This window comes from Candidatus Flexifilum breve (genome assembly GCF_016713355.1).
The window spans coordinates 519,043-634,385 of the sequence record NZ_JADJPI010000035.1 but is presented as its reverse complement, the minus strand read 5'-3'; the positions used below and the strand labels follow the sequence as shown (position 1 = coordinate 634,385).

The window sequence follows — 115,343 nt, the reverse complement described above, 5'->3', positions numbered from 1 at the left end:
ACGCGCGGACGCGGGATGGGAACCCAACTTTGCTCGTGCGCTTTACCGATGAGATGATGAAGCATGGCTTCGGTCACCTCAAACTGGTCGATGACGCCGTCGCGGATGGGGCGCACAATCATGATGTTTTTCGGGTTCTTATTCCACATCTCTTTGGCACGCGCGCCGACTTCGATCGGGCGCTGGGTTTTGCGATCGATGGCGACGAAGGACGGCTCGTTGATCACAATGCCCTTGCCGCGGACACTGACGAGGGTATTGGCGGTTCCTAAATCAATGCCGATGTCGAGAGAGAATAAGCCGAAGAAGTAATCTAACGGACTCAGCACAAAGTTGATCTCCTAGCGGCATAACCAACGCGGCATTATAACATGAGCGTGAGCCATTACAAAGCACGGGTGAAAGATGGACCTTCACACAAGTGTATTCCAGCTTATACAGCGCCATGCGTTAATCCCCTCAGGCTCGAGCGTGGTGGTCGCAGTGTCAGGCGGGTCAGATTCGCTGGTGCTGCTGCACATTCTGCTGGCGCTGCAAGACCGACTTGAGTGCAAGCTGCATGCCGCGACGCTCGATCACGGCTTGCGCGGGCAGGCAGGCGCGGACGATGCCGCCTATGTTGAAGCGGTGTGCGCGGCGTGGGGTGTCCCCTGGACCCGCGAGCACCGCAGCGTGCAGGAAGTAATGCGGGCTGAGCAATGCGGGGTTGAGGAAGCGGCGCGCAGCGTGCGTTATCAATTCCTACAGGATACTGCCGCAGCTGTCGGGGCGGATCGCGTCGCAGTGGGTCACCACGCCGATGATCAGGCCGAGACGATGCTGCTGCACCTGCTGCGCGGGGCGGGCCTGAATGGTTTAGGTGGCATGGAATTGAGCGGTCGGTTGCCCGCGCAAGGGAGAGAACTACCGCTGATTCGTCCCCTGCTGCACGTGACCCGCGCCGAGATCGAAGCGTACTGCCTCGAAAATAATCTTCAGCCGCGCCACGACGCCACGAACGACGACACCGACTACACGCGCAATCGCATCCGCCATGAAGTGCTGCCTGTTCTGCGCACGGTCAACCCTGCAGTCAACCGAGCGCTGATTCGCTTGGGCGAAATCGCGCGACTGGAGGAGGACTTCGTCGATGGTGAGTTCCGGCGGTTGGTCGAGGCGCAGGTGCGCCATGAGGTGAAATATGAGACCACCAGCGACGGGCGGCGCGACCGACTGGAACGCTATCTGCTGTCCAAGGCGCTGTTTCGCGGCCTGCACGAAGCGCTGATGCGGCGCTACATGCTCTGGATCTTATGGAAAGGCGACGCGATTGACCCGACCTACGATCAAGTGACGCGCATGGTCAACTTGGCGCGCTTTGGCGAAGTCGGCGCGCGCCTGCCCATTGACCAGACGCGCCAGCTCCGTATCGACTATGAGGACATTGTCATCGAAGATAATTCAGCGCTGTGGAATCCGCCGCTGCTGCCGAAGCCGGAGATAATTATTCAGAGTCCCGGTAGTATTGATTTATATGAGGATTGGCGTATTCATGCTTTCCTCGTGCTTCCTGAAGTTTACAATGCGCGTCTGGTGATCCGTGAGGGCGCGGATGTTCGTTTACGTGTGCGCCAACCCGGCGACCGCTGGGCACCGCTCGGCCTCGGTGGGCACACGCAAAAGCTCTCCGAATGGCTGATTGACCATAAAGTACCACAGGCCGTGCGGGATCGGCTGCCGCTCCTCACCATCGACGGGGAAATTGCGGCCATTTTACGGGGTCGGCAGTGGCCGATCAGCGAGAATTTTGCCGTCAAACCAGAGAGTTCACGGGTGGTTTACTTCTGGTTAGAACATCTCCGTTAATTTTCAGAAAAAATTGGGTAAGTGATTCACTATTGGAAGTTGCAAAATTGCGACGATCTGGCTATCCTTGAGAAAAGATAAACGTTATGCCCTCACCCTAATTGCTAGGCTGAAAGTCAATGACAGACAACGGATTAGAATCGGCAAGCATTTTGGTCGTCGACGATGAAGCGGCGCTCCGTTATTCAGTGAGCAAGACTCTCCAGCGGGTCGGCTACAGCGTCCGTGAAGCCTCCAATGGTGAGGACGCGCTCGACATCATCCGGGGCGAAATGTTCGACGTGGTGTTGACGGACATTCGCATGCCTCCGGGTCTGGACGGTGTCGAACTGGTGCGGCGCATCAAGGATACTGACCCGGACACAGTGGTCATCCTCATGACGGCCTATCCCAGCCTCAACACGGCGGTCGAAGCACTCCGCTTGGGCGCGCACGACTACCTGATCAAGCCGAGTTCGAGCGTGGATATTCGCGCCAGTGTGCAGCGGGGCATCGAACGCGCGCGCAGCCTCAAGCGCCGCCGCGCCCTGCTGGATCTCATTCGGAGCAATGTGGCGGAACTGAGCCGCGCGGCTGAAGAGACGGTGGTCACTGTGCGCGAAGGCGTCATGGTGGAAGAGCACCAGCTCGTCCCGGATGGCATGGGCGAAATTCCGCTCGGCAGCGTGATGACGCTCGGCCCGCTGACCATCTACCCCGGTCGCTATGAGATTTCCGTCGAAGAGCACCGCATCGACCTTACGCCGACTGAGTTTGATCTGCTGCTGTATCTGGCGGCGCATCGTGGCCGCGTGGTGTCGTGCCATGAACTCGTGCGCGAAGTGCGGGGCTATGCGGTCGATGAGGCCGAAGCCCGCGAAGTGATTCGCCCGCACGTCAGCAACCTGCGGCGTAAGCTGAAGGCGGCGGGTCAGGACGAAGACCTGATCGTCAACGTGCGCGGCATCGGTTACCGGTTGAGTGAACAGGTTGACTAGTTGAAGCAACGCTTCTTCCTTGTAGTTTTCATCATCGTCATCATCTCAGGGGCAACGCAAGCGCAGTTGCCCCTGATTGATCGTATGACCCTCGAACAAAAAGTCGCGCAGATGTTCATGGTCACGCTGCATGGCAGCGTGCTCACCGAGGATGGCGCGGCCTTCTTGGAACGGTATCAGCCGGGGTTGGTCGTGTTGTTCACGTCGAATGCTGGGACGCCCGACGCCGTAACGCGGCTGACCAACAGCTACCAGCAGACTATCACGGGGGCGGGCGGCGTGCCGCTGCTCATCGCCGTCGATCAAGAGGGCGGCGTGGTGACGCGTCTCCCAGATGGCTTCACTATGTTCCCCACGCCCATGCTGATCGGTGCGGCGGGCGCAGAGATGGCCTTTGAGACGGGCTTAGCCGCCGCTGAAGAGCTTGCCGCCGTGGGCATCAACATGAACCTCGCGCCTGTCGCCGATCTCGAAACCAACCCTGACAATCCGATCATCACGCGGCGTTCTTTTGGCAGCGATCCTACGCTCGTGGGCGAGGCCGTATCCGCCTATGTGCAGGGCGCACAGTCGATCAATGTGCTGTCGACGGTTAAGCATTTCCCCGGCCACGGTGACACCAGCGAAGACTCGCATGGGACGCTGCCCGTGCTCAACCTGTCGCGGGAAACGCTGGAAACGCGCGAACTTGTGCCGTTTCAAATGGCAGTTGACGCGGGGGTAGCGGCGGTAATGGTGGCGCACATCGACTTTACGGCGCTGGATGATGTACCAAACCTGCCGGCTTCGCTGTCACCGGACATCATCACCGGGCTGCTGCGCGAGGATATGGGCTTCGACGGCCTGATCATGACCGATGCCATGGACATGAATGCGGTCGATCTGTACTACAACTTCTATGATGCGGTGGTGATGGCGGTCAATGCGGGCGTGGATGTGGTGTCGATGGGGCCGGGCATCGGCCTGCCAATTGCCGAGCAGGCGATTCAGCGTGTGGTAGCGGAAGTGAACGCCGGGAACATTCCCGAAAGCCGCATCGACGAGTCGGTCGAGCGCATTCTGGCGACGAAAGAGCGCTTCAATGTGCTGAACTGGCAGCCCCTCGACCCGGCAACGGTTGATGAACGCATGAACCTCGCCGCGCATGGCGACGTGTTTGATCGGCTGTATCAGGCCGGGGCGACTGTCGCCTATGACCGGAACAACCTTGTGCCGGTGCCCGCCGACAAAAGCGTCGCCGTGATCTTCCTCGCCACGCGCTACCAGATTCAGCAGGAATGCGCGCAGTATCGCAGTGATATTCGCTGGGTGGGTGTGGCCGACAACCCCGATCAAGAGCAGATCGGCTGGGCGGTTGGGGCGGCGGCGCTCTCTGATGTGGTGATCGTGTTTACGCAGGACGCGATCCGCAATTTAGAGCAGCAGGCGCTGGTCAATGCGCTCCCGCCCGAGAAGACGGTTGCCGTTGCCATCTGGTCGCCCTATGACTGGCAAACTTTTCCGCAGGTTTCTGCGTATATGGCGACGTACACACCTGCTCGACCCGCTGTGCCGGCGGCGTGCGCCATTTTGTTCGGCGCGCAGTCCGCGACCGGACGCCTCGCGCTTACGCTGGGGCCGGATCTGCTCGCCGGAAGCCACGACGTACCGTAGCTCACCGAGGGCGGGTGTGCGCGGCGGTCAGACTCGCTCTGACCGCCGCAGTTTAGCCTTGTGTCAACCGACATTTCACGCTACCTTATATCCTCGTACACACACGACGATAGGACGTATCATGGGAACCCTCAACCCCGATCTCTTGTCTAAAGACCTGCATGAGGTCATGAATGACGCTGTCGCGCTCAAAGATCAGTACAAGAAACAGGTGTTACTGCCGGAAGTGATTCTGTTGGCGTTGGTGCGGCGAAAAGAGACGGCGGCGGCGCGCTTGCTCGACACCTTCAAGAGCGGGCGGGGGGCCGACCTTGATAAGCTGGATCGCCAGACGATCACGGCGATTGAGACGCGGCGCGATACCAACGGCGACCTCGACTATGTGGCGAAGGGTAACCGCTCCGTCCCGCTCTCCAAGCAGACGATCATTCTAATTGACGATGCGCTCAGCCTTGCCAATTCGCAGGATCAGATGCGCGTCGACACCGATCATATGCTGGCGGTGATGGCCGAAAGCACCATCAGTACGAGCGGTCTGCTGCGCCAGCACGGCATCACCCCTAAAGCGATCGCCGATGTGCTCTCGGACAGCTCGCAGATCATCCGCACGGATGGCACGACCAAAGACTACGTTGCCGGCGCGAAGAAGGGCGACCTGCGCGCGGTTTACTTCCGCGAGAACCTGCTCCGTGATTTGAATAATATCCTGTCGCAGTCGGTCAACCGCCACGTGATTCTCGTCGGGCCGGATGGCGTGGGCAAGCGAACGCTCGCCTACAGCCTCGCGCTGCTGATGTCGGAAGGCAAGGGCCCCAAGAACCTGCGCAATCTCGTGCAGGTGGATGAAACTGCGCTGCTCGACAGCGACCAGAAGGCCATCCGTGCCGGGCTGAGTCAGGCGGCGGGCGGCATTCTGTTCATCCCGCACATTCACCGCTTCTTCGGGGGGCCGATCAAAGCGGAATTCGCCAAAGCCACGCCCATGATCCAGAAGGCATTTCTCGCCAACGATCCGGTCATCATCGGCACGACCACCGAGCAGGAATTCGCGCAGCGCATCGTCGGCGTGAACGCGGTGACCGAACACACGCAAATTCTGCGCGTGCCGGAGCCGAGCGTCGAAGAGACGATTGAAATGCTCAAGGTGATGAAGCCGCACATCGAAGCGGACTACGATCTGAAAGTTGTGGAAGAGGCGCTGGCCTTAGCCGCGCGTCTCTCCAAACGCTATATGACGGCCAATCCGCAGCCCCGCAGTGCTGAACAACTGCTGCACCGCGCGGCGGCGATGGTCGCCATGAGCCGCAATCAGGTAAGCGGGAAATCGGAAGTGGCTGACGATTCATCGCTTGACGCGGAAGATGTCACGCTGGCGGCCTCGCAGATGACGGGCGTGCCCGTGAGCAAGCTCGGTCAGGATGAACGCGTGCGTTATGCCAGCATGGTCGAACACCTGAAAGAACGTCTGATCGGGCAGGATACGGCGGTGCTGGCCGTCAGCCGTGCGATCAAGACGGCGCGTGTCGGCTTGAAAGACCCCAAACGTCCGATTGGCGCCTTCCTCTTCCTTGGGCCGACGGGCGTCGGCAAGACCGAGTTGGCGCGCGCGTTAGCCGAATTCATGTTCGGCAACGAAGATGCTATGCTGCCGCTCGATATGTCCGAATTCAAAGACGAGAGCAGCCTCAACCGCTTGATCGGTTCGCCGAGCGGTTATGTGGACAGTGAGGCGGGCGGTCAGCTCACCGAACGCGTGCGCCAGCAGCCCTACATCATCGTGCTGTTCGACGAGGTCGAGAAGGCGCACCCGCGCGTGCTGGACATTCTGCTGCAAATGATCGAAGAAGGCCGCCTGACTGATGGGCGCGGCAATCCGACGTGTTTCAGCGAGACGGTGATCATTCTGACCAGCAATCTCGGCGCGGAGTACCTATCGATCCCCGTGGTTGATGAGAACGTTAGCGAACAGGTGATGGAAGAAGTGCGCACGTTCTTCCGCCCGGAATTCCTCAACCGTCTGGACGAGATCATCATGTTCAACGCGCTCTCCGAGGAAGACCTGTACACGATCTTAAAGCTGCTGCTCAAGAAAGAGACGAAACTCGGCGAGGAACGCGGCTTGAAGCTGGAATTCACTGAGGCGGCCATGCGCTGGATGCTCGACCAGAATGACGAGCCGGAATTCGGCGCACGCCCACTGCGGCGCATTATTCGCCGTTCCGTGCGCGAGCCGCTGGCGGACTTCCTGCTCCGCGCCAATCCGCCTGCCGGGACACTGGTGCGCATCGACGCGAACGAGACCGGTCTGCACTTCGCCGCGAACGTAGATGGTCAAGAAATCAAAGTTGCTACCGAATAAGGAGAGACGGCATGGCTCAGGTAATTACCACAGTTTTTCGGAAATATGATATTCGTGGGACGGTCACCGGTGCGAACCCCCAGTTGACGCCGGAACTGGCGCGCTATGTGGGTCGGGCGCTGGGCACCTACCTGCCGCAGCAGTTCCAGACGGAGCGCGTGTACGTCGGGCAGGATAACCGCCTGTCCTCTGAACCGCTGCGCCTCGCCATGATTGAAGGCTTGCTCTCGACGGGCCTCAACGTCACCGACATTGGCCCGGTGCTGACCCCGACCGTGTATTTCGCGTCAGCCAGCCACGGCGACCGCGGCGCGGGCGTTATGATCACGGGCAGCCACCTCTCCACCGACTATAACGGCATCAAGATGGCGTATGGCTCGCTGGCGCTGGCCGATCAGCAGATTCTCGACCTGCTCAAGATCATCCAGACGGATGGTTTTGCGACGGGGCAGGGCGAACTGGTGCGCGATTATGAGATGCTCCACAAGCACATGGAAACCATCAAGGGCAAGGTCAAGATGGCACGCCCGCTCAAGGTCGTACTGGATGCGGGCAATGGTTTGAGCGGTGGCGCGGTGCCGCCGATTCTGCGCGACCTCGGCCTCGACGTGACCTGCTTGTACTGCGAACCGGACGGCACGTACCCGAACCACCTGCCGAACCCGGAAGACCCGGAAATGACCAAAGATCTCGAAGCGAAGGTCATCGAAGTCGGCGCGGATCTCGGCCTGGCGTTCGACGGCGACTCGGATCGCTGCGGGTTCATCGACAATCACGGGCATCATATCGCGGCGGATCGCCTGCTGGCGCTGCTGGCACGTGACCTGTTGAGCCGTCAGCCCGGTGTGCCGATTGTCTTCGACGTGAAGGCGTCGCTGGCGCTGCCCGACGAAATCCGCAAGTACGGCGGCGTCCCGGTGATGTGGAAGACCGGCCACAGCCTGATGAAGCGCAAGATGCGCGAAATCAACTCGCCCTTGGGTGGCGAAGTCAGCGGTCACCTGTTCGTGGGCGAAAATTACTTCGGCTTTGACGATGCGCCGCTGGTCGCGCTGAAGACGCTGGAGATCATCGCGCGGTCGGGCAAGACCATCGGTGAACTGTTTGACGAGATTCCCAAGCTGGTCGCGACGCCGGAAATCATTCTGAGCGCGCCGGATGCGCTCAAGTTTCAGATTATCGAGGAAACGGCCGCCGAACTGGCGAAAGATTTCGAGGTCGTGACGCTGGACGGCGTGCGCGCCATCTTCAGCGAAGGCTGGGGCTTGGTCCGTGCGAGCAACACGCAGCCCGCGATCACGCTGCGCTTTGAAGCCTACACCGCGCCCAAGCTGGTCGAATACATGCTGCGCTTTAAAGACCTGCTGAGCAAGCATCCGGAAGTCGATCTGGGTAAGCTGCAGGATCAGATCAGCGCGTTCAGCAAGTAACCATTTCGCCATTTCATGCACAAAGGACGAGCTCAGCCTCGTCCTTTTTGTCGCTCGTTGAGGAGACAAACTCATGACCGATTTTCATCAGATCTACGCGGCACAGGCGGACGCCTACGAAGCGATGGTCGCCGCCGAAGATTATCAGGGTAACCTATGGAGGGCGCTGGAAAGCGTACGGCCGCTCGGCGGGCTGGATGTGATCGAACTCGGTGCGGGCACGGGGCGTTTGACGCTGTACCTCGCGCCACGCGTGCGCTCGATCAGCGCGTTTGACCAGTCGGCACACATGCTCAGCGTGACCGAAGCCAAACTCCATGCCGCTGGTTTGACGAACGCGCGCACGGGTGTCGCGGATAACGGCGCGCTGCCGGTTCCCTCCGCTTCCGCCGATCTCGCCATTGCGGGGTGGAGTCTGGGGCATTCGTGCGGGTGGTTTCCGGAGACGTGGCGCGAGGTAATCGGTCAGGCGGTCGGGGAAATGCTGCGCGCGCTGCGACCGGACGGCACGGCGATCATCTTCGAGACGCTCGGCACGGGGACAGAGCGCCCCGGCGCGCCGACGCCGGGACTGGAAGCGTACTATCAATTCCTTGAGACGACGTACGGCTTCACGCGCACCGTGATCCCCACAGATTATCAGTTTGCCTCGCCAGAAGACGCCGCCGCCAAGACGCGCTTCTTCTTTGGCGACACGCTGGCGGATCGCCTCATCGCGGAGGGGCGCAGCCTTTTGCCGGAATGGACGGGGATGTGGCACAAGCATCGGTAAAGCATTCTCAGCGTATACTGTTTAGCAACAGGACATCTTTTCTTTAGGAAAAACCCTCATGGCAAATGTTCTTTGCAAAGCCTCTGTTCGCACCGAGTCGGACTTTGCCCGCATCAACGTGCGCAAAGGGTCGGGGACGAATACCGAAATCCTAACCACGCTGGCCGTTGGCACCATGGATTTGACGGTGCGCGATGTGCAGCCCGATCAGCAGCAGAAAGCGGCGCTGTCAGGTAAGGTCTACCAGTGGTTCAACGTGGATTTGCCAGATGGTGGGCGCGGTTGGATTCGCGATGACCTCCTCGATATTGTCGGCGACTGCGGCTCGGTTGGCTATTCGAGCCTGTCCACGCCGACGTGGGCGTTCGGGCTGACGCGTGTCGAAGTGATCGTGCGGCCGCCGGGCGATCCGGAGCGGGTTCGCAAAGCTGCGTTCAATATCACGGCGGGGTTTGAAGGTGGCGGCTACGCGACCTACCAGAACCGCGACGACGGCGTCATCAGCTACGGGCGTTTCCAATTCACATTGGCGTCGGGCAGCCTATTCTCGGTGCTCGATAAGTATTTGCAGAAGGCGACTGGGTCGATTGCCGATCAACTGCGCTCGCAGTACTACGAGCCGATCAAGGCGCGGGACGCGAATCTGCGCAACGACCAGAACCTCAAGAATCTGCTCGTTGCCGCTGCGCCCGACCCCATTATGCAAGAAGCGCAGGACGCCGTCGCGACCGACGTGTACTGGAACGCCGCCATGAATCTGAGCGCCGTGCCGCGCAACATCAACAGCGCCTTGGGGCGCGCACTGCTGTTCGATATGGCGATCAATCACGGGCTGCGCCACGACATGATCGCGCTGGCGGAAGGCGCGCTCTCACTTCCGGTTCGCGGCCGCTTACCCGACCTCGCGACCGAGAAACTGTTGATCGCCAAGCTGGCGGAAGTGCGGCAGGATCGCATGAATAAGCTGGCGGTTAAGCTGAATGCGCCGGGCCTCAAGCAGCGCGGTGATTTCTGGGTAGCGTATGTCGCGACAAACGACTGGGACTTGCTCGGCGACCTGAACGGCAATGTCACGATCAAGCCGGGGCGTACGGTGCAGGTCAAGAACCCGTAGATGGCTTCAAAGCCAAATCAGTAGGGGCGCACGGCCGTGCGCCCCTACGCATTGCGGATATACAGCACCGTCGTCACCCCTAAATCGGTCAGCAGCACCGCGACCGCGCCGCCGACGGCCCCATACGCCGGAATCAGCGCCGCGCTGAGCACGAAGATCGCCACAACGGCGAATGCGTTCACCCCATTGACGAAGTGTTCCCCGCTATGCGCATACCAATAGATGGTACGTGCGCCGCGCAGCGCAAAGAAAAGCAACGACCAACCGAGTACAATCAGGGTGGGGACCGCGGGCTGAAAGCCGCCACCGAAAACCAGCGTCAGTAAGAGCGGCGCGGCGACCGTGAAGCCGATCCCCGCGACCAGCCCGAAGGCGGCTAGTCCGAGCGCCGCGGGGCGAAAGGCGCTCTGCACCGTAGCCGAGCCGATCAGTGGGAACAAAGCGGCGAAGAACGCGTTCGGCAGCAGTTTGGCCGCTTCGATGAAGCGGTTCGCCGCGCTGAAGTAACCGGCTTCGATCACCTGCTGTTCGAGCAGCAAAAAGACCATTCGCACTTGCAGCGCCGCGAAGATTGCCGCCAGCGCGAACGGAAATGCCGCGCGGAGAAGGGTGACTAACCTCACCCCCCAACCCCCTCTTCCAAGGGAGAGGAGGAGACGAGCTTGTTCGGCGAGAGTGAGGCGTTGATATAACCACCATGCTGCGACTAACTGCCCGGCAGAAGTCACGGTGTTCAGGCTGAGCGCGTGCAGGACATTTCCACCGTAAGCGAGTGCGATGGTGGTCAGCACAACTTGCGCTCCGATCATGCCGAGGTTGAGCGCGGGGATCGTCCACAAACGCCCCTGTGCTTTGAACACAGTTGTGAACTGGCTGTAGAACGGCTGAATCACGATCAGCGGCGCGGAGATTTGCAGCGCGGTGATCACCACCGGATCGCGGCTGATGAGCGGCGCTGCCAAGTAAAAGGTGATCAGCACCCCGCCGCCGAGCAGCAGTCGTGCGACGGTGATCGACTCCATGTAGGCGGGGATTTGCGTGGAATCGGCGCTGATTGCCCGCGTCATGAGCGTTGTCAAGCCGAATTCGACCACCAGACTCAGCGGGTAGACCCACGCCAGCGCCACCGCATACACACCTAAGCCTGGGCTGCCGAAGGTGCGGCCAATCAGCGCGGAGAGGACGAACAACAGGAGCGCGCCGCCAAGGTTGCTGCCGAGGAGCGTCAGTGTGTTGGATGGGAGGCGGCTGAGCGTCACTGATGTTTGTATTCGATCCAGTAGTGATCCGCGAAATTAGCGAACAGGGGTGAACGTCCGAACTTTGACTCTAGAGCGAGCAGTTTGGCGAGGAGCTGCGGCCGCTTTTCGATCACCCCATAGGCGTCGCTCGGTGGCAGGAAGAAGCCCAGCGGTTCGACATGGATCCGCGAAAAGTGGGGCGCGAAAGCCTCATCGAGTTGTTGGATTGTCGGATAGTAGATCGGGATTGGTGTGGCCGTGACGGCAGGGCGGAACGCGGCGGTGCCACGCGAACGGCGGAAGGCTGTCTTGAAATCCCCGTGCGCGCTGTGCCAGGCGATCTCCCACAGGCACACGCGGCTCATCACGCCGAAGGCGACGATGCCACCCGGCTTGACGCGGTCTTTCAGCCACTTCGCCAACGGTCGCCACTTGGGGAGCACGTTGATCGCGCCGAAGTTGGAGAACACGCCGTCGTACACGGGCGTGACCGACGGCAATTGGTCAAGGTCAAGCTGACGAGTGGTGACCCGCTGCGTGTGCGCTGTCTTGTGCGCGGCTATCTCCAGCATGGAGGGGCTGGCATCGGTCGCGGTGACATGCATGCCCCGTTCTGCTAGATGCAGCGCATCCTCGCCCGTGCCGCAGCCGAGTTCAAGGATGTTGTCGCAACGCTGAAAATGCCGATCCAAACGGCTATGGACCCGACGGCGCAGATATTGCGCAATCGGGGAGTGGGTGAAATCGTCGTCGTAGGTCGTCGCTAAAGCATCAAAAGTCATCAACAAGCCAAAGCATAGGTGGCGCTACGTTCTCAGTGTAAAGCATAATCCGCTGGCGCTAGCCTGATCTTTCTAGGTCATTTTTCGTGATTTCCATCCCGATACGCCCGAGGCGCGCATTGAGTGCCAGCTTGATCTGTTTGAGCGCGGGCGCACCGTCGACCTTTGCCTTGCTGAGCGCAACCTCACTGACCATCCAGCGCGTCGCATAGCTGTAGAAGCGCCGCGAACGCCGCCCTGCCACCGTGAGATCGCGGTCGCTGCGGTCGTGCCACGGCTTGTGGCTCAGGACGCGGTTCTCGACTTCGGTGTAGTACGGCGTGCCTTTGATGGGGTAGGCGACGGTCGTCAGGAATACGTCCGGGTTCGAGCGTTTCAGGTGATCAACCGTTTCTTCGAGGTCGCGGATCTCTTCGCCTTCATAACCGAGCATGATGAACATACCCGTTTCAATGCCGTAGCGCCGCAGCAGGTGCGTTTTGGCCTGCACATCGGCGACCTGCACTTTGCGCTGCATCAGATCGAGGATGCGCTGCGATCCGCTCTCGGAGCCATTCCACACGCGGAAGCAGCCCATATCCGCGAAGGCTTTGACGACGTCCTCGTTCAGTCGATCCGCCCGCGAGATGCACTCAAACGGGATGCGGACACCGCGTTTCTTCAGCTCCGCGTGATATTCGAAGAACCAGCGGTGGTTGATGGCGAACACATCGTCGGCGTACCAGATCATATCCGGATTGTACTGCTCTTTGATCCACAGCAGTTCGTCGGCGGCGTCGGCGGGGGTGCGGCGGCGGTGCGTGTTGCCGTAGACCGAATGGCTGCACCACGTACAGGTATACGGGCAGCCGCGTGCCTGAATCACCGAAATGGAGCTCCGCCCGTGATGCTCCTTCCACACCCGCATGTACTGCGGGATGTCAATCGCCTCGCGATCGGCCCACGGATGCGCGCTCAGGTCGGCGATCAGCGGGCGCGGCTCGGTCTTGACCGCGCAGCCCTCCGCATCCAGATAGGCAATGCCCTGTATCTGGTGCAAATCCTGTAGCCCGTGTTGAGCAAGGTGCGGGATCAAGGCGGCGAGCGTGAGCTCGCCTTCGCCCACGACGATCACATCGGCGCCGTGATCGAGATACTCCTGGGCATAATACGGCGGCTCCGGCCCACCCAAAACTACCTTCACGCCCTGCGCCTTGCACATGCTGACCATCTTCAGTACGTTGAACTTGGTCATCAAGTTGGTGTAGATGCCGACTAAGGACGGGCGCTCACGGGCAATTAACCCGCTGAAATCTTCGAGGCGGCTGAACGTCGCGTCGAAGACGCCCACAGCATAACCTTGACTCTTGAGGTACGACGAGAGGTGCAGAATACCCAATGGAGGGTAGGGCTTCATCACCTGCTGTTCGTGCGGATCTTCGTGGAGGAAGTAGCCGTGGGTGAGCAGAATATCCATCGGCTAGCCGACTTCAAACCCGGTCGTCTGCTGAATGTAGCGCAAAACGATCTGATAGGCTTCCGGGTCGACCATGCGGGTGATCGTATGTACAGCGTCGTCCGCATGCACTTCGACGAAGGCTTCGTGCGGTGTATCGACATGGCGAAAGCGCGTTGCGTTGTCGATATTGAAAATTTCCACCGTGCTGTCGCTCGGCGTGTACTTGATCCAAGTGCCGCGCATTGTGTTTTTCTCCTATTTGTTCTTGGAAATTAGGGATTCGAACAGGCGCACAATCCACCGCAGTGGATCGAAACCCGTCGGCGGTGGGGGTGGTTCGACTTGGGACTCGGCGCGGATGCGGTCACGCATCTCGCGGATGGTGAGCAGCGGCGTCTCGTCGGAAATCAGGTCGAGCGGCTTATCCAGCCGGGCGCGTGGGGTGACAGCGGGCGGCGGTGGCGCCGCCGGAGCGGCCTTCGGGCGTTCGCCGAGGAACTCCGGGATCGTGTCGTCCCCGGTCGGCGGGCGAATGGCCATCGACGGCGCAATGGCCGGCTCGGGGTCTTCCCACGGAAAGTCGAGTACGGGGCCGCTCTTGTGCCCGGTCGCGCGGCTGCGGTAGGCGGGAAGATCCGTGTTGAAGTAACTGACAACATCCATGTCGATGCCGCGGGCCGCGAATTCGCCGAGCGCGCTCGAATTGGTGCCGAACGCGAACAGCGGCGGCGCGGCATAAGGGTGATAGCTGAGAACGGCGCGCAGCATCATCCAACCGCGCTGCGAGAAGGGCAGGAACAACCGATCCTCGTCAATGCGCCCGAGAAACTCACCGACGAAGTCATCGTTGGGGAGGCGCGGCGCGGCGCTCCCTTGCCAGATGATGACGGGCGACAGGCTGGTCGCCTGACTTTCGAGATCGGGCAGCGTATCCACCACGTTGAGCTGTTCGAGGTCGGCCATGAAGTCGGGCAGTGCGCGCGCGAAGTCGCCGCCCTCACTTTGATGCACGGCGATCCCCTCGATCACGCCGATGGCGCGCCCCGCATGGCGCCGACCGCTGTTGTAATGGCGGACGAGCAGGTAGTACTCGCCGAGGGCGAAACAGTATACGCTCGGAAAGTCGCGTGCCAGCCGGGCGATCTCGTGCACGTAGTTGAAGATATTCCCGATGGTGCTGATGTCTTTATTCGTCAGCGCCGCGGGACGCACAAACGCCGTGAAGTCGCGTTCCTGATTGCGGGTGAACAAAAACTGTTCGTAGCGCATCGGCTTAGACCAGCAGCGGTCGCATCTTCTTGTTGGCGGTTTTCGTCACGGTGCGGATTTTCGGTTCCATCTCTTTGAGCCGCTCCGCCAGTTCCACGCGTTCTTCGTGCAGTTGCTTGATCGTCCGCCCGCGCAAAATGCGCGCCAACACGTTCTTGTCGAGCTTGGAGAGGCGCGTTTCCAGATCGCCCATGTGTTCCTCAAGGATCAGCGCAGTGCGATCCAGTTCATTGCCGATAGAGTAGAGGAACGGATACTGAATGTTTTCGGGTTCCGGCGACCCGGCGAGGTTGAAGCTCGCGAGCTCGTAGCCTTTGCCTTCCGCGGCGAGCGTGGCGTTGCCTTCGCCGACAATCGAGACGGCCAGCATCGCTGATGGGTAGAGCCACGGGCGCAAACCGCTGATCTTCGCGCGTTCTTCGGCGACGAAGTCGTGCACGCCTTGAAAGACCTGCCGGGCGCGAGCGTACAGTTTCTCGAAGTTATTCTCTTTGAATTCATCGGGGAGCGCGTCGGCTTTGGTCAGCACAATCGCCACGGTGATCCCCTCATTGACGCCCATTTCGCCTTCTTGCGCCGGGCGGAATTTGTAGGTGTTGAGCAGATGGAAGATCAGCGGCGCGGAGGTGAGCATGCGGGCTTCGATCAGCGGGCGGGTGGCGATGGTGTAAGCATCCGCCACGATGATGACGGCATTGCTCTCCTGAATGTCGGCGTGGAGCTGCGCTGCCGCATCCGATTCGTCGGTCGGTTGGTTGATCGCGCCGCCCTGATAGTCGACCCACAGGAAGTCGGTGATGAACTGATCCTGAAAGTACAGGCGGAACGTGTCTTCGCGGCGACCCATCGTCGGCGCGGGCCATTCTTTTTCCATAACGAAATCCGCCCACGGCTTCATGTATTTCGTCGTGGTGTTCACATCTTCATCTTCAATGCGAAAGCCGTCGATCCCGTCTACCATGAGATACAGCAGCGCCAGCGTATAACAGGTCTTACCCTGACCCGTGCCCCCAAACAACGTTACCTTCAACGCCATGTGTCGTCCTCGCTTTCAACATTGCCTCTAGTATAGCGTCGCTTCTCTCGCGGTCAATCGACACTCAGTAATTTCTAGTGTAAGGCGACGTTGGACAGGCGGGTCGGCTCGTGGGGGAGCGCCGCCAGTTGATCGAGCTTGCTCACGGCGCGGGGTAGAGTCGCCCAGTGATAGAGCATGCTCGCGGTGCGCCGGAGATGCGCCGGACGCGCCGCCAGCGGCTGACGGACAAGCGTTTGCAGTTCACGCAGGGTTTTACGCGAGCGGTACTCTTTGTGGATGACGGTGTGCAGCTGGCGGTAAAACTCTGTGCGGAACGGGCCGCGGTAGAGCATGGCAAGGTCCTGGCTATCGACCCAGTTCTCGCGTTCGCCCAGTTCATGCTTGACCGTCTCGTAGAACTTCGTCCCCGGCAGCGGGTAGCTGACCGAGATGCCGATGTCGTCCGGCATGAGGTCACGCACCATTTTGAGCGTGAGTTCGATGTCTTCGCGCGTCTCGCCGGGGTAGCCAAACTGCAGGAAGAAAGCGACCTGTACGCCGTGCGCGTGGAGCTGGCGGGTCGCCGCGTAGATTTGCTCGACGGTCGTGCCCTTTTCCATCGCGTCGAGGATCTTCTGCGAGCCGCTCTCCGCGCCGACCCACACGATCTTCGCGCCCGCTCGCGCCAGCGCCGGGATGGTCTGGCCGCGCAGCAGCAAATCGACACGGTTGAGGCTCTTGAACGGGATATGCAGCTGGCGCTGTTCCAGCAAGTCGGCGAACTCCTCGATCCAGCGATCCTGAATGCCCATGATGTCGTCCATGAACCAGATCGAGTCCGGGTTGAAGCGGTCTTTCAGCCACGCCATCTCGTCGACGACGTTCTGCGGGGAGCGCACATTGTAGCGCTGCCCCCAGATCGGCTTGGCGCACCAGTTGCAGTGAAACGGACAGCCGCGCGTCGTGACGAGGTTCATCGAGTAGTAGCCATGCCGTTCCCGCCAGATCGCCGCGTACTTGTCGCGGTCGACGAGATCCCATGCGGGGAAGGGCAGCGAGTCGAGCTTGGCGATGACGGGGCGGGGGAGCGTCCGCGTAATCGACCCATCCGCCGCTTTGAAGGCGATGCCGCGAATCTCCGCTAAGCCTGTTTCCCCCTCTCCACTTGGAGAGGGGGCGGGGGGTGAAGTTGCTGTTCCAGTACCGCAATCACTTCCGGCAGCGCCAAATCGCCTTCGCCGAGCAGCACCACATCCGCGCCGCGCTGAAGATACAGGTCGGCGTGATCGGTTTCGTCCGCGCCGCAGCAGATCACCGCGCAGCCCTGCGCCTTCGCCGCGTCGATCATAGCGAAAGCGGCTTCTCGCATGCGCAGCAGCGACATTTTGCTCAGGTAATTGAAGTTATCTTCGAACAGCACGGCGTACTTTGGGCGGTGCTGGCGCAGCGCTGCGTCCCATTCGGCGGTTGACTCGGCGAGCATGGCGTCGAACAGAGCGACTGCATAGCCCTTGTCACGCATGATGGCGGCGGCGTAGAGCGTGCCGAGCGGCGGGTAGGGCTGCATGGCCGTGTAGAGCTTGGGGTCAAAGCGCAGGTAGTAGGACTGACCGAAGAGAATATCCGTCACAAGCACCTCTCGAACACTGCTGCCGACGTTGTCGGGACACCCGCGGGAGCGTCCACCGATGAATCATCCGTTACCCGCTCTACATTACCACAACGTGCGCCGTCTGCCCTGTGGATTGTCGATCAGTTCCAAGCCCGGCTCTTTGAGCGTACATTTCGCGATCTGCCGGGCAAGCTGGATATTGATCGCTTTGGGCACGCCGTCCAGCTCGGCGCGCACGGTTTCAATGTGAGGAAACTGCGCCATGAGGTCAGGATCGCCGATTTGGGGGACGCCATGCCGAACGATCAGCGCGAGATCGGCGCGTCTGGCATTGACGACCAGCGCTTCAATCTTCGTGAGCTCGTAGTCATGCTTGATGAGGAAGAAATCGGGGGCGTCACCTGCATCCCACCAGATGAATTCACGGCGGAACTTATGGGGACGCAACCCGAGATGTCGCTCAGGTGCATGGTAGACATAGGAGAACGGATTGGGAATAAGGGGATACAGCGTATGAAAGGCGCGCAGTTCGTCCAGCAAGTCACCTTCGGCGGTCAGACGGGAATCGCTGCCGAGCATCGTCAGCGACGTCAAAAATGCCGATGATGGATAGACCGATTGCCCCAGCAGATAGAGATTGGTAGTCGGACAGGTGATTAATTTCGCGCCAGACAGATTGCCGTCATAGCTATCTGCATCCGTAATGCCTACCCCATGGATGAAACGGGTATTTTTGCCGACGCAGCCAAGTTTCTTGAGTCTTCGGTACTCACTAGCCGCCGTCGCATCGGTGCCTTCGGCGAGATGGATAAACCACGGGACGTCCGGCGGTGTCTGCTGGTACGACGAGACGATTTCGGCTTCGGTGCTGAAATGGAGCGAATGCACCCAACCGTAGCGCTTGAGCACGGTCACGGGAAAGTCGCTGCGAAACAGCGGCTTATGCGGCGGGTTGTGGTGGACGACGGTCAGCGCGCCGCAGAGTAGATTCTTCAGCCCGCCGATGAAACAGCGATCTTCGAGCGGGTAGGCGCGCAGCGTTTTGAAGGGTTCCTGATCAAGGCGCTGGCTGACATCTTCCCCCCATTGATGGGCGTTATCATAGCGTTCGCGGAACTTCGTTCGCGGAAAGTGGTTGAGTTCCAGATGGTCATGGGCATTGATCATGCCGGGAAACAAGACGTATCCGCTCAGATCGACTGTGAGTGATTTGCGGTTCGGTTTGTCGAGCAGGACATCGGCGAGGTACAGGTCGCGCGGTTCGGGCTTTGACCCGCCATACACCACGGCATTCTTGAGTGTCAGGGGGTGAACCATAAGCGCTTAGCCTTTAGCGGTTAGCAATTAGCTAAAAAGCTGATTTAGCTAACAGCCGACGGCAAATTGCTAATCGTACTTCGTATTCAGCGTCGGCGCGTACTTGTTGACCGTATCCTCGCCGAGCTTGTTGACCAGCTTTTCGCGTAGCTTGGGGGTTTCTTCCGCCCATTTTGACTGTAAGTCGGCTTTACTGGCGTTCTTGCCCGCGCTGGCGTTGATGCCTTGCATGACCCCCGGCGCGGACGTGATCACGCGCTGCACGTGCGCTTCGCCGCATTCCGGGCAGGCGGGCGCGGGATCGTTGAATCCGTGGCGGGCTTCAAAAGTGTGGCCGTTGGCACAGCGATAATCGTATAAGGGCATCGGACTACTCCTCATCAACAAAAACAATTTAACCACAGAGAACACGGAGAACACAGAGGATTATACGAAATGCTCTGTGCTCTCTGTGGTTCATTCTAGTCGTATACGCGGATTGAGCAGCGCGTAGAGCAGGTCAGCGATGAGGTTGGACACAGCGAAGAAGAAGATCGTCACCATGACGACCGACTGCATCAGCGGAATGTCTTTGCGTTCGACGGCATTCGTCATCAGGCGACCGAGGCCGGGGAAGCTGAACACGTTCTCGATGACGACCAGCCCGCCGATCAACCAGCCGAATGATACAGCGATCACCGTGATCGTCGGCAGCAGCGCGTTGCGCAGCACATGCCGCGTGATGACTTGGCGCTGCGGGACGCCCTTAAGGATTGCCGTGCGCACGTACGGCTTCTTCAACTCGTCGATGATGCCCGCGCGCGTCATGCGGACGACATACGCCATGAGCACGAACGAGGCGGCTAACGCAGGCAGGATCAACTGCCGCAGCCAGTCGCCGAGCGCAGCGTTGTTCGGCACGGATGCGCTGGCGGGCAGCCAGTTGAGGCCGAGCGCGAACACGTTGATCAGGATGAGTCCCGTGACGAATTCCGGCAGGCCGACCACCGACAGTGTGAGGATCGAGATCAGGCTGTCGATCCACGTGTTCTCGAATAAGCCTGCAAGTACGCCGAGCGCGATGGACAGCGGCACGCTGATCACCAGCGCCACCGCCGCCAGGCGCAGCGAGTTGCCGAGCCGTTCCATGACCAATGGGCGAATCGGGGCGCTGCCACCCGTGAACGAGGTGCCCCAATCGCCCGAGACGAAGCCCATCAGCCAGTTAACATACTGCTGCGGCACGGACTCGTTCAAGCCGAGGCGCTCGCGCAAATCTTCGACGGCTTGCGGCGGCGCATCGCGCCCAAGGATCAGACGCGGCACATCGCCGGGCAGGACCTGCGTCAGCGCAAAGATGAACACCGAGGTGAGCAGGAGCGTCACCGCGAGCAGAAGAATTCGCCGGACGAGAAAACGCAGCATTTAGGGTTTCTCCGGGGGGGATTGCTGCAAACGCACGAGTTCGTCGACCGGGATGTGGCAGCGAATCATGTGGCCGTCGCCCGCGTCGCGGTTGGGTGGCGCCTCCGTCTCGCAGATCGCGCCGAGCTTGCGCGGGCAGCGCGTGTGAAAGCGGCAGCCGGTCGGCAGGTCAACTGGGAGATCGCCTTCCAGTCGAATGCGTTTGTCCTGCGCGGTCGGGTCAGGATTGGGAATGGCGGACACGAGCGCTTCGGTGTACGGATGCGACGGCGCGGTATAGACGGTGGCGGGCGGACCTTCTTCGACGACTTCGCCGAGGTACATGACCGCGATCCAGTCGGCGAGATAGCTGACGACGTTGAGATCATGCGAGATGAGGAGGTACGACGCGCCTTGCTGGGCGCGCAAATCCTTGAGCAGATTCAGAATCACTGACTGCACCGACACATCAAGTGATGAGGTTGGCTCATCGGCCAGTACGAGCGCCGGGTGCGTGCTGAAGGCCCGGGCGATGGCGACACGCTGTTTTTCGCCACCACTTAACTCGTTGGCATAGCGGTTCGCATAGTCAGCAGGGAGCCGCACGGCCTGCAGCAGGTCAGCGACCTGCGCTTTGATCGCTGCTTTCGATGGAGATTTATCGCCGAGCCGCTTGATCGTGCGGGCGATCTGCGCGCCGACTGTCTGGTACGGATTCAGCGTGTCGTTCGGGTTCTGGAAAATCATTTGCAGGCTGCGCAGCAGTTCCGGCGTGCGCTGATCGAGCGCGTTGGGCAGCGGCAGATTGAGCAGTTCCATGTGGCCGCGGTCGGCGCTTTCCAGACCGACGATCAGGCGCGCCAGCGTCGTTTTGCCGCTGCCACTTTCGCCGACGAGACCGAGAGTAGAGCGTTCCAGCAGACGCAGCGAGACGTTATCGACGGCACGCACCACTTTGGGCTGACGCATTGTCAGTCGATCCAGCAGCGACGGCGCGCCAAACGTTTTGTGCATGTCGTTTGCCGTCAGCACGTAGGTATCACGTGGTGGCGCGGCGACTGTATCGGCTTTGGGCGCAGTCTCGATCGCGAGTTCGCCGCTCGCGATTTCCCGCCAGCGGTGGCATTTGACCCAGCGCCCGTCGTCAATCTGCTCCAGCGGCGGTTTTTCGGCATGGCACAGCGGCAGGGCGACGGGGCAGCGCGAAGCGAATACACAGCCGCGTGGACGCTCAGCCAGCGAAGGCGCTGTCCCTTCAATTGTCGGGAGGCGGGTCTCTGTACCCTGAGTCAAGCGGGGCAGGCTGGCCAGCAAGCTGATCGTATACGGGTGGATCGGTCGGGTGAAGATCTCTTTGACAGGCGCGGACGCCATGACTTCGCTGCTATACAGCACAGTTACGCGGTCACAGAGCTGCGCCACCAGACCGAGATTATGCGAGACATAGAGCGCCGCGGCCTGATTATCGTGAATCAGGTCGCGGAACAAATCGATGATGACGGCCTGCGTGGTCACATCGAGCGCGGTCGTCGGTTCGTCGAGGACGAGCAGCCGTGGGCGCGTGCTGAGAGCCATCGCAATCGTGATACGCTGCTGCATGCCCCCGCTCAACTGGTGTGGGTAGCGCTTGGCTGTGCCCACCGGATCAGCAATTTTGACACGGCGCAGCATCTCGACGGCGCGGTCGTGCGCGTCTTTGGCAGAAAGTTGTTCATGCAGCCGGAAGACGTCGGCGATCTGATCGCCGACGCGGTGCGACGGGTTGAGCGCCGCCAGCGAGTCCTGCGGCACGAGACTCATCTCGCGTCCCCAGATCGCGCGCATGTCCTTCGGGGCTTTGGCGCGGAGGTCGTTGCCGTCGAAGGTCAGCGTACCCTCGCTGATGCGGGCGTTGGGCGCGAGGTAGCGCATGAGTGCCAGCGCCAGTGTCGATTTGCCGCTGCCGCTCTCCCCGACGAGGCCGTGAATTTCCAGTGGGTTGATCGTCAGCGACACATCGTGCAGCGCGTTCACCCAGCGGTCGTTGAGCTTGTAGTCGAGGTACAGATGTTCAGCCTGAATAATCGGCGTCATCCAAGTTGACCTTCATAGCGGAAAATCCGACGCAAACCGTCGGAGAGCAGGTTCACGCCGATGACGAGCAGCGCAATCGCCCCGGCGGGAAACCACAGCGCCCACGGGGTTTGCGCGAACGAATCCCGCGCTTCGTTGACCATGCGTCCCCAATCCGGCGAGGGCGGCTGCACGCCAAGGCCGAGAAAGCCGAGCGAAGCGGTGAGAAAGATCGCATAGGTGAAGCGCAGCGACGCTTCAACCATGAGCGCGGGCAGTACCCCCGGCAGCAGTTCGCGAAACAGGATGTAAACAGTCGATTCGCCGCGCAGCTTGGCCGCTTCGATGTATCCAGTGGAGCGCAGACTCAGCGTAGCGGCGCGCACGACGCGGGCGACAATCGGTGTGTAGAGGATGACCACGACGATGATGATGCCAACGGCGGATGGGCCAATGGTGCCAAGCATAACCAGCGCGAGAATCAGCGCGGAATCGCCAGCAAACTGTCTAGCGCGCGGGAGATGACATCGTCAAACCAACCGCCGACGTAGCCGAGCGTCAGGCCGATGGCCGCGCCGAAGATCACCGACAGGATGGTCGTCACGGTCGGCAGTACGATGATGTCGCGCGCGCCCCAGAGCACGCGGCTGTACACGTCGCGTCCCAGCCGATCCGTCCCAAATGGGTATTCCGCGGAGGGCGGCAGACGCGCCGCGCCGCGAATGATCGCGTCGTAGCGGTGGGGCGCAATCATCGAGCCGAACAGGGCCAGTGCAATAAACACGAGCACAATCACCACGCCGATCAGGGTCAGGGGGCGGCGGGTCAATTGGCGGATCGCGCTGGAGAAGGCCGCTGGTCGGCGGGCTGGATGGGAGATGTCTGTTGAGGTAATGGTCATAGGCGAAATGTAGGGGCAAGGCATGCCTTGCCCCTACGCTGGGAATGCTTTAGCTGCTCAGGCTGACGGTACGGAAGTCGGTCAGGCCGGGGAAGGGCGCCATCGTCAGGTTCTGGACGCGGGCGCTCGTGCCACCGAACAGCGGCGCGAAGTAAGGGATGATGATCGGGCCGTCTTCGCGGAAAATGGCGCTGATCTGCGCGTAGATTGCGCGGCGGGCGTCGTTATCGGTCGTCTCACGCGCCTGCGCGACCAAGGCTTCGATTTCCGGGTTCACGTAGCGGCTTTCGTTATAGCCCGTCGAAATGCCCGATTCAACATACGCTTCGCTCAGCAGGAGCTGCGGCGAGGGACGCGCGCCCCACCCAGTGATGCCCAACTGCACGTCAAAGTAGTTGTCCGGGTTGCTCGTGTCGTAATAGTAGCCTTCTTCGCGAATCTGGATATCGACGTTGATGCAGCCGGTTTCCGCCCACATCTGCTGGAGCGCAGCGGCGAGGTCAGGATATTCGAAGGCGTTGGGCGCGTAGAGTGTTGCTTCCAGCGGGTTCTGGCCCGCATCAGTCAGGAGCTGACAGACCATTGCCGGGTCATACGGCTGGTTTTCAATCGAACCGTCATAGAAGAACTCGAAGACCGGGGCAATCGGGTCGTTGTTGCCGACCACGCCGCGCCCTTCGAGCAGCAGTTCGTTGAGGAAATCGCGGTCAGTGGCGTACTTGAGCGCCTGCCGGACGCGCACATCCTCGCCGAGCGAACCGGCATCGGTGCGCAGACGGATCACGGGGTGCTGGCTGGTGGCAATCGAGAGCACATTAATGCCTTCGACGCCTTCGAGGCGGCTGATCTGGCCGCTCGGGACTTTGAAGATGAAGTCGAGTTCGCCGCTGAGCAGCGCGTCGACCTGCGCGACCGGATCGTCAATGTAGACGTGTTCCATGCCGCTGAGCGCGGGCGCGCCCTTCCAGTAGTTGGCGTTGGCCGTGAACACAGCGCGCGCGCCGGGGTCAAACTGGGTGAGGATGAATGGGCCGGTGCCGTTGAAGCTGGCATAGGCGGCATCACCTTCGCCGATGGTGTTGGGCGCGGCCTCGCCCGCTTTGACGATCAGCGCCTGCCGCGCGGCCACACCGTACAGGAAATCGGCGTTGACGCTGGTCAGGGTAAACACGACGGTCGCATCATCCGGCGCGGAGACGGTGAAGTCGCTGCCGAGCAGGTTGATCGCCGGGGACGAGACTTCTTTCAGCCGTTCGAAGGTGTAGACAACATCTGCCGAGGTGAACGGCGAACCGTCATGGAAAGTGACGCCCGAGGCGAGGATGAAGGTGTAGGTCAGCCCGTCCTCGCTGATCGTCCACTCGGTCGCGAGGTTCGGGACGATGGTCGAATCCGGTGCGACTTCCACGAGGTAATCATAAATGGCGCGGTTGAGCGCGGTTTCCGGATCATTCGAGTGTAGAGCCGGATCGAGCACGACGGGCGCGTTCATCCCAACGCGCAGAACACCGGCATCCTGGGCGCTGACCGCGACGCCCACGGCGAGCAGCATGGTAAACAGCAAGAACAATACGAGTCGTACAGACTTGTGTACTGCCATTTGCATCTCCTTGTAGGGTGAAGTGTGAGAAGCGGTGCTTAGTCCGCTTACTCTACGTCAGACGCGTGCACATCGAGTAATTTTACCCCTTGCTGCACGGACTGACCGACGCTGAAATACAAACTCGTCACCACGCCCGCGTGGGGCGCTGTGATGCGATGTTCCATCTTCATCGCCTCCATGACGAGCAAAACCTCGCCTTTTCCAACCCGCTGACCTTCGGCCACGTGCACGCGCGTGACCTGACCGGGCATCGGCGCGCGCAGCGTTCCCGACGCTTCTTCAGCCGGGCGACCCTGGGGCAGCGGTGAGACCCAATCCAGACGGAATGTCCCGGCTGAACAGTGCACCCACCAATCGTCCGCATCGCCGCACAGCACGGTGACACGCTGACGGTACCCGTCCACCGCCAGATCGAGTTGGGAATCAGAGAAGTTCCATAATTCTACATGATATGAATCCGCTCCAATGTGAACAGCACATGAATGTGTGCCGCTGTTAGGCGCGAGCTTCACCGTTATTGGCTGGTCATTGTGCTTGAACGTTTGCTGGATGGGGCGGAACGCGTTATTGCGCCAGTACGCCGACGTATCGCCTGTTTTGGCGAGCGCGGCGGCGATCAAAGCGACCGACGGTGGCGGAAGCTCGGGTGCAAGCAGTTCGGGATGCTGATCGATGAATTCGGTGCTGAGGTTTCCGGCGCTGAAGTCGGGGTGCTGGAGGATGCGGCGCAAAAACGAGATATTCGAGCGGATGCCGAAGATTTGCAGTTGTGCCAAAGCGTAATCGAGACGGCGGATCGCATCGTCGCGGTTATCACCGTGAGCAATAAGTTTCGCCAGTGTGGGATCGTAGAAAGTGCCGATGCTATCCCCGGTGCGTACGCCCGAGTCAATGATCGTTTTCGACCATGCCCAGACCCGCTTGCTCTCGACGAGATGCTGGGTGACGGGTTCACGCCAGCGCAACAGCTTGCCGGACACTGGCAGAAAGTCGTTGAACGGGTCTTCGGCGTAGATGCGCGCTTCGACCGCGTGACCGTAGCGATTGATCAGTGGCGGCAGAAACCCACCTTGTGCAACTTCAATCTGGAGGCGCACCAAATCGAGTCCTGTGACCATGTCGGTGACGGGGTGCTCGACCTGCAAGCGGGTGTTCATCTCCATAAAGTAGAAGGCCTTCGCTTCATCGAGGATGAATTCGACCGTGCCTGCGTTCACATAGCCGATCTGTTTCCCGACGGAGACCGCCGCGTCGCACATGCGCTGGCGCAAGTCGTCGTCCAGCGCGGTCGAAGGCGTCTCCTCGATGATCTTCTGGTGGCGGCGCTGAATCGAGCATTCGCGTTCGCCGAGGGCGATCACATTGCCGTGCGTATCCCCGAAGATCTGGATCTCGATGTGGCGGGCACGTTCGATGTACTTCTCTAAGATGAGCGTGGCATCGCCGAAGGCGGCCCGCGCCTCACGCCGCGCAGACGCTAGAGCGTCAGGTAAATCGTCAGCTGAGTTGACGCGGCGCATCCCCTTACCGCCGCCGCCTGCCGCCGCTTTCACCATCAGCGGGTAGCCGATTTCGCCCGCTGCTGCGATCAATGTTTCGTCGGATTGGTCTTCACCGCTGTAGCCGGGAACGAGCGGAATGTTTTTGAGCAGCAGCTTGGCGCGGCGTTTGTCGCCCATCGCTTCGATAGCGGCGGGCGTCGGCCCGATCCAGATCAGCCCGGCGTCGATCACCGCTTGGGCGAAGGCCGCGTTCTCCGACAGGAAGCCGTAGCCGGGATGGATCGCATCCGCGCCCGTGCGCTGCGCCGCCGCGATGATCTTCGCCCCGTTGAGATAGCTCTCCGCCGCCGGACTCGCGCCGATGTGCACCGCTTCGTCCGCCAGTTCAACATGCAGCGCGCGGGCGTCCGCATCGGAGTACACGGCGACGGTGGCGATGCCCATCTCCCGGCACGTCTTGGTGATGCGGCAGGCGATTTCGCCGCGGTTGGCGATCAAGAGCTTACGAATCATCAAGGCTTGACCTTTCAGGGCTGAGTAATGAGTGGTGAGCTAAAGCGAAAATCCCAGACCCATCACTCGTTACTCGTCACTCATTACTGCTCGATGCCCACTGGGGCGGGCGCTTCTGACGAAACGCGCTCATGCCTTCCTGACCTTCTTCACTAGTACGTAGTTGATTGAGCAGGCGGGCGCGGTAGGGCAGTGATTGCTCGTTCGGTTGGTTGATCACGGTGTGGATCAGCGCTTTAGTGGCGACGAGCGCCGCCGGGCTGCACAGCCGCAGTTGGTCGAGGATGGCGTTCACGCACTGGTCGAGGATTTCGCCGGGGCACACCTCGTTGATGATCCCGTACTCGTGCGCGCTCACGCCGTCGAAGCGTACCCCGGTCAGCATGAGCAGGCGCGCGCGGGTCAAGCCGATGCGCTGAATGACGTATGGGGCGATCAGCGATGGGGCGAGGCCGAGGCGGACTTCGGGCAGCGCGAATTCGGCGGTAGTTGAGGCGATGCCGATATCGGCGACGCACGCCAGCCCGAAACCGCCGCCCATCACCGCGCCTTCCAACTTGGCGACAATCACTTTCGGCGACTCGTTGAGCGCCTTGAGCACCGCGTCGAGCCGCCCGACGATTTGATCCTGCTCCGCTTCGCTCAGGTTGGGCGCTTGCAGGTCGGCGATGTCGCCGCCCGCGCAAAAGTCGCCGCCCGCGCCGCTCAGGATGATCGCGCGGATCTCCGGGTTGGCGTTCAGGTCCTGCACCGCATCGAGCAGCTCGCCCATCATGGCGAAGTTCATGCCGTTGCGGCGTTCCGGGCGGTTGAGCGTGAGGAAGGCGAAGGGTGGACGGATGTCGAGCAAGAGTGTTTGATAGGTCATGATTCCCATTCCATGTACAGGAGCGCGCCCGCGAGTGATTTGCCGAGGCTGTCGATGCGCAGCGAGCGCGTGCCGCCGCCATCCAACGCCTCGTACAGGACGAAATTGAGCGCCTCGATATTGTCCAGATCGTAGCGGATCACCGGCCCGCGGACGAGATCGCCGAAGTGCGCTTTGACGCGCTCGGCGGTCAACCTGGCTTTGATCTCGGCGTAGGCTTCCGGCGAGCGCGCGATTATGCTGATGTTGGCGATGTTGCCTTTGTCGCCGGAACGCCCATAAGCTAAGTCATACAGTCGCTTGGTCATAAATACCTCAAAGGCTTAATGCAAAGGCGCAAAGACGGAAAGACGCTAACGGTAAGTGATTGAGATCAAACTTCCTTTGCGGCTTCGCGCCTTGGCGTCTTTGCGTTGAATCTTGCTTTACGTCTCAAAGTATGTGACTTCCGGTTTGGCCGATGCGCGGTCGACCAGCGTCGCCCATAGGCCGACGATCACACGAGGATCCGCGCCGACGGTCGTCCCGCTCACGCTCATCCCGGCGGGACAGCTCAAGGCGTTCGCCATGACGCGCCGTACCGCCGTCTTGAGCGTGTCGGGATCGGCGGCGGTGAAAGTCACGCGCACAATGATCTCCAGCGGATCGGCGGGGAGCGGCGCGAGTGCCCCGAACAGGCTGGTCATCCCCAAATAGTGATACTCCACGCGCTCAATCGGAAGTTCCTTCCACGACTCGGCGATCATCGCCTTGAGTTGATCGACCTTGTGCCACGCTTCCGGGTAGCCGAGCGTGAAGATCAGTTCGCGCATGTACCCTTCAAGTCGGCTCAGGTTCAGTTTGAGCGTGTCCGGTCGCGGTTTGCCCGTCACCCCGGTCACACGTACGCGATCCACCCCATCGGGCGTGAGGCGCAGAGTCGTGAAGTCGGCGATCACGTCGGGCGTGAGGTAGTTGGTCGGGTCGTGAATCTCATAGAGTAACTGTTCCTTGACCGTCTCGACGCTCACACAGCCGGGGCTGTCCGGCACTTTGGTGATGACGAAGCTGCCATCTTCTTCAACGTGGGCGATGGGATAGCCGAGGAAGGGCAGATCAGTGGATCGAGCGTATTGATCACGGCGAGACTGTTGCCACCGACGACTTGCCCGGTGCATTCAAGCAGATGCCCGGCGACAATGCCCGCCGCCAGCCGATTCCAGTCATCCCATGACCAGCCGTAATGCGCGATCAGCGGCGCGAGGTACAGGCATGGATCGGCGACGCGCCCAGTGATGACAATGTCTGCGCCCTGACGCAGCGCCTCGACAAGCGGCTGCGCGCCGAGATAGACGTTGGCCGTCACCCAACTTTGATTCGCCGCGTCGGCGAGGCGTTCGCCCGTGTCGATGTTGGTGAGGTCGCCGAAACTGGCGAGTTTCGCCAGCACATCGTCACCCGTTACCGCGGCGATCTTCAGTCCGCTTAGGCCGAGCTTGGCGGCGCTCTCACGTACCATCTCTGCCGCCGCCAACGGATTCAGCCCGCCGCCGTTGGTGATGAGCGGAATCTTACGGGCGAACGCGTGCGGCAGAATCTGCGCGGCGATGATGCGCAAATCGAAGGTGTAGCCGCGCGCCGGGTTGGCGAGGCGATCCTTCTGCAAGATCGCCATCGTCAGCTCGGAGAGCGCCTCAAAGCACACGACGTCGACGTGCCCGCCCGTGATCATCGGCAGCGCGCGTGTCACATCATCTCCGTAAAATCCCTGAGCAGATCCGATTCGAAAAACCATAAACGACCTTTTGAACCACAGAGAACACAGAGAATTTGATCAATCTCCCTCTGCGTTCTCCGGGGTTGATTATTCTTTTCTGCGCGGTGGGAGCATATCTTCGAGCTTGGCGATGATGCCGAGCATCACTTCATCTGCGCCGCCGCCAATCGAGAGCAGACGCGCGTCGCGGAAGTAGCGGGAAATGGGCGTTTCTTCCATATAGCCCATGCCGCCGTGGAACTGCAAGCAGGTATCGCCGACCTCGCGCGCCAGTCGACCCGCTTTGAGCTTGCACATCGACGCCAGCTTGACGACTTCGAGCGAGGTCTCGTCCTGTGCCATGAGGCTGGCGGTGTAGTAGTTGAGCTGGCGCAGTGCTTCGATTTCGGTCAGCAGTTCGCACAGCTTAAAGTGAATCCACTGGTTGTGAATGAGCGGCATGCCAAAGGCTTGACGTTCCCGCAGGTAGTCGATGGTGCGGCGCAGCGCCCGTTCCATGCCCGCGGTCGCGCTCACCGCGCCGACCAGACGTTCGCGCTGGAACTGTTCCATCTGCATATAGAAGCCCATGCCTTCTACACCGATGCAGTTGGTCTTGGGCACGCGCATGTCCTCAAACGTGAGCACGGCGGTATCGCTGGAATGGTTGCCGAGCTTGTGCAGCTTCTTGCTGACGATGAAACCGGGTGTGTCGGTCGGTACCATGATGAGCGACATGCCCCTGTAGCCCGTGCCCGGCGTCGTGCGGGCGAGCAGGCACACCCAGTCGGCTTGCGTGCCGTTGGTGATGTACATTTTGCTGCCGTTGATGATGTACGCGTCGCCGCCATCGTCCGCGCGCGTGATGATGCCCGCCACATCGGACCCCGCGCCCGGTTCGGTCACGGCGATTGCGCCCACCATGTCGCCTTTGAGCGCGGGCACGAGATAACGCTGCTTGAGTTCAGGGGAACCGTATTTCGCCAGCGCGGGTGTACACATATCCGTGTGCACGCTGATGCCCATCGGAATGCCCGCCGAGTCGCAGCGGCCAAGCTCTTCCATGAGCACGACCGTGAACCAGATGTCGGCGTTGGCGCCGCCGTACTCTTCGGGGTAGCTCAGTCCGAGAAAGCCGAGGTCGCCCATCTTTTTGAGCACTTGGTGCGCGGGAAATCCGCCCGCCGCTTCCCACTCGTCGGCATGCGGGTTCAGTTCGTTCTCGACAAATGCCCGCACGGCTTTGCGGAACATGTGATGTTCTTCGGTGAAGGGCTGGTAAGGATTGATTTGCGTCGGCTGGGATTCAAGCACCATCGCGAACCTCCAAATAAGCTATTTATAGAGTTGGTTGGTGATTTCTCCGCCCGCGTACTGCGCCAAGAGTGCTGTCAGATCGCGGATGGCGGCGGTGACATCCGACTCGGCGTCGGCGTGCTGTCCTTCAATCGTGATGATGACGTCCGTTGTAGCTTCACGAGCGGCGCTCTCGTCGCTTTGACGCCAGCACCAGCGCCGCGCAAAGACGGTGCCGGTATCGTCAGCGAAGATGACTTCACCGGATTCGGGCGCGACGGTTTCGGCTTGTCCTAGATTGGTGAAGCGTTCCGTGCCGTCGGCGAAGCGCACGGTGATTGTGCCGGAGGCGCGAGCGACATCCAGCACGGCGACGGGCAAGCCGTAGCGAATGCTGATCAGGTTGCCCATATCCACCAGCGCGTTGATGCTGGGAATGTCGCCCTGTTTGGTCAGGCGGCGGAGCAGGGCTTCACAGGCGCTGCGCGTCTGCGTGGGGTCGACGCCGAAGCTGCGAAACACGGAGCGCCACGCGGCCAGTGACTTGATTTCGCTGAGTGGTGTATCGCCGATGCGCCCTTTGACCGCCGCTTGTTCGGCCTGATACAGTGCCAACAGATCGGGCGGCGTCGCGCCGTTGCGCAGACCCGACGCGAAGATCACCCCGCCGACCAACTGCGGATAACGGGCGTGGATCTCCGGACTGTAGGCGAAACCGATGCCATGGCTCATCGTGGACGCCGCATTCCGCTTTCGGAGACCAGACCGACGACCACCAGCAGAATCAGCCCGCCGCAGCACACCAGCGCGACCGTCCGCCCGGCTTCCGAGGTGAAGAAGGCGATCAAGCCGCCGATGATCATCACCGCGAGGATGATCCAGAACACGCTCTTTGACGAGCGCGAAGAGCCTTTATATCGATCAACGTAGCGTCCCATGTTTCACATCCTGAAGTTTCCATAGCGCGGCGGGGAATCGTTCACCCAGTCGCGGTTATAACACATCGACAAGCCGACTGAGAGCGCCATGCGGGTCGCGCGGGGATCGATGAGGCCGTCGTCCCACAGCCGCGCAGTCGCATAATAGGGGTCGGATTCTTCCTCAAACTTCTGCCGCGTCAGCGCTTTCATGACTTCAATCGTATCACGATCTGGCTCCTGCCCGCGCTTGCGCGCCGCTTCTTCCTGAATGATGCCGAGCACGCCCGCTGCCTGTTCTGCTCCCATCACGGCGATGCGGCTGGTGGGATACGCGAACAGCAGCCGCGGATCGTAGGCACGCCCGCACATCGCGTAGTTGCCCGCGCCATACGAGCCGCCGATCAGCACGGTGAACTGGGGCACGTTGCTGTTGGCGACCGCGTTGATCATCTTGGAGCCGTGCTTGACGATGCCTTGTTGTTCGGCTTGACTGCCGACCATGAAGCCAGTGATGTTTTGCAGATAAATGAGCGGAATCCGCGCGTGATTGCAGAGTTGAATGAATTGCGCAGCTTTGTTAGCCGACTCGGAGAACAGTACACCGTTGTTGGCGAGGATGCCGACCGCGTAACCGTCAAGGTAGGCGTGACCGCACACCAGCGTTGATCCATAGTCGGGCTTGAACTCCATGAAGCGCGACCCGTCCACCATGCGCGCCAGCACTTCGCGCATGTCGAGCGGTTGGCGGATCGTGTCGCTGGGGATGATGCCGAGCAGTTCGTCCGGGTCATAACACGGCGGTTCCGGCGTCTGTCGATTGGCCGGGGTGAACTTGCGCCAGTTCAGCCGCGCGACGATTTCGCGTCCGAGACGGATGGCATCAGAGTCGTTTTCCGCGATGTAGTCGGCGAGACCGGAGATCTGCGCGTGCATCGCCGCGCCGCCGAGCGTTTCCTCGTCGACGACTTCCCCCGTCGCCATTTTGACGAGCGGCGGCCCGCCGAGGAAAACCAGCGCCTGCTGGCGGACGAGCACGGTGTAGTCGCTCAAGCCGGGGATGTATGCGCCACCCGCGGTGCTGTTGCCGAACACCAGCGCGACCTGCGGGATGCCCTGCGCGCTCATGCGCGCCTGATTGGCAAAGCCGCGCCCACCCATGACGAACAGATCGGCTTGGTGGGGCAGGTTCGCGCCGCCAGATTCCACGAGATAGATGAACGGGAGGCGGTTCTCCTCAGCGATTTGCTGCGCGCGCAGCGACTTCTGCACGGTGATCGGGTAGCTGGTGCCGCCTTTGATGGTCGCCTCATTCGCGCCGATCATACATTCGACGCCGTTCACGATCCCAATGCCGTTGACCGCGCCTGCGCCCGGCGTTTCATCGTTGTACATGCCCCACGCGGCCAGTGGACTCAATTCAAGGAAAGGTGTACCCGGGTCGAGCAGCAGTTCGACGCGCTCGCGGGGGAGGAGTTTGCCCGCTTGCAGGTGTTTCCGGACGGCCCGTTCGCTGCCGCCCGCCCGCACCTGAGCCTGCCGTTCCTCAAGTTGAGCCACTAGAGCGCGGTTATGCGTGTCATTCCGCCGATATTCTTCACTGTTTGTGCTGATCTGTGAATTAAGTACGGAAGTCATTATGCGTTTGCCACAAAAATAGAGAAAAATGTTACGTTTAGGATACTGTCCCCTGCAAAACTCGTCAACTTTAGCTAAGAGGCACATCAAGAAAAGATCAAGATTGCCGCCGATAGAGTCAATATCCCGTATAATCTCCTTCTAGTCTTCTCGATAGCTGAACAGGGAATCAAGTCAATGCAAAGCATACGACGCCTGCTTTTTGGCAAGCCACTGCAAACCGCAGATTTGCCGCATCAGGCGATTAGCAAGCCCGTCGGTCTCGCCGTGTTTGCTTCAGATGCGCTCTCGTCAACCGCTTATGCGACCGAGGAAATCCTTCTCATCCTCGCGCTGGCGACGGGCGGTGGCGCGGCGGCCTGGGTGGCCAGTGGGAATATTCTTGGCATTTCTATCCCGATTGCGATTGCCATCGCGATCTTGCTCACCATTGTGACGATCTCCTACCGCCAGACGATTTTTCGCTTATCCGAATGGCGGCGGCGCGTATATCGTCGCCCGTGATAATCTCGGCGAAACGCCCGCGCAGATCGCCGGTGCGGCGCTCCTCACCGACTATATTCTGACGGTCGCCGTGAGTATCTCCTCCGGTGTCGCGCAGATCACCTCGGCCTTCACCTTCCTGCTGCCTTATCGCGTCGAAATCGCCGTGGTCGTCATTCTGTTCATGATGGTGGTGAATTTGCGCGGGGTGAAGGAGAGCGGGCGCGTGTTTGCCGTCCCGACGTACTTCTTCATCGGCATGATGTTCATAACGATCATCGTCGGCCTGATCAAGGTGGCGACTGGCACCATCGATCAGGTGACTGGCGTTGAAGCCATTCATCACGACGTGGTCGAACCGCTCACGCTGTTTTTGGTGCTGCGCGCGTTCTCCAGTGGTTGCACGGCGCTCACCGGGATTGAAGCCATCTCTAACGGCATTCAGGCCTTCAAGGAGCCGCGGAGCAAGAACGCGGCCATCACCTTTGGTGTGGATGAGCTCGATCCTCATCCTGATGTTCCTCGGCGTGACGTTCATCGCCAATCAGGTGCATGCGGTGCCGAGCGAAGTCGAAACGGTCATCTCGCAGATGGGCCATGCGATCTACGGCGAGAACAGTATCTTCCACCTGCTGCTGCTGGCGGGGACTGCGCTCATCCTGTTGATGGCGGCGAACACCAGCTACGCGGACTTTCCGCGCTTAGCCGCGCTGCAGGCGGGTGATGGCTTTTTGCCCCGTCAGCTGACCTTCCGCGGTGGCCGTCTGGTGTTCTCTTGGGGGATCGTCGCGCTCTCGTTCTTCGCCATCATCCTCGTGATCATCGCCGATGCGCGAACGACGGCGCTGATTCCGTTGTATGCGGTCGGCGTGTTCTTGAGTTTCACGCTGTCGCAAGCGGGTATGGTGATCCACCTGCGCCGCGTCGGCAAACTCAAGCCGGGTGAAGTGGTGCAGGGCCTGGAAGCGCCCATGCACTACGATCCGCGCTGGCGGCTGAAGATGACCATCAGCGCGATTGGTGCGATCTGCACGGGCATCGTCATGTTGGTGTTTGCCATTACCAAGTTCGCAACCGGCGCGTGGTTCGTCGTCATCATCATCCCGACGCTCGTCCTGATCTTCTTCCGCATTCACCGGCACTATAAGGACGTCGCCAAGGCCTTGAGCTGGGAAATCAGCGCGAAACCGGACACGATGAAGCGCAATGTGCAGACCCTCATCCTCGTGGACGATGTGCATGCCGAAACGGTGCGCATGGTCAATGTGGCGAAGGCGCTCAGCGAAGACTGGCACGCGGTCCACATCGGCGTGAAGCCGGAGAAGACGGCGCTCGTGCAAGAGAAGTGGCAGAAGCGCATCGGCGAAGGTCGCCTGCACGTGATTGACTCGCCGTACCGCTTGCTGGCCGAGCCGCTGCGCGAATATATCCTGAGCCTGCAGGCACGCGACCCGGAATGCTATATTCACGTCATCATGGGGCATCTGGTGATGGATACGTACTGGGAACAGGCGCTGCACCAGAACACGGCGGTGATCTTCAACTTAGCGCTGGCCGGTTTGGAGCGGGTGGTGGTCACCACCGTTCCTTATCAAATTCATCATCATACCGATGAAGGGGGCCACGATATGCTGGTCGGGGAAGAGGAAGAGCGCGCGGCCACTTCACGTCCGGCGCAGTAACAGCAGTGAACCAGAGGGGACGACAAGTCCCCTCTTTAATTATCCTCATGGCGCGGCAGGGTCACATAGAAGGTTGATCCTTCGCCGAGAAAGCTTTCCAGCCCGATCTGACCGTGGTGGGCTTCCACCAGTTTCTGCACAATCGTCAGCCCCAACCCTGTTCCCTCGATACTCTCGTTTTCGGGACGCCGCACGCGGTAGAAGCGGTCGAAGATGCGCGCCTGATCTTCCGGGCTGATCCCAACCCCGCTGTCCTTGACTTTGATGCGCACGGCATTTTTGAGCGATTCCGCGGAAATGTGGATTGTGCCTTCCGGCGGCGTGTATTTGATCGCATTGCTGACGAGATTGTTGAAGACCTGAAGCAGGCGATTCGGGTCACCGCTCACATAGGGTAAATCCGGCGCGACATCGACTTCCACGCGCATCGCTTTGGCGTCGGCCAACCGCTTGGTGCCTTCCAGACAGTCGGTGATGAGCGAGGCGATGGGGACAGGTTGCATGTTGATCTCCACACCCGCATCGATCTTGGCGAGATCCAGCAGGTCATCGATCAACTGGCGCATGTTGTGGATCGAGCGTACGATCATGCGCACATAGCCTTCACCGCGCGTGTCCAGCTTCTGACTCATCTGAATGAGATCGAGATAGCCATTCATCACGCTGAGCGGCTGCTTGAGGTCATGTGACACCGTGGCGACGAGGTCGCGCTTCAACTGGTCGGTTTTGCGCAGCGGTGTGATGTCGTTCATCACGATGATCCAGCCGATGTCCGGGCGCGGCGAGAAATCGACATAATACGTATTACCGTTGGGCAGCACGATTTCGACGAGCGCCTTATTCTTCAGGCTGGTGGTTGCGCGGAGCACTTCGACAAAGTCGTGATCATCGACGACTTCGCTCAGGAAGCGACCTTCATAGTCCGGTTCCGGTGACAACCGGAAAGCGGCGATGGCCGCCTGATTGATGAGGATGATCCGCTCATCTTCGCTGACAACAATGACGCCGTCGGCGACTTCGGCGAGAATGTGTGAGAGCTTTTCACGCTCGCGGACGGTCTCGGTGAAGAGGCGGGCGTTATCAATCGCCACGCCGGCGCGTGCCGCCAGCTTCTCGACAAAATTGATATGGCCTTCGGTGAACGCGTTGATCTGGCGGCTTTCAATCGAAATGACCGCGATCACGCGATCTTCGCGGGTGACTGGGACGGACATGTGCGAGCGAATGGAATTCGAAAGTTCGAGATAATCTTTGTCCGTCATCACATCAGGCACGAGCTCTGCGAAGGCCGACAGCGCCACACGATGCGCGATACCGCCCGATGAGACGGAGCGCAGCATTGCCATGTCTTCCGGAGTCGATTCGTAGCCGAGATCCACCACAAACTTGAGCTCATCATCGTTCTGGTTGTACAGCGACAGTGAACCGGCGTTGGCATTGGTATAGCGCATCGCCCAATCGAGCGTCATGTCGAAGACCTGCGGCAGGTCAATCGTATCGCTCAGCTCGCGGTCGATCTGATTGAAGATACTGAGTTCAAACATGCGCGTATCGAGCGACTTGACCGTCTCGCTGTGCTGTCGGGCATTGCGCAGCAAAATGGCGAGGCCGGGGGCGATGGCATTGAGCAGTGCCTGCGTTTCGGCGGGCACGGGCTGGAGCGAACCCGGGTTTTCGAGCAGCAGCACGCCAATGAACTTGGACTCGCTGTGCAAGGGCAAGCCGACGAACGCATCGGTCTTCGCCAGTATAAAGTGCTCTCCGGTGGTCGCCGTGTAAAGATTACCGGCTTTCCACGCTGTTACTGCCGGATACTCGGCATACAGCGAGACGCCTTCGCTGCGGCTCAGCGACAGAATACCTTCTTCTTCGTTGACTAGTAAGACCTCGACGCGTTCACAGTTCGTGAGACCACGCGTCTCCTGAACAATGGCCGCGATCAGTCGGGGTAGGTCGAGAATCGTTCCCAGACGAAGAATGACATCATGCGCGATTCGTAAGAAAGCTTCCTGCGGTGGGGCAACCATATTTAGTCTAGACCCATGTATTCGATTCACAGTGTCATTATAACGCGCTTCTGAATTGTCGATTGTTGTAAAAACGTGTAAGATCGCCCTAGACTTCTGGGAGGGGCGACGATGTTGAAAGGTTTTGGCGCTCGCTTCAAAAAAGCGCGTGCAGATAACAATGAACAGCCTGAGCCAAAGCCGATGGACTTTGGTGAATCGTACCGCATTCGGGGCAAGATGATCGGCGTACTGCTGCGCGATGCGCGGGAGAAGGCTGGCCGAGGTTTGGACGACTGCGCGCGCCTGCTGCGAACCACTCCCGATGTGATCGAAGCGTGGGAATTCGGCGATGCGTCCCCATCCTTACCGCAGTTGGAACTGCTCGCCTACTATCTCGATGTTCCGGTGAGCCACTTCTGGGGCATGGATACCTTGCAGGCGGATGCGGATGAAAAGACCAGCGCGCAGGAAGAATATATCGCGCTGCGCACCCGCATGATCGGCGCGCTGCTGCGCTTGGCGCGTGAAGAACGCGGGATGACGCTGGAACAGATGGCCGACGAGAGCGGCTTGCCCGTGGACCGCATCAACGCCTATGAACTGGGCGAGATGCCGCTGCCCATGCACGAGCTGACCGTGCTCTCGAACTGTGTTCGGAAGAACATCCCCTTCTTTTTGGAAAGTCAAAGTCATTTGGGTGAGTGGTTAGCGCTGCGCGAAGAGTGGCAGCACTTCACCAAGCTCCCTGACGACATTCGCAAGTTCGCCGCGAATCCGATCAACCTTGGGTTCATCGAAATCGCGATCATGTTTAGCACGATGCCTGCCGACAAGCTCCGCAAGGTGGGCGAGAGCGTCCTGAATATTTCGATGTAGAGGATAGAATGAGCAGCGCAAAACAACTTCAAGAACAAGGCGTCAAACTGTTCCAGCAGAAAGAATATGAAGCGGCGCTCAAGCAGTTCCATCAGGCACAGGAAGCCTATACGGCTGAAGGGCAAGCAGATCTTGCCGCTGAAATGGGCGTCAACATTGGTTTAGTGCACCATGCTCTCGGTGCATACCAACCGGCGCTCGATTCGATGCAGGAAAGCCTGCGCATGTTCCAGAATCAGAGTGACGCCAAGCGCGCCGCCATGGTGCTCGGCAATATGGGCAAGGTTTACCGGGTGTTGGGCGATAAGGAACAAGCGTATACCTGCTATCGTCAAGCCGCTGATGTGTTCGAGGAACTCGGCGAGAAGCAGATGTACGCTGACACGCTCATGGCGATGGGCGACCTGCAGGTGCGCGACGGTAAGCTGATGCAGGGCGCGTCCACCTATGAAGTGGGTCTGGAGCAGATTGATAACCTCACCCCGTCACAGCGGGTGCTCAAGGGTTTGATCGGCATTCGCAATCGCCTGACCGGGGGCGGCAGCTCGTAACTCATGCCAGCCTCCCAACGGGGACGAACGCAGACATTGATCCTGCTGTTCGTCCTCATCACCAGTTTGTACATGACCACTTACAGCGCGCACGTCGAAAGCGGCGATGCGCGCCGTCTTTTGGATACGGTCAGCAGTGTCGTCGACTACGGCGACTACCTGCTTGACCTCTCCGCGTGGCAGTTCCCACCCGAAAACTTTGACACGGCGCATCCGCTGCCCCTGCAAAGTGGCAATGTCGAACCGCTGCAGGTGTTGGCGGCGGCCCCCCTGTACGCGCTCGCTAAACTGACCCCGCTCGGGTTGGTGCACACCGTCTATTTGCTCAATGTGATCATCGGCGCGCTGGCCGTGTGCGTGCTCTACAGTTACGCACGGACGCTCGGCTACCGTGAACGCACGTCGATTCTGGCTGCGGTCGTGTTCGCCGCGTGCACCGTGCTGTGGGTCTACAGCAAGACGTTTTTCCGCGAACCGCTCATGCTGCTGCTGCTGCTCACCAGCGCTTACCTCATCGAACGATTGCGCCTCCGCAGCTATCGCTCGCTGCCGCTGGCCGCGGCGCTCTTCCTCGCGCTCATTGGCCTCGTTCTGACCAAAGCCTCGGCGGTGCTCGCGGTGCCCGCACTCCTGATTCTGGCGCTGCCGCCGCTCCACGGTGTGCCCTGGCGGCGGTTGTTGATCGCTGGCGGTGTCATTCTGGCGCTGCTCACGGTGATCTTCACAGCGCTGACGTTGTTCGGAGAAGTCCTCGGCGCGGGCAGTCGCTTCAATCTGCTGCGGATATTGGGCGAAGGGACGCCGCGCTACTTTCTGACCGCCCTGCATACATATCTGGTCAGCCCCGGCGGCAGTGTGTGGGGCACATCGCCCGTCGTGCTGCTCGCGCTGCCGGGAATGATGGTGCTGCTGCGCCGTGGGCAGGTGCGCTACCCCGTGGCAATCAGTGGCCTCCTGCTGAGTTTCGCGCTGGCCTATGCGTGGTTGAACGGCGTGCATTGGTTCGGCGGGCTGTCGTTTCCACCCCGCTTCCTCATTCCAGTGATCCCGTTTCTGCTCATTGGCGCGCTGCCCATTCTCGACCAACTTGCCGAAGGGCGATCTGTGTGGTGGTGGGTCGCCGCGCCGCTCATGCTCTACGGCCTGTGGATTCAGATCACGGGCGCGTCGCTGCGGTTGGATGCTTATGTCGACCTCCTGCCTCCCGAGGCGGATCGGCTGATCGAGTGGGGCGGGGGCCTGAATGTCGTGCAGTATCTGCGCCCGGTCATGATTCCGCAGTTGTGGGGCGTCTATCCGGCGGACATTGCGTGGACGCAGATTGAACGTCCTATCTATGTGGGGCTGTTCGCGCTCATGGTGATCGGGGCGGGCTTCTTTATCTGGCGCCGGAGTCGCGGTTGGCCGGTGCTGCCCGCGGCCTTCGTCGTCGTGCTGGGAGTCGGGTTAGTCGATCTCTATGGCGCAGATGCCCGCTATCGGGCCTTCGATCAATCGCTGGTCGCGGCCTTGCCCCTGTTGGAGACGGAAACTGATCCCGGCGACGTGATCCTTCTGAGCAGCCCGCGCTACGAGACGTTTTTCGCGAATGCCGGGAAATTGTGGAACGCCGGACGGGTGATCAGCTTACCCCTGCAACCCGGCGAGCGTCCCAGCGAGGAGCAGCCCGCGCAGATCGTCGCCGATAACCCCGCCGCGCTGCTGACGAGCCAGACGATTCGCCTGCTGCACAACCTTGCGCTGACGCATGACCGTCTGTGGTTGCTCGAAGATGGCAGTCCGGATATCTGGTGGAGCGCGCGTCCGGTGGAGCGCTTTCTGTCCGCCCACTACTATCCTGTGCAATACTGGCGGCTCGGCGATTTCACGTGGCTGGTCGAATACAGCACGGTGAGCGCGCCCGATCAGTATGCCTATCGTGCTCCTGAAGCTACGACGGATCTGGTGTTTGGTTCGACGCTGCATCTGAGCGGATATGAACTGCCTGCGGGCGACATGTATGCGTCGGGGTCGGTACTGCCAATTTCCCTGTACTGGCAAACCGATGTGCCGATCACAGGTAATTACACGGTCGCCTTCTTCGTCAGAGATGTGAATGGAGCGCCGATTGCGCAGTTGGATCTCGCGCCGGGGGGCGGCTTTAGGCCGACCAGTACGTGGATCCCTGACGCCCCGGTGTGGGATAACCGCGCCGTCGAACTGCCTGCCGATTTGCCCGCAGGCGAGTATCAGTTGTGGGTCAAGGTCTACGAGTTTACCGATGCCGCGCATGACCTGCCGGTAACCAGCGGCGAAGCCCTGGACGGCGTGATCGGCGTTCTACCCGTTCGCATTCAAGTGAGGTGATATGGTAACGCAAGCGCAGGAACGACAGCTTCTGGAAACCGCCAAGGTGATCGCCGTGGTCGGCTATTCGAATGACCCAACCCGCACCAGCTACCAGATTGGGAAGTTTCTCAAGCAGGTGGGCTACACAGTCTACCCGGTCAACCCGAGCGTCAGCGAAATTGATGGCGAGAAGGTCTATGCGACGCTGGCCGATGTGCCCAAACCCATCGATATTGTGAATGTGTTTCGTCGCTCAGAGTATCTCTCGGGGGTAGTGGACGAGGCGATTGCCGTCCAGGCCAAGGCGGTGTGGGCACAGCTTGGTGTCTTCGACAATGACGCTGCCGCCAAAGCCGAAGCCGCGGGTCTCACGATGGTCATGGATACCTGCATCAAGGTCAGCTACAACCAGTTGATGCGTTAGTGTCCACCCGGGGTCAGGACGCAGAAACTCGCGTCCTGACCCTTCTGCTCATTACCGCGTTTGCACCAGGGCGAGCTTCGCTTCGTGCGACATGAACGGATCGCGCAGAATGCTGTCTTTATAGTCCACACTGATCGTGAGGATGTAGAGCGCGAAGATCACTGCGCCGAGGGTGGCGACCACGCGCGCCCGCGGCTGCCACCGCACCGGCAGCCGCGCATAGGCCTCGCTCAACCATACCCCGACCAGCGCGCACAGCGGCGGCAGAAACAGCAGCAGAAAGCGCGGGTCATACGAGACGAACAGCCACCATGCCGCGAAGAACGGCAGCGTCCACATCAGAATCAAAAGGTGTTCGGGGGCGTTCAGCCGCCGCCGGATGACTTCAGCGGCGGACAAGGCCACGCTGATCAGGATGAGCCAGCCCGTCAGCGCAAAGTTCTCGGGCCGGGTGACGAACACCAGCAGACTGTCCAGCGTATGCCGCGCCTGATCCGTCCATGCGGTGTTGGGGATGACGAAGCCCGCGCCGATCTGATTGCGCAGGTACCAACCCCCTGCGACTGCCACACAGGCGATGAGACTCAGCAGGGCATGCCGCCAGCGGATGCGCCGCCGCAGTAAACACCAGCCAAGCCATAGCGTCAGCACTGGTGCGGCGATGAGCAGCCCCGCATTTTTCGTCCATGCCGCCAAGCCGATCAATACTCCACCTAGAATCGCATCCCGAGAGCGCGGTTCGTCCCATAAGCGCAGCGCGAAGATAGCCGCCAGCGTGTAGTAGAAGGCCATCGGCAGGTCGACATAACCGGACGATGCCCACCGCGCAAAGGTCGGCGTTAGTGCGAGGATGATTGCGCCGAGCCACCCGGCGCGCGCACCACCGAGGCGCTGGGCGAGCAGATAAGTCGCGGGCAGGCAGCCGAGCGCGAGCAGGGCGGGCACAAAGCGCGCGAGATAGTCGTTCTCCCAACCCGAAGCAACATACGCGAAGGTGTAGACCAGCGGCAGGTGTGGCGCATAGGTGAGATACAGGCTCTCCGCACCGATCAGCGGGATCAGGCTGCGCAGTGCGTACATCTGCTGTGCCTGCGGCTTGTAAATGCCAAGCGTGTCATCACGGTAGAACGGGAAATAGAGCGCATTGAACAGAACTGCCGTGCAGACGAGGGTCAGCAGGAGGAGTGTGAGCCGCGCCTGTGGCGGTACAGCCAGCGACCATGACTTCGGCTGGCGCAGCCACCAGAGTGTGCCCGGCAGCATGAGTGCGAAATACGGCGCAGCGATGTTCAGGACGCTGAAGGGCAAGCCGATCAACGACTCCCCGAACATCAGCAGTGAGAGAATGCCCGGTGCCAGCCCCAGCGCCAGCAGCAGCTTGAGTAAACGCTCTGGTTCGTCACGTAAAATCCACGTCGCCGTGGGGTATGCGGCTGCAAGCAGCAGCCCGAACAGCAGCCAAGCGCTCAGCGTCTGCATGTTAGCCGAGCTTGACCGCGGTGGGCAGCGGCTGCCCCGTGACTCCGGCGATCAGGTTTTCGGCAGCCATCAGCGCCATTTTGTCGCGCGTTTTGACGGTCGCGCTGCCAATGTGCGGTACGATCAGGCAGTTGGGCAGCGTGAGCAGCGGATCGTCCAGCGGAATCGGTTCGGGTTCGGTGACGTCGAGCGCTGCCGCCGCGATCACGTTGTCGCGCAGGGCTTCATAAAGTGCGTGCGGATCGACGGTGCCTCCGCGCGTCGTGTTGATGAGGATAGCCGTCTGCTTCATCTCCGCCAGCGTCTCACGGTTGATCAGATGGCGCGTGTCCGGCGTCAACGGTGTGTGCAGCGAGACGAAATCGGACTCGTGCAGAAGCGTGGGTAGATCGACTCGGGTTGCGCCGTGGGCACGGGCTTCTTCGTCGGTCAGGTGCCGGCTGTAAGCGAGAATGTTCATGTCGAAGCCGCGCGCGCGTTGGGCAACGGCTTTCCCGATGCGCCCGAGGCCGATGATCCCGAGCGTCGCTCCGTTCAGGTCAGCGCCGAGCAGATGCCGGGGCTGCCACGTCGTCCACTGCCCGCCGCGGATATACTGTACGCCTTCGGACAGCCGTCGGGCCGCGGCCAGCAGCAGCGCAAAGGCGAGATCGGCAGTGGCAGCGGTCAGCACGCCGGGCGTATTGCCCACCGGAATTCCGCGCGCGTGCGCCGCGCGCACGTCGATATTATCGTAGCCCACGGCCATCTGGCTGATCACTTTGAGATTGGCGCCTGCCGCTGCAATCAACCCCTCGTCGATACGCTCGGTCAGCGTGCACAGGACGCCATCGACGCCGCGTACGCGTTCTAGAAGCTGGTCATACGGGGCTGGATCCTCGTGCTCCCATAGATCGAGATCGCAGACCTCACGTACGCGGGCGAGCCCGATTTCGGGAATCTGCCGGGTGACGAAGACTTTGGGTTTCATAGTGACTTCCCTTTCGTAGCGACCGGGAGTGTACCACAGAACGGCACTGGCTTGTTACCGGGTTTAGCGTAGAATCATAGGCCTATTTGATTGGCCTCGGACCTTGCCCTGACTATGAAACTGCGTCTGACGTGGCTCTTTACACTTCCAGTGCTGCTGCTGCTCTTCTTCAATCTGCTGCACCTGACCTCACGGATGTATCTCTACTCCGACGAGTACCTCGTCTATTTCCAGACCCGGTTTGATCTGCAGTCTACGATCTTGTATCAGGCGACCCAGGATGTGCATCCGCCGCTCTGGTTCAGCCTGTTCGATATCTGGCGCAGTCTGGTCGGCGACAGCGAGTTTGCGGGACGCATGTTGTCACTGCTGCTCAGTATGCTGACGCTGGCGCTGACCTACCGTCTCGGTCGCGATTGGTTTGGGCGGGTGAGTGTCGGACTGGCCGCCGCAATCTTCCTTGGCCTCAATTCGTATTTTGCGAATTTCGCATTGGAGATCCGCCCCTATGCCGCGACGATGCTGCTCGCCAGCGTGTCGATGTGGCTGTTCTGGCGCTGGCTGCGCAAGCCAACGTGGCGTGCCGCCAGCGCTTACGGTGTGGGTGTAGCGCTCATGTTTTACGTGCACTATTTTCTGGCCTTTGTGGTCGCCGCGCAGGGCATCTACTTCCTGCTGTTTACCCCCAAGTCGCGGCAGATTTGGAAGCAGTTGGTCGGCGCGGCAGGTGTCGGATTGCTGGTTTGGCTGCCGTGGCTGCCGAGTTTTATCAATCAAGTGCTGCTGCTGCGCTCACTGTCCGCGCAGTCGGGGAATGCTTACGGGAGCGGCTTAGGTACCCCGGCCACGACGCAGGCGACCGATCTTGCGACCATCGAGCGCTTAACTGTGTTGAGCACGAACGGTCAGGTAGTGCTCTATGCGGCGCTGCTTATGCTCGGGATCGTGTATTTGTGGCGGCGGCCAGCGTACCGCCTGACATTATTCTGGGCGTTGGGGACGCCCACCGTGGCTTTAGTCGTCAATCTGGTGGCGGCAGTCTACACCCCCCGTTACGTTGCGTACCTCAGTGTAGGCCTGGCGTTGGCCAGTGGCGCGGCAATCCTCGCGCTGCCGCGCATCCGGCGCATTCCCCTGTCCGGGGCGCTGCTGCTTGGTTGCAGCCTGCTCCTGTTGGCTGCTCAACCTGAGCATATATCGAATAATGTCGCATACCGCGATATTTTTCGGTCAATGAGTATCCGTGACGGCGATGCGGTTTACCTAGATCATGCTGGTGAAGGCGATTTGCCGTTTCTACGCTGGCAAATGGATCAGTATCTCAAGTCCAGCTATACCGTGGTAGCCGATCACAATCTGACCGCTGTGCAGGCCCTGCGCCGCATTTGGTATATCACGGGCGATTGGTTTAACTTGAAGTTGAATCGGCTTTCGCCCAACTAAGCGACCCATCCGGTGCAGCAGGTGCTCGGACAATGTGACCGGACGTGGTGTTACTTAGCGCAGTTGATGGAAGCCCCGCCGCTGAGTGAGCCGATAGCGTTTGGTGAGCAAATGCAGTTCTGGGGCGCGGATCTTGATCGACTGACCGATACCACACTGGACCTGCGTTTGTGGTGGCGCGTCGACCAAACCCCAGATCGCGATTACTCGATTGCCGTGCATTTGCTCAATCCTGCCGGGGAGCTGATTGCGCAAAGCGACGGACCCATTCAACATTACGGCACAGAGATTCTTCAGACTTCGTCACTCCAACCGGGGCGAATCTACATAGATCATAGACAATTGTCGCTGCCTACTGATCGATTGGACGGTGGTTATTCGCTGCGCTTAGTTGTATACCAGTGGTGGGATGGTGTTCGGCTAGCTGTCGACGGCGCAGATAGCTATGTGATTAACACCATTACACTCCAATAGACCGGATTGGTACTAAGTCAGCCGGAACGATCGGCTAACATGGGAACGTGTTACCAGCAGAGGAACGTATGACATCTGAATTTGTCGCGCGTGAGAGCTTTCACACAGACCATTCGAGTCCACTTCGCTTCATCCTGTCCCATATTCGGCGGCATCCGATCTTTGCCGTCACGATGGTGCTCGGAGCGTTTTCAAATGCGGCCTTAGCCGCGGCCATTCCCTACTACATTGGGGTCGGCTTCAATGCCCTGACGGAAGGCCGCGGCCTCGACGCGTTGGGTGCGGCGGCCGTTTCGGTCTTCGTGTCGCAGTTTTTCCGCGCTACGCTGCAGCTCATGCGCAACTTTTCCGCGGAGATTTTCGCGCAGCGCATTGAACGCGATGTACGCGATGAACTGTACGCCAGTCTGCTTGGCAAGAGCATGACCTTCCACGACATGCAGCCTGTCGGGGAGATCATGGCGCGCGTGACCAACGACGTGCGCGAACTCAACCTGATGATGAACCCCGGCATGAATCTGCTGATCGGCTCGGGCTTTTTCGTCATTGCGCCGCTCATCGCCGCGCCGCGCATGCATCCTGACCTAATTCTCGCGCCGCTGCTGTTTCTCATCGCTTACGTAACCTCGCAGGTCTTCTATCTGCGTAGCCTCGCCCCGGTGACGCAGCGCGTGCGCGCCTCGTTCGGCGAAATGAACGCGCGCGTCGCGGAATCGCTGGAAGGGCTGCAGGTTGTCAAGGGGACGGCGCAGGAAGCGCGCGAGGCCGCCGAGTTCGGTGAACTGTCCGATAAGGTACGGACGCATCTGGTAGCGCAGGGCGATATCGAAGCGCGCTACCTGCCCATGCTGCTGCTGGGTCTGGTGATCGCTGTCGGTTTTATGCATTCCGTCAGCCTGTTTCAGCAGGGACTGATTGATATCGGGACGGTGGTCGCCTACAACGGGCAATTGATGCTGTACGGCTTCCCGGTCTTCTCGTCGTTGGGGTCATTCTCGCAGGTGTCGTCGGGCTATGCGAGCGCCAAGCGCATCCTCGACATCATCAACACCGAAACCGAGCTGGATCAGAACACGGCTGGTTATGCAGGTGACAGCAAAGGCGCGATCAAGTTTGAGGGCGTCGACTTCCGTTACCTGACCGACGACAACGAAATTCTGCACGAGATCAGTTTTGAAGTGCAGCCGGGGCAGACGGTCGCCATCGTCGGGCAGACGGGGGCGGGCAAGACGACGCTCACCAAGCTCATCAACCGCACGTACGATGTGAACAAAGGTCGTGTGCTGATCGACGGTGTCGATGTGCGCGATTGGAATATGGCGCGGCTGCGCTCGCAAATTAGTGTGATTGAGCAGGATATCTTCCTGTTTGGGCGCTCGATTGCCGACAACATCCGGTTTGGCAAGCCGGAAGCTACGCTCGAAGAGGTCATTGAAGCGGCGCAGAAAGCGCAGGCGCACGAGTTCATCACCAGTTTCGCCGAAGGCTATAACACGGTTGTGGGGCAGCGCGGGGTGACGCTCTCGGGCGGCCAACGGCAGCGCATCGCGATTGCGCGCGCTTTCGTCACCGACCCGCCGATCCTCATCCTCGACGACAGCACGAGCGCAATTGACAGCGCGACCGAAGACAAAATCCAGAAGGCGATCTGGTCGGCGGCGAAGGGACGCACCACGCTGCTGATCACGCACCGTCTCTCACAAATTCGCTGGGCAGATCATATTGTGGTACTGCGGAAAGGCCGAGTGGTCGCACAAGGAACGCACGATCAACTGCTGGCGAGCTCTGAGGCGTATCGCCGCATTTTCGCCCGGTACGAAGCGCCAGAGCGCGCGCCGCACGGAGGAGACTAACCGATGGGTATTTTTGGCGGCCTACAGGCCGAACAATACGACCGCCAGTATGATGACGGGTATCTGCTGCGGCGCTTAGGCGATTATCTGGCGAAGCACCGCCGCCGTGTGCTCATTATCGCGTCGATGGTCATTCTGTACGCGGTGCTTGGCTCGGTGATTCCGGTCGTAATTTCGGCGGGCGTCGATGCGTTGAGCACGAGCGCGCCGGAATCGACGTTGTGGATCATCATTGGCGCGCTGTTTGCCGTCGGCATCATCGACTACGGCATCTATTGGGTGCGCCGCCGCATGACCGCGCGGGTGGTTGCGGAAGTGGTGAGCGATCTGCGGAAGGCGGCGTTTGCTGCGGCGATTGAGCGCGATCTGTCGTTCTATGACGAGAACAAATCGGGCAAGATCGTCAGTCGTATCACCAGCGACACGCAGGAATTAAACAATGTACTGGTCATCGGCACCGATTTGATCAGTCAGGTGCTCGATTTTTTGCTGCTGTTCGTCGTGCTGCTCACCCGAGAATGGCGTTTGACGCTGATCCTCGCGGGCGCCATGCCCATCGTGTTCGGCCTGACGATTCTGCTGCGCCATTTCGCGCGCATCGTCACCCGGCAGGGCACACGCGCCATGGCCGCGGTCAACGACAACATTCAGGAGAGCGTGAGCGGCATCAGCGTAGCCAAGAACTACCGCCAGGAAGCGGGCATTTACCGCGACTTCACGCGGGTCAACACGCAGTCGTATAACATCAACATCCGGCGCGGTTTCGTGCTGGCGACCGTCTTCCCTACGCTGAACGCTGTCTCTGGCATCATCATCGGCATGCTGTTGTACATCGGCGGGACCTATGTGATTGCCGGGGTGATCGGCGCGGGCGCGTGGTATCTGTTCATCCAAGGCGTAGACCGCTTCTGGTTTCCGGTAATTAACCTGTCCGGCTTCTGGAGCCAACTGCAAGCGGGTCTGAGCGCGGTCGAGCGCATTTTCGCGCTGGTGGATGCCGAAAACACCATCAAGCAGACGGCTGATCGCCCGGCACCCGAGCCCATGCACGGTGAGATCGAATTCAAGGACGTGATCTTCGAGTACAGCAACGGCGAGCGGGTGCTCGATCACTTCAGCCTACACATTCAGCCCGGCGAGAGCATCGCTTTTGTCGGGCATACCGGCGCAGGCAAAAGCACGATTGCCAAGGCTGTCGCGCGCTTCTACGAGTTTCAGGGCGGACAAGTGCTGATCGACGGGCAGGATATTCGCAGCTTCAATTTGCAGTCCTACCGCAGCAAGCTCGGCATTGTGCCGCAGCAGCCCTTCCTGTTCAGCGGCACGATCCGCGAGAACATCCGCTATGCGCGGCCTAGTGCGACGGATGCCGAGATCGAAGAGATCGCGAACAGCGTCGGTCACGGCGAATGGCTGGAAACGTTGCCGGAGGGCCTAGACAGCGATGTGGGCGAACGCGGCGCGCGGTTGAGCATGGGGCAGCGGCAGTTGGTCAGCTTGCTGCGCGTGCTGGTGCAGAAGCCCGCCATCTTCATCCTTGACGAAGCGACGGCCAGCATCGACCCGTTCACCGAAACGCAGATTCAAGAGGCGCTCGACCTCATCCTCAAGCGCTCCACGTCGATTCTGATTGCGCATCGTCTGAGCACGGTGCGCAGTGCCGACCGCATCATTGTGCTCAAGAACGGTGGCATTATCGAGCAGGGCAATCACGAGCAGTTGATGAGGGGACACGGGCATTACGCCGAGCTCTACAACACCTACTTCCGCCATCAATCGCTCGACTATGTGGAAAACGCGCGCAAATACGCCGATACGCAAGAGATGGAACGGGCAGGGTCAGTCTAGATGGCGCACTACGAACTTAAGCCCGAACGGTCGACGCTGCACGGGCATTTCTCACGAGACTTGCCCCCGGCGCTGATGATCGATTCCGGCGATACGGTACAGTTTCAGTGTATTGATTCCGGTTGGCGGCTGGAACCCTTTACCAGTCCGGATATCCGTCCACGCGCCTTTGCCGAACGCCGTGAAGGGGAACTGGACTCCGGTCACGCGCTAACGGGTCCGGTCTACATTCGCGGGGCGAAACCCGGGATGACGCTGGCTGTCCGCGTGAACCGATTGGAGGTCGGAGGTTGGGGGACAACCTTTGCGGGCGGTTGGGACTGCGAGTGGAATCGGCGGTTGAAAGCGACCACGGAAGGCACAGTGCACGTGTGGACGCTGGATCGCGTGGCGCAAACCGCCCGCAATCAGTTTGGACATACGGTGAGCCTCCGTCCGTTTATGGGTGTGTATGGCATGCCGCCCGCTGAACCCGGTGTGCATTCGACGGTGCCACCGCGCCGCACGGGCGGCAACATCGATTGCAAAGAATTGACCGTTGGGAGCACACTTTACCTGCCGATTGAAGTCGAAGGTGGGTTGTTCAGTACGGGCGATGGTCACGCGGTGCAGGGGGACGGCGAAATCTCGGTCACGGCGATTGAATGCCCGGTCGACCGGGTGGATGTCACATTCGATTTGCTGGATGACATGCCGCTGGCAATGCCCGTCGCCCAGACCCCCGTCGGGTGGCTGGCGCTCGGCTTTGACAAAGATCTGGATGAAGCGGCAGCGCTGGCGGTCGAAGGCATGCTCGGCATAATGCAGCGCATTCATGGACTAGCGCGCTATGATGCGCTGGCGCTGGCGAGTCTCGTTGTTGATTTGCGCGTGACTCAGATGGTCAACGAGGTGCGCGGCGTGCATGCGGTGCTGCCGCATGGGGCGATCAAGTAACGCAACACGGGTGAAGCGGTAGAGCTACGCTGACACCGTTGGTGCTGTGGACTTTAAGGGGATGCGCTCGGCATCCCCTTTGTTTTATCGAGACTCGCGCCGCCTATTCCAGCTCGACCGCCAGCGCGACCGCTTCCGCGCCGCCGAGGCACAGCGCCGCCAGCCCGCGTTTGAGGCCGCGGTCCTGCAGCGCGTGGATCAGCGTGATGAGCACGCGCGCGCCGCTCGCACCGAGCGGGTGACCGAGCGCAATCGCGCCGCCGTTCACATTGATCTTCTCCAACGGGAATTCATAGCCATCCCGCTTCAAACCCTTGATGTCGGCCAGCACCTGCGCGGCAAATGCCTCATTGACTTCGACCAGGTCGACATCTTCCGCTGACCAGCCCGCTTTTTGCAGCGCAATCGGAATCGCCTTGACGGGCGCGTAGAAGATCCACGCGGGTTCGACGGCAGCGTGGCCGTAGCCGACGATGCGCGCCACTGGCTGATGCCCGTGCTTTTCGGCATAATCGCGGCTGGCGACAACCAGCGCTGCGGCGCCGTCGTTCATCCCCGGCGCGTTGCCCGCGGTGACCTTGCCATCCTGCTCAAAGGCGGGGGCGAGTTTCGCCAGCACTTCGACGGTCGTATCCGGGCGAATCGATTCGTCGCGGTCGATGACGATGTCGCCTTTCTTATTCTTGATGGTGATCGGCGCGATCTCCGTCTTAAACTTGCCCGCCTCGGTCGCCGCTGCTGCTTTCGCATGGCTGCTGTAGGCCAACTGATCCATCTCGGCGCGGCTGATCTCCAACTGGCGTCCGATGAATTCGGCGGCGTTTCCCATTCCCCAATCGCACAGCGAACACCACAGACCATCGCTTTGCAGCGAGTCGCGCAGGGTGACATGGCCGTATTTCGTGCCCATGCGGTGCGTGTCGTCAAGGAAGGGGGCGCGGCTCATGCTCTCCGTGCCGCCCGCCACATATAGGTCGCCATCTTCCGCGCGGATCATGCTGGAGGCGAGCATGACGGCCTTCAAGCCGCTGCCGCACACCTTGTTGATCGAGACGCCGCCGACGTTTTCCGGCAGGCCCGCACCAATGCTCACCTGCCGAGGCAGCGCCTGCCCGACGCCCGCACTGACCACGTTGCCGAGAATCAACTCGTGAATGTCTTCACTGTTTACGCCGCTGCGTTCGACTGCGGCGCGCACGGCGACTTTGCCGAGTTCGGCGGCGCTCAAGCCGGACAGCCCGCCGAGGAATTTGCCAATGGGGGTACGCGCGCTCCCGAGAATGACTGCGTCCCGACTGCTTTTGCCGTTGTTCATGGTGTCTCTTCTGCTCCGTACAATTCTGTCCAGACCGCCTTGAGTTCGCGGTAAATGTTATCGAGAGTATCCGGGATGACCCGGGTGCTGCTGACCACCGTCATGAAGTTGGAGTCGCCAGCCCAACGCGGCACGATATGGAAGTGGAAGTGTTCGGCGATACCCGCACCCGCGGCTTGCCCGAGGTTCGCGCCCATGTTGAAGGCGGCCGCGCCGTACAACTTGCGCAGCGCGCCGAGGGTTTTGTTGGCGGTGACCATCAGGTCGGTCAGCGCTGTGACCGGCATCGCTTCGGATGAGGCGATGTGCTCGTAGGGAACGACCATCACATGACCATTATTGTAGGGGTAGAGGTTGAGGGTGACGTACACATACTGAGACCGGGCAATGATCTGCGTTTCGCCGTCAGTGTGGGGCAGTTGACAGAAGACGCAGCCCTCCAGCGGCTTTTTCTCACCGCGGATGTACGCCATACGCCACGGGGTATACAAATGATCCATGAAGTCCCTATTTTCCAAATAAGCGTGCCAGATAACTCTTTATAGATGTTATCATGCCACGATCAGGAATGCGTTGGAAGTGATTTTACGAAAAACTACCCGCTTTGGTAGGTATGGTCTGCAAAACGCGGTAGAGTCGGTGGGCAGCGCGGCTCTGGCGAAAGACGATCGCATGGCTCTCCAACCTTTGCTTATTCCCATCCTGTTGTGGGCGGTTCTGCTCTTTGGCGGGTTTGTGTTTGGAAAATTGTGGACGGATCGCACGCGGCGCATGCCGGTGTGGACGCGCATGGCGTCGTCGCTGACACTGGTCGCTGCGGCGTGGTGGATCTACACCCTTGAGAGCACGGCGACGGTCTACACACTGCCCGCCGCGCTTGGAATGACCTTTGGGTTTCTCTGCGATCTATTTATGGCGCGGCTGATCCGCTTCTCGCAGCATGTGTTAGGCGGCATCGGTTCGTTTGGTATCGGGCATATCTTCTACGTGATCGGGTTTCTCGGGACGGCGAACCTGCTCAGGCTGACGCTGTCGCCGATTCCGGTGGTTATCTGGTGGGTGATTGGCGCGGTGGGATGGTGGATCGCCGTGTGGCGGGGCGTGACCGAACGCACTCCGATGCATATGGCGGCGCTGCCGTATGCGCTGCTGCTGTCCAGCACCGCCGGATTCGCGACGAGCATGGCCGTCGCGGACGCGCGCTTCATTCCGCTGGCGGTCGGCGCGGCGCTGTTTCTGCTCAGCGATTTGCTGCTGGCGGCGCGGCTGTTTCGGAATGTGTTCTTTCCGCTGGTCGACGATGTGGTGTGGCTGACCTATGGACCCGCGCAGATGCTGATCGTCTTCTCATCGCTCAGCGTCCTGAGCGCCCTGCAATAGTGGTAAAATTCAGGCAGCGCACGCGAGGTGGAAACGTATGTTGTCGGTTGAGCGGCTGGAACAGACGCTAGAGGCCCGTCCCTTCCAATACTTGGAGACGACGGCGAGTACCAATGATGTCGCCATGCGGTGGCTGCTGGACGGCGCGCCCGTGGGGAGTATCGTCACGGCGAACGAGCAGGTCCAGGGACGCGGTCGGCTAGGCCGTACCTGGTACGCGCCGCCGGGAACCGCGCTCATGCTGTCGTATGTGCTGCGCCCGGCGGTTGATGACCTGCCGTATGTGGGCATGGCGGGCGCGGTCGCCGTGCTGGAGACGATTCAGGCGTTGGGCATGAGCGGCGTTGGCCTCAAATGGCCGAACGATGTGCAGATCGATGGGCGGAAGGTGTGCGGCATCCTGCCGGAAGCCACGTGGCAGGATGGCACGCTGCTCGGCGTCGTGTTGGGGATCGGCATCAACGTGCGCATCGATTTTGCGGGCACGGCGTTTGCACACACGGCGATCAGTCTGGAACAACGCGTGCCCTCGCTGGATCGGGCGGAACTGCTGGCTCAGCTGGCCGAGCGGCTCGATGCGTGGACGGCGCGCTTGTCGGCTGATGAACTATTTGAACGCTGGCGGGCTGGTCTGGTGATGCTTGGACGCCCGGTTTCCATTACCACGGTGACCGGAACGATCACCGGGACGGCTGAAGCTGTTGAGCGCCAAGGGGCGCTCGTGGTGCGCGATGCGCACGGAGTGCTCCAGCGCGTGATTGCGGGCGATATCGCCCTGGGATAGCGAGGACGCATGGGAATCCGGCTGGACTGGGAAATCGAAGCCGAGAATGAACGGGTCGAAAGCGCGGGCGAAGACCCGGAGTCGCTGCGGCGGCGCTGGCGTGCGCGTCTGCGCTTGTTTGGGCTGCTGCTCGTCGTGTTGACCTTCGCCGGCATGGTGATTGGCGGCTTAGTGCTGCGTTTGCGGCAGGTTGATTGGGAGATCGAGCAGGCGCTGCGGGATACGGTCGAAACTGAGGTCGCAACGCTGCGCATTGGCGATCACCGCACGTTTCAGGATATGCAGCGCAGCGCCACCGACGAGTGGTTGGCGCGGCAGGATGAGTTGTTCGGCGAATATCAGACGCTGCTGCTCGAAAAAGGCGAAAACGTGCAGCTCACCGGGCACGTGATCGCCGCCAGCGTGGATGGGCAGCGCGGGCGCGTGCAGGTCGAAGAGATCATCGATGGCGCGCGTTATGTGCGGACGTGGTTTTACTGGCGCTATGAAGATGGCTGGCGACATGTCCCGCCGGATTACACCTTCTGGGGGACACCGCAAACACTCCAGAATGACCGCGTGACGCTCTACTACCGGGAGCTCGACCAGCCCGCCGCGCAATTGGCGTTCGATCAGCTCACGGCGTGGCTGACGACGGGCTGTGAGGCGCTGAGCTGCGCGGCCGTGCCCCATTTGACGGTCGATATCGTGCCAAATCCGCTGGCTCAGGTGCAGTGGGTGGATAACTGGATGCTGCAAATCCCCTCGCCGTATCTGGAACGCGCGCCGGTTGACGCGCCGCTCACCCCGGGGACGCGCTTTCAATTGGCTGTGCTGATGGCGCGGCGCTTAGTGGACGAACAGGTCGCCACCGGATTGACAGGTGAAGCGGCTTTCCTGCGGGATGCGGTGGTGAGTTGGTTGGTAGAGCGATTCGCGCAGGTGCAAATGGAGTCGTATCTCGTGTACAGCCTCGCCGCGCGCTATGACGCTCCCGCGGTGGGCCGCTTGCTCAGCGCGCTCACCCCCGATGCGACTGCGGCCGTGCTCAGTCAGGTAACGGGGATGCCGCTGGAACAGGCAGGGTTGGATTGGCGCGATTATATTGAATGGCGGCTGAGTCAGGAACTGAGCGGGCAGGAACTCGACGTGCTGAGCACGACCGTCGAGTACAGCGCGGACGGCGTTCCGCAGATACGCGCGCAGGTGCAGTCCGGCACGCTGCAAACGGAAATCGTGTACCAGCTCGTCGACGGGCTGTGGCGGCGGACGGCCTAATCATGCTATCATGATGACATCTTGAGGGGAGATGATGCCATGCTTGACGATCTGCGTAAAAGTACTCAATCGAGCGGCGAGAGCGACATCGAAGAGCCGATGATCCGCATGTCCAACGACGACGATGAAGAAGTCGTCGAGAAGCGCTTTCTGGGCATGACGGCCGTCGAGCGCATGTTCATTTCGATCTTCTTTTTCCTCGCGGCGAGTGTGATCGGCGCAGCCCTGCTGCTGGCGACCGGGCGCTGGGTTCTCTAAATCACAGCGGGACGGGAGCGCGTGCTCCCGTCCCTGACTGGCATCCTTAGCCTGCGGGACTGAGAATCAGCCGATCCGCGGTGGCGCGTTCGACCTGCGTGCGCGACCACAACATCGGGTGATACCGAATTTCCGTCCACGGGCTGATCATGTCGTTGTAGTGCGGGCTGTACGGGTGCCCGCTCTGACCAGTCGTGTGCATCGACTGGCTGTTTTCCCAGTTAGCCACATCCACAATCATACGCATCGACGGGAGCGCGCGAACGGTGTAGGTCGCGTCGAATTCGTCCGTCCCGTAGTCGATGCCCCAGCCCGTCGCGTTGACGATTTCGCCGCCGCCATCTACCGGGTACGGCCCACGGTTGACCATATCTTCGATCAGGCTGATGCCGCTCAAGCCGAGTGGGTTGCTCTCCCATATCGCCGTGTGCAGTTCACCCCAACTCCATTCCGCCGGGTTATTCCCCTGACGGCGCACGATCTCCACGACCGCTTCGTCAAAGGCGCGGACGAGAATTTCGTCGCGAGTTTCGACCACATCGGCGGTGCGGGCGTCATCCCACCACGCGTTTTCGGGATCGTTCATCAGGCGAGAAGCGGGATAAAGATCGCCCGTGTTCGCGCGGATGTCTTCAGGCAGTTGATCGTTGAACAGGTTATCGAGCAAACGCACACTGAACACCGCGTAGAGCGCCGCCTGACCGCTGTCACGCACCATCTGGTAATCCCACGACAGCAGGAAGTCGCGAGCTTCCGTCGACGACTGATCCGTGAACTGCAAGCCGTTGAGGAACGGAACGATTTCCCGCGCGTTGATGTTCAGGTCATCGCCATGAATGGTCTGATACGTGCTGGCGTTGTGCGCCTTAAGCTGATCCATCAGCTCGTTGATGCGTTCGCCGCGGTAGCCGTACGACCAGCTATAGCCGAGCTCGTAGAAGTTGTCCGCGCCGAGCGCTGTTTCGAGTTCGGCGTAGTAATCCGGTGGAACGACCGCTTGATTCGCCGTGACCACAAAGTCACGCTCCGGGTTGAGAATGCGCGGCAGCAGGTCAAACGGGATGTAGCCCTGCCACGTGTCGGCGTCGCTGGTGGCGAGCGTCGGGAAGCGGCCATCGCGGTCACCGGGGCGAATGGGCATGCTGCCTGGCGTCTGGTAGCCGATATTGCCCGCCGTATCCGCGTACACAAAGTTTTGCGCCGGGACATTCCAGTAGCTGAGCGCAGCGCGGAATTCATCCCAATTGCTCGCTAGGTTCAGCCGCAGCACGGACTTGTAGAGCGTGCCTTCGTCCAAGCCGGTCCAGCGCAGCACCATAGGATCTTCGCTGTTCCAACCGGAGATTTCACCCGTTTCGGAGTCGTAGCGGTTGTCGTTGATTATGGGGCCGAGATGCGTTTCGCGTACCTGAATCGTGACCGGCTCGTCGCCGTCACCAAAGTTGATCGTCTCTTCGCGCACGTTCATGTCGCGCCACTCGCCGTCCCAACGATACTGCGTCGGGTTGTCTGGGTTGATTTCGAGGCTGTACAAATCCTGCACATCCGCGCCCACATTGGTCACGCCCCACGCGATATTCGCGTTGTGACCGATGATGACGGCGGGCGACGCGGGCAGGGCAAAGCCGACGACATCATACGGGCACTCCGCCGTGACCGGGTAGCAGTGCAGCCCGATCTCGTACCAGATCGACGGCATCTGGATCCCGAGGTGCGGATCATTCGCCAACAGCGGCGTCCCGTTGGAGGTCATCGTCCCGGTGGCGACCCAGTTGTTACTGCCGATGCCAACGTCGGTGCTGCGCGTGACCCAGTCGCCGCGCACGATGCCGCCTGCTGCTGCACGGCTCGCCGGCACGGTCAGCGCGGCGCGACTGCCCGCGTAGGCCGTGCTCAGGCTCGCTTCTGTGATGGGCAAATCCTCAGCTTGGAGGATGGTCGGCTTGCTGTCGAAGGGGAAGGGCGGGGTGAGGTCGTCGAACAGGGCTTGACCGAGCGCGTCGAGCAGCAGTGCGTTGTCCATGTCCGAACCGTACGAGTCGGTGAGGTTCCACGCCATCACTTTGCCCCACACGAGGCTGTCGGCAATCGTCCACGGCGCGATGGTAATGTTCACCCCCGTCACGCCGAGCAGGCGGTATTCGAGCGCGAGGTCGTCCTGCGGGCGACTGGTGATATATGCGTTGACGCCGTCGGCGAAGGCCTGCACCGCGGCGGTTTCCGTCTCATCCAGCAGTGCGACATCGCGCTGCGCGGCCTCATACCAGCCTGCCGTGCGGATGAAGAGGTCGCTCCCCATGACGCTGGCGGTCTTGCCCGTCAGTTCCTGAATCGTACCCGCGCCCACGTGCCGCGCGAATTCCATCTGCCACCAGCGGTCTTGTGCCTGCGTGAAGCCCTGCGCAAAGAACAGATCATGCGGGTTGCTGGCGTAGATGTGCGGGACGCCCCAGTCGTCGCGCAGCACTTCGACCTGCGCCTGCAAACCGGTGACGTTGAGCGTGCCGCTGGTGACCGGAAGCGGGCCGCGCGTAGTGTCGTTGAAAATGAGGAAACCGCCGACGGCGATCACCACGACGATGAGCAGCAGAATCAAAAGAACTATTCGTAAAACTTTCACTGCGTTAGGCTCCTAGGTGCTCGGTAAAAAAGGCGACGAGGCGCGCGGCATAGTCGTCGGTGATCATGAACATCCCCTGAACGTGATCCGCGCCGTCGATAATCCACGGTTCGACCGGGTTGCCGACCGCGTTGGCCGCGGCAGCGAGGTCATAGGCGTACTGCACGCTTAAGCGGCGATCCGCTGTGCCGTGCGTGATGAACAACGGGCGCGTGCCGATCGTTTGCACAGCTTGCAGGGGGCTGATCGCGGTGACATTGTCACCGCTCATAAGGCGGCCCATAAACAGCCCGGCAGGCGCCAGAAACTGCGGGTAACCGTTGCGCGCGAGTTCGGCATCCAACGCGACCTGAATATCGGCGAAACCGCTGTCTTCCCAGACCGCGGCAACCTGCGGTTCGGCTCCGGTCGCGATCAACATGGTGGCGGCACCGAGGGACACACCGAATAGGCCGATGCGTTCGGCGGGGATGCCCTGTTCGGCGATCAGCCAGTCCCACGCGCCGAGCACGTCGCGATACTCTTCCGTGCCGACGGCGTAGCGGCCGTCTTCGACGGTGGATGCGCCATGATCGCGCATGTCCATCATCAGCACGTTGAAACCCGCATGATGCAGCATGCCGCCCGGCAGCAGCACAGAGGGCGCCTGCTTGCAGCTGTTTAAACCGTGCACGAGCAGGACAGCCGGGGCGCTCTCCGGCGTTTCGGCAGCGGGCACATACCACGCCGAGATGGTGATGCCCGCGTCACGGCTGGGAATGCTCACCGTTTCGTAGTCAGGCATCAGGTAGGCGGAGGCATCACCGTCATTGGGCAAGTCGAAGGCGTCGGGGGCGTTGTCGAGATCGTCCGGGCGGTTGTTGCAGTCGGGGTTGACGCGCGTCAGCGTGTTGTAGACCACCGCCCCCGCTGCCAGATACCCACCACCGAAGACGAGCACGACGATCACCACGATCACAGCAAGAAGCCATTTTCTGCGCATGGTTGCGGTCTCCAAAAAAGCGATTCAGTTCACCAAATGGCAATTTGATTTATAGATATTGTGCCGCGCGGCTGGTGAAACAACAAGTCGAAAACTTGTGCTATTATTGCACTGGTTACATTTGGGAAAACGCTGGATTTACACGGAGAACTAAGGTATAATCTGTAGACTGGTATATCTTCTAATGAAGGAGCACGCGCTTCTTCCACCTGAAAAAATAAGGGGGATTGCGCGCACTATGTCTATGGACTCGATAGGAACGATCCGCCCGATTAACATCAACGAAGAGATGCGCGGCAGCTTCCTGGATTACGCGATGAGCGTGATCGTCGCCCGCGCACTGCCTGATGCGCGTGATGGATTGAAGCCCGTACATCGGCGCATTTTGTTCGCCATGTATGATATGGGGATTCGGTCCAATTCCCAGTACAAAAAGAGCGCGCGTATCGTTGGTGAAGTGCTCGGTAAGTATCATCCGCACGGCGATGTCGCGGTCTACGACTCGATGGCGCGTATGGCGCAGACCTTCTCGCTGCGCTACCCACTGGTGGACGGGCAGGGGAACTTCGGCAGCGTCGATGGGGACAGCCCAGCGGCCATGCGTTACACCGAAGCGCGCCTCGCCAAGCTGGCGGAAGAACTCCTCGTCGATATCGACATGAATACGGTCGATTTCGTCGATAACTATGACGGCACGCAGCAGGAACCCAGTGTGCTGCCCGCCCGCCTGCCCAATATGCTTTTGAATGGCGCGAGCGGTATTGCCGTCGGTATGGCAACGAACATCCCGCCGCACAACCTGCGCGAACTCGCCGCGGCGATCTCCTACCTGATTGACAATTACGAACTCATGGACGAGGTGACAGTCGACGACCTGATGCATTTCGTCAAAGCGCCAGATTTTCCGACGGGCGCGGCGGTGGTGGTCGAAGATGAGCTGAAAGAAGCCTATGCGACCGGGCGCGGGCGCTGCGTGGTGCGCGCCAAAGCGCACATCGAGCAGGGGCGCGCGGATCGCCAGCGGATTGTCATCACCGAAATTCCGTACCAGATCAGCAAAGTATCGATCATCGAGCGCATTGTCTCCCTCGTGCGCGAAGACCGCCTCACGGCGATCAGCGATTTGCGCGACGAATCGGATCGGCAGGGCATGCGGTTGGTTATTGAGCTGAAGGCCGGGGCGCAGCCCAAGAAAGTCCTCAACCAGCTCTATAAATACACGCAGCTCCAGAGTACTTACAGCATTCAGATGCTGGCGTTGGTCAACGGCGAACCGAAGACGCTCAGCCTGAAGCGGTTTCTGCAAATCTACATCGATCACCGCTTTGAGGTGATTTCGCGCCGGTCGCAGTTTGAACTGGATAAACGCCGTGGTCGGGCGCACATCCTCGAAGGGCTGCTCAAAGCGCTCTCCAGCCTTGACGCGATTATTCAGACCATTCGCTCGGCGGACGATGTCGATACGGCGCGCACTAACCTGATGACGCTGTTCGGCCTGTCGGAAGCACAGTCGAACGCCATCCTTGAAATGCAGCTCCGCCGCCTCGCCGCCCTCGAACAGATGAAGCTGCAGTCGGAATTCAACGAAGTGATGACGCGCATCGCCTATCTCGAAGATCTGCTGGCGACGCCGCCCAAGATTCTGGCGTTGATTCGCGAGGATTTGACGGACCTGGCGGAAACATTTGGCGATGACCGCCGCACTGAAGTCGTGTACGGTGTGAATACGCAGTTCGCCGAGTCGGATCTCGTGCGTGAAGAGGAAGTCGTCGTGCTGCTCAGCCGTTTCGGTTATATCAAGCGCGTGCCGTCGAATGCTTACCGCGCGCAGCGGCGCGGTGGTAAGGGCGTGATGGGCATGACGGGCAAAGATGACGACGGCGTGGTGCAGATCGTCTCCTCCATCTCACTGGATACCTTGCTGTTCTTCACCGATAAGGGCAAGGTCTACAGCGAGAAGGCGTATAACATCCCGGAAGGGCAGCGTGCCGGCAAGGGCACACACGTCCAGAGTATCCTCGCGCTGACGGGCGATGAGCATATCACCGCGATTCTGCCTGTCTCCTCGTTTGGCGAGGGCGGGGCAGTTGTCATGGCGACGCAGTTGGGGCGCATCAAGCGCGTCAACCTCGGCGACTTCGCGGAAGTGCGCCCGAGCGGATTGATTGCCATCTCGCTGGAAGATAATGACCGTCTGATTTCGGCTAAGACGACCAACGGCGATCAGCATGTCATCCTCGTCACGGAAGACGGGCAGAGCATCCGCTTCCATGAAGACGAAGTGCGCGTCATGGGACGTGGGGCGGCGGGTGTCAACTCGATCCGGCTCGTTGACCGCGATACGGTCGTTGGCATGGATGTGGTCGGTGACGAACATTCGCACATCGTCATCATCACGCGCAATGGCTATGGCAAGCGCACGGCCGTCGATGAATATCGCATTCAGGGACGTTTTGGCCTGGGTACGCGCACGCTCTCCCGCAATGAGAAGACGGGGCCGGTTGTCTCCATGTGCTGTATTAATCCTAAAGACGATATCCTGTTCATCACACGCGAGAACATCGTGCTGCGCACCAAGCTGGACGAAATTCGCGAAACCGGGCGCAATACGCAGGGTGTCAAAGTGATGGATTTGGCGGGTGGCGATTACATCATCGGCGTGGCCGTGATGGATGGTTCGGTGGAAGTGCCGGAAATGTCGGAAATGTCGGAAGATGGCGTCAGCCTCAACGGCGATGGTCCGTACGAAGAGGCCGTGAGCTAGCGCGGCAGCTCAAGAGGCGGAGTGTCGGGGCAGACGGGGTGTCTCCCACAAAGATAATCAGAATCAAAAAAAGGGCGATCTCCCACCGGAGATCGCCCTTTTGTCTGCAGAGCGAAACGAGGACTATTCCTCGTCTTCTTCGATCTTGCCCTTCTGGATGACTTCGGGTTCTGCCGACGTCACTTCGCCTTCGACCGGTTCTTCGGCCGCGCCTGCGCCGATGATACCAACGGCCACGATGACCGTGTCTTCGTCAGTCACTGCGACCACCTTGTCGCCCAGCTTCAGATCACGCACGTGGATCGCATCGCCCACCATTTTGAGCGAAGACAGATCGACGTCGATATGATCGATGAGGTCGGCGGGGAGGGCTTCCACTTCCACGTAGGGCGTCACGGTGTTGAGCACGCCGACGCGCAGCGCAACCGCCGGAGCTTCGCCGGTGAAGTGGACGGGCACTTCCGTCTTCAGCTTGGTCGTCGCCGAAACAGCGAGGAAATCGACATGGGTGATCTTGCCCTTGAGGATGTCGCGCTGGACGTCACGGGTGATGACCGTGTGCGCCTGGCCTTCCACCGACAGGGTGATCAGGTGCGTACCGCCCGCCTTCATAAGAGCCACTTCGAGCGCCCGGTAGGGGATTTGCACATGCACAGGTTGAACGGCTTCACCGTAAACCACCGCCGGAACCAAACCCTGATTCCGCAGTTGGCTCACTTTCTTGCCGGTGATGCTGCGCGCCTGTGCATCTATGGTGTAATTATCTGCCACGATTTACATTCTCCTCTTGCTCAGGCTGCACCTGAGGGGATATGGCGAGTTTGTCTAGGAAACACGCTGGAAACGATCAGAAATGGGTCGATTCTAATGATGACGAGGCGAAGCGTCAATCCTGAAAGAAGCGATTTTATCGTTTAACTTAAAGATTGCTATGCAACTGCTGCCTAAATCTTCCAAATCAACAAACATTTCCAGAATAATAAACTAGAATGGAGCGATGCTTATCCAGAGGAGAGCAGATATGAAGCGATTTCTGGTGTTGGTGACCGTCAGCTTGCTGGTCATCGCCGCGACGTTGATCTCGGCGCAGGACAGCGGCATTCTCACGTATGGTACGGTAATTCAAGGGGTGGTGGGTGCGGACAACGCGCCGACCCAATACATGTTCAGCGGCACGGCGGGCGATGTGGTCAGCATCCGCGTCAACGGGGCGAGCACCGGCATGGACCCGAATGTGCGACTGGTCGGTCCATCTGGTGAAACGCTCGCAGCGAATGACAATCTGCTGGCGGCCTTTGAGCGCAGCGCGGTGCTGACGTACCGCCTGCCCGTGAGCGGGAACTATACGATCATCGTAAGCGGCACGACAGGCAATTATGTGCTGGCGCTGAGTCTCAACGAGGCGGCCACGACGACCACGCGGCTGGAAGTTGGGCGTCCCGTAGGTGTTGTGCTGCCACAACCCGCTGGTCTGCAGGTCTACAGCTTCAATACGGACCCGGTCAACACAACCACACTGTTGATCGACGCGAATCCGCTGGTGGTAGACGCTTATCTCGAAGTGCGGGACGCGAATGGTCAGCAGGTGGCGCTGCTGCGCGGTGATCTCGACAATGCCTGTTTGAGCTTTGGTCCCGGTGATCAACTGAACGAAGTGCGGATCGCAGCCGCCCTCGAAATCGTCGGCAACGTCACCCTGACGCTCGGGCGCGGGCCGTGCATTGTGGGTACGCAGCCGCCAGTGCCCGTGGTTGTCCCGCCATTCCAGGTCACGCCGATTAATGGGGCGTGCACGATTGGCAGCAGCGGCAACTTCAATGTCCGCACCGGGCCGGGGCTGCAAAACGCGATTCTGGTCGTGTGGCCGGCGCAGCAGCCATTGGTCGTGACGGGTGTATCGGCTGATGGACAATGGTATTCGGTGCTGGCGCTGGGATCGCCCGGTTGGGTGGCGCGTTCGGTTGTGATCGCCGCCGGTCCGTGCAATCAAGTGCCGATTGTGACACCGACCGTCTCGCTCACGCCGGACTCGACTGCTGAAGTCACCGCGACCGTGGATCCGAACGTTACGCCGGAAGTGACCGCTGTCGTGACTGTGGTGCCGCCGACGGTGCCTGTGCCCACGACGGAGACCACGCCAGAAGTGACCACGGTGCCGTAATTAGGACAACGAGTAATGGGGCATGATTCGCTCGTTAACGCGAGTCATGCCTCATTCGTTTCGGCGGTGGGCGCGCAATTCCGGGTCGTTCTGCGTCTGGGTTTTGGGCAGCACCACCGTGAAGATCGTGCCCGTGCCGACTTCACTATCCACGGTAATTGCCCCACCGTGAAGTTCGACGGCTTCCAGAGCGATGCTTAACCCGAGCCCTGTCCCGGCAATCGCGCCGACATTGCTGGCGCGGTGGAAGGGCTCGAACAGCCGTTTGAGGTCGTCTTGTGGCACACCAATCCCCTCGTCTTTAATCGTGATGCTGAAGTGACACTCACTTTGCGTGACCTTGATCAGCACCATCTGCCCCGCCGTCGAGTACTTCAGGGCATTGTGCAGCAGGTTGCCGATCACCTGACGGAGCAGCCGCCGGTCGAAACTGGCCGTCACTGGCGCTGCATCCGGCTCAAAAATGATGCGCCCCTGATAGTCAGGCTGCGTATCGTATTCTTCGATGAGTTCGACACACAACCGTCCGATGTCCCCCATCGCCGGGTCAAACTTGACGCGCCCCGCCTGAATGCGGGCGAGCTGCAGCATGTCTTCGATGAGGTCGGTCAATTGCATCACCTGCTGGCGAATCCGATTCAACCGTTCATCGATTTTCGTTTCATCCATCTTGCTGCGGTACAGCGCGAGGCTGTCGGTAGTCGCGAGGATTGAGGCGAGCGGCGTCCGAAACTCGTGCGACGCCATCGAGACGAAGCGCGACTTGAGTTCGCCCAACTCCTTTTCACGCTGAAGCGCGCGTTCCAACGCTTCGGCGGCGGCTTTCTCATCGGTCACGTCCCAATTGATGCCAATGGAGCGGATCGGGTTGCCGTCACTGTCGCGCAGCATCACGGCGCGCAAACGCACATGACGCGGTGGCGCATTATCCGGATTGATGCGGAAATGGGTATCCAGAATCGAACCGTGTTCGAGATAATAGGTCGCTTCTTCCTGGAGGCGGGGTACATCTTCGGGGTGGACGAGGGTGCTCGCCCAGACATCGAGGATCGACATGGTTTCTTCGCTGGTGACGCCATACAACGCGCGCATTTGATCATCACCGGTGATGAGGCCGCTCGGAATATCCCATTCCCACACCCCCATACCCCCAACTTCAGCGGCGAGCTGTAAGCGCTGCGCCTGCGCCAATAGTTCGGCTTCCGCGCGCTTGTGCGCCGTCATGTCACGAATGATGCACACGAGACTGGTCACCTCGTGGCTTGACGGATTGACGGGCGCGAGGCTCATCTCGACATCGCGCGTGGACCCGTCAGCGTGCAGCACCCGGGTCTCGATCTGCTGCGGTTGTTTGCCGAGGACAGTGGCCCGCACCGCCGCCTCGATCTGTTCGGTCGCACTGGGCTGGCAGAACATGGCCAGATGACGCCCAAGGATGGCAACAGCTTCCCGACCGATTAAGTCGCCGAAGGCGCGGTTGGCTTGCTGAATGCCGCGGGTGACATCCACCAGCAGAATCGCGTCGGCGCTGTGCTGGAAAATCGCTTCGAGGCGGTTGGTCGTGCTCTGCAACTGGGCGGTGCGCTCGACGACCCGCTGTTCTAACAGCTCATACGAGCCCTGCAGTGCGGCCTCGGCGCGTTTTTGTTTGGTGATGTCGCGGCCTACGCCCTGATATTCGGCAATCTCTCCGCGTTCATCAAAGATGGCGCGATCACGCCATTCTACCCAGCGCATGCTGCCGTCGGCATGAATGGAGTGATGGACGGACACCGCCGTTGGATTCTCACGGGTCAGTGACTGGATATAGGCGCGCGCGGCCTCGTGTTCTTCGGGCGGGATGCGCTCGAAGAACGATCTACCGATCACCTCGTCCAGTTTCATCCCGAAGGACTTGCAGTACGCCTCGTTGCCAAAAGTGATGCGCATGTCCGGATCATAGCGACAGATGAGATCGGTTTGGTCTTCGACGATGCTGCGGTAGCGTGCTTCGCTGGCCCGTAGTTCTAGTTCCATCAACTTCCGGGCAGTGATCTCGCTGGCGTGGATCAGTGCCGCATAGGGCTTGCCGTCAGCAGCGCGGATCGGCTCGATACGTGTGCTGAACCAATGAGTTTGGCCGCCGATGCTGACCTGGGGTTCCAAACTCATGCCGCTGTTGCTGGCAAACACGGCGCGCAGATCCCGCAAAGTCTGATTCGCCTGATCGAGAGGGAACAGATCAAACACGGTTTTGCCGACGAGTTGGTCAGCAGGCACGCCAAAGGGCTGCGCGGCAATGGCATTGAGATACAAGTAGTGCCCGTCAGCGTTTAACATGGTGATAGCGGCATCCGAGCTTTCGAGCAGGCTGCGATATTGTTCGCGGCTTGTATATAAGTCGTGTTCCGCCTGTTTGCGTTCGGTGATGTCGCGTACGAGCGCCAGGATTTCATCCGTATCGCCAATCGGCGCAAAGCGCGCTTCATATTGATGCTGATGGACGGTACGATACTCAACCGTTAGCGTTTGCCGGCTGCTTCGCACCTGAGCCAGCATGGCGATAATCTGATGGATGATATCGGTGGGGAACAAGGGTTTGGTCAGTAAGCCCTGCATCGTTTCGCCGACTAGCGTGAGCATTGGATGGCCGCGGTCGGGGATCGTTCCCCGAACATCCAGAATCACATCCTCCGCGTCGAGGTGAAAAATGATATCCGGAATAGCCGCCAGGAGTGCCCGCTCCTTCGCCTCGACCGCGGCCAGCGTGTGTTCGATTTGTTTGCGCTCGGTGATGTCGCGGGCTGAATCTTTGAGCAGCAGCGGGCGTCCGGCGCTGTCGAAACTCACCCGGGCTTTCCGGTGCAGCCAGCGGACTTGACCATCCGGCCAGATGATGCGATGTTCGAGGTCAGTGCTTCCGGTCTGGAGGCAGTCCTGCATGGCCGCGGTGACGCGCTCCACATCGTCGGGATGGAGAACTTGCCGGTAGAACTCTGGTTCCTCCATCAGGCGGCGCAGCGGATAACCAAACACGCCTTCGAAAGCTGCGCTGGCGTAGATAATGGTTCGTTCACGCAGATCAACGCAGGCGGCAGCGTCGACCATATCGTCGAGCAGATCGACGAGCGTGCTGGTGGTCGTCAGCTCACCCGATATGATCGTTCCTGATGAGCTGCCAGGCAGCGGGGCGCTCGCCAGTTCTTCGCGAATGAGCCGAATGAGCCGCGGCGTATCCGCTTTTTCGACGAAACCGCGGGCACCGTGGCGCATCATATCCACGGCATCCTGCACTGTGCCAGTGTTGGCCGCGACAATGACTGCGGCACCCGGTCTCCGGAGTTGAATCTCGCGCAGGCAGTCACTGCCCGCCAGCGCAAGGCACGCTTCATCGCAGATGATGACATCGAACTGTCTTTGGGGTGCGATAGGAAGTTCGTTGACCGAGGTGACGGTCACACAATCGACGACGACGTCAGTCAGGGCGGTGACAATTTGTGTATGGAGTAGTGCCGCTTGCACGCTATCGTGATCGATGATGGTGACATGGTGGGTAGGATGCGGCAGATCAATGGACAGCGTCATTGGTTATTCTCAACAGTCAGCTTGTCACGTAATCCCATTATAAGCCGGTTTACGTTTTTTATCTTTGTAGATAATTCATACTTAGATCACGATTTCGCCGACCAGCATTGTGATAGTCAGCTGACCAAACGAATGCAGCGACGTGACTTCGCCGGACACCAGATGATAGCCGTACGGATAGTAGATGTTGGGCACGAACCACGGCGATGTGCCGAGATCGAACAGCGCATGCGGCACCCAACGGAACAACCAGAGAATTTCGTAGCTGTCGAGCTTGTTCCAGCCTAGAACGTGAGTATTGAAGTGCGCAACCAGCGGATAGGTGAAGAGCAGCGTACTGATCACGAAGAAAATCAGCGCGATGACCGAAGACGGGAACCGGTAACGAACGAGCGAGTGTTCGGCACGCACAAACATAACCCAGCATTGAAATAATCTGATGTGTATCTATTTTATGTTACGTTTGTGTTTTCAAATCTTAAGTTTTCGAATTCTGGCGATTCTGCACAGTTAGCCCTCTGACTTTCGTCAAGTCTTTATGATGGGCTTATGTACCAATGTACTATCCTATTTGGATTTTACAATTTTCGTCTTTTTTATGCGCTACAATGCATTCAACACATAATCTTTTCCTTACAAATCGGCCTGCACAAGTACCAGGGACGTGAGACGGCATGAATACTTGTCCATCCTGTGGCATGGATCTCCAGCTGGGGCATAGCACCTGCACACGCTGCGACAAACCAACTGGTCTGCTGCAACGGGCGCGGATCTTTGACAAAGCGAACTTCGACCTGGAACTAGCGAGCAAACGCCGTTTCTGCGTCAAATTGGTGTTCGCCCTAGAGGTGGGCATGAATAAGCCGAAGCTGCTGCGCTACACGCTCACGACGAAATCGGTGATTGGGCGGTCGGATGAAGATACACCGACACCGCCGCACATCGATCGTACGCCGTATGAGGGGGTGGCAGAAGGGCGTATCGCGCTGCCATGCCATGTTCTTCTGGTACGAGAACACGCTCCTGCTGACTGATTTGGGCAGCACGAATGGCACTTTTCTGAATAAGGCTCGCCTGCGCTCCCATTATCCGTACATGGTCGGCTATGGTGATGAGGTGACTTTTGGCACGCTGACCCTGCGCGTCTTTTTCCGGCAGGAGGATGATGTGAAACAACCGATGGATCGTGTCCCGACCAGCCGCATCGGCGGGTGATCCGCAGTTCTACTTCGCTCTCAACGACCCCAGACGCGCCGCTGCTCCGGCGCGTTTTTGTTGCAGCGCCGACTCCATTTTGGCCACTTCTTGTAGATGTTCCAATCGCCGAAACACCGCTAGGCGGCTCGTTGTGGTGTGTTTCCGCGCCGCTGTGAGTAGTTCGCCTCCCTCAACCCAGGCAACCTACATAGATTTCAGCGCCAAGTGCTTGACAGCTGTGCAGAACGCTACAGACTCAAAACGAACTGTAAGTTTAATTCTATAATTAGAGTTTAAAGTTGAACCTTATGTTAAGTTTTGCGCAGTGTTGTAACCCTGTGCTGAACGGCTAGTTCAGCTCACGAGAATACCAGATGAGCACACGAATTTACGCTAATCACCGCGAAACGCAGCGCGAATGGATTCTACGGGTGGCCGAAGACCTGTTCACCGACAGAGGGATCGAAAAGGTCACCATTGCCGACATCGCCGAAGCCGCTCGCTATACCCGCGCCACGCTTTATAAGTACTTCACCAGCAAAGAGCACATGGCACAGGAGATTTTCCGCCTCGTCACACGCTGCTGGTTCGAACGCGAGGAATGCGACGTGTGGAGCATCCCCGGCACCGGCTTTGAGCGTTGTTGAACGCTTCGTCCGCACGGACATGTCAGACGACCTGCTGCTGGCCGTGGTCTTCAACTTTAACAGCAGCCTGTTGAGCCGCTTAGGGGAGTTTGGCAGCAAGGTCGAAGGCGAATACGGCATCAATGTGCAGTCGATCTTCGCGCAGATCTGCCGCGTGTTTCTTGATGGACTGAAAGCTCAACCCTACCAGCGGGCATCATCTGGAATGCCCGCTCAAGATTCATAAGATCGCCAGTGGCAAGGATGTCAAAGCCAAAGTCGTCGAACTGCTGGAAACGGGCGGCTTGAATCCGCTGTTCCCAAACAGACATCACGCTATTCTGCGGAGCTATCAGCCTGTCTCGTCCCTACATAAATGCCCTAATCTGTCTCCCCACCCCAATTTGGGAAGGAGCCGGGGTTAGGGGAGGAATCTGAGCTTTGTCAGTGATTTCGCACTGTGTTCCGACGGGACAATCGACGACTATTCCGATACGCTTAATGGGTGGGGTAATGTCCCCATACTCTTTGGGCGACCACATCGGGTCGCCCCTACAACCAGGTTGAATTTCAAAGGGATACAGCGATGCTGAGTCAAACCATCAAACTTTATGACAACCGTGACGATGTCACCCTCACCACCTATGTGCTGGCAGATTCGCCGGAGATGCTCAACGGCCAAAAGCGTCCCGCGGTGCTGGTCGTGCCGGGCGGCGCTTACCTCAACTGCTCCGACCGGGAGGCTGAGCCGGTCGCGCTGCGCTTTGCCGCGATGGGCTATCACGCTTTCGTGCTGCGCTATTCCACGTACTTTCAGGGCGTGGGGACGTTTCCGCCGCCCAAGGACATGCCGGTCAACCCGAACAGTCTCTATCCCGCGCCGCTGCGCGACATGGGCAAGGCATTCCTGACCATTCGCGCGCATGCCGATGAATGGCTGGTTGATGTGGACAAGATCGCCATCTGCGGTTTTTCGGCGGGCGGGCACAACTGCGGCATGTACGCGGTCTACTGGAACGACCCGGTGCTCTCCGAGCACTTCGGTGTCGCGCCCGAGCTGTTCAAACCCGCCGCCGCGATCCTCGGCTATGCCGTCCTCGACTACCACCTGATGTTCGGAGGCAATCCGGACCCGTTTGCGCGCGAGTTGGGCGATGCCGCTGATATCGCGTACTTCGGCACCAAGACGCCGACCAAAGAAGAGCTTGATATTTCCAGTGTGACCCTGCACGTCTCCAAGCACACCCCGCCGACCTTCCTGTGGGCGACCGCCGCCGATGCGCTCGTCCCCGCCGAAAATTCGACGCGCATGGCCACCGCGCTGGCCGCGGCGGGCGTCCCGTTTGAAATTCATGTGTTCGAGAGCGGCGGACATGGCCTCAGCCTCGCCAACCAAGCGACGGCGGGCTCGCTGCTGGAATTCGACGCGGATGCCGAACAATGGATCGATCTGGCGGGCAGATGGCTCAAGAAACGGCTCGTGCTGCCGATTCCGGCGCAACCCGCATGGCTGCTGGCGCTCGAAGCGGCGCAGCAAGGCGGGGAGGCGCCTCGTCGATCTCAAAGCCAAACCGCTTTAGTTGTCCAATGGGGACATCGCGTGGGTCGAGACGACGCTCGCCGGGCTGACGCTGCACGATTCTAAGACGGCACCCGGCGGCGAGCGCAAAATGGCAGAGATGCGCGCCGTCATCGCCGACGCCTACCTCGAACGCCTGCGCGGTGACGACTTCGTCGGTGTGCAGAACTACGCCCGCATGTTGATCAGCGTGGAGGGTATTATCCATCCGGGTTCAGACGTCGAAGTGAACCAGATGGGCGAGGAAATCTATCCGGAAGCGCTCGGTGGCGCAGTGCGTTACGCGGCTGAGGTCAGCGGTGGCCCGGTCTATGTGACCGAGAACGGCCTCGCCACCACCGACGACGCGCAGCGGGTCGCTTACTTTCAGCGTGCGCTGGCCAGTCTCGCGGACCGCATGCGCGACGGCGTGGATGTGCGCGGCTACGTCTGCTGGTCAGCGCTGGATAACTTCGAATGGGTCGGCGGCTTCCGTCCGAAGTTCGGCATCATCGATGTGGATCGCGCTACCCAGGCGCGGACCCCCAGGCCGAGCGCTCACTGGTTGGGGGCTGTCGCCCGTACCGGGCAGTTATAGCCCATCGACATGCAGGCAGTGGCCGGGCGGCGACCTGCCCGCTGCCTGCATGGGCATTTGGAGCAAACATACGGCGTTCAGGCCGAGTGTTAACGTGTCAGCATGTATAACATAAGACCGAGGATGATCAGGCCGAATGTCGCCACGATCAACCAAAAGTCAATCTTGTTCAACCCTGACTTCTGCGGCTGTGGGCTGGCAACTGCGCTCTTGTAGCGTGGTCGTTGACGGCGATCATTGAGGGGCGAAACCACACCGATTTGACCAACCACTTTTCTTCCTCGGGCAAAGGTTTGCAGACGACATGAATGTTGCCACCATCCATACGGCGGATGAACTTCGTATCGCCATCGTCTTCAAAATAGGTTCGATCGGGAGTGAGCACCGTCCAGATGACGAGCTCCTCAGAAATTTGACGCTCAAGCATTCGCTCGCGTGCATGTTTGGAAAAGACAATATTCATCAAAGGAGTTCAATCCGTCATAGCGGCTGCATGAGCCAAACATCGGAATGCTCGCGCAGGTGAGAGGACAATTGGGCTGAGCCTTCGCGCTGGCACTACGGAAGGTGCGTGGGTGTGGCGCACCTGATCTGCGTGCGGGCAATGACTGCTCAACCAACTCTATTCTAAGCGATCCGGCAAAATCTGCTCCCCCTAGTTACGCAGGCGATCCCTACACCTGTGCCTCGCAAATCCTAGACCCATCACAACTTAACGTGGGTTCTGACGACTCAGCGCTTGTCGATAACCGATCCATCGGCGTGGGTCAGAATCCGGGTAAAATGGGTCAAAATCAAGTGACAAGGTAGCGAAATTCGATGGTGAACCCATATCCGCTCACCCCACTGTTGGCTCATTGGCTCCTGCCTGCACCGCTGGAAGCGTACCTCAGGGCGAAGATTGATCCGGATGCCGTATCACTCTACGTTCGCTACCGTCGGCTCGACGCGTACAAACGCTACCTGCCGGTTTTGCTCTATGCGCGCTGCCCCTTGTGTGGTGCACGCTGTGAGAACGCGCTGGACACTGGCGTGCTGCCTACCAATATGCTCGATTACACTATTCTGTACAATGCGCTGCCGTCGCTGAACTATCCACGTTCGATCTGTCCGCATCTGGTGGGCACGCATGAGTTCTTCCATCTACATGGTCACGTTCCGAAAGAAGTGAGCCATCTTCAGCTTGACAGCGGCGAAGTCCCCCTAGTCACCCCATGGTTCCTAGACAAGCTAGAGGGTTGTGTGGTCCTGCACGCCATGCCGATCGGCCGCGTCGAACAGGGCAGACTCGTCCCCAGATATACCCGGTTCTTCCTGACATATTTCTGCCAAAATCCGCGCCAGACGATTGAAGCGACCTATGCCCTGCAAGCCGATTCGATGGCGCGCGATGATACTTATTACCCGTATACTATTGCCTCAGGCTATCGCGTTTACCACACGGGCAAGAAAAGTATGATCTTCAGCGCTGGGCGCGGGCGGGTAAGCTCGGCTATCTGGATTACACCTCGGTCGATTTGCCGCTGCGTATCGGTCACGGCCTGGAACTGCCGGATCTGTACGGCAAGCTGGCGGGCCGCAGTTATCATTTCTTTTGGAGCGGTGGCCGATTTCGTACGTACTGATGATGTACGCACCTGCAAGGTACGGACAGCGAGTGAGAGCACCAAAACGTTTCTGTACCTCGTTGGTGGCCGTTTACGCAGCCAGCGACGGCACGTTAGTCGCCAACCAGCAGCCAACCGACGTAAACAAGCCTCCACAGCCCGTTATGCTTTTCGAGGATACGCGTTTCGTGGCTCAAGCCCGGCATATCCATATCCGGTTCACCTGTATCCGCCCCATATTGATCGAAGGTGACCCATGCCATCTGCTCACTCGTGCGTATGTGCAGCTTTTCCCGACGAACTTGGGCAGCTCGAGGATTAGGTGTCGGATTGCTGCTCATCAACTGCCGAACCGAAGTGCTGAGGGTTTCCCAGCCTTCAGTCACCCGAATTCCACCCCGAGCCCACCACCCAACCATGCGAATATCCGCAGTCTGCAGCCAGCAGTTGGCCCACGCCGCATAATCCTTCATCCAAAATGCCGTCGTTTCAGCGGTGATCACTTGCATTACAGCCTGATCGAGATCTGTCGCACCAGCGTTCATACTCGTCATTCTCTTTCATTATGAACAAGGACTTGTAGAGTTCCGGACTCCGGATAGTACGCCCAAGTGGTTGTCGCCAGCTCAACCTAACTCAGACTTCGTTCCTATATTTTGCCTCAGTGTTTTGGGTAGGAATGACAATGAGTACATGCGCTCCATGCGGTTTCTTCCCCATTTACGTTTTGTTCCACTCGACCGAGCACTGCGCCACGCCCAGCGCATCTTTCAGCCGCCGGAAGGCTTTAACCGGATCGGTTTGAAAATCGGTGTATTGCAGCACGCGCAGGCGGAACGGAATGCCCGTATTCCCCAAGAGAATCGGATAGATCTTCTTGCCGGATTCGCCGAAATAGCTCCACTCGGCTTTGACCACAATTGAGCGATTGGAGGGCGGCGTCAGTACCACGATCAGGGCATCCGAGGCATGAAGGGCTGATTCGAGCGCCGTATCCCAATCTGCACCCGGCAAAATGTTGTGATGGTCGACCCAGGTCTGCACACCGCAGCCATGCAGTTTCGCGGCGAGCAAATCCACAAACGCATCATCTTTGGTGGAATGGCTGATAAACACTAACTGATCTACTTTCCCGCCAAACAGCATCGCATGCACAGTTTTGACGAGGGCGACGCCGACGAGCCGACGCAGGTTGTCGAGCGAGCGGAATTCATACACATATTTGGAGCGGCGAATCTCATCTTTGAACTGTGTCAGCTTGAGTTTGCGCTCCTCCTCCTGTTCTCGCTCGTTATCGGGCACGATAATGTCATTGCCTTCCTTATCGACCCGTGCCAGGAAGAAGAGGAGCATGGGGATTTTGCGCTCCAGGGCCCAATGGTATTCCATATGAATAAACGAGCGGTTGCCGTCGGGGGTGCCTTCTCCGAAACGGTCTTTTTCGGGAATCCAGCCGTAGTAATGGGCGTAAATACCGATGAAGATGTCGGCGCGCAGCATTTCGTTGTAACACAGCTGATAGATACGGCTGTCTGGGGAAGCCGCGGCGACACTCGCGAAGTCCGACGTACGCAGACCGATGCCGGTCACCAACTCGGTGATGACCTCACGTTCACGCAGCAGCCCTCGGGAGGTGGCACTGATGTAGACGTTCAACGGTTCGTCCCTTTCCATAAGCACTAACTTTCTCTGAACAGGCTTGAAACTTTAGGTTTCCCGGGATCGGATGGTGGGGCTAGGAAGAGACGTAGGATGCGATTGGAAACAGTGATGACCTTCGGGAGGCGGTTGGAAACGGTGGTCCGGCGTGGTTGCCCGGTGCTCAAAAATAAAAATGTCATCCGCTCTTGATTAAGGGGATGACATCCAAGAAGAGCGGGTTATGAGACTCGAACTCACGACATTTTGCTTGGGAAGCAAACGCTCTACCAACTGAGCTAAACCCGCACTACAGTTTGAATTCTATGCCGCTCTCCCGTGATTGTCAAGGTCGCATCCCTATACGCGAGGGCGGATCATGCTATAATGCCCCATCAGCGAGGAACGAATAGGGTACGTAGGTTGGTTAAATACGGGCGTGTGATTGTGCTGGGAGCGGTCGTCAGTTTCGCCGCGATCTACCTGATCTTTACGCAGCTCCGCGACAACGATCTCTCGTTGATTGGGGCGGCGTTAAGGAATGCGCGCTATTCCTATGTCGCGCTCAGTGCCTTGATCATCGCGGCGGGGTTGTTTGCGCGTGGGGCACGCTGGCGCGCCCTTCTCAACAATGACTTGTCGTTCTGGCGAGCTTTCAGCATCAACAATGTCGCGTATCTCATCAATGGGCTGATTCCGTTTCGAGTTGGGGAGCTGGCCAAGATCTATCTCGCGACCCGCGCTGAGCCGCCGGTTCCAGTGCTCAGATCGACCAGCACGATCATCGTCGAACGATTGCTTGATCTCATTTCCATCTTTGTGATTACGCTGCTGGCGGTGTCGCAGGGCGATTTGCCGGAGGACTTGCGTCGGACAGCCTTGTTTCTCGCCCCGCTGGCAGTTGTCGGTTTTGTCATCCTTGTGGTGCTCTCTGGTCAGCGGGAGCGGACCCTCCGCGTAGTAGGTGCGCTGGTCGCCCGTCTGCCGATCCGCTGGAATGTTGTCGGGTGGATGGAGCACTTTCTCGATGGCTTAAGTCCGCTCACTGACTGGCGGCGCTTTGCGCTCGTGGGCTTCTTCAATGTCTTGAGCTGGGTGAGTTCGGTTGTCTCCGGTTATGTGCTGATGTTTGCTTTCTTCGATCAAGCGCATTGGGGTGCGACGCTGCTGTTCACGTCGATGGCTTCGCTGGCCGTCGCTGTGCCGGCGGTGCCGGGTAATCTGGGCACGTACGAGCTGTCGATTTTGCTGGCACTGCAAGCGATGAATTTCGGCGATGCGTCGGCGACGGTCGGCGCGTTTGCCGTGGCCGTGCACGCGGTGAACCTGTTCATCAACGCGGGCATGGGGGTGATTGGCTTTATTCAAGAGGGTATTTCGCTGCAGCAGCTCTCGCAGGGGGTGCGGGAAATGCGTCCGTCGGGGTAAATCATGCACGGTGACAAACTCAAAATTCTCATCAGCCTGTTGTACTACTATCCGCATACAACCGGTTTGACTATTCATGTGCAGCGCATCGCCGAAGAACTTGTGCGGCGTGGGCACGATGTGACGGTACTGACCGCGCGCTACAGCAATGACCTGCCGCGTGATGATAAGCTGACGCACAAGGGGGTGCGCATTGTGCGCTTGTGGGCTCCAATTCGTATGAGCCGGGGCATGATCATGCCCGCGTATCCGTGGGCGGCCTTCAAGTTGATGCGCCAGCACGATGTGGTCAGCATTCACACGCCGATGCTGGAGACAGCGCTCGTCGCCCTGATCTCAGTGCTCGCGCGGCGCAAGCTGATCATCACCCATCACGGCGACCTCGTTTTGCCGGATGCGCTGCTGAACCGCTTCATCCAAGGCACGATGTTCTTGCTATACCGCATTGCCGCCCTGGTTGCGCCCAAGATCATCGCCTACAGTCGAGATTACGCGGATCAGTCCTACTATCTGCTGCCGTTCCGCGACAAAGTGGTGCCGAATTACCCGCCAATCCACATGCCGCCGCCACAGCCGGAACGCGTGGCGCAGATGCGCGCCGAGTGGTCGCAGACCGGCGGGCCAATCATCGGTTATGCCGGGCGCTTCGTGCCGGAAAAACGCCCCGATCTGGCGATCAAAGCACTGGATGTGATCAACCAGACGTACCCTAACGCCCGGTTGGTTTTCATGGGCGAGTACGACATTCCGTATGAAGACACTTGGACTAGGCAGCGCGAGTTGGTGCGTCAATACGAGTCTCAGCTAAAATTCCTTGGGATCGTCCGTGACCAACAGGAAGTGGCCAACTTCTACGCGGCGTGCGACGTGCTGGTTTTGCCGAGCGATACCGAATGCTTCGCGCTGGTGCAGGTCGAAGCGATGCTGTGCGGGACGCCGGTCGTCATGACGGATATCCCCGGCGGTCGTGTGCCGGTGCGAGAGACGGGGATGGGCAAGCTGGCCAAGCAGGGAGATGCTCAATCCATCGGTCAGGCGTTGGTCGACGTGCTCAACGAGCCGGAGAAGTACACCAAGTCCCGCGAATTTATCGAAGACGTATTCTCCTTCCAAGAAACGGTGGATACTTATGAACGACTCTTCCGCACTTACGCCCACCAACGCGCGCACTGAGAGCGGGCGTGCCCCGGTTGATCCGCAGTTGATCGCGCGGATGACGCGCAATGAAGCGGACATGGCATTCAAGAAGCGCGTGCAGACCATCTTCGACTGGGTGATGCCTGCCGATGATGATGTGATTCTCGACATTCCGTGCGGACGCGGCTTTTACCTCAATATGATCCGCTATGTGAGTAAATGTCAATTGGTGGGTGCGGAGCTTGACGGCGACGTGATCCGCAAGGCCCAGGCGAATGTCGGTCACTTGCCGGATATTCAGCTTAATCAGGCGAACATCTACGCGCTGCCATACCCTGACAACACGTTTGACGCAGTGATCCTCTCTGAAATCCTTGAACATATCGACGATGATGTGGCGGGTTTGCGGGAAGTCTATCGCGTGTTGAAGCCGAACGGTGTGGTCGCCATTACGGTGCCCAATGCCGATTACCCGTTCTGGTGGGATCCGATCAACCGGACGCTGGAATTTCTGTTCAAGCGCCCGATTCGCACCGGGATGTTCGCGGGTATCTGGGCGAATCATGTCCGCCTGTATCGCCGCGATCAACTGCGTGCCTCGGTCTTGGCGGCGGGCTTCCAAGTGGAGGAGGAACGCGCCTTCACGCATGACAGCTTCCCCTTCATTCATAATCTGGTCTATGGCATTGGGATGCCGCTGCTGGAATCAGGCGCGCTGCCGGGCAACATGGCGACGGCGGCGAACCGCATCACCTTCGACCAGAATGATGGCAGCCTGCTTAATCCAATCAACTTGGGGCTGAAGGTCTTCAACTTCTTTGACCGGAACAACTCCATCAGCGAACCCGTCGGACGGTCGACGGTCAATCTCGCGATCAAGGGGCGTAAAGCATGAGCGATCTGCATGGCAGCACGGACGACCGGAGCGATCTGCCTTTGGAACCGTCGAGCGGCGCGATCCTCGCCGCCGAACCGGTCGAGACCGAATTCGAAGATTTGACGCTGGCGCAGGCGCTGGATTTGCTCGTGCGCAAGCCGCGTGCGACGATAGCCGCGCTCGCGCGGGTCGCTTCGCAGCGACCGGACACGCCGCCCGCCTTGGTCGAGTCGATCCCGGTGGTTGTGCCGACGCCGAAACCGCGCGTCCGCCGCGCCGCCGATGCGCCGATAATGTCAGCCGGGGAGCCTGTGCTGGTCGCTCGTTCCGAGACGATCCAGCTTTTGTTGCGGTTGGGGGCATTCGGATTGGCGGTGTACGGCGGCGTGCAAATGTTCGTCAGCCAGCAGTACGTCGACGAATTCGGTTTGTATGTTGGTGCGCCGTATTTGGTCGCGGCGTTTGTGCTGTGGTTGCTCGCCGATGGGATGTTCTTCCGCCTGCCCGCGATGGGCGGCGCTGTCCCTGCGCCCGAAGCTCCGCTTTGAACCGCTGTCGATGAGCAGCGTCACGTGGCGGATTTTCACGGCGGTGGGGGCCGCGGTGACGGGCATCCTCGCGTGGACGCTCAACGGTAACAATCTGTTCACGCTCGAAGGCGTGATCATGTGGTTTGCGTGCATCTTCCTGACCATCTGGACAGTCGCGCCGAGTGGGTGGACGCCGCTTACGCCCTTCACCAAGCTGCTCGATGCGATCTTCAGCTTGCGTCTAAGCTGGGTGTTCATCGCCGTGGTCGCGATCACCTTGTTCGGCGCGTATTTCCGCTTCAGCGGACTGGTCAGCACACCGCCAGAGATGACGAGCGATCACGTCGAAAAGCTGCTGGATGCCAATCGCGTGCTTAACGGCGAAACGAATGTGTTCTTCGCCAACAATCACGGTCGGGATGCGATTCAGTTCTATTTGCTGGCGTTCTCAGCGCGCTTTCTGGGGCAGGAACTGAACTTCATGCTGCTCAAGACCCTCACGGCGATTGAGGGCATCATTACACTCCCCGTACTGTTCTGGATGGGGCGCGAGGTCATCGGGCGCGACAACCGCAAACTGGGCAACCTCGTCGGGGTGCTGGTGGCGGCGCTGGTCGCGGTGAGCTACTGGCATGGCGTGTTGAGCAGTTTAGGGCTGCGGATTGTGCTTACACCGCTGTTCGTGGCGCTGCTCGTCGGGTTTATGGCGCGCGCACTGCGTGAGAGTCGCCGTGCCGACTGGATCGCCGCTGGGCTGACACTCGGCGTCGGGTTGTATGCCTATCAGGCGATTCGGATGCTCCCGGTGGTGGTGGTGCTTGGCTTCCTGATCGCGCTGATCTTCAAATATCGCACGCTGACGGTCCGACGCGAACTCGTCGTTAACTTCATCGTCTTGGTGATCGTCTCGTTCAGCGTGTTTATTCCGCTGTTCCGCTATTCAGTCGATTTCCCTGAAGATTTCTGGCGGCGTACGTCCGGTCGGCTATTCGGCGATGATCTGACACAGCAAACAGACGAGAACGGCAACCTCGTCATGCGCGTGCCGAGCTTGCAGGAGCGCATCGACGCCTTCAACCAGAACTTTCCCGCGCTGCTGAGCAACATCCGCAACAGCGTGCTGATGTACAACTGGAAAGGGGATATCGCGTGGTTCCAGAACGCGCCCATGCATCCGGCGATGGACATTATCACCGGCGGGCTGCTGATCATTGGCACGGCGGCGTGGATCACACGGATGCTGAAGCGGCGCGATGCGGGGGATTGGGTCATTTTGCCCATGATCCTGATCATGATGCTGCCGTCGGCGCTCTCCATTGCCTACCCGCAGGAAAACCCGAGCGCCACGCGCATGAGCGGAACGCTGCCGGGCGTGTATCTGCTGGCGGCCTTCGGCTTGGCGCTGATCGTGCGCACCCTGAGCCGCTTGGCAGGGCGCTTCGGCACGCTGATCGGCGCGGTGGCTGTGTTAGGGCTGCTCCTGTTCGCCTTTAGCGCTAACCAGTTCACCTTGTTCACCGAATACCGCGAGTTCTATCTGCTCAATTCGCTGCCGCATCACGAAGGCGGTGAAGTGCTGCGCGGTTTCGTGGGGCAGCAGGGCGGGCGCTACGGCAACGCCTTCATCTTGTCGTCGCCGTACTGGTGGGATCATCGCGCGGTCGGCATCGAAGGTGGACGTGTCGACTTCCCGAATACGATTTTGAGTATTGGCGAGGCGGCAGGGTACCTGCGGGATGCGCAGGCGCAGCGCAGCGGCGAATATCAGTTTGACCCGAACAGCCCGGCGATCTTCTTCTACAACACAGCGAATATTGAAGCCGAGGACTGGCTGGAAACGAATTTCCCGGACGGCTTCTGGCAGTTATACCAGACATCGATCCCCGGCAAAGACTTCAAAGTCTACTGGGCGCCGGCGCTGGGAGATGAAGGCTTTGTGGACTTCTTGGAGCAGAACATCGCTGCCCCACCGCAGTGAGGTATTTTGGGGCGAAATGTGTAAAATGGGGCAAATTCCGTCGTAGAGGCGCAGCCTGCTGCGCCTCTACCCATGCGCCGAAATGATGATCCCGCGCCCGCCGCGGTTTATGTGCAAGGGACTTTATGCAAGACGTTCAACAGCTTACAGCGCCGCCGCGCGTCCGCTCAAGTTCTGCGGTGAACAGCAATGTGCTCGTCGGCGTGATTCTCCTCGTGACTATGCTCGCTGGCGGTTATTTCCGCTTCGTCGGCTTGAACTGGGATGATTTCACGCATTTGCACCCGGACGAACGCTTCATGACGGATGTGGTGCAGGGTTTAGGTCGCCAGCTCAACCCGAGCGGTGACGAACTTTCCCGCGCCGAGCAAATCGCTGACTGCCTGTCACGGTATCCCGATACGGGCGGCAGAGGCGCGTTCTTCGATGCGCGCTGCTCACCGTGGAATCCGCTAAATGCGAATCAGGCGCACGGGCTGTACGTCTACGGTACGCTGCCGCTCTTCATGGCGCGTGGCGCGGCGGAAGCCTTTGCCGTGGGCACCGAATGGTACGCAGCGACTGTGCTCGGCAACCCCGACTACGAAGGCCAGCACTGGACATCTTACGACGGCATCCACCTCGTGTGGCGGGCGATTTCGGCATTGTGCGAGATGAGCGCCATCGTGCTCGTGTTCGCCATTGGGCGCAAGCTGCATGACAAGTGGATCGGCTTGCTGGCGTCACTGTTGTATGCCGGGACGGTGTTCTCCATTCAGATGGCGCACTTCGCTACGGTCGATTCAATCAGCAACTTGTTCACCACGCTGGCCATCTTCTACGGTGTGTGTGTGCAGCGCCACGGCAAAATCCGCGATTACGCGTTGTTCGGCGTGATGGTCGGCGCGACGGTGGCGTCGCGCATCAACTTAGCGCCGCTGGCCGGGCTGATTGTGATCGCTGCGGCCATCCAGCTTGCGCCGGTCTTCGACGCCAAAACCTCCAGCGCGGAACGGTCGCGCCTGTGGACGATTCATCTCACGGGGTTAGTAATCTCCGGCATCTTTGCCTTCCTCGTGTTCCGCGTGGCGAACCCCTACACCTTCACCGGGCCGGGCTTCTTCGGTTTAATGCCGTATTCGCGCTGGCTGGACAACATGGGCACGGCGCAGGCGCTCAACTCTGGCACGATTGACAGCCCGCCAAACTTCCAGTGGGTCGCGCGCGCTGCCTATCTGTTCCCGCTCAACAACATGGTGGTGTGGGGCATGGGCATCCCGTTGGGGATCGCCTGCTGGATTGCGTGGGGCGTGGCCGGTTATCGCATCGTGCGCGGGCGACCGGGCGCGCTGGCGAACATTCTGCTGTTCGTCTGGATTCTCGTGTATTTCGGCTGGATGGGGCGCAACTGGGTGACGACCATGCGCTACTTCATCCCAATTTACCCGACGTTAGTTCTGTTAGCGGCATGGGGCTTGGTCAGCCTGTACCGCTCAGCGCGCGGATCACGGCGGACGGTAGCAGGCGGATTGATCGGTGTAACGGCGGCCTTCACCATCGTGTGGGCGCTGATGTTCACGAATATCTACCGCAACATGCTCACCCGCGTGCAGGCGAGTTACTGGGTGTGGGAAAACGTCTCTGGCGATTTCTCGATGCAGATCGAGACGGAGGATGGTTCGCCTGCGCCGCTGATCAATATTGCGGTCACGAATGCCATGTACGGCACGACGACCGCGGATGACCTCGCCCAGCATGTGACGCATTTCTATTCGGGTTTCCCGCTGTCGACGTACAGCTTTACGCCGCAGGCGTCGGGCATGGTCACGACCATCTACGCGCCGCACCTCGGCGACCCACTGGATGATCCCGATCCCGAAGTGCTGACGTTCTCGATCACTGAACCGGACGGCACCCTGCTGACGACGGCGCGCATCGAAGAGAACTTCACACGGGAAAACAGCCCCATCGGCGATAGCTACGAAATCCCACTCTCCGAACCGCTGATGGTGGTCGAAGGTCAGGAATACAGCTTCCAGGTCAACGTGCAGTTAGGCGATGAAGTGATCAGCGGCGGTTCGATTCTCACGTGGGAGGGCGCGTGGGATGACCCGTTCCCGATTGGCGTGTGCGAACTGCCGGAAGGCGTGACTCTCGCCGACAGCCCGCCGCCCGGACAAATCATGGATGCGCGCGACTGCCGCCGCCTCGATACGGGATGGTCGCTGGTGAGCGGCTATCAGCAGGACATCGTCTACGAGGACGAAGAATTCAAGCGCACGAACGTGCTGCGCACGCTGGACGACAGCGACTACATCGTCATCAGCAGCAATCGCTTCTATGACACGCTCTCGCGCAACCCGGCGCGCTGGCCGTGGACCAACTTCTACTATGACAAGCTGTTCGCGGGCGAACTCGGCTACGACCTCGTCAACGTCGTTCAGGAAACCTATGAATGGGGGCCGCTGCGCGTCAGCGACCAGTATCTGCCGTTCTACGATGCGCCCGACTGGCTGAACGAATTCGAAGCGGAAGAAGCCTTCCACGTCTACGATCACCCGGTGGTTATGATCTTCCAGAAGCGCGCCGACTACGACCGGCAGGCGGTGGCGGATTTGCTCTACAGCATCCCGGTGACGCGGGTTGGGGGCTTCAACGCGAACTGCCAACCCGACCTCGATTGGGGCTACTGCGACACGACGATCACCAATGTCTCGACGGTCGAATCTGCTGAGATCGACCGCGCCCCGACCAACTATCGCTTCACCAGCCAGTTACAGCAGATTCAGGAGACGGGCGGTACGTGGTCGGAACGCTTTGACGTCACCAGCATCATCAACACCAGCCCGGCGGTCACCATCAGCATGTGGTGGCTGACGATTGTGCTGTTTGGGTGGCTGACCTTCCCGCTGCTGTTCGCGCTGCTGCCCGGGCTGGCGGATCGTGGGTTTGCGATCAGCAAATTTACGGGCATGTTCCTTGTCGCGTGGCTGACATGGTTTGTCGCCAGCCTGCGTGTGCCTGTCTGGTCGCAGATCGGCGTGCTGGTCGCGCTGATTCTCGTCGCCGCGCTGGGCATGGCTGTCATGTGGCGGCGGCGCGGCGAATTCGTCGAGTATTTGCAGACGCACTGGCGGCGCTTGCTCATCATCGAAGTAGTGACGCTGGCGGCCTTCGGTTTATTCCTGTTCATCCGCTTGACCAACCCCGATCTCTGGCATCCGAGTTTTGGCGGCGAAAAGCCCATGGATTTCGCCTATTTCAATGGCGTCCTGCGCAGTTCGGTCTTCCCACCCTATGACCCGTGGTACGCAGGCGGGTATATCAACTACTACTATTTCGGCTACGTGATCGTCGGCGCGCCGGTGCTGCTGCTCGGCGTCATCCCGTCGATTGCCTACAACCTCATTCTGCCGACGTTGTTCGCGACCGCCGGAATTGCCGCGTTTGCCGCCGCGTTCAACGTGGTGAGCCGCCTCAATTGGAAGCGGGCGAACCCGTATTTTGCGGGCATCGCCGCGCTGATGATGTGTGTGCTGTTCGGCAACCTCGATACGCCGCGGGTGTTTCTGTCCGGCGTCGCGCAGATGGGCGGCTATACGCGCCCAACCGGGATCGAACAGTGGCTGATTCTCGACTACACCGAGACCAACGGCATGCCGCCGGATGCCGCGGCTTTTCAGGACATCAGCAACCGGGTGCAGTCCGGCAATATCATTGACCGGGTGCGCTACGAGGTCGACATCGCTGTTGATCTATTGGTCGATATGGGCAACGGTTTCGGCAAGCTGTTCAGTGGCCAACCCCTCGCGGTGGGGGCGGAGCGCTGGTTCTGGGGGCCAAGCCGTGTGTTAGGCGAAACGCCGGGCGTGGAAGGGCAGGCGATCACCGAAATGCCCATGTTCACGTTCGTGTATGGCGACCTGCACGCGCACATGATCTCTATGCCCATGCAGTTGATTCTGCTCGGCTTGCTGCTCAACGAAATCCTGATCGCCGGGTCAGATACGCGCTCCCGCTGGGCGCGCACGCTGGCGATTTTCCTGATCGGCGCGCTGGCGGGCATGCTGCGCGCGACGAATACGTGGGACTGGATCACTTACATGATCCTCGGCACGGTGGGATTGGCGCTGGCATGGTGGTTGGCGTGGAAGCGTGTCAACCGCCGCTCGCTGATCGATGCCGCGTGGCGTGTCGGTGGATTCCTCGCGGTCAGCTTCATCGCCGTGATGCCGTTCACGAGCTGGTATTCGAGCGTGTACAGCCGCATTCTGCCGTGGAATGACGGCAAAACGCCGATCTGGGCGTATTTTGACATCCACGGGCTGTTCCTCTTCCTGCTGGTGACGCTGCTGGTGTGGGATACCGGGCGCTGGTTCCGCAGCGTGCGCGTGAAGGCGCTGCGTGGCACGGCTCCGTACCTGCTGGTCGGCTTGGTGCTCATCGGCGTGCTGCTCTTGATCGCCTTGTTCCTCGCGTTACGCGAATATCAGGTGACGATCATTGTGGTGCCGCTGCTGTTGTGGACGGCGGCGCTGCTGCTGCGACCCGGTCAAAGCCGACCGATGCAGTTCCTGATGCTGATCTCTGCGCTGGCGCTTGGCCTGACGCTGGGCGTGGAATACGTCGTGCTGGACGGCGATATTGGCCGCCAGAACACGATCTTCAAGTTCTACATGCAGGTGTGGCTGATTTTCAGTGTGATGGGTGGCGCGGTCGCCGCGTGGATGTTCGCCAGCCTCGACAACTGGCGACCGGGTCTGCGCAATGCGTGGTCGGTGGCCTTCGCCGTACTGGTGACCATCGCCGCGATGTTCCCAATCATGGCCTCACAGGGGAAGTCCATCTTCCGTTTCGACAACGAGCAGCCATTCACGCTGGATGGCGCGGAGTTCATGAAGTACGCCAGCCAGTGGGAAGCCGACGACCTCGTGATGGCGCTTGACCCCACGGTGACGCCGTTCGCGCTGGATAACGACTACCAGCTCATCCGCTGGATGCAGGACAACATTCAAGGCTCGCCGACGATTGTCGAGGGTCTGAGCGATAACACGCAGTACCGCTGGAATGGGCGCATTTCGATCTATACGGGTTTACCCGCCGTGCTCGGGTGGCACTTCCACCAGTGGCAGCAGCGGACGATGGAGTGGACGCGCCAGTTTAACGACAACCGCTACGCAAATGTCGTCGCGTTCTACAATTCGCCCAGCATCGACTATGCGTGGCAGTTCCTCCAATACTATGACGTGAGCTATGTCGTCGTCGGCAACATTGAGCGCGCCTATTATCGACCGGATCGACTGGCGAAGTTCGATACCATGGTTGAGCGGGGGCTGCTCTCGGTGGTCTACCAGCAAGGCAATACGACGTTATATCAGGTGAATAAAGACGCGCGCTTGTTGGATCAAGGCTGACGGGGAAGGGTAACCGGTGAACGTGTTTGATTGGCTGCCCCGCGAAGGGGGAATCGTCCTCAGTTGGTGGGCGTTGGTGACCGCCGCCGGGGTCGGCGTGCTGCCGCTGAGCTTTCGCCTGCTCCGCTGCCTGCCCGACCGCGGTTACACACTGGCGCGCGCGCTTGGTCTGCTGCTGACGGGTTTCGTCTTCTGGCTGCTGGCGATGTTCGGCTTTATTCGCAATACCCCCGGTTCGATGATCCTCGCGTGGGTGATTGTGCTGGTCGCCGGGCTGATTGTGTATCTGCGCGAACCGATCGATTTGCGGGCGTGGTGGCGGGAAAACCGTGCCGTCGTGATCGTCGGCGAAGTACTGTTCTTCGTGCTGCTGTTTGCGTGGGCGATCTACCGCGCGCACCAGAATGCGATCACCTTCACCGAAAAGCCGATGGAACTGGCGTTCCTCTCGTCGGTCATGCGCTCGGAAGTCTTTCCCCCGGCGGATCCGTGGCTCTCCGGCTACGCCATCAGCTACTACTATTTCGGCTACGTGATCGCGGGCATGCTCTCCAAGTTGAGCGGCATCACGAGCACGATTGGTTTCAACATGACGGCGGCGCTCCTGTTCGCGCTGACCGGGATCGGCGCGTTCGGTGTGGTGTATAACCTCGTTCGGTCGCGGGCTAGCGGTTCCGGTGAACCGAAGCGGAGTGCGGCGATCTGGACGGGGATCATCGGCATGATTTTCGTCGTGCTGCTCGGCAACTTCCAATTGGCGCTGGTCGAAGTGCCGTATCAGACGAACACGGCCCCGCAGGAATACCTCGCCTTCTGGGATATGAACGAACGTCAGAACCAGATCGGCGGGCCGGGCAGCGCGGACCTCAACGACTGGGGCAACTGGTGGTGGTTCCGCAGCGCGCGCGTGCTCAACGACCGCAACTTCGATAATTCGCGCGAAGAAGTCATCGACGAATTCCCACAGTTCAGCTTCTTGCTCGCGGACAATCATCCGCATGTGCTGTCGCTGCCCTTCGCCGTGCTGGCGCTCGGGCTAGCGCTCAACGTCATCCTCAGCGGACGCAAGCCCAACCGCAGCGAAACGGTGCTTTATGGTCTGGTGATCGGCGGGCTGATCTTCCTCAATACGTGGGATGGTCCGATTTACGCGGCGGCGCTCCTTGGCGCAGAGGCGGTGCGCCGCCTGATTCGCACCGGACGCTTGACGCTTGACGATCTGCTCAGCGTGTTCTGGTTGGCGCTGACGCTGGTGGTCGTGGCGGTCGTCGCCTACCTGCCATTCATCATTTCGTTCCGGTCGCAGGCGGCAGGCGTCGTGCCCAACCTCGTCTACCCGACGCTGTTCCGCCAGTTCTTCATCATGTTCGGGCCGCTGCTGCTCATCCTCGGGCCGTTCTTAGTGTTGGAGCTGTGGCGCGGTTGGGGGACGCTCAACTGGCGTTTCGCCATCCGCACCGGGTTGATCGTTCTCGGCGGGCTGATTCTGCTGCTCGTCCTGTTCTCGGTCGTCGGGTATGTGATCCCCGCGCTGCGCAATCAGGTCGGCGGTTTCATTGAAAGCAATGGCGGCCTTGGGCGCGTGGTCAGCCTGGCGCTGAGCAAACGCGTGACGCACTCACTCACGGCGCTTGTGCTGACACTCGGCGTGATCCTCGTGCTGGCGCGGATGTTCCCGCGGCGCTCCGCAAGTCTGAACAACCCGGAGGCGGCAGTCGCGCCGATCTACCCGCCCGCAACCGGCTTTGCGCTGCTGCTGGTTGGGCTCGGCTTGATGCTCACGCTCACGCCGGAATTTGTCTACCTGCGCGATAACTTCAGCACCCGCATGAACACCGTGTTCAAGTTCTACTACGGCGCGTGGCTGGTGTGGAGTGTGGCTGCCGCCTATGCCGTGTATACGATTGTCTCTGATCATCAGTTGATGCGTCCGCCAGTCTCACTGCGCGCCGTGTTCATCGGCGGGTTGGCGCTGGTCATGGCGTTCGGGCTGATGTTCCCAGTCGCCGGGGTGTATCACCGCGCCATTGTCGAAGCGGGGCGCACTTTCAGTGAAGTGCCCGTCACGCTTGACGGTGGCCCGTCGTTTACGTGGGCGGATGATTATCAGGTCGCGCTTTGCCTCGGCGAACAAGTCGAGGGCAATGATGTGACGGTCGCGCAGGCGGTGGGTGGGCAGTATCATGGCGAATTTGGCACGGTCGCTACGTTGACCGGGCTGCCCGTGCTGCTCAACTGGGTCGGGCATCAGCAGCAGTGGCGCGGTGTCGAGGGGTACGCCGAACTCGGCGGCACGCGCGACGCGGACATCCAGACTCTGTACACGTCGCCAACATGGCGGGACACCGCGATTCTGCTCAATCAGTACGGCGTCGACTATGTCGTGTTCGGCACCATCGAACGCTCGACGTTTGGCGCGGAGAGCGAAATCAAGTTCCTCGATAATCTTGATATTGTCTGTGAAACCGGCGGCAGTCGCATCTATCGCGTCACGCCGGAAGCGATTCAGTTCAGCCAGTAGGGAAGCCGTATGCAGACTGTAGTGACTGCCCCTGTTCTTGAACGTCCGACGCTGGCGATTCGCCTCGAAACGGTCGCCTACCTCGCCGTGATTGCACTGGCACTGGTGCTCCGCCTCGCCAGTCTAGGCGCGGTGCCGATGGCGGCGTCGGAGACCCACAATGCCTTGGCGGCGTTTCGCGTCGTCGTGCCGGAGGCGTCGGGCGAACCGCTGACCGCGACCAGCCCGCTCCTCTTTGCGGTGCAGGCGCTGGCGTTCGCCGTGTTCGGTACGTCAGAATTTACCGCGCGGCTGTTCACCGCACTGGGGGGCGCGCTGCTCGTCCTCACGCCGCTCCTCTTCCGGCGCGAACTGGGCAGCACACGCGCGTTCGTGTTCGCCGTATTGCTGGCGGTATCGCCCGTTGGGTTGGTCGCAGCGCGCTTCAGCGCTCCGGTGATCTGGTCGATGCTCAGCGCGATCGCCCTGTTGTGGGCGCTTCTGCGCCTGCGCGGCGGTGATGATGCGCCGTGGATCAAGATCGTCGCGGCGGTGAGCGGCGGCAGCCTGATTTTCCTGAGCGAGGCGGGTGGCCTGCTGCTCGCCTTGATGCTGCTCGGCGCGCTGGGCATTGTCACCGTGTGGGAACGGCGCGCACAGACCTTCAACTTTGCGGAGGCGGAGGCTAAGTCCGCCGCGACCAGCGCATTCGTCGGAGCCCGTTTCGGTACTTGGGGGATGCCGCTGCTGGTAGCGGGCGCCTTCGTGATCCTCGTCGCGACCGGGACGCTCCTTAACCCGAGTGGCTTGAACGCGGTCGGCGAGGTGTTCGCCGGGTTCGGGCGGGGCTTCACGCAAGCGCCGGATGGGGCGATTACGCCGTTTGCGCTGTACGTCAGCCTGTTCTATGAGCCGTTCTGGTGGGCGTTGGCGCTGGCCGGGGTGGTCGTGCTGATCAATCGCCAGTCGTTCACCTTAATCGACCGCTTTCTGGCTGCTTGGTTGGTCGTGGCGATGATCGGTTCGTTGGTGTTCGTTGGGGCGGAGGCGTATCACGCGCTGTGGTTCACCGTACCGCTGATCGGCTTGACCACATCCGCCGTTATGGCGATGCTCAAGCCCGTGCGCGAGACCGAAATCTTCGCGCCGCCCGCGTGGGCGCGCTGGGTGATCGCGCTCGCCTTCATCGCCGTGCTGGTTGTGTTCACGGTTTCAGCGCAGGCGCTCGGACGTTCGCTGCTGACCTCGACCAGCGAGTCACTGGCGACGGCTACACTTAATGCCAACAGCGTGATCCTCGTGATCGTCTCGATCATGTTCCTGATCATCGGTTTCTTCCTCGTGGCGAGCGTGTGGGGCAATACCAGCGCGCTCCAGGGCGTAGGGCTCGGCGTGCTGATTTTCGGCGCGATCACCTCATTGGGGAGCGGGTGGGGCGCCGCGGTCAGCGAGGCCGACAGTCCACGCGAACCCTTCCACTTCTACGCGACGAGCACCGATGTGCTGCTGCTGCGCGAAACGCTGCACGAACTCGCCGAACGCAACAGCGGTGGGTTCAATGTGCTGCCGCTCAGCGTGATGGCGCCACAGGACGGGGTGATCGCGTGGGTGGTGCGTGATTTTACGCAGGCCGAATATATCACCGATTTACGCGACGCACTCGGTGATCAGGTTGTGCTGCTGCCTGCCTTTGATGATCCGCCCGCGCTTGGCACCAGCTACGTCGGGCAGGACTTCATCACCGCGCTGACATGGACGCCGCTGGCCATCTATGCACTCGATGTGCCGACGTGGTGGATGCAGCGCCATGCTCGCTTCACATGGATGACGCTGGAATCGACCGTGCTGTGGCTGCGCCAGGATATTTACGAGGGTGTCGAACCGCAGGATGCCGCCGGATGAACCCACGAGGTGAGGAATTCTCCAAGGCGTGCTGTACAATAACCGCACGCTGAGGGGTTAGGAACGGTATGATACCCGAAGAAGTTGAGTCGAGCATGCGCCGCGCGCTGCGGGGCGACCAAAGCGGTTACGCCGCGTTATACGAATTATTCGCGCCCGGCATCTACCGGTTGTGCTACAGCCTGTTGTTCAACCGGGAAGATGCGGAAGACGTGACGCAGGAATCGTTCGTGTATGCGTTTCGCAATCTGCAGCGCTACGATGCCAAGCTGTCGTCGTTCAAAACGTGGCTGTATACCATTGCCATCTGCCGCTGCCGCAACATGTACCGCAAAAGTCAGGTGCCTACGTGCGATCTCGCGCCGTTCCTGAATAACGGTCTGCCCGCGCCCCGGTCAGAGACGCCGGAAGCCGCGCTGGCGCAGCAGTCGGCACGGGAAGCGGTCAGCCGCGCGCTGGCCTCGCTGACACCCCGGCTGCGCGAAGCGGTTGTGCTGCGCTATGGTCACGGACTGACGTACCGTGAAATCGCCGAAGTGATGGATTGTCCGCAGAAAACCGCCGAAAGCCGCGTCCGGTTGGCGCATGAAGCGCTGCGCGGTTCGCTGCAAGCCGTGGGTCAAGGGTTGTTGGACGAATTACTGAGTTTCTAAACTATGATTGCTTGTCGTGTTTGCCGGGAACATCTGCCCGGATACATTGCTCGTGAACTAGCACCTGCCGTGCGGTCTCAGGTGGCCGAACATATTCAAACCTGTGACGCATGCTATGCGGCGTATGTGCATCAGCGCGAACTGAGCAGCGAACTCAGCCGCACGCTGCCCGGCCTCGGCAATCCGCTGCCCAGTCTGGATCGCATCTGGGCGGGGGTGGAAGCGGAGATGCGCGCGCCCAAGCGCCCGACGATCAGCTTTGAGCAAGCGCGCTACAGTGTGGCCGTGGTGCTGCTGATGATAGTGCTGCTGCTGCCGTGGTCGCTGCGCGCCCACCAGTTCAACCTGCCGACGCCGCCGACACCCGCGACGATCAACACACCCGCGACACCGGCAGTGCTCACGGCCAAGACCACCAGCGAATTTCTGCCGCCTGTGCAGCCGAATCACGCGCCCGTCCTCGGCGCGACCGATACTCCTTAGGGGTTTTCTTTATGGCAACGACGTACGATCAATACCCGCAGTCGTCCCGCTCTGATGCGCTCAGCCGCCTCTGGGCGCGCACGTATACCATCAACTGGGAAGTAGTCGCCTACATCGTGATTCTGGCGATTGCCTTGATCACCCGCTTTGCCGGGCTGGGCGACCGCGTGATGAGCCACGACGAAAGCCTGCACACGTATTACTCGTGGCGGCTGTATACCGAAGGCGATTTCCAGCATACGCCGCTCATGCATGGGCCGATCCTCTTCCATGCGACAGCGTTCTTCTACTTTCTGTTCGGGGATAACGACTACACCGCGCGCCTGTATCCCGCGATTTTGGGCGTGATGATGGTGATGTTCCCGATCCTCTTTCGAAGATGGTTAGGGCGAACAGGCGCGCTGCTGGCGTCGATCATGATTTTGATCTCGCCGCTCCTCTTGTTCCACCATCGCTATATTCGCGAGGACACGCCGTCCATTTTCGCGACGCTCGTGATGGTCTACTGTCTATTTCAATATGTCGATGGACCGCTCAAAGCCAGGCGTAAACCGATCTGGCTGTACATTTTCGCGGGCGCGATGCTCTGGAATCTTGGCTCGAAAGAATCGGCGTTCATCTACATCGCCATTTTCGGTCTGTTCCTAACGCTCTTCTGGGCGATTCGCCTGTTTCAGCACCTCTTTCGTCGACCGAGTAAGGCGCTGTATCAGTTCGTCACGCTGGCGATTTTGCTCGGCTGTACGGTCACGCTGGTGATGGTGGCCGTCCTCAATATTTCGCTGGCAGAATTTGAAACGCTGGTGGAACGCGTCGGCTATGTCGTCCAGCAAACCGGGGTCATGCTCACTGGGGGGGTAACGCCGGACTCGTATCGCACTTTCCTCAGTTGGACGCTGCTCGTCGCCGCCGGGACGCTGGCGGTTGTGCTGCTCACATCGTGGTGGGCTTCACTCAAGACGCGCCGCTTCCGCCCGCGCGATGTGGTCGTGATTTTGCTGCTCACGTTGGCGGCGTTCATCGGCCTGATCGTCGTGGAAGAAATCTCGCAGGAACCGACGCGGCAAGAACGCACGGCTGAACTCGAAAGCGTCGATCCGGTGACCGTGGATGGCATCAACTGGTTGCCGATTGTTGCAACGTATCCGGTTGCGCTGATCGTGCTGGCTGTGCTGGTTTATTCACGACGGGTCAATTGGTGGCGCACGTTGTACCGCTTCCGTGAACTGGATATATTGCTGCTCATGGGGTCACTGGTGCTGCCGTGGCTGACAGCGGCGGTCATCAAAATGGCCGGTGCTGATCCAACCGATTACTCTTCCACGGGGATCACGCGCACAGCGATTGCGCTGGTGCCGTTCATGACCATTTCGATCGCCGTGGGGTTGACGTGGCACTGGCGGCGCTGGACGGCGGCGGCAGCGGTGTTCTATGCCCTGTACATCTTCTTCTTCACGACCATGTTCACCAATCCGCAGGGGCTCGCCTCCGGCATGATCGGCAGCCTCGGCTACTGGCTCAAGCAGCAGGGGGTGGAGCGCGGAAGTCAGCCGCAGTACTACTACACGCTGATCATGATGCCGATTTACGAGTACCTGCCGCTGATCGGCAGTTTCCTCGCCATGCTGGCCGGGCTGACGATCTTCTTCCGCCAACGCCAGCGTGAACTCCCGGAAGCGGCCAGCGACGAGGCGAGTCTCGCTGCTGCCGCGGCCGAACCGGTGATCGAGCGTGAGGTGCTGGTCAATAACCCGCGGGCGCTGCATCGACTCTCGTTTGTGCTGTTCGCGGCCTGGTGGGGGTTGTTCAACTTCCTCGCGTATACGATGGCAGGCGAGAAGATGCCGTGGCTGACCACACACATCACGCTGCCGCTGATCTTCGTCACCGCGTGGTACTTCGGGCGCGTGTTCCAGAATATCGACTGGGCGGTCTTCTTCCGGCGCGGGTGGCTTTATCTGCTCCTGCTGCCGTTCCTGTTCGTCGCCGGGTTCCAGACGCTCGCGCCGTTCCTCGTCGGTAAATCGCCATTCGCGGGCTTGCAGCAGGCGCAGCTCACCGAGTTCAATCAGTGGCTGGCGATGGTCTTCCTGATCCTCGTGATCGTGTTCATCATCGTGCAGGTGATGCGGCACACGGGCTGGATGCACTTCCGGCGCATGTTCGGCGTGGCGGCCTTCGTGGGCTTAGCCCTGCTGACGGCACGCACCGCGTGGGCGGCGGCCTTCATCAACTATGACTTCGCCAACGAGTTCATCGTGTACGCGCATGCTGCGCCCGGTATCAAGCTGATGATGGAGCAGGTGGAGGATGTCAGCCGCCGCACCACCGATGGCCTCAACATCAACTTTGCGTGGGGCGGGAACGCATGGCCGGTGACGTGGTACTTCCGGGACCTGAAGAACGCCCGCTTCTTCGGCGACAGTCCGTCGCCGGGGGCAATTGGCGATGCCGCGGCGATCTACGTGAGCGAAGATATTCGCGCGCGCATTGAGCCGATCCTCGAAGATCGCTACTACCGCTTCGAGTACATCCGCATGTGGTGGCCGATGCAGGACTACTTCAACCTGAACTCGACGCGCGTCAATAACGTACTCGATTTTAGCGGGAATAATCCGATCTCCAGCGAACTGCGGCGCGGCTTGTTCGACATCTGGTGGTCGCGCGACTATCAGCGCTACGGCGAGGCAGTCGGCTCCGGCTATGATTTACAAACGTGGCCCGTCTCGGAACGGCTGTTCCTATACATCCGCAAGGATATCGCCGCGCAGGTGTGGAACCTCGGCGTTGGCGATGGCACGGTGTTAAACCCGCTGGAGAGCACGACGGTCAACCAGTGTACGGCGAACTGGCAGCAGTTGTATGGCGATGTGAGTTTCGGTTCGACGCTGGACGGCCAACCGATGAATCACGCGCTGGATATTGCCGTCAGCAGTGACCGCGTGTTTGTAGCAGATGAGTTTAATAACCGTATTTCGGTCTTCGATCTCGATGGAGGTTTCCTGTACTACATCGACGGCGTGACGGGCGGCGGGCAGCCGCTTCTGCGCCCGAATGGCGTGGCGATTGCCCCGGATGGCACGTTGTACGTCGCAGATACGTGGAATTACCGCATCGTGCAGTTTACGCAGGACGGGCAGTTCATTCGCGGTTGGGGGCAGATGGGAACGTTCGGCGCGTTTGCCGAAACCGTGCCGACCGATGCCTTCTGGGGGCCGCGTGACGTGACGGTCGACGATCAAGGCTTTGTCTATGTCGCGGATACGGGCAACAAACGGATCCGCGTGTACACCGCGACCGGTGAATATGTGCGCGATATCGGCATGGCAGGCAGCGCGCTCGGTCAGATTGATGAGCCGAGCGGCGTGGTGACTTCGGCTGATGGCCGCCTGTTCGTCGCGGATACGTGGAATCGCCGCGTGTCGGTTTTCAACCGGGATGGCACGCCGATCACGACCTATGATGTGCGCGGGTGGTACGAAGACCTCGGCAACCGGCCGTACGTCGCGATTGATGAATTCCGCCATCTGCTCTATGTCACTGATCCGGATGCGGGGCGCGTGCTGGTGTATGACACCGACGGCAACTGCCTCGGCTCGTTTGGTCAGCCGAGCGATGCGCCGACGGATAACAGCCAGTTCGACGTAATCGGCGGCATCGCGGTCGATGCCGAAGGGCGCGTTTACGTGACAGATGCGTCGGCCTCCCGCGTTCTGCGTTTTGCGCCGTTCGTACTGGAGCCAGTTGCGGTGCAGGGCAACGCAGCGGCGGTCGTTGAAGTGACGCCGGAAGTTTCCGCGGAGACTTCGCTGGAAGTCCAGTCCGGCGGCGGCAGCGTGATCATCGGCGTGGAAGTGACGCCTGAAGCCACTGCGGAAGCGACCGAATAACGCCACATACTCACGTCGGGGCAGGGGAGACCGTGCCCCGACGCGACCCCTAATAGGCGGTCATAAGCCGTCTTGTCAGTCACCACAAGCTATGATAAGATAAGGGCAGTGAAAAGTGGGCAACCCCCACTTTTCTTGTATTCGCGGCATGAACTGTCGCGTCGTCATCCCCCCCAACCGTCCTTACGGGAGTTGAGAACTAGCAGCATGAAAAGCGAGTTTGAGGTCGCCTTTAACGAGATTGCGGAACTGCGCGCGCTTCCGCGCGATACGGTGCTCGAAGCACTCCGTACCGCGCTGATCTCCGCTTATCGACGCGATGCAGGGATTGGGCAATCGCAGCGAGTCGAGGCGGATGTCGATCTCGACAGTCCGCGTCCCAGAATTAATATCTTAGTTGAAAAAGAAGTGGTCGAAGACGTTCAGGATAGACGAACTGAAGTCGATCTCGAAAATGCTCGCTACTACACCCCCGAAGCGCAGTTGGGTGACATGGTGATGGTGCGCGCCGACAACACGACCAAGAACTTCGGTCGTATTGCCGCGCAGACCGCCAAACAGGTCATCTTGCAGAAGATTCGCGAAGCTGAACGCAATTCGCTTATGGCGGAGTTCAGCGAACGCGAAGGCGATCTCGTCAACGGGACGGTGCAGAGCGTGAACGCCAACATGGTGACGCTCAGCTTAGGGCGCACCGAAGCCGTCATGATGCGCAACCAGCAAATCCCCGGTGAGAAGTACAAGCCGCATGATAAGCTGCGTGTGTACATCGTCGAAGTCAAGAAGACGAACCGCGGCCCGCAAATCGTCGTCAGCCGCAGCCACCGCAACATGCTCCGTCGTTTGCTCGAATACGAAGTGCCCGAAATCTACAACGGGCAGGTCGAAATCAAGAATATCGCCCGTGAAGCTGGCTACCGCTCGAAAGTCGCGGTGGCAGCGCTCCAGGAGGGCATCGACCCGGTTGGCGCGTGCGTGGGCATGCGCGGCAACCGTATTCAGAACATCGTCAAGGAACTCCACGAAGAGAAGATCGATGTCATCGAGTGGAGCCCGAATCACGAAGTGTTCATCGCCAAGGCGCTCAGCCCCGCCCGGGTGAGCGGCGTGTATCTGGACGATGATCCGGACGCCGGACGCACGGCGGTCGTGATTGTGCCCGACGATCAGCTCTCGCTGGCCATTGGCCGCGAAGGGCAGAACGCGCGTCTGGCGGCCAAACTGACCGGCTGGCGCATCGATATCAAGAGCGTCACGGAAGCTGTTCAGGAAGCGCTCGATAACCTGGGCAAGCCGCCGTTAAAAGACGTGCGCAACCAGCAGGCGGAATTACTCGGCGAAGTCAGCCGTATCATGGAAAAGCGCTCGCTCGGGCGCGCGGTGATGCCGGAAGAGTACACGCTGCTGGGCAAGTTTGCTGACCTCGTGCAGCGCAAGCAGATCGCGGCGCGCGAAGCTGCTCGTCAGCAGCGCCTCGCCGAAATCGCGGCTCTGCGCGCGACGCTGCCGCAAGCCGCTTTCCAGATGCCGGTGACGACGCTGCAGCTCCCCGACAATATCATCGAAGCCTTGCAACCGCTCGGCACGGTCGGTGAGATCATGCTGCGCTATCTGCTCGACGAAAACCATCTCCGCCGTCTGCTGCATGATGCGCCCGCCGAATCGCTGCGCCGCATTCAGGATGCGCTCGATCAGATCGTGTTCCCCGAGAATCCGCCCGTCGAAGCCGCTGCGGCTGCCGAACCCGGTCAGCCTGCGCCCGCCGTTGAGGCGATGCCGGATGATTTCGATCTGGCGCGTCGGGGCAAGGTCGCCGGGAAGGACGATGCTTTTGCCCCCGTGGCCTTCGACGAGGACTTTGAAGACGATGGCACTGGCCTCGACAAGAGTGGCAAGAAGGGCAAGAAGAAGAAGGGGCGTCAGCTCGTCTATGATGAGAAGGCGGGCGGTATGGTCGTCAAGCGCCAGCGCAAGCGTGGGCGCGGTGATTGGGACGAGTGGGACGACAATTAGGTAGTCAGGGATGATGAACGGGCAGCCTCGTAAGCATGTGCCAATTCGAACCTGCGTCGTGTGCCGCGATAAAGCGGGCAAACGCCAATTGACGCGGGTCGTCCGTACGCCTGAAGGTGTCTATGTGGATCCGACGGGTAAGCTGAATGGGCGAGGGGCATATCTATGCGAGAACTGCTGGGAACGCGCCGTGAGTTCAGATGTACTAGCCAAGGCGCTGCGTGCGCCGCTGACAGAGGCGGATCGTGAACGACTGCGTAACGCCGGGTTCAAGTCATGACCCGGCATAAAACGCAATTCTATTCTCTAGATAACGTGGTGGATCAGTAGGATGTAAGCGAGACTCTGCTTCTCCTGATCCATCGCCCGTGTGCGTGGAGGTAACGATGGCACAGGAAAAGCAGGTGGTCTTAGTTCCCGATTACTTAACCGTTCGGGAATTGGCGGAATTGATCTCCGCTAGCCCCATTGAAGTGATGAAACGCCTGATTGCGAATGGCATCATGGCGTCGATCAATCAGCAGGTCGATTACGACACAGCCGCGATCGTGATCGAAGAACTTGGGTACGAAGCGCAGTCCGCCAGCGCCGCCGCTGCCAAAGCGGAACGTGATAAGCGGGCGCAGACGGCGCAGACATGGCGGCGCATCTACACTGAAGAGAAATCCGAAAACCTCATCAAACGTCCCCCGATCGTGACCATTCTCGGCCACGTCGATCACGGCAAGACGACGCTGCTCGACACCATTCGCCGTACGAAAGTGGCGGAAGGCGAAGCGGGCGGCATCACCCAGCGCATCGGCGCGTACCGCGTCAAGCACAATGACCGCCAGATCACCTTCATTGATACCCCCGGTCACGAGGCCTTTACGGCTATGCGCGCCCGCGGCGCGAATGCGACGGATATCGCGATCCTTGTCGTAGCGGCGGACGACGGCGTCATGCCGACGACGCGCGAGGCGCTCACCCATGCCCGTGCCGCCAATGTCCCGATCATCGTGGCGATCACCAAAGTCGACAAGCGTAACGCCAACGTTGAACGCGTGAAGCAGGAAATCGCCGAACTCGGCCTGACGCCGTATGACTGGGATGGCGATACGTTCGTCGTGCCGGTGGCCGCGGTGCAGAAGGAAGGCATTGAAGACCTGCTCGAAGCGATCATCCTTGTGGCCGACGACAGCGATATCGTGGCGAACCCGAAGGCGAACCCGGCGGGTGTGGTACTCGAAGCCGAAGTCGACCGCAGCAAGGGTGTGATGGCGACGCTGCTCGTCCTGAACGGCACACTCGAACCCGGTACGGAAGTGGTCGTGGGTAATACCTACGGTCGCGTCAAGGCGATGTACGATGAGAACGGTAAGCCGCTGCGCTCCGCTGGGCCGTCTACGCCGGTGGCTCTGCTCGGTCTGCATGACCTGCCGCAGGCCGGTGATACGTGGGAAGTGGTGAAGAACGAGAAGGTTGCGCGCCAGATGGTGGGTGAGCGCAAGGATGCCGCCGAAGCAGGCAAGACGCAGACCGCCCGCGCGCTGACGCTGGAAGACATCTTCTCGCAGTACAAAACGGGCGAAATCAAGGAATTGAACCTGATCGTGCGCGTCGACTTCCAGGGGTCGCTGCAGCCCGTCGTCAATTCGTTTGAACAGCTCTCCGAAAAGAGCAGCAAGGGCATCAAGCTGCGGGTCCTGTCGGCCGATGTGGGCAACATCAGCGAAAGCGACATCATGCTGGCCAGCGCGTCCGGCGCGATTGTGCTCGCCTTTAACGTCGACGTTGACTCGGCGGCGCGGCGCTCGGCGGAACAGCATCACGTGGAAATCCGCCAGTACGACGTGATCTACAAGATGCTGGAAGACATTGAACTGGCGCTCGAAGGTATGCTCGAACCCGTGTATGCCGATAAAACCATTGGCGTGGCCGAAGTGCGTCAGGTCTTCCGCATTCCGAAGGTCGGCACGATTGCCGGGTCAATGGTCAAGGAAGGCGAAATTCGCCGCAACGCGCGCGCGCGCGTCAAGCGGGCTGGGCATGTGATTGCCGAGAATGTCTCGGTCGCTTCGCTCAAGCGCCTGACGGAAGACGTGCGCGAAGTCCGCGCGGGCTTCGAATGCGGTATCGCCTTGAACAACGTCCCCGATATTCAGGTGGGCGATATCGTCGAATTCTATGTTTCGGAACGGGTCAGTTAAGGCTGCGATCTGTTGACTGGTGTGGGGTAGGGTTGGGCTGTTTTCCAACCTTACTCCGGTATCGGAAGGAGGTACAGCATGAGTATCAAACAAGCGCGGATGGGTGGGCGGATTCGCAAAATCCTCAGCGAACTGCTCCTGCGCGAAGTGTCTGATCCCCGCCTCTTAGGCATTACGATCACCGACGTGGAACTTGACCCCGAACTGATGTATGCCCGCATCAAAGTCAATGCCTTGGGCGAAGAAGAACGCGCCGACGAAATCTTGTTCGCGTTAGGCCACGCCAAAGGCTTTTTGCGGCGTGAGGTGGCGAAGCGCGTCCGGTTGCGGAAAGCACCGGAGCTGACGTTTGTGTGGGATGCCAGCCTCGAACGCGGAGAACGCATCAACAAACTGATCTCTAGCCTTGAGATTCCGCCGCCCGACCCCATGGACGAACTACTGGACGACGATTTGCTGGATGACGACGATGACGACGATTAACTGGACACAAGCGACCGCTGCGGTCGATAACGCGCAGACGATTCTGATTGTGACGCATGTCAACCCGGATGGTGATGCCATTGGCTCACTGCTCGGGCTGGCGAATGGTCTACGCGAACGCGGTAAATCGCCCATGCTGGCGGTCGATGGCGGCGTGCCGGGCTTCCTGAAGTATCTCCCCGGTTCTGAGACGGTGCTGTCCGAACTCAGCGAAGGGGAATGGGATCTCGTCATCTCGGTCGATTCCAGTGATGCGGAACGGTCGGGCAAGGTCGGCATCTATGGACAGGCGCACAGCAAGACGATCATCAATCTGGATCATCACCCGACGAATACCCGGTTCGGACACATCCATGTCATCATTCCGGATGCTGTCTCCGCCACTGAAATCGTGTATCGGTGGTTGGTCGAGATGAACCAACCCGTGACGCGTCCGGTCGCTCTGCCGCTGCTCACCGGGTTGGTGACCGACACTAACGGCTTCCGCACCAGCAACGTCAAGTCGACGACGCTGGAGGTCGCGCAGCGGCTGATGGAGGCGGGGGCATCGCTGACGGAAGTCACGGCGCGTACCTTGGGCAGCACACCCTACCAGACGATCCAGTTGTGGAAACAGGTGCTGCCGAGTGTCGAACTCGACGGCGGCGTAATTCACGCGTCGATCCGGCGCGCAGACTTTCCCAACGTCGAAGCGGGCGACAATTCCAGCGGCGGCCTCGTGACGTTTCTGCTCACGGCGAACGAAGCGATGGTCTCGGCAATCTTCAAGGAATTGGCGGATGGGCGGATTGAACTGTCGTTCCGGTGCAAACCGGGCTTTGATGTAGCGACGCTCGCCTTCAGCCTCGGCGGCGGCGGGCACAAGCAGGCGTCCGGCGCGACCATTGCTGGCCCGTTGGAACAGGCGAAGCTGCGCGTACTCCCGCTGCTGCGGCAGGTGGTCGCCACTGGCAACCTGACGATTGTGTAATGTTCGGCTTTCTCAATATTGACAAGCCGCTCGGCCTGACCAGTCACGATGTGGTGGCCAAAGCGCGGCGTAAACTCGGCATCAAGAAGATCGGCCACGCCGGGACGCTCGACCCGTTGGCGTCCGGCGTGCTGATTCTGTGTGTGGGTGCGGCCACCCGCTTGAGCGAATACGTCATGGATTCGACCAAGCAGTACCGTGCGCGCGTGCGTCTGGGCGTGGTCACCACGACCTATGACGCTGAAGGGACGGTTGTCAGCGAACGCGACGCAGCGCACATTACCCAGGCGGATGTCGAAGCGGCGCTCACGCCGTTTCTCGGCGCGATTGAGCAGATTCCGCCCATGTACAGCGCGATCAAGCAGGGTGGGGTGAAGCTGTATGATCTGGCGCGGGCGGGCGAAACGGTCGAACGCGACCCGCGCTCCGTACGCATCGACGCGCTGACCATCACCGATTGGCAAGCGCCAGAATTCACACTCGACGTCATCTGCAGTGCTGGAACGTATATCCGCTCGCTGGCGTACGATCTTGGGGAGGCGCTCGGCGTCGGCGCACATCTGGCCGGCCTCGTGCGCGTGGGTAGCGGTCGCTTTGGCTTGGCGCAGGCCGTGCCGCTTGATAGTTTGCTCACCGCGGATGATCCTCAAACCTATCTCATTCCCCCACGCCCGGAACTACTCGGCATGATTCCCCTGACCTTGAATGCTGACATGGAAAATGATGTCAGGCACGGACGGATGCTGCCCCTCGCCGGGACGTACGCCACTGACACGCTCGCTTTGGCGTCGAATGTGCGCGGTGAAACCGTGTGTGTGCTGCGGGCAGCGGGTGACTTTTGGAAACCGGAAAAAGTGTTTTTAGGGTAGAATCAGCGCGTATCTCCGCGTAGAGGAAATCAGCATGAACCACGTGTACGATCTCGCTACCATCCAGCTTGACCAGCCGTCCGTCGTGACGATCGGTGTGTTTGACGGCGTGCATCGCGGACATCAGCACTTGATTCAGCGATTGGTCAGGTCGGCGCGGGAGAGTGGGCGGCTAGCGGTGGTGCTGACGTTTTTCCCCCACCCCGACGTAGTGCTCCGCGGATTGACGGGACGTTATTACCTCACTTCGCCACAGCAGCGCGCCGAACTGATGGGCGAACTCGGTGTGGATCACGTGATCACGCTGCCGTTTAACGAGGAATTTCGGCAGATTCGCGCAGCGGCCTTCGTCGACTTGATGCGCGAACACCTCAAGCTGGAGTCGCTGTGGGTGGGCGCGGATTTTGCGCTCGGATACAAGCGTGAAGGCACCGTCGAGTTTTTGCGGGCGCAGGGTGCGGCGAAGGGCTTCACGCTCGAAGCGATTGATCTGATTGGCGAAGATGGCAGCGCCACCTTTAGCAGCACTGCGATTCGGGACGCGCTGAACGCAGGTGACCTCGAGGCCGCGCGGCGCTTACTCGGTCGCTCGTACAGCGTGTCGGGTGAGGTCGTGCACGGCGATCACCGGGGGCGCACCATCGGCTTTCCGACCGCCAACATCGCCGTGTGGAGCGAACAGCTCGTCCCGGCGAACGGCGTGTACGCGGGGTGGGCGACGGTTGGCGGTGAGCACTACATGGCTGTGACCAACGTTGGCCTGCGCCCGACGTTTGAGGGCGACAGCCTGCGTGTCGAAGCGCATCTGCTTGACTTCAACCGGGAGATCTACGGCGAGACCATGAACTTTAGTTTCGAGACGCGCTTACGTCCCGAAAAGAAGTTCAACGGCATTCAGGAGTTGATGACGCAAATCGCGTTGGATGCACAGGCCGGACGCGACTACCTGACCGCTAATCCTCATCCTTGAGGCGATAGCCGAGCCGCTTCATCAACTGCTCGTCGCTGCGCCAGTTCTTCAGCACCTTGACGTGTAGTTCGAGGAAGACTTTGCCATCCAGCATGTCTTCGAGGTCAGCGCGGGCTTGCGACCCGATGCGTTTGATCATCTCGCCGCCTTTGCCGATGATGATCCCTTTTTGCGTGTCGCGCTCCACGTAAATCGTCGCGCTAATTGCGTTGACGTTCTCTTTTTCCGAGAAACCATCAATTTCCACCGCGACCGAGTACGGGATTTCCTTATCGGTGTTCAGCATGATCTTCTCGCGCACGACTTCGGCAGCGATGAAGCGCATGTTCATGTCGCTCGTCTGGTCGGACGGGTAGTAGCGCGGCCCCGTTGGCATCTTGTCGACGATGTAGGTGAACAAATCGTCAACGCCTGTACCCTCCTGTGCGCTGATCAGGAATTCGGCGTCGTGGGGAATGAGCGCGGTGTGCGCCGCGATATTGGCCGCGCGATTGTGGTCGTTGAGCAGATCGATCTTATTGAGCGCGACGACGACGGGCGTGTCACCGCGCAGCCGCGCGACCGTTTCTGCCAGATGGCGGTCGCCCGCTTCCGGTTTCTCGGAGACATCGAGCAGCAGCAGGATCACGTCAGAGTCGCGGAAGGCCGTCTCCGCCGCCTTGACCATGTATTCGCCGAGGCGATGCTGGGGCGCGTGCAGGCCGGGCGTGTCGATGAACAGGATTTGCCCCTGTTCCGAGGTGTAAATGCCGAGCTGCCGCTTGCGCGTGGTCTGCGGTTTGGGGCTAACGATGGCGATCTTTTGCCCGATGATCCGATTGATCAGCGTGGACTTGCCGACATTTGGTCGTCCGACGACCGCCACCACGCCGGAGCGGTGATCTTCCGGCAAATTATCATTGAACACATCGTCGAGGTTGATCATAGGCTCTTTCAACTAGAAACTGTCTTGCCAATCCGCCAGCGTGGCGAACCGGGGTAAATGCTGGAGCAAACGTGGCGGAAGAGTCGCGGTCGCGGCTTCCGGGGCGATTAACGCAATGGGACGACCCGCGGGCACAGTGTCCGCGGGTTTGGCGTACACCAGCACTTCAATCGGCTGCACCAAGTCGAGATGCTTGACGTACATCATCTCGTCCTGGCCGCTGTTGAGGTGACCAAAGACTTCCGCCCGGGGGTAGAGATTGCTCTTATTCAGAATGAAATCCCACGCCTCTTCGCCGACGAACATATCGCCGTAATCGACCGCGACCAGTTCCGGCACAATCGAGAGATGCGGCTTGCCGAGGAAACGCACCGCATAGCGCAGGGTCAGCAGGGCGCTGAGCAGGGCAGTGTCCGGCGCGAAGGCGCGCGGCGTCAGCGCGTGCAGCCCGCCGATCCCGACGATGGCGCCATCCAGCGTATCGGAGATCGGCTGGCGGGGTGGGATCGCTTTCGGCATTAGTGGTGTGGGGCGGCGTGCGTCGCCGCAGCAGCATGGGCGGTCGCATCCGGTTCGCTGGCGTGCGCTTCATCCGCGCTGTGCGCCGCGTGACCATGATGGCCCGTATCTTTCGGTTGATTGATGTCGTCGAAGTTGCGGAACGGTTGGACCACGCCGGTCCAGCCAGCGACGCCGACGATGAACAGGATCAGCCCGCCGACGATGAGCAAGCCGAGCGCGTTGGCATCCGCGGCTTCACCCTGAATGACGCCGACCCCAAGCGCGAGGATCATCAGAATGACGCCGATCCCAGCAGCGAGCGCCAACCCGAACGTGAGCGGATTATTGGTGTGTTTCGTGCGAATGTTCACGGAATTGTTGCTCCTGTCATCTATTGCGTGTAAAAACATCACTCAATTTTGCCCGTTCAAGTGGAACGCGTCAACCCTGATACGCGGTTGGAGACGAGATACCGAATGAAACGAATTATGCTGATCCGGCACGGCCAAACTGACTGGAACATGGAAGAACGGTGGCAGGGGAACACGGACGTCCCGCTGAACGCCGAAGGGCTGACGCAGGCCCGGTCAGTGGCAACTCGGCTGAAACAAGAGAAGCTGACCGCGGTCTATTCCAGCGATTTAGCGCGCGCGAAGGTGACGGCGGACGTGATCGCCGAAGCGCATGGGCTGACGGCGCAGGCGGATCCGCGCTGGCGGGAGTTGAATCTCGGCGTGTTCCAAGGACTAACGTGGCACGAAATCAAGGCGCGCTACCCGAAGGAAGTTGAACGGATGCAGACCAACTACATGGGCTACGCCACGCCGAAAGGCGAGTCGCGCCAATCGATGCAGGATCGTGCGTATGCCTCGTTGGTGGAGATCGTTGCGCGTGAGCCGGAGGCATCGACGACGGCGATTGTGTCGCATGGCGGCACGATCCGCGTGGTGCTGCTCAAGCTGTTTCAGGAGCACCAGATCGAAAAGCGGTCGATCAGCAACACCAGCGTCACCACGCTGGAGACAGACGGTCAGACGTGGCGACTGATCAAATTCGCGGATACATCGCACCTGGTGGCCGCTAAAGATCACGAATCTTTGTGAAACATGTCTCATTTGCGCCCGCGGGTGCAGGTGGTATGATCAACTGACTTTACCGACAATTATGCGGAGAAAAAGCAAAATGGCACGCAGCAAAGTCACTGTGGTTGGGGCGGGAATGTCGGTGCGACTTGCGCGCACTGGATCGCCAGCCGGGAAATCGCGGATGTCGTCCTGATCGATATCCTCGATGGCGTGGCGAAGGGCAAGGCACTGGACCTCGCCGAAGCCGCCCCCGTGATGAAGTTTGACCTGAAGATGACCGGTGGCAGCGACTACGCGCTCACCGCGAATTCCGATGTGGTGGTGATTACGGCGGGCGTTCCCCGCAAGAAAGACCCGGTCACCGGGCAGTTCCCCAGCCGCGATGATCTTGTGCGTACCAATCAGAAGATCGTCGGCGAAGTGGCCCGCGAAGTGGCGAAGTATTCGCCGAATGCCATTCTGATCATCGTGTCGAACCCGCTCGACGCCATGTGCCATGTCGCCCTGCACGAAACGGGCTTCCCGGCCAATCGCGTGATCGGTCAGGCCGGCGCGCTTGACACCGCGCGGTACAAGGCATTCCTCGCCGAAGCGCTGAACGTGAGCGTCCGTGACATTCACGGCATCGTGCTCGGTGGGCATGGTGACGAAATGGTGCCGCTGCCGCGGCACACGTCGGTTGCCGGTATCCCCGTGCGCGAACTGCTGCCCGAAGATAAGCTGCAGGCGATCATCGAACGCACCCGCAAGGGCGGCGGCGAAATCGTCGGACTGGTTGGCGTGAGCGCGTGGTATGCGCCCGCAGCGGGCACGGTCGAAATGGTCGAGGCGATCATCCGTGACCAGAAGCGCGTTATCCCGTCGGCGGTGCTCCTCAACGGCCAGTACGGCTATGATGGTCTGTTCGTCGGCGTGCCGGTTGTGCTCGGCAAGGATGGCGTCGAGAAGATCATCGAGATGGACCTGAACGACGAAGAAAAGGCAATGCTCGAAAAGAGCGCCAACGCCGTCAAGTCGGTCGTGGGCGTGCTCGGTTACTAATCCGCCATTCATCGAGACTTGCTATAAGAAAAGGACGGGGTTGTGCCCCGTCCTTTTTATTTATCAGGCACCTCTCGCCCCTTGGCTGAAACGCGGAGTTACGCATTGATGAAGACCGTGGAACGCTGGTTAGAAGGTATCTTGTGGGGTAGTCGCTATATCGTGCTGCTGCCCGTCATCTTCAGCATGTTGATCGCGCTGGCGCTGTTCCTCATGGCGACGATTGACACCATTATCCTCATGCGCAACCTCTTGCAGTACCCAACGTTGGAGGAAAGCGCCCGCTACACCCTCCAGATTGACACGATTTCAGGAGTCGTGGGTGCGCTGGACGTGTATCTGATCGCCGCGCTGATGCTGCTGGTCTCGCTCGGCTTGTATGAGTTATTCGTCGCCCGCATTGATCAGGCCGAGAACTCGATCTTTGCCGAGCGCCTGCTGCTCTTCAAGAGCTTCGACGACTTCAAGGATCGTCTCGCCAGTGTTGTACTCATCGTGTTGGTGGTCAAATTCTTCCAGCAGGCGCTGCACTTGAAATATGAGGCCGTCACCGATTTGCTGATGCTGGCTGTTGGGATTGCGCTGGTCGGCGTTGCGCTGTTCCTCACCAAGAAGCAGAAGGGGGGCGACAAGGGCGAGGCGGCTAAACCCTAGTTACTCCACACGAATGATGCGGCCCTCGGCGGCGCGGATCAGCCGATCCCGGATGGCGGTGCTGAGGCCGCCCGCCGCGGGCAGTCGCGCCAGAATCACCTGTACGCCCCGCTGATCAAACTCACGCAGCGCGGCGAAGAGCTGCGCGCCCATGCCCGCCGCCTCCGCTTCCAGACTGATCACCTCCGCCGGAAAGTCGCTGAAATGGGAGCGTTCGCTCTCAATCGTCATAACGCCGACGCGCTGACCCCGCGCTGACCGTTCGCGCGCTTCGCTCTGCATGTGCTGAAGGACGGCGGCGGACTGGCCGTCGAACAGGCGCATTTCAGCATGCGGCGAATAGTGCTTGATCAACTGGCCGGGCGCTTCGGCGGTTTCGTCGAGTGCGAGGTACTGCGACCGCACCTGCACCGCCGGGATGAGCGCGCGGAGCTGTTCGACGGTCACGCCGCCGGGACGCAGTACGACAGGATCGCCTGTCAGATCCAGCACGGTCGATTCCAGCCCGATGGACGCTGAACCGCCGTCGAGGATCAGGTCAATGCGCCCACCCAAATCTTCGAGCACGTGGGCGGCGGTCGTCGCGCTCGGTCGGCTGAAGGTGTTGGCACTCGGCGCGGCGATGGAGCGTTCGGATACGGCGATCAACCCGGCAGCGACGGGATGGCTCGGCATACGCACGGCGACCGTGTTGCGTCCGGCGGAGACGGTCGCCGGAATGTTGGGGTGACGCTGAAGCACCAGCGTCAGCGGCCCCGGCCAGAACGTCCGCGCCAGTTCGAGCGCGAGATCGGGTAAATTGAGGGCGACGCCCGCCAAGTGATCGAGCGCAGCAATATGCACGATGATCGGGTCGGAGGCGGGGCGGTTCTTGGCCGCGTAGATCCGCTCAATGGCCGCCGCGTTGGTAGCGTCCGCGCCTAAGCCATAGACCGTCTCGGTCGGAAAGGCGACCAGCCCGCCGGAGCGAATCACGGCGGCGGCTGCGGTCAGCAGATCGGCTTCGGGGACGGTTGGGTTGACGGTGAGCACGCGCGTCATGAGCCACCCAACACCGCACCCACGAATGCCGGGTAGCCGCGCACAAAATCGGTGATGCTGACGACGCCGCGGCCTTCAAGCTGGACACGGGTTGGGTAGAACAGTCCGTCGCCTGTGCCAACCGCGATCTGCCCGCCGCGTTCGATGACACGCCCCGCTTCAGCGCTGCCTGCGCCAATCGTGCCGCCGTGGATCTTCAAGCCTTTGCCGTCCCATGAGGTAACCGTGCCCGGCCACGGCGTGAACGCGCGCATGGTGCGTTCGATCTGCGCGGCGCTCTCGTGCCAGTTGATGCGGCCTTCTTCTTTCTCGATGCGCGGGGCGAAGGTCGCTAGCGAATCATCCTGCGGGACGGGTGGGATGGTGCCGCTCAGGTAACCGGGGAGCGTGTCGATGAGCAGTTCACCACCCAAAATTGACAGCTTGTCGTGCAGCGATTGCCCGGTTTCGTCCGGCGCCAGTGAGATGGCGCGCTGGCTGAGCATGGCACCCGTATCCAATCCCGCGTCCATCTTCATAATGGTGATGCCCGTTTCAGCGTCGCCCGCGCGAATGACGGCCTGAATCGGCGCAGCGCCGCGCCAGCGCGGGAGCAGGGAGGCGTGCACGTTGATCGACCCGTGCGGCGGGATATCGAGCACCGCCTGCGGCAAAATCTGTCCGAAGGCGGCGACAATGTACACGTCCGGCGACCACTGGCGCAGTTCGGTCACCGCTTCGGCGCGGCGGATCTTTTCGGGCTGCTGCACGGGGATGCCCGCTGCCAACGCCACCTGTTTGATCGGCGACATCTGTAACTGGCGGTTGCGTCCGGCGGGGCGGTCAGGCTGCGTGACCACGCCGATGACTTCATGGTGCGCGATCAACTGGCGCAGCACGGGGACGGCGAAATCGGGGGTTCCCATAAAGACGACTTTTGCCACTGTCTCACTCCGAGGGTTGTCCACACTGTTAAACTCGATCATAATCACTAAAACTGTCAATCATAGACCGAATGCTTATGCCGCTCGAAAAACGCTGGATCGTCGCCCCGAAGACCCCGCCTGACCACCTCGCGAAATACCGTGAGATGAGCCCGATTGTCGCGCAAGTGCTGTACAATCGCGGGCTGACCGATCCGGCGGATGCGTATCGCTTCCTGCACGCCGACGATCTTAGCTCAGGGAGTTTACTCACGCTCAAGGGCAAACGCCCATCGATTGACCGGGCGCTCGCGCGCATCCGGCAGGCGATTCGCGCCAATGAGCAGATCATCGTGTACGGCGACTTCGACGCAGACGGCGTGACCTCCACGGCGCTGCTTGTCGAAGCGCTGAAAGCGCTAGGGGCGCGTGTCGCCCCATATATCCCGCATCGCGTCGACGAAGGCTATGGTGTCAACAACGAGGCGCTGCTGAAGCTTGCGCGGGCGGGCGTCAAACTGGTCATTACGGTCGACTGCGGCATCCGTTCAGTCGATGAGGTCGAAGAGGGTAGGGCGCTCGGTCTCGACATCATCGTCACGGATCATCACTCGCTCGGGCCGGAACTCCCGAAAGCCTATGCTGTCATCAATCCCAAGTGCGATGATGCCCAGTATACCGAAGATATGCTGGCGGGCGTGGGGGTGGCCTATCGCCTCGCGGAAGCCCTGTTCACCATTGCCGGGGCGGGGCAGCCGAAAAACGCCAACGGTCGCCCGCTCACCCCGGATGACTTTCTCGACCTCGTCGCGATTGGCACTGTGGCCGATCTGGCGCCTTTGAATCGTCTCGAAAATCGTATGCTCGTCAAGCGCGGGCTGAAGGTGATGAACGAAACCAAGCGCGCCGGGCTGCGGGCGCTGGCGGAAGTCGCGCAGTTAAAGATGGGCAGCATCGATGCCGGGTCGATTGGCTTTGGCATCGGGCCGCGCATCAATGCAGCCGGGCGGTTGGATAATGCCATGCTCGCCTATGAACTGCTCGCTACCACCGATCCCAACAAGGCCGGACAGCTGGCTGTGCGCCTGCAAACGCTGAATTTGCAACGGCAGGAACTCACGCGGGCGGCGCAGGACATGATCCGCGAGAAGATCGAGGATCCCGAGGGTATGCCGCTGATTTTTGCCGGGGATCGCGGTTTTCAGCCGGGGATCGTTGGCTTGGTCGCCGGGCGGCTCACTGAGGAATTCTACCGGCCAGCGGTCGTCATGGAAGAAGGTGATACCGAAAGCCGCGCCTCGTGCCGCAGCATCCCGCAGTTTGATATCACCCACGCGCTCGATCAATGTGCGACGCTGCTGGTGCGGCATGGTGGGCACGCGCAGGCGGCGGGCTTTACCATCCTCAACGAGAACATTCCCGAATTCCGCGACAAGCTGATTGCGTTGGCGCGGAATGCACTCCGCGGGCAGGATCTGCTGCCCACGCTCGAAATCGACATGGAAGTCGAGGCCGCCGATATTTCGCTCGACTTGGCGCTGGAACTGCGCCAACTTGAGCCGACCGGGCACATGAACCCGACACCGACGCTCGTCACGCGTAACCTGCGCGTGCAGGATTGGCGCACGGTCGGACAGAAAGACCAGCACCTGAAGCTGCGTTTAGGTCGCCCCGGTTTAGGGCAACTGGATGCGATTGGGTTCAACCTCGCGGATAACTGGAACGCCAAGAATGGGGACTACGTCGACGTAGCGTACCAGTTGGAGATCAACGAGTGGAACGGCAACACGACCGCCCAACTGCGGTTGCTCGACGTGAAACGGACGGGGTCGTGGTGAAATGGGAAAACTGACGCCAACGCCGATCTGTTCCCGAAACCTGACAGTGGCGCGAAAACAGTTCGCCTGTGTAGGGACGAGACATGTCTCGTCCTCAGCGATGAACGGACGAGGCATGCCTCGTCCCCACAGTTGCCTTTGGGTGATTGTGGTGCTGGTGGGAGTAGTGTTTATCTCCGGAACATTCGCCGTTCGGGCTGATGAACGTAACCCCTTTGGCATTATCGAGGGCTTTTGGGTGCCAGACGAGGCGTGTGTGCTCGGCGCAGGATGGGAGCGTATCATCTTTGATTGGGCGCAGCATCAGCCCGACAGCGGCGAAGACTGGTACACGCTCAACGTCGATGACCGCTGGCTGAAAGCCGCGAATCACTGCGGGCGCGAAGTGGTCGCGGTGATCAAGCATACGCCGGCCTGGGCGACCGACGGCACGCCCATGATCGGTGTGCCGCGCGGTCTGTACCTCCCGGTCGATGACCCGAATAACCTGTGGGCAAATTTCATTCGCCGCGCCGCCGAATACTATGACAGCCGGGGCGTCGAGCGTTTCATCATCTGGAATGAACCGGATATCGAGCCGGGCACTTACGGCTACGAATTTGAAGGCACCCTTGAAGATTACTACCAACTCCTGCGCGTCGCTTATCTGGCCGCTAAGCAGGCCAATCCCCGCGCGCAGATCAACATCGCCGGGACGACCTACTGGCACGACGTCAATGCGGGGCGGCGGCTGTATCTCGACCGCCTGCTCGAACGCATCTCCGCTGACCCGGAGGCGGCGGCCAACAACTACTATTTCGACGCGGTCAATCTGCACATCTACTTTCGCACCGAGACGGTCTACCAGATCGTAAGTGAGACGCGCGCGCTGCTGGATCGCTATGGCCTAACCGATAAGTCGATTTGGCTGGCGGAGACCAACGCCGCACCGAATCTCGATCCGGGCTGGCTCGTCCAGCGTCCGAACTGGCAGGTTGACCTCGAACAGCAGGCGGCTTATGTCGTCCAGGCGGCGGCGCTGGCGCTGGCGGCGGGCGCGGATCATATCGCCGTGTACAAGCTGTTCGATCAAGGTCTGCCGACTGGCGCGGAATCGTTCGGTATTCTGCGACCAGACGGCACCCGCCGTCCGGCGTTTGACGCCTGGCACATGGTGATCAACCGCTTCAGCGATGCGACGAGCGGAACCTTTACGCGTTCCGCTACAGCCGATGTGGTGCGCCTGGCGCATACGAGCGGCCTCGAAACGTGGGTGGCATGGGCGCGGACAGACGTGCCGACGCAGATCACCATCACCGCCACATCGGATAAAGCCTATTTGATCGACCAAACTGGTAGTATCATGGGCATACGCCCGTTCAACGGCGTCTATACGCTGTCTTTACCGGCTGCCCGCTGCAACCGTGTCGATGGCTGTGCCGTCGGCGGTCACGCTGCGCTGTTGGTGCAGGGGGCAGGCGCAACCATCGTTCACGAGATGACGCCAGCAGGACTTGTGCCGCTGGTAGGGGAGAGTAGTTAACTTGAGCAGCACACCAAAACCATTTTCGTATGGCGGGCAGGCCGTGATCGAAGGCGTGATGATGCGTGGCGCGCACAAATTCGCGGTCGCTGTGCGCAACCCGCAGGGCAAAATCGTCATCCACGAAGAACCGCTGAATGCGGCGCTCTACCGCGGTCGGATTGCCAAAACGCCGTTCGTGCGCGGGTTGGTCGGCCTGTGGGATGCGCTCGGGTTGGGCACGCGCGCGCTGATGTGGTCAGCGGATGTCGCAATCAAAGAAGACGAAGAGGATACGACCAGTTTCTCCGGCCCGGTCGCGGTTGGGACGATTGCGGTGTCGCTGCTGTTCAGCATTGGGCTGTTCTTCATTCTGCCGACGGCGGCGGCGAGCGGAATTGACACGTTGCTCGGCTGGCAGGATGTTCCCTTCCTTGTGAATTTAACCGAAGGCGTCATTCGTCTGCTGCTGCTGCTGGCCTATCTCTCGCTGATTTCGCTCATGCCCGATGTCAAGCGCTTGTTTGGCTATCACGGCGCGGAACACAAGACGATCAACGCGTACGAAGCGGGTGCGGAACTGACGCCCGAAGTCGTCGCCAAATACCCGATTGAACATCCGCGCTGCGGCACCGCGTTCTTGCTGACAGTGTTTCTGGTGAGCGTGGTCGTGTTCGGTTTGCTGGGGCGTCCCTCGTTCATCTGGTTGGTGATTTCACGCATTCTACTCGTCCCGGTGATTGCGGGCATCTCGTACGAGATCATTCGCTTCACGGCGAAGAACCTGCACAACCCGATCATCCGCATTCTGATCATCCCGAACCTCGCGCTGCAGCATCTGACCACGCGCCAGCCCGATCTGCAAATGATCGAAGTGGCGATTGCATCTTTCAAGCGCGTGCTGGTGTCGGAGAGTCTGTTGAGTGAAACGGAAGCGCCCCCGGTGACGGATGTGGTGACTGAAGCTGCTCCCGCGCCCGGCGATTAAAACGTCTGCCCGCGTACCACAGCAACGGGCAGTGAAGTTGCTGTGGTACCAATTGCCCTCGCTGATTGAAAACGAAATTGGAAACGTTTGCAGAAAACTCAGTATAATGATCGCAGGCCATCATATGTGACTGAGGTGACTGCATCGTGCCAATTCATGTCTCCTGGGGAAACGCTGAGAAGACTTATACGTGCTTCACGTACACGGGTAACTGGACATGGGCCGAGTACTATCAGTCGATTGAGCAAGGGTATGCGCTGACAAAAGATCTGCCGCACACCATTAACATCTTGCTCGACCTCTCTGAAGCGCGCCTGTTTCCGACTGGGTTGCTCACCAATATCCAGTCGTCAATGGAGCATCCACCGCGGCAGTTCACCGTTGCCGCAATCGTTTCCACTTCGCCGTATGTCATGACCGTCGCCAACATGATTGACCGCGTCTATGGGCGGCAAGTGACGCAGTTCAAGATTTTCAAGACGCGCGCCGAGGCCGAAGCGTATTTGGCCGAGTATGACCGCACGCCGAACGCGCTTCCGAAATCGGCGAGTGTCCCGGCTACTTCTCTTCCGCCGCCAAGCGTTTGAGTTCGTACAGCTTCGTCAGCGCCTCGATGGGGCTGAGATCATCGACTTTGAGATCCCGCAGGGCGCTGAGCGCGGGGTTCGGCGAGTCGTCGAACATCTTCAACTGTCCGGGGTTCTGGCGCTTCTTCTTGAGCGATGGGTGCTCAAAGTTATTGCCAGTTTCTTCTAGCTGCTTGAGCAGTTCGCGGGCGCGTTCCACCACGGGACGCGGCATGCCCGCCAACTGCGCCACATGTACACCATAACTGCGATCTGCGCCCCCCGCCAGCACCTTGTGCAAGAACACCACCTGTTCGCCTTCTTCGGTCACACCAACGTTGAAATTGCGCGCGCGCGGCAGGATGTTCGGCAGTTCGGTCAGTTCGTGATAGTGCGTGGCGAACAACGTGCGGCAGTTGAGCCGCGGGTGATTGTGGAGGTATTCGATCACCGCGCGGGCAATCGCCAAGCCGTCATACGTCGATGTGCCGCGCCCAACTTCATCCAAAATCAGCAGGCTGCGGCGTGTGCTGCCGGAAAGCAGACGTGCAGTCTCGACCATTTCGACCATGAAAGTGCTGTAGCCTGCGTGGATTTCGTCTTGCGCGCCGATGCGGGCGAAGATGCGATCCACCAGCCCGATCACCGCTTCGTCGGCGGGCACGAATGAGCCGATCTGCGCCATGAGCGTGATGATCGCCACCTGCCGGATATAGGTCGATTTCCCGGACATGTTTGGCCCGGTGATGATGTGGATGCGTGACATGCTGTCGAAGCGCGTGTCGTTGGGGATGTAGCGCGCGCCACCGTCGAGCATGCGTTCGACCACCGGATGACGGCCATCCTTGACGATGAGCAGATCATCTTCGGTGAGGGTCGGGCGGCAGTAACCCTCGCGCACCGCAACTTCCGCCAGTGACAGGAACGCGTCGAGGTGCGCCAATGAACGCGCCGTGTTCAGCAGACGATCCGCGGACTCGCAGAACTGGTAGCACAAATCCTCGAAAATGCGCTTCTCCACGGCGAGGATCTGTTCCTCGGCGTTGAGCACGAGCGTTTCGTACTCTTTCAGCTCTGGTGTGATGTAGCGCTCCGCGTTGACGAGCGTTTGCTTGCGGATGTAATCCTCAGGAACG

Annotated in this window: 100 protein-coding genes, 1 tRNA gene and 3 pseudogenes (3 of these 104 cut by a window edge); 57 read left to right on the top strand and 47 right to left on the bottom strand. The window is 60.1% G+C overall.

The features are described from left to right. Nucleotides 1–329: the start of a rod shape-determining protein gene (locus IPK17_RS25715; RefSeq protein WP_343420550.1), read on the bottom strand. The gene continues 733 nt to the left of window position 1, outside the view; 329 of the gene's 1,062 nt are visible here — the first part of the coding sequence; it begins with the start codon at nt 327–329; its stop codon lies beyond the left edge, outside the window. 76 nt (nt 330–405) lie between these two features. Between IPK17_RS25715 and tilS the strand changes: the two genes are divergently transcribed. The 7 genes from tilS to IPK17_RS25680 all read left to right on the top strand — a co-directional run bounded on the left by tilS (nt 406) and on the right by IPK17_RS25680 (nt 10,150). After that, nucleotides 406–1,845, top strand: coding sequence for a tRNA lysidine(34) synthetase TilS (gene tilS / locus IPK17_RS25710; RefSeq protein ID WP_502749044.1), 1,440 nt, complete (start codon nt 406–408; stop codon nt 1,843–1,845). A 119-nt stretch (nt 1,846–1,964) separates the two neighbouring features. After that, the gene (locus IPK17_RS25705) at nt 1,965–2,822 is read left to right on the top strand and encodes a response regulator transcription factor (RefSeq protein WP_343420548.1); all 858 of its coding nucleotides are present in this window, start codon (nt 1,965–1,967) and stop codon (nt 2,820–2,822) included. Then, a complete protein-coding gene (locus IPK17_RS25700; protein ID WP_343420547.1) occupies nt 2,823–4,475 on the top strand; it encodes a glycoside hydrolase family 3 protein in 1,653 nt (550 codons plus the stop codon). Between the two features lie 121 nt (nt 4,476–4,596). Further along, entirely contained in the window at nt 4,597–6,834 is a 2,238-nt protein-coding gene (locus IPK17_RS25695) for an AAA family ATPase (protein WP_343420546.1), read from the top strand. Between the two features lie 11 nt (nt 6,835–6,845). Beyond that, nucleotides 6,846–8,264, top strand: coding sequence for a phosphomannomutase/phosphoglucomutase (locus tag IPK17_RS25690; RefSeq protein ID WP_343420545.1), 1,419 nt, complete (start codon nt 6,846–6,848; stop codon nt 8,262–8,264). Nucleotides 8,265–8,337: 73 nt separating this feature from the next. Next, nucleotides 8,338–9,036: a class I SAM-dependent methyltransferase gene (locus IPK17_RS25685; protein WP_343420544.1), complete on the top strand. Its 699-nt coding sequence runs from the start codon at nt 8,338–8,340 to the stop codon at nt 9,034–9,036. Nucleotides 9,037–9,094: 58 nt separating this feature from the next. Continuing rightward, a complete protein-coding gene (locus IPK17_RS25680) occupies nt 9,095–10,150 on the top strand; it encodes a chitosanase (RefSeq protein WP_343420543.1) in 1,056 nt (351 codons plus the stop codon). A gap of 44 nt (nt 10,151–10,194) precedes the next feature. On the opposite strand, the gene IPK17_RS25675 is transcribed toward IPK17_RS25680, so the two are convergent. The 7 genes from IPK17_RS25675 to IPK17_RS25645 form a co-directional block, all read right to left on the bottom strand. Then, complete coding sequence (locus tag IPK17_RS25675) at nt 10,195–11,409, bottom strand: oligosaccharide flippase family protein (RefSeq protein WP_343420542.1); 1,215 nt, start codon at nt 11,407–11,409, stop codon at nt 10,195–10,197. After that, entirely contained in the window at nt 11,406–12,173 is a 768-nt protein-coding gene (locus tag IPK17_RS25670) for a class I SAM-dependent methyltransferase (protein ID WP_343420541.1), read from the bottom strand. Before IPK17_RS25670 ends, IPK17_RS25675 begins: the two co-directional genes overlap by 4 nt. A 58-nt stretch (nt 12,174–12,231) precedes the next feature. Continuing rightward, complete coding sequence (locus IPK17_RS25665; protein WP_343420540.1) at nt 12,232–13,629, bottom strand: B12-binding domain-containing radical SAM protein; 1,398 nt, start codon at nt 13,627–13,629, stop codon at nt 12,232–12,234. A 3-nt stretch (nt 13,630–13,632) separates the two neighbouring features. Then, nucleotides 13,633–13,854, bottom strand: a complete 222-nt coding sequence (locus IPK17_RS25660; RefSeq protein WP_343420539.1) for a hypothetical protein — start codon at nt 13,852–13,854, stop codon at nt 13,633–13,635. A gap of 12 nt (nt 13,855–13,866) precedes the next feature. Next, the gene (locus IPK17_RS25655) at nt 13,867–14,880 is read right to left on the bottom strand and encodes a hypothetical protein (RefSeq protein ID WP_343420538.1); all 1,014 of its coding nucleotides are present in this window, start codon (nt 14,878–14,880) and stop codon (nt 13,867–13,869) included. A 4-nt stretch (nt 14,881–14,884) separates the two neighbouring features. After that, a complete protein-coding gene (locus IPK17_RS25650) occupies nt 14,885–15,916 on the bottom strand; it encodes a hypothetical protein (RefSeq protein WP_343420537.1) in 1,032 nt (343 codons plus the stop codon). Between the two features lie 74 nt (nt 15,917–15,990). Then, nucleotides 15,991–16,875 (bottom strand): B12-binding domain-containing radical SAM protein, encoded by an 885-nt coding sequence (locus IPK17_RS25645; RefSeq protein WP_343420536.1) that lies wholly within the window; start codon nt 16,873–16,875, stop codon nt 15,991–15,993. A gap of 12 nt (nt 16,876–16,887) precedes the next feature. Here IPK17_RS25645 and IPK17_RS25640 point away from each other — a divergent pair, with 12 nt between their 5' ends. Continuing rightward, nucleotides 16,888–17,043: a hypothetical protein gene (locus tag IPK17_RS25640; RefSeq protein ID WP_343420535.1), complete on the top strand. Its 156-nt coding sequence runs from the start codon at nt 16,888–16,890 to the stop codon at nt 17,041–17,043. On the opposite strand, the gene IPK17_RS25635 is transcribed toward IPK17_RS25640, so the two are convergent. From IPK17_RS25635 to IPK17_RS25555, 17 genes are all read right to left on the bottom strand, one after another. Further along, nucleotides 17,040–17,528: a radical SAM protein gene (locus tag IPK17_RS25635; protein ID WP_343420534.1), complete on the bottom strand. Its 489-nt coding sequence runs from the start codon at nt 17,526–17,528 to the stop codon at nt 17,040–17,042. The genes IPK17_RS25640 and IPK17_RS25635 overlap by 4 nt on opposite strands. Before the next feature lie 84 nt (nt 17,529–17,612). Next, complete coding sequence (locus IPK17_RS25630; RefSeq protein WP_343420533.1) at nt 17,613–18,827, bottom strand: amidohydrolase family protein; 1,215 nt, start codon at nt 18,825–18,827, stop codon at nt 17,613–17,615. Nucleotides 18,828–18,896: 69 nt separating this feature from the next. Then, the gene (locus IPK17_RS25625) at nt 18,897–19,193 is read right to left on the bottom strand and encodes an FmdB family zinc ribbon protein (protein ID WP_343420532.1); all 297 of its coding nucleotides are present in this window, start codon (nt 19,191–19,193) and stop codon (nt 18,897–18,899) included. 90 nt (nt 19,194–19,283) lie between these two features. Continuing rightward, the gene (locus IPK17_RS25620; protein ID WP_343420531.1) at nt 19,284–20,231 is read right to left on the bottom strand and encodes an ABC transporter permease; all 948 of its coding nucleotides are present in this window, start codon (nt 20,229–20,231) and stop codon (nt 19,284–19,286) included. After that, on the bottom strand, nt 20,232–22,283 hold the full coding sequence (locus IPK17_RS25615) for an ABC transporter ATP-binding protein (RefSeq protein WP_343420530.1): 2,052 nt from the start codon (nt 22,281–22,283) through the stop codon (nt 20,232–20,234). Continuing rightward, complete coding sequence (locus IPK17_RS25610; RefSeq protein ID WP_343420529.1) at nt 22,280–22,729, bottom strand: ABC transporter permease; 450 nt, start codon at nt 22,727–22,729, stop codon at nt 22,280–22,282. Before IPK17_RS25610 ends, IPK17_RS25615 begins: the two co-directional genes overlap by 4 nt. 14 nt (nt 22,730–22,743) lie before the next feature. Beyond that, nucleotides 22,744–23,187, bottom strand: coding sequence for an ABC transporter permease (locus IPK17_RS25605; RefSeq protein WP_343420528.1), 444 nt, complete (start codon nt 23,185–23,187; stop codon nt 22,744–22,746). Nucleotides 23,188–23,212: 25 nt separating this feature from the next. After that, entirely contained in the window at nt 23,213–24,763 is a 1,551-nt protein-coding gene (locus IPK17_RS25600; RefSeq protein WP_343420527.1) for an ABC transporter substrate-binding protein, read from the bottom strand. A 47-nt stretch (nt 24,764–24,810) separates the two neighbouring features. Further along, complete coding sequence (locus IPK17_RS25595) at nt 24,811–26,781, bottom strand: acetyl/propionyl/methylcrotonyl-CoA carboxylase subunit alpha (RefSeq protein WP_343420526.1); 1,971 nt, start codon at nt 26,779–26,781, stop codon at nt 24,811–24,813. 76 nt (nt 26,782–26,857) lie between these two features. Next, nucleotides 26,858–27,649 (bottom strand): enoyl-CoA hydratase-related protein, encoded by a 792-nt coding sequence (locus IPK17_RS25590; RefSeq protein WP_343420525.1) that lies wholly within the window; start codon nt 27,647–27,649, stop codon nt 26,858–26,860. Continuing rightward, nucleotides 27,646–27,957 (bottom strand): AtuA-related protein, encoded by a 312-nt coding sequence (locus tag IPK17_RS25585; protein ID WP_343420524.1) that lies wholly within the window; start codon nt 27,955–27,957, stop codon nt 27,646–27,648. Before IPK17_RS25585 ends, IPK17_RS25590 begins: the two co-directional genes overlap by 4 nt. A gap of 117 nt (nt 27,958–28,074) precedes the next feature. Continuing rightward, nucleotides 28,075–28,689 (bottom strand): acyclic terpene utilization AtuA family protein, encoded by a 615-nt coding sequence (locus IPK17_RS25580; RefSeq protein ID WP_343421509.1) that lies wholly within the window; start codon nt 28,687–28,689, stop codon nt 28,075–28,077. After that, on the bottom strand, nt 28,656–29,378 hold the full coding sequence (locus tag IPK17_RS25575) for an acyclic terpene utilization AtuA family protein (RefSeq protein WP_343420523.1): 723 nt from the start codon (nt 29,376–29,378) through the stop codon (nt 28,656–28,658). The genes IPK17_RS25580 and IPK17_RS25575 overlap by 34 nt, the downstream gene beginning before the upstream one ends. A 114-nt stretch (nt 29,379–29,492) precedes the next feature. Then, complete coding sequence (locus IPK17_RS25570) at nt 29,493–30,701, bottom strand: acyl-CoA dehydrogenase family protein (protein WP_343420522.1); 1,209 nt, start codon at nt 30,699–30,701, stop codon at nt 29,493–29,495. Nucleotides 30,702–30,719: 18 nt separating this feature from the next. Further along, nucleotides 30,720–31,412, bottom strand: coding sequence for a B3/B4 domain-containing protein (locus tag IPK17_RS25565; protein ID WP_343420521.1), 693 nt, complete (start codon nt 31,410–31,412; stop codon nt 30,720–30,722). Further along, entirely contained in the window at nt 31,409–31,618 is a 210-nt protein-coding gene (locus IPK17_RS25560) for a hypothetical protein (protein WP_343420520.1), read from the bottom strand. Before IPK17_RS25560 ends, IPK17_RS25565 begins: the two co-directional genes overlap by 4 nt. A gap of 3 nt (nt 31,619–31,621) precedes the next feature. After that, nucleotides 31,622–33,235 carry an acyl-CoA carboxylase subunit beta gene (locus IPK17_RS25555; protein WP_343420519.1) on the bottom strand — a complete coding sequence of 538 codons (1,614 nt, stop codon included), beginning with the start codon at nt 33,233–33,235 and terminating at the stop codon, nt 31,622–31,624. A 177-nt stretch (nt 33,236–33,412) separates the two neighbouring features. Between IPK17_RS25555 and IPK17_RS25550 the strand changes: the two genes are divergently transcribed. The 3 genes and pseudogenes from IPK17_RS25550 to IPK17_RS25540 all read left to right on the top strand — a co-directional run bounded on the left by IPK17_RS25550 (nt 33,413) and on the right by IPK17_RS25540 (nt 35,400). Then, nucleotides 33,413–33,739: a hypothetical protein gene (locus tag IPK17_RS25550; RefSeq protein ID WP_343420518.1), complete on the top strand. Its 327-nt coding sequence runs from the start codon at nt 33,413–33,415 to the stop codon at nt 33,737–33,739. Beyond that, nucleotides 33,726–34,136, top strand: a pseudogene (locus IPK17_RS25545) (amino acid permease); the annotation flags it as partial. The gene IPK17_RS25550 and the pseudogene IPK17_RS25545, both read left to right, overlap by 14 nt. A 76-nt stretch (nt 34,137–34,212) precedes the next feature. Continuing rightward, nucleotides 34,213–35,400 carry an APC family permease gene (locus IPK17_RS25540; RefSeq protein ID WP_343420517.1) on the top strand — a complete coding sequence of 396 codons (1,188 nt, stop codon included), beginning with the start codon at nt 34,213–34,215 and terminating at the stop codon, nt 35,398–35,400. A gap of 35 nt (nt 35,401–35,435) precedes the next feature. Here IPK17_RS25540 and IPK17_RS25535 read toward each other — a convergent pair whose 3' ends face one another. Then, entirely contained in the window at nt 35,436–37,427 is a 1,992-nt protein-coding gene (locus IPK17_RS25535) for an ATP-binding protein (protein ID WP_343420516.1), read from the bottom strand. A 111-nt stretch (nt 37,428–37,538) separates the two neighbouring features. Here IPK17_RS25535 and IPK17_RS25530 point away from each other — a divergent pair, with 111 nt between their 5' ends. The 4 genes from IPK17_RS25530 to IPK17_RS25515 are packed head-to-tail and all read left to right on the top strand — an operon-like array spanning nt 37,539 to nt 41,588. After that, complete coding sequence (locus tag IPK17_RS25530) at nt 37,539–38,285, top strand: helix-turn-helix domain-containing protein (RefSeq protein WP_343420515.1); 747 nt, start codon at nt 37,539–37,541, stop codon at nt 38,283–38,285. Nucleotides 38,286–38,293: 8 nt separating this feature from the next. Beyond that, entirely contained in the window at nt 38,294–38,836 is a 543-nt protein-coding gene (locus IPK17_RS25525) for a tetratricopeptide repeat protein (protein ID WP_343420514.1), read from the top strand. A 3-nt stretch (nt 38,837–38,839) separates the two neighbouring features. Then, entirely contained in the window at nt 38,840–41,182 is a 2,343-nt protein-coding gene (locus IPK17_RS25520; protein WP_343420513.1) for a hypothetical protein, read from the top strand. 1 nt (nt 41,183) lies between these two features. After that, nucleotides 41,184–41,588, top strand: a complete 405-nt coding sequence (locus IPK17_RS25515; RefSeq protein WP_343420512.1) for a CoA-binding protein — start codon at nt 41,184–41,186, stop codon at nt 41,586–41,588. A 51-nt stretch (nt 41,589–41,639) separates the two neighbouring features. Here IPK17_RS25515 and IPK17_RS25510 read toward each other — a convergent pair whose 3' ends face one another. Together IPK17_RS25510 and IPK17_RS25505 are read right to left on the bottom strand one after the other, a co-directional pair. Further along, a complete protein-coding gene (locus IPK17_RS25510; protein ID WP_343420511.1) occupies nt 41,640–43,067 on the bottom strand; it encodes an ArnT family glycosyltransferase in 1,428 nt (475 codons plus the stop codon). 1 nt (nt 43,068) lies between these two features. Further along, nucleotides 43,069–44,037: a 2-hydroxyacid dehydrogenase gene (locus tag IPK17_RS25505; RefSeq protein WP_343420510.1), complete on the bottom strand. Its 969-nt coding sequence runs from the start codon at nt 44,035–44,037 to the stop codon at nt 43,069–43,071. A gap of 114 nt (nt 44,038–44,151) precedes the next feature. On the opposite strand from IPK17_RS25505, the gene IPK17_RS25500 reads away from it, so the two are divergent. The 5 genes from IPK17_RS25500 to IPK17_RS25480 all read left to right on the top strand — a co-directional run bounded on the left by IPK17_RS25500 (nt 44,152) and on the right by IPK17_RS25480 (nt 50,591). Beyond that, nucleotides 44,152–45,480 carry a glycosyltransferase family 39 protein gene (locus tag IPK17_RS25500; RefSeq protein ID WP_343420509.1) on the top strand — a complete coding sequence of 443 codons (1,329 nt, stop codon included), beginning with the start codon at nt 44,152–44,154 and terminating at the stop codon, nt 45,478–45,480. Between the two features lie 12 nt (nt 45,481–45,492). Continuing rightward, nucleotides 45,493–45,954 (top strand): hypothetical protein, encoded by a 462-nt coding sequence (locus IPK17_RS25495; protein WP_343420508.1) that lies wholly within the window; start codon nt 45,493–45,495, stop codon nt 45,952–45,954. A 68-nt stretch (nt 45,955–46,022) separates the two neighbouring features. Continuing rightward, nucleotides 46,023–47,807, top strand: coding sequence for an ABC transporter ATP-binding protein (locus IPK17_RS25490; protein WP_343420507.1), 1,785 nt, complete (start codon nt 46,023–46,025; stop codon nt 47,805–47,807). 3 nt (nt 47,808–47,810) lie between these two features. Further along, the gene (locus IPK17_RS25485; protein WP_343420506.1) at nt 47,811–49,655 is read left to right on the top strand and encodes an ABC transporter ATP-binding protein; all 1,845 of its coding nucleotides are present in this window, start codon (nt 47,811–47,813) and stop codon (nt 49,653–49,655) included. Then, nucleotides 49,656–50,591: an acetamidase/formamidase family protein gene (locus IPK17_RS25480; protein ID WP_343420505.1), complete on the top strand. Its 936-nt coding sequence runs from the start codon at nt 49,656–49,658 to the stop codon at nt 50,589–50,591. Between the two features lie 103 nt (nt 50,592–50,694). Here IPK17_RS25480 and IPK17_RS25475 read toward each other — a convergent pair whose 3' ends face one another. Both IPK17_RS25475 and IPK17_RS25470 read right to left on the bottom strand, forming a co-directional pair. Then, nucleotides 50,695–51,906 carry an acetyl-CoA C-acyltransferase gene (locus IPK17_RS25475; RefSeq protein WP_343420504.1) on the bottom strand — a complete coding sequence of 404 codons (1,212 nt, stop codon included), beginning with the start codon at nt 51,904–51,906 and terminating at the stop codon, nt 50,695–50,697. Continuing rightward, a complete protein-coding gene (locus IPK17_RS25470; protein WP_343420503.1) occupies nt 51,903–52,406 on the bottom strand; it encodes an HIT family protein in 504 nt (167 codons plus the stop codon). The genes IPK17_RS25475 and IPK17_RS25470 overlap by 4 nt, the downstream gene beginning before the upstream one ends. A gap of 79 nt (nt 52,407–52,485) precedes the next feature. On the opposite strand from IPK17_RS25470, the gene IPK17_RS25465 reads away from it, so the two are divergent. Genes IPK17_RS25465 through IPK17_RS25450 form a run of 4 tightly spaced genes read left to right on the top strand, consistent with a single transcriptional unit; the run spans nt 52,486 to nt 55,585 of the window. After that, nucleotides 52,486–53,286, top strand: coding sequence for a lysoplasmalogenase family protein (locus tag IPK17_RS25465; protein WP_343420502.1), 801 nt, complete (start codon nt 52,486–52,488; stop codon nt 53,284–53,286). 37 nt (nt 53,287–53,323) lie between these two features. Then, the gene (locus IPK17_RS25460) at nt 53,324–54,070 is read left to right on the top strand and encodes a biotin--[acetyl-CoA-carboxylase] ligase (protein WP_343420501.1); all 747 of its coding nucleotides are present in this window, start codon (nt 53,324–53,326) and stop codon (nt 54,068–54,070) included. A gap of 9 nt (nt 54,071–54,079) precedes the next feature. Next, nucleotides 54,080–55,327, top strand: coding sequence for a hypothetical protein (locus tag IPK17_RS25455; protein ID WP_343420500.1), 1,248 nt, complete (start codon nt 54,080–54,082; stop codon nt 55,325–55,327). A 39-nt stretch (nt 55,328–55,366) separates the two neighbouring features. Then, on the top strand, nt 55,367–55,585 hold the full coding sequence (locus IPK17_RS25450; protein WP_343420499.1) for a hypothetical protein: 219 nt from the start codon (nt 55,367–55,369) through the stop codon (nt 55,583–55,585). A 46-nt stretch (nt 55,586–55,631) separates the two neighbouring features. Here the strand turns inward: IPK17_RS25450 and IPK17_RS25445 are convergent, their stop codons facing one another. Both IPK17_RS25445 and IPK17_RS25440 read right to left on the bottom strand, forming a co-directional pair. Continuing rightward, on the bottom strand, nt 55,632–58,205 hold the full coding sequence (locus IPK17_RS25445) for a penicillin acylase family protein (RefSeq protein WP_343420498.1): 2,574 nt from the start codon (nt 58,203–58,205) through the stop codon (nt 55,632–55,634). Nucleotides 58,206–58,209: 4 nt separating this feature from the next. Then, nucleotides 58,210–59,187 (bottom strand): alpha/beta hydrolase, encoded by a 978-nt coding sequence (locus IPK17_RS25440; protein WP_343420497.1) that lies wholly within the window; start codon nt 59,185–59,187, stop codon nt 58,210–58,212. Between the two features lie 238 nt (nt 59,188–59,425). Between IPK17_RS25440 and gyrA the strand changes: the two genes are divergently transcribed. Continuing rightward, nucleotides 59,426–61,951, top strand: a complete 2,526-nt coding sequence (gene gyrA, locus IPK17_RS25435; protein WP_343420496.1) for a DNA gyrase subunit A — start codon at nt 59,426–59,428, stop codon at nt 61,949–61,951. Between the two features lie 123 nt (nt 61,952–62,074). Here gyrA and IPK17_RS25430 read toward each other — a convergent pair whose 3' ends face one another. Then, nucleotides 62,075–62,722 (bottom strand): 50S ribosomal protein L25, encoded by a 648-nt coding sequence (locus IPK17_RS25430; protein ID WP_343420495.1) that lies wholly within the window; start codon nt 62,720–62,722, stop codon nt 62,075–62,077. A 250-nt stretch (nt 62,723–62,972) separates the two neighbouring features. Between IPK17_RS25430 and IPK17_RS25425 the strand changes: the two genes are divergently transcribed. After that, nucleotides 62,973–64,112, top strand: coding sequence for a pre-peptidase C-terminal domain-containing protein (locus IPK17_RS25425; RefSeq protein WP_343420494.1), 1,140 nt, complete (start codon nt 62,973–62,975; stop codon nt 64,110–64,112). Nucleotides 64,113–64,163: 51 nt separating this feature from the next. Here IPK17_RS25425 and IPK17_RS25420 read toward each other — a convergent pair whose 3' ends face one another. Further along, nucleotides 64,164–67,676, bottom strand: coding sequence for a PAS domain S-box protein (locus IPK17_RS25420; RefSeq protein ID WP_343420493.1), 3,513 nt, complete (start codon nt 67,674–67,676; stop codon nt 64,164–64,166). An 81-nt stretch (nt 67,677–67,757) separates the two neighbouring features. Then, nucleotides 67,758–68,093 carry a hypothetical protein gene (locus IPK17_RS25415; protein ID WP_343420492.1) on the bottom strand — a complete coding sequence of 112 codons (336 nt, stop codon included), beginning with the start codon at nt 68,091–68,093 and terminating at the stop codon, nt 67,758–67,760. Nucleotides 68,094–68,530: 437 nt separating this feature from the next. Here IPK17_RS25415 and IPK17_RS25410 point away from each other — a divergent pair, with 437 nt between their 5' ends. The 6 genes from IPK17_RS25410 to IPK17_RS25385 all read left to right on the top strand — a co-directional run bounded on the left by IPK17_RS25410 (nt 68,531) and on the right by IPK17_RS25385 (nt 71,655). Beyond that, nucleotides 68,531–68,710, top strand: a complete 180-nt coding sequence (locus IPK17_RS25410; RefSeq protein ID WP_343421533.1) for a hypothetical protein — start codon at nt 68,531–68,533, stop codon at nt 68,708–68,710. Further along, nucleotides 68,634–68,891 carry an FHA domain-containing protein gene (locus tag IPK17_RS25405; protein WP_343421508.1) on the top strand — a complete coding sequence of 86 codons (258 nt, stop codon included), beginning with the start codon at nt 68,634–68,636 and terminating at the stop codon, nt 68,889–68,891. The genes IPK17_RS25410 and IPK17_RS25405 overlap by 77 nt, the downstream gene beginning before the upstream one ends. A gap of 356 nt (nt 68,892–69,247) precedes the next feature. Then, a complete protein-coding gene (locus IPK17_RS25400) occupies nt 69,248–69,520 on the top strand; it encodes a helix-turn-helix domain-containing protein (RefSeq protein WP_343420491.1) in 273 nt (90 codons plus the stop codon). Then, entirely contained in the window at nt 69,507–69,746 is a 240-nt protein-coding gene (locus IPK17_RS25395; protein ID WP_343420490.1) for a hypothetical protein, read from the top strand. Before IPK17_RS25400 ends, IPK17_RS25395 begins: the two co-directional genes overlap by 14 nt. A 339-nt stretch (nt 69,747–70,085) precedes the next feature. Then, nucleotides 70,086–71,144, top strand: a complete 1,059-nt coding sequence (locus tag IPK17_RS25390) for an alpha/beta hydrolase (RefSeq protein ID WP_343420489.1) — start codon at nt 70,086–70,088, stop codon at nt 71,142–71,144. Then, nucleotides 71,080–71,655 carry a family 1 glycosylhydrolase gene (locus IPK17_RS25385; RefSeq protein ID WP_343420488.1) on the top strand — a complete coding sequence of 192 codons (576 nt, stop codon included), beginning with the start codon at nt 71,080–71,082 and terminating at the stop codon, nt 71,653–71,655. The genes IPK17_RS25390 and IPK17_RS25385 overlap by 65 nt, the downstream gene beginning before the upstream one ends. 169 nt (nt 71,656–71,824) lie before the next feature. Here the strand turns inward: IPK17_RS25385 and IPK17_RS25380 are convergent, their stop codons facing one another. From IPK17_RS25380 to IPK17_RS25365, 4 genes are all read right to left on the bottom strand, one after another. Beyond that, entirely contained in the window at nt 71,825–72,118 is a 294-nt protein-coding gene (locus IPK17_RS25380) for a DUF4258 domain-containing protein (RefSeq protein ID WP_343421507.1), read from the bottom strand. 1,257 nt (nt 72,119–73,375) lie between these two features. Continuing rightward, entirely contained in the window at nt 73,376–73,807 is a 432-nt protein-coding gene (locus tag IPK17_RS25375; protein WP_343420487.1) for a nuclear transport factor 2 family protein, read from the bottom strand. Between the two features lie 175 nt (nt 73,808–73,982). Further along, the gene (locus tag IPK17_RS25370) at nt 73,983–74,918 is read right to left on the bottom strand and encodes a TIR domain-containing protein (RefSeq protein WP_343420486.1); all 936 of its coding nucleotides are present in this window, start codon (nt 74,916–74,918) and stop codon (nt 73,983–73,985) included. 218 nt (nt 74,919–75,136) lie between these two features. Next, nucleotides 75,137–75,209 (bottom strand) — tRNA-Gly (locus tag IPK17_RS25365). Between the two features lie 114 nt (nt 75,210–75,323). Here IPK17_RS25365 and IPK17_RS25360 point away from each other — a divergent pair. The 18 genes from IPK17_RS25360 (at nt 75,324) to IPK17_RS25275 (ending at nt 103,165) form a co-directional block, all read left to right on the top strand. Beyond that, nucleotides 75,324–76,328 (top strand): lysylphosphatidylglycerol synthase transmembrane domain-containing protein, encoded by a 1,005-nt coding sequence (locus IPK17_RS25360; RefSeq protein ID WP_343420485.1) that lies wholly within the window; start codon nt 75,324–75,326, stop codon nt 76,326–76,328. A gap of 3 nt (nt 76,329–76,331) precedes the next feature. Continuing rightward, nucleotides 76,332–77,501 carry a glycosyltransferase family 4 protein gene (locus tag IPK17_RS25355; RefSeq protein ID WP_343420484.1) on the top strand — a complete coding sequence of 390 codons (1,170 nt, stop codon included), beginning with the start codon at nt 76,332–76,334 and terminating at the stop codon, nt 77,499–77,501. Beyond that, complete coding sequence (locus tag IPK17_RS25350) at nt 77,458–78,360, top strand: class I SAM-dependent methyltransferase (RefSeq protein ID WP_343420483.1); 903 nt, start codon at nt 77,458–77,460, stop codon at nt 78,358–78,360. The genes IPK17_RS25355 and IPK17_RS25350 overlap by 44 nt, the downstream gene beginning before the upstream one ends. Continuing rightward, nucleotides 78,357–78,890, top strand: coding sequence for a hypothetical protein (locus IPK17_RS25345; RefSeq protein WP_343420482.1), 534 nt, complete (start codon nt 78,357–78,359; stop codon nt 78,888–78,890). Before IPK17_RS25350 ends, IPK17_RS25345 begins: the two co-directional genes overlap by 4 nt. Next, the gene (locus IPK17_RS25340) at nt 78,826–80,850 is read left to right on the top strand and encodes a hypothetical protein (protein ID WP_343420481.1); all 2,025 of its coding nucleotides are present in this window, start codon (nt 78,826–78,828) and stop codon (nt 80,848–80,850) included. Before IPK17_RS25345 ends, IPK17_RS25340 begins: the two co-directional genes overlap by 65 nt. Before the next feature lie 125 nt (nt 80,851–80,975). Continuing rightward, complete coding sequence (locus IPK17_RS25335) at nt 80,976–86,243, top strand: DUF2298 domain-containing protein (RefSeq protein ID WP_343420480.1); 5,268 nt, start codon at nt 80,976–80,978, stop codon at nt 86,241–86,243. A 16-nt stretch (nt 86,244–86,259) separates the two neighbouring features. Continuing rightward, nucleotides 86,260–88,764 carry a DUF2298 domain-containing protein gene (locus IPK17_RS25330; protein ID WP_343420479.1) on the top strand — a complete coding sequence of 835 codons (2,505 nt, stop codon included), beginning with the start codon at nt 86,260–86,262 and terminating at the stop codon, nt 88,762–88,764. 9 nt (nt 88,765–88,773) lie between these two features. Then, entirely contained in the window at nt 88,774–90,645 is a 1,872-nt protein-coding gene (locus tag IPK17_RS25325; protein ID WP_343420478.1) for a glycosyltransferase family 39 protein, read from the top strand. 68 nt (nt 90,646–90,713) lie between these two features. After that, complete coding sequence (locus IPK17_RS25320; RefSeq protein ID WP_343420477.1) at nt 90,714–91,298, top strand: RNA polymerase sigma factor; 585 nt, start codon at nt 90,714–90,716, stop codon at nt 91,296–91,298. Nucleotides 91,299–91,301: 3 nt separating this feature from the next. Further along, nucleotides 91,302–91,781: a zf-HC2 domain-containing protein gene (locus tag IPK17_RS25315; protein WP_343420476.1), complete on the top strand. Its 480-nt coding sequence runs from the start codon at nt 91,302–91,304 to the stop codon at nt 91,779–91,781. A gap of 11 nt (nt 91,782–91,792) precedes the next feature. Continuing rightward, nucleotides 91,793–95,671, top strand: a complete 3,879-nt coding sequence (locus tag IPK17_RS25310) for a flippase activity-associated protein Agl23 (RefSeq protein ID WP_343420475.1) — start codon at nt 91,793–91,795, stop codon at nt 95,669–95,671. A 207-nt stretch (nt 95,672–95,878) separates the two neighbouring features. Continuing rightward, complete coding sequence (gene nusA / locus IPK17_RS25305; protein WP_343420474.1) at nt 95,879–97,684, top strand: transcription termination factor NusA; 1,806 nt, start codon at nt 95,879–95,881, stop codon at nt 97,682–97,684. A gap of 37 nt (nt 97,685–97,721) precedes the next feature. Next, entirely contained in the window at nt 97,722–97,964 is a 243-nt protein-coding gene (locus IPK17_RS25300) for a YlxR family protein (RefSeq protein WP_343420473.1), read from the top strand. A 106-nt stretch (nt 97,965–98,070) separates the two neighbouring features. Continuing rightward, nucleotides 98,071–99,873 carry a translation initiation factor IF-2 gene (infB, locus tag IPK17_RS25295; protein WP_343420472.1) on the top strand — a complete coding sequence of 601 codons (1,803 nt, stop codon included), beginning with the start codon at nt 98,071–98,073 and terminating at the stop codon, nt 99,871–99,873. 78 nt (nt 99,874–99,951) lie between these two features. Continuing rightward, a complete protein-coding gene (gene rbfA, locus IPK17_RS25290) occupies nt 99,952–100,356 on the top strand; it encodes a 30S ribosome-binding factor RbfA (RefSeq protein WP_343420471.1) in 405 nt (134 codons plus the stop codon). Continuing rightward, nucleotides 100,343–101,326, top strand: coding sequence for a DHH family phosphoesterase (locus IPK17_RS25285; RefSeq protein ID WP_343420470.1), 984 nt, complete (start codon nt 100,343–100,345; stop codon nt 101,324–101,326). The genes rbfA and IPK17_RS25285 overlap by 14 nt, the downstream gene beginning before the upstream one ends. After that, a complete protein-coding gene (gene truB, locus IPK17_RS25280; RefSeq protein ID WP_343420469.1) occupies nt 101,326–102,195 on the top strand; it encodes a tRNA pseudouridine(55) synthase TruB in 870 nt (289 codons plus the stop codon). Before IPK17_RS25285 ends, truB begins: the two co-directional genes overlap by 1 nt. Nucleotides 102,196–102,229: 34 nt before the next feature. Beyond that, nucleotides 102,230–103,165: a bifunctional riboflavin kinase/FAD synthetase gene (locus IPK17_RS25275; RefSeq protein WP_343420468.1), complete on the top strand. Its 936-nt coding sequence runs from the start codon at nt 102,230–102,232 to the stop codon at nt 103,163–103,165. Here the strand turns inward: IPK17_RS25275 and era are convergent. Genes era through IPK17_RS25260 form a run of 3 tightly spaced genes read right to left on the bottom strand, consistent with a single transcriptional unit; the run spans nt 103,149 to nt 104,962 of the window. Further along, nucleotides 103,149–104,090: a GTPase Era gene (gene era / locus IPK17_RS25270; protein WP_343420467.1), complete on the bottom strand. Its 942-nt coding sequence runs from the start codon at nt 104,088–104,090 to the stop codon at nt 103,149–103,151. The two genes, IPK17_RS25275 and era, sit on opposite strands and share 17 nt — an antisense overlap. 12 nt (nt 104,091–104,102) lie before the next feature. Then, nucleotides 104,103–104,609, bottom strand: a complete 507-nt coding sequence (locus IPK17_RS25265) for a hypothetical protein (protein ID WP_343420466.1) — start codon at nt 104,607–104,609, stop codon at nt 104,103–104,105. Continuing rightward, nucleotides 104,609–104,962, bottom strand: coding sequence for a hypothetical protein (locus tag IPK17_RS25260; RefSeq protein WP_343420465.1), 354 nt, complete (start codon nt 104,960–104,962; stop codon nt 104,609–104,611). Before IPK17_RS25260 ends, IPK17_RS25265 begins: the two co-directional genes overlap by 1 nt. Before the next feature lie 105 nt (nt 104,963–105,067). On the opposite strand from IPK17_RS25260, the gene IPK17_RS25255 reads away from it, so the two are divergent. The 3 genes and pseudogenes from IPK17_RS25255 to IPK17_RS25245 all read left to right on the top strand — a co-directional run bounded on the left by IPK17_RS25255 (nt 105,068) and on the right by IPK17_RS25245 (nt 107,371). Then, a complete protein-coding gene (locus tag IPK17_RS25255) occupies nt 105,068–105,694 on the top strand; it encodes a histidine phosphatase family protein (RefSeq protein ID WP_343420464.1) in 627 nt (208 codons plus the stop codon). 79 nt (nt 105,695–105,773) lie between these two features. Beyond that, nucleotides 105,774–106,717: pseudogene (mdh, locus tag IPK17_RS25250) on the top strand (malate dehydrogenase). 108 nt (nt 106,718–106,825) lie between these two features. Then, nucleotides 106,826–107,371 (top strand): YqhA family protein, encoded by a 546-nt coding sequence (locus IPK17_RS25245; RefSeq protein WP_343420463.1) that lies wholly within the window; start codon nt 106,826–106,828, stop codon nt 107,369–107,371. On the opposite strand, the gene IPK17_RS25240 is transcribed toward IPK17_RS25245, so the two are convergent. Together IPK17_RS25240 and fmt are read right to left on the bottom strand one after the other, a co-directional pair. Further along, nucleotides 107,372–108,412 carry an L-threonylcarbamoyladenylate synthase gene (locus tag IPK17_RS25240; RefSeq protein WP_343420462.1) on the bottom strand — a complete coding sequence of 347 codons (1,041 nt, stop codon included), beginning with the start codon at nt 108,410–108,412 and terminating at the stop codon, nt 107,372–107,374. It abuts the gene before it with no gap. After that, nucleotides 108,409–109,377 (bottom strand): methionyl-tRNA formyltransferase, encoded by a 969-nt coding sequence (fmt, locus tag IPK17_RS25235; RefSeq protein ID WP_502749012.1) that lies wholly within the window; start codon nt 109,375–109,377, stop codon nt 108,409–108,411. The genes IPK17_RS25240 and fmt overlap by 4 nt, the downstream gene beginning before the upstream one ends. Nucleotides 109,378–109,412: 35 nt before the next feature. Here fmt and recJ point away from each other — a divergent pair, with 35 nt between their 5' ends. The 4 genes from recJ (at nt 109,413) to IPK17_RS25215 (ending at nt 114,228) form a co-directional block, all read left to right on the top strand. Next, nucleotides 109,413–111,152 (top strand): single-stranded-DNA-specific exonuclease RecJ, encoded by a 1,740-nt coding sequence (gene recJ, locus IPK17_RS25230; protein WP_343420461.1) that lies wholly within the window; start codon nt 109,413–109,415, stop codon nt 111,150–111,152. 151 nt (nt 111,153–111,303) lie between these two features. Continuing rightward, nucleotides 111,304–112,674: a hypothetical protein gene (locus tag IPK17_RS25225; protein WP_343420460.1), complete on the top strand. Its 1,371-nt coding sequence runs from the start codon at nt 111,304–111,306 to the stop codon at nt 112,672–112,674. 1 nt (nt 112,675) lies between these two features. Further along, nucleotides 112,676–113,641: a DUF1385 domain-containing protein gene (locus tag IPK17_RS25220; protein WP_343420459.1), complete on the top strand. Its 966-nt coding sequence runs from the start codon at nt 112,676–112,678 to the stop codon at nt 113,639–113,641. A 146-nt stretch (nt 113,642–113,787) separates the two neighbouring features. After that, nucleotides 113,788–114,228, top strand: coding sequence for a hypothetical protein (locus IPK17_RS25215; RefSeq protein ID WP_343420458.1), 441 nt, complete (start codon nt 113,788–113,790; stop codon nt 114,226–114,228). On the opposite strand, the gene IPK17_RS41140 is transcribed toward IPK17_RS25215, so the two are convergent. Beyond that, the gene (locus IPK17_RS41140) at nt 114,200–114,325 is read right to left on the bottom strand and encodes a hypothetical protein (RefSeq protein ID WP_502749416.1); all 126 of its coding nucleotides are present in this window, start codon (nt 114,323–114,325) and stop codon (nt 114,200–114,202) included. The genes IPK17_RS25215 and IPK17_RS41140 overlap by 29 nt on opposite strands. 126 nt (nt 114,326–114,451) lie before the next feature. Continuing rightward, nucleotides 114,452–115,343: pseudogene (mutS, locus tag IPK17_RS25210) on the bottom strand (DNA mismatch repair protein MutS); its annotated part runs 35 nt beyond the window's last position; the annotation flags it as partial. Then, nucleotides 115,276–115,343, bottom strand: the end of a protein-coding gene (locus tag IPK17_RS25205; RefSeq protein WP_502749009.1) for a MutS N-terminal domain-containing protein. The gene runs 1,465 nt beyond the window's last position; the window shows 68 of its 1,533 coding nt (coding positions 1,466–1,533); its start codon lies off the right edge, out of view; it ends in the stop codon at nt 115,276–115,278. The pseudogene mutS and the gene IPK17_RS25205, both read right to left, overlap by 103 nt.

Coding starts and splice junctions, on each gene's coding strand:
- tilS (WP_502749044.1), top strand. CDS start 406: ATGGACCTTCACACAAGTGTATTCCAGCTTATACAGCGCCATGCGTTA.
- IPK17_RS25705 (WP_343420548.1), top strand. CDS start 1,965: ATGACAGACAACGGATTAGAATCGGCAAGCATTTTGGTCGTCGACGAT.
- IPK17_RS25695 (WP_343420546.1), top strand. CDS start 4,597: ATGGGAACCCTCAACCCCGATCTCTTGTCTAAAGACCTGCATGAGGTC.
- IPK17_RS25690 (WP_343420545.1), top strand. CDS start 6,846: ATGGCTCAGGTAATTACCACAGTTTTTCGGAAATATGATATTCGTGGG.
- IPK17_RS25685 (WP_343420544.1), top strand. CDS start 8,338: ATGACCGATTTTCATCAGATCTACGCGGCACAGGCGGACGCCTACGAA.
- IPK17_RS25680 (WP_343420543.1), top strand. CDS start 9,095: ATGGCAAATGTTCTTTGCAAAGCCTCTGTTCGCACCGAGTCGGACTTT.
- IPK17_RS25670 (WP_343420541.1), bottom strand. CDS start 12,173: ATGACTTTTGATGCTTTAGCGACGACCTACGACGACGATTTCACCCAC.
- IPK17_RS25665 (WP_343420540.1), bottom strand. CDS start 13,629: ATGGATATTCTGCTCACCCACGGCTACTTCCTCCACGAAGATCCGCAC.
- IPK17_RS25660 (WP_343420539.1), bottom strand. CDS start 13,854: ATGCGCGGCACTTGGATCAAGTACACGCCGAGCGACAGCACGGTGGAA.
- IPK17_RS25655 (WP_343420538.1), bottom strand. CDS start 14,880: ATGCGCTACGAACAGTTTTTGTTCACCCGCAATCAGGAACGCGACTTC.
- IPK17_RS25650 (WP_343420537.1), bottom strand. CDS start 15,916: ATGGCGTTGAAGGTAACGTTGTTTGGGGGCACGGGTCAGGGTAAGACC.
- IPK17_RS25645 (WP_343420536.1), bottom strand. CDS start 16,875: ATGAACCTCGTCACGACGCGCGGCTGTCCGTTTCACTGCAACTGGTGC.
- IPK17_RS25640 (WP_343420535.1), top strand. CDS start 16,888: ATGCCGTTCCCGCCAGATCGCCGCGTACTTGTCGCGGTCGACGAGATC.
- IPK17_RS25630 (WP_343420533.1), bottom strand. CDS start 18,827: ATGGTTCACCCCCTGACACTCAAGAATGCCGTGGTGTATGGCGGGTCA.
- IPK17_RS25625 (WP_343420532.1), bottom strand. CDS start 19,193: ATGCCCTTATACGATTATCGCTGTGCCAACGGCCACACTTTTGAAGCC.
- IPK17_RS25620 (WP_343420531.1), bottom strand. CDS start 20,231: ATGCTGCGTTTTCTCGTCCGGCGAATTCTTCTGCTCGCGGTGACGCTC.
- IPK17_RS25615 (WP_343420530.1), bottom strand. CDS start 22,283: ATGACGCCGATTATTCAGGCTGAACATCTGTACCTCGACTACAAGCTC.
- IPK17_RS25610 (WP_343420529.1), bottom strand. CDS start 22,729: ATGCTTGGCACCATTGGCCCATCCGCCGTTGGCATCATCATCGTCGTG.
- IPK17_RS25605 (WP_343420528.1), bottom strand. CDS start 23,187: ATGCCTTGCCCCTACATTTCGCCTATGACCATTACCTCAACAGACATC.
- IPK17_RS25600 (WP_343420527.1), bottom strand. CDS start 24,763: ATGGCAGTACACAAGTCTGTACGACTCGTATTGTTCTTGCTGTTTACC.
- IPK17_RS25595 (WP_343420526.1), bottom strand. CDS start 26,781: ATGATTCGTAAGCTCTTGATCGCCAACCGCGGCGAAATCGCCTGCCGC.
- IPK17_RS25590 (WP_343420525.1), bottom strand. CDS start 27,649: ATGACCTATCAAACACTCTTGCTCGACATCCGTCCACCCTTCGCCTTC.
- IPK17_RS25585 (WP_343420524.1), bottom strand. CDS start 27,957: ATGACCAAGCGACTGTATGACTTAGCTTATGGGCGTTCCGGCGACAAA.
- IPK17_RS25570 (WP_343420522.1), bottom strand. CDS start 30,701: ATGGTGCTTGAATCCCAGCCGACGCAAATCAATCCTTACCAGCCCTTC.
- IPK17_RS25565 (WP_343420521.1), bottom strand. CDS start 31,412: ATGAGCCATGGCATCGGTTTCGCCTACAGTCCGGAGATCCACGCCCGT.
- IPK17_RS25560 (WP_343420520.1), bottom strand. CDS start 31,618: ATGGGACGCTACGTTGATCGATATAAAGGCTCTTCGCGCTCGTCAAAG.
- IPK17_RS25555 (WP_343420519.1), bottom strand. CDS start 33,235: ATGACTTCCGTACTTAATTCACAGATCAGCACAAACAGTGAAGAATAT.
- IPK17_RS25550 (WP_343420518.1), top strand. CDS start 33,413: ATGCAAAGCATACGACGCCTGCTTTTTGGCAAGCCACTGCAAACCGCA.
- IPK17_RS25540 (WP_343420517.1), top strand. CDS start 34,213: ATGAGCTCGATCCTCATCCTGATGTTCCTCGGCGTGACGTTCATCGCC.
- IPK17_RS25535 (WP_343420516.1), bottom strand. CDS start 37,427: ATGGTTGCCCCACCGCAGGAAGCTTTCTTACGAATCGCGCATGATGTC.
- IPK17_RS25530 (WP_343420515.1), top strand. CDS start 37,539: ATGTTGAAAGGTTTTGGCGCTCGCTTCAAAAAAGCGCGTGCAGATAAC.
- IPK17_RS25525 (WP_343420514.1), top strand. CDS start 38,294: ATGAGCAGCGCAAAACAACTTCAAGAACAAGGCGTCAAACTGTTCCAG.
- IPK17_RS25520 (WP_343420513.1), top strand. CDS start 38,840: ATGCCAGCCTCCCAACGGGGACGAACGCAGACATTGATCCTGCTGTTC.
- IPK17_RS25515 (WP_343420512.1), top strand. CDS start 41,184: ATGGTAACGCAAGCGCAGGAACGACAGCTTCTGGAAACCGCCAAGGTG.
- IPK17_RS25510 (WP_343420511.1), bottom strand. CDS start 43,067: ATGCAGACGCTGAGCGCTTGGCTGCTGTTCGGGCTGCTGCTTGCAGCC.
- IPK17_RS25505 (WP_343420510.1), bottom strand. CDS start 44,037: ATGAAACCCAAAGTCTTCGTCACCCGGCAGATTCCCGAAATCGGGCTC.
- IPK17_RS25500 (WP_343420509.1), top strand. CDS start 44,152: ATGAAACTGCGTCTGACGTGGCTCTTTACACTTCCAGTGCTGCTGCTG.
- IPK17_RS25490 (WP_343420507.1), top strand. CDS start 46,023: ATGACATCTGAATTTGTCGCGCGTGAGAGCTTTCACACAGACCATTCG.
- IPK17_RS25485 (WP_343420506.1), top strand. CDS start 47,811: ATGGGTATTTTTGGCGGCCTACAGGCCGAACAATACGACCGCCAGTAT.
- IPK17_RS25480 (WP_343420505.1), top strand. CDS start 49,656: ATGGCGCACTACGAACTTAAGCCCGAACGGTCGACGCTGCACGGGCAT.
- IPK17_RS25475 (WP_343420504.1), bottom strand. CDS start 51,906: ATGAACAACGGCAAAAGCAGTCGGGACGCAGTCATTCTCGGGAGCGCG.
- IPK17_RS25470 (WP_343420503.1), bottom strand. CDS start 52,406: ATGGATCATTTGTATACCCCGTGGCGTATGGCGTACATCCGCGGTGAG.
- IPK17_RS25460 (WP_343420501.1), top strand. CDS start 53,324: ATGTTGTCGGTTGAGCGGCTGGAACAGACGCTAGAGGCCCGTCCCTTC.
- IPK17_RS25455 (WP_343420500.1), top strand. CDS start 54,080: ATGGGAATCCGGCTGGACTGGGAAATCGAAGCCGAGAATGAACGGGTC.
- IPK17_RS25450 (WP_343420499.1), top strand. CDS start 55,367: ATGCTTGACGATCTGCGTAAAAGTACTCAATCGAGCGGCGAGAGCGAC.
- IPK17_RS25440 (WP_343420497.1), bottom strand. CDS start 59,187: ATGCGCAGAAAATGGCTTCTTGCTGTGATCGTGGTGATCGTCGTGCTC.
- gyrA (WP_343420496.1), top strand. CDS start 59,426: ATGTCTATGGACTCGATAGGAACGATCCGCCCGATTAACATCAACGAA.
- IPK17_RS25425 (WP_343420494.1), top strand. CDS start 62,973: ATGAAGCGATTTCTGGTGTTGGTGACCGTCAGCTTGCTGGTCATCGCC.
- IPK17_RS25420 (WP_343420493.1), bottom strand. CDS start 67,676: ATGACGCTGTCCATTGATCTGCCGCATCCTACCCACCATGTCACCATC.
- IPK17_RS25415 (WP_343420492.1), bottom strand. CDS start 68,093: ATGTTTGTGCGTGCCGAACACTCGCTCGTTCGTTACCGGTTCCCGTCT.
- IPK17_RS25410 (WP_343421533.1), top strand. CDS start 68,531: ATGAATAAGCCGAAGCTGCTGCGCTACACGCTCACGACGAAATCGGTG.
- IPK17_RS25405 (WP_343421508.1), top strand. CDS start 68,634: ATGAGGGGGTGGCAGAAGGGCGTATCGCGCTGCCATGCCATGTTCTTC.
- IPK17_RS25400 (WP_343420491.1), top strand. CDS start 69,248: ATGAGCACACGAATTTACGCTAATCACCGCGAAACGCAGCGCGAATGG.
- IPK17_RS25390 (WP_343420489.1), top strand. CDS start 70,086: ATGCTGAGTCAAACCATCAAACTTTATGACAACCGTGACGATGTCACC.
- IPK17_RS25380 (WP_343421507.1), bottom strand. CDS start 72,118: ATGAATATTGTCTTTTCCAAACATGCACGCGAGCGAATGCTTGAGCGT.
- IPK17_RS25375 (WP_343420487.1), bottom strand. CDS start 73,807: ATGAACGCTGGTGCGACAGATCTCGATCAGGCTGTAATGCAAGTGATC.
- IPK17_RS25355 (WP_343420484.1), top strand. CDS start 76,332: ATGCACGGTGACAAACTCAAAATTCTCATCAGCCTGTTGTACTACTAT.
- IPK17_RS25350 (WP_343420483.1), top strand. CDS start 77,458: ATGAACGACTCTTCCGCACTTACGCCCACCAACGCGCGCACTGAGAGC.
- IPK17_RS25345 (WP_343420482.1), top strand. CDS start 78,357: ATGAGCGATCTGCATGGCAGCACGGACGACCGGAGCGATCTGCCTTTG.
- IPK17_RS25340 (WP_343420481.1), top strand. CDS start 78,826: ATGGGATGTTCTTCCGCCTGCCCGCGATGGGCGGCGCTGTCCCTGCGC.
- IPK17_RS25335 (WP_343420480.1), top strand. CDS start 80,976: ATGCAAGACGTTCAACAGCTTACAGCGCCGCCGCGCGTCCGCTCAAGT.
- IPK17_RS25325 (WP_343420478.1), top strand. CDS start 88,774: ATGCAGACTGTAGTGACTGCCCCTGTTCTTGAACGTCCGACGCTGGCG.
- IPK17_RS25320 (WP_343420477.1), top strand. CDS start 90,714: ATGATACCCGAAGAAGTTGAGTCGAGCATGCGCCGCGCGCTGCGGGGC.
- IPK17_RS25315 (WP_343420476.1), top strand. CDS start 91,302: ATGATTGCTTGTCGTGTTTGCCGGGAACATCTGCCCGGATACATTGCT.
- IPK17_RS25310 (WP_343420475.1), top strand. CDS start 91,793: ATGGCAACGACGTACGATCAATACCCGCAGTCGTCCCGCTCTGATGCG.
- nusA (WP_343420474.1), top strand. CDS start 95,879: ATGAAAAGCGAGTTTGAGGTCGCCTTTAACGAGATTGCGGAACTGCGC.
- infB (WP_343420472.1), top strand. CDS start 98,071: ATGGCACAGGAAAAGCAGGTGGTCTTAGTTCCCGATTACTTAACCGTT.
- rbfA (WP_343420471.1), top strand. CDS start 99,952: ATGAGTATCAAACAAGCGCGGATGGGTGGGCGGATTCGCAAAATCCTC.
- IPK17_RS25285 (WP_343420470.1), top strand. CDS start 100,343: ATGACGACGATTAACTGGACACAAGCGACCGCTGCGGTCGATAACGCG.
- truB (WP_343420469.1), top strand. CDS start 101,326: ATGTTCGGCTTTCTCAATATTGACAAGCCGCTCGGCCTGACCAGTCAC.
- IPK17_RS25275 (WP_343420468.1), top strand. CDS start 102,230: ATGAACCACGTGTACGATCTCGCTACCATCCAGCTTGACCAGCCGTCC.
- era (WP_343420467.1), bottom strand. CDS start 104,090: ATGATCAACCTCGACGATGTGTTCAATGATAATTTGCCGGAAGATCAC.
- IPK17_RS25265 (WP_343420466.1), bottom strand. CDS start 104,609: ATGCCGAAAGCGATCCCACCCCGCCAGCCGATCTCCGATACGCTGGAT.
- IPK17_RS25255 (WP_343420464.1), top strand. CDS start 105,068: ATGAAACGAATTATGCTGATCCGGCACGGCCAAACTGACTGGAACATG.
- IPK17_RS25245 (WP_343420463.1), top strand. CDS start 106,826: ATGAAGACCGTGGAACGCTGGTTAGAAGGTATCTTGTGGGGTAGTCGC.
- IPK17_RS25240 (WP_343420462.1), bottom strand. CDS start 108,412: ATGACGCGCGTGCTCACCGTCAACCCAACCGTCCCCGAAGCCGATCTG.
- fmt (WP_502749012.1), bottom strand. CDS start 109,377: ATGATCGAGTTTAACAGTGTGGACAACCCTCGGAGTGAGACAGTGGCA.
- recJ (WP_343420461.1), top strand. CDS start 109,413: ATGCCGCTCGAAAAACGCTGGATCGTCGCCCCGAAGACCCCGCCTGAC.
- IPK17_RS41140 (WP_502749416.1), bottom strand. CDS start 114,325: ATGTTCGACGACTCGCCGAACCCCGCGCTCAGCGCCCTGCGGGATCTC.